Source organism: Allobosea sp., assembly GCF_017308015.1.
Lineage (GTDB): Bacteria > Pseudomonadota > Alphaproteobacteria > Rhizobiales > Beijerinckiaceae > Allobosea.
In genome coordinates this window covers 1-111,263 of sequence record NZ_JAFKFW010000007.1, presented here as the reverse complement: position 1 = coordinate 111,263, position 111,263 = coordinate 1, and the positions used below count along the sequence as shown (strand labels likewise).

113 protein-coding genes (1 of these 113 running past the window's edge) are annotated in these 111,263 nt (G+C 66.7%); 57 read left to right on the top strand and 56 right to left on the bottom strand.

Annotation, left to right across the window (positions count from 1 at the left end):
* A protein-coding gene (locus J0I42_RS08370; protein WP_291654367.1) for a 3'(2'),5'-bisphosphate nucleotidase CysQ family protein crosses the window boundary here: on the top strand, positions 1-136 show its 3' end. 698 nt of this gene lie to the left of the window's left edge; the window shows 136 of its 834 coding nt (coding positions 699-834); its start codon lies off the left edge, out of view; it ends in the stop codon at positions 134-136.
* Positions 137-147: 11 nt separating this feature from the next.
* On the opposite strand, the gene J0I42_RS08365 is transcribed toward J0I42_RS08370, so the two are convergent.
* Positions 148-693 carry a YHS domain-containing (seleno)protein gene (locus tag J0I42_RS08365; protein WP_291654366.1) on the bottom strand — a complete coding sequence of 182 codons (546 nt, stop codon included), beginning with the start codon at positions 691-693 and terminating at the stop codon, positions 148-150.
* A 295-nt stretch (positions 694-988) separates the two neighbouring features.
* Here J0I42_RS08365 and J0I42_RS08360 point away from each other — a divergent pair, with 295 nt between their 5' ends.
* From J0I42_RS08360 to J0I42_RS08345, 4 genes are all read left to right on the top strand, one after another.
* Positions 989-1,576: a DUF1134 domain-containing protein gene (locus J0I42_RS08360; protein WP_465247663.1), complete on the top strand. Its 588-nt coding sequence runs from the start codon at positions 989-991 to the stop codon at positions 1,574-1,576.
* Positions 1,577-1,691: 115 nt separating this feature from the next.
* Positions 1,692-2,939: a coiled-coil domain-containing protein gene (locus tag J0I42_RS08355; protein ID WP_291654365.1), complete on the top strand. Its 1,248-nt coding sequence runs from the start codon at positions 1,692-1,694 to the stop codon at positions 2,937-2,939.
* Between the two features lie 258 nt (positions 2,940-3,197).
* Positions 3,198-4,136, top strand: a complete 939-nt coding sequence (locus tag J0I42_RS08350) for a sugar kinase (RefSeq protein WP_291654364.1) — start codon at positions 3,198-3,200, stop codon at positions 4,134-4,136.
* Complete coding sequence (locus J0I42_RS08345) at positions 4,136-4,996, top strand: TIGR01459 family HAD-type hydrolase (protein WP_291654363.1); 861 nt, start codon at positions 4,136-4,138, stop codon at positions 4,994-4,996. Before J0I42_RS08350 ends, J0I42_RS08345 begins: the two co-directional genes overlap by 1 nt.
* Before the next feature lie 9 nt (positions 4,997-5,005).
* Here J0I42_RS08345 and J0I42_RS08340 read toward each other — a convergent pair whose 3' ends face one another.
* From J0I42_RS08340 to ribA, 3 genes are all read right to left on the bottom strand, one after another.
* Positions 5,006-6,538, bottom strand: coding sequence for an MFS transporter (locus J0I42_RS08340; protein WP_291654362.1), 1,533 nt, complete (start codon positions 6,536-6,538; stop codon positions 5,006-5,008).
* A 104-nt stretch (positions 6,539-6,642) separates the two neighbouring features.
* The gene (locus J0I42_RS08335; protein WP_291654361.1) at positions 6,643-9,006 is read right to left on the bottom strand and encodes a glycosyltransferase family protein; all 2,364 of its coding nucleotides are present in this window, start codon (positions 9,004-9,006) and stop codon (positions 6,643-6,645) included.
* Positions 9,007-9,037: 31 nt separating this feature from the next.
* Positions 9,038-10,165, bottom strand: coding sequence for a GTP cyclohydrolase II RibA (ribA, locus tag J0I42_RS08330; protein ID WP_291654360.1), 1,128 nt, complete (start codon positions 10,163-10,165; stop codon positions 9,038-9,040).
* A 256-nt stretch (positions 10,166-10,421) separates the two neighbouring features.
* Between ribA and J0I42_RS08325 the strand changes: the two genes are divergently transcribed.
* Positions 10,422-10,985 (top strand): cytochrome b, encoded by a 564-nt coding sequence (locus J0I42_RS08325; RefSeq protein WP_291654359.1) that lies wholly within the window; start codon positions 10,422-10,424, stop codon positions 10,983-10,985.
* A 107-nt stretch (positions 10,986-11,092) separates the two neighbouring features.
* Here the strand turns inward: J0I42_RS08325 and J0I42_RS08320 are convergent, their stop codons facing one another.
* The 4 genes from J0I42_RS08320 to J0I42_RS08305 are packed head-to-tail and all read right to left on the bottom strand — an operon-like array spanning position 11,093 to position 14,423.
* Positions 11,093-11,932: a small ribosomal subunit Rsm22 family protein gene (locus tag J0I42_RS08320; protein ID WP_291654358.1), complete on the bottom strand. Its 840-nt coding sequence runs from the start codon at positions 11,930-11,932 to the stop codon at positions 11,093-11,095.
* Positions 11,932-12,996: a glycosyltransferase family 4 protein gene (locus J0I42_RS08315; protein ID WP_291654357.1), complete on the bottom strand. Its 1,065-nt coding sequence runs from the start codon at positions 12,994-12,996 to the stop codon at positions 11,932-11,934. The genes J0I42_RS08320 and J0I42_RS08315 overlap by 1 nt, the downstream gene beginning before the upstream one ends.
* On the bottom strand, positions 12,993-13,394 hold the full coding sequence (locus J0I42_RS08310) for a 6-pyruvoyl trahydropterin synthase family protein (RefSeq protein ID WP_291654356.1): 402 nt from the start codon (positions 13,392-13,394) through the stop codon (positions 12,993-12,995). The genes J0I42_RS08315 and J0I42_RS08310 overlap by 4 nt, the downstream gene beginning before the upstream one ends.
* A gap of 36 nt (positions 13,395-13,430) precedes the next feature.
* Positions 13,431-14,423 (bottom strand): zinc-dependent alcohol dehydrogenase, encoded by a 993-nt coding sequence (locus tag J0I42_RS08305; protein ID WP_465247662.1) that lies wholly within the window; start codon positions 14,421-14,423, stop codon positions 13,431-13,433.
* An 81-nt stretch (positions 14,424-14,504) separates the two neighbouring features.
* Here J0I42_RS08305 and mdoH point away from each other — a divergent pair, with 81 nt between their 5' ends.
* The 6 genes from mdoH (at position 14,505) to J0I42_RS08275 (ending at position 21,419) form a co-directional block, all read left to right on the top strand.
* Positions 14,505-16,319, top strand: coding sequence for a glucans biosynthesis glucosyltransferase MdoH (mdoH, locus tag J0I42_RS08300; RefSeq protein WP_291654355.1), 1,815 nt, complete (start codon positions 14,505-14,507; stop codon positions 16,317-16,319).
* Positions 16,316-17,074, top strand: coding sequence for an FkbM family methyltransferase (locus tag J0I42_RS08295; protein WP_291654354.1), 759 nt, complete (start codon positions 16,316-16,318; stop codon positions 17,072-17,074). The genes mdoH and J0I42_RS08295 overlap by 4 nt, the downstream gene beginning before the upstream one ends.
* 388 nt (positions 17,075-17,462) lie before the next feature.
* Complete coding sequence (locus J0I42_RS08290) at positions 17,463-18,440, top strand: hypothetical protein (RefSeq protein ID WP_291654353.1); 978 nt, start codon at positions 17,463-17,465, stop codon at positions 18,438-18,440.
* Between the two features lie 114 nt (positions 18,441-18,554).
* Complete coding sequence (gene otnI, locus J0I42_RS08285; protein WP_291654352.1) at positions 18,555-19,334, top strand: 2-oxo-tetronate isomerase; 780 nt, start codon at positions 18,555-18,557, stop codon at positions 19,332-19,334.
* On the top strand, positions 19,334-20,338 hold the full coding sequence (locus J0I42_RS08280) for a glucokinase (protein ID WP_291654351.1): 1,005 nt from the start codon (positions 19,334-19,336) through the stop codon (positions 20,336-20,338). Before otnI ends, J0I42_RS08280 begins: the two co-directional genes overlap by 1 nt.
* Before the next feature lie 34 nt (positions 20,339-20,372).
* Positions 20,373-21,419: an acyltransferase family protein gene (locus tag J0I42_RS08275; RefSeq protein WP_291654350.1), complete on the top strand. Its 1,047-nt coding sequence runs from the start codon at positions 20,373-20,375 to the stop codon at positions 21,417-21,419.
* A 25-nt stretch (positions 21,420-21,444) separates the two neighbouring features.
* Here J0I42_RS08275 and J0I42_RS08270 read toward each other — a convergent pair whose 3' ends face one another.
* On the bottom strand, positions 21,445-21,783 hold the full coding sequence (locus J0I42_RS08270) for a hypothetical protein (RefSeq protein WP_291654349.1): 339 nt from the start codon (positions 21,781-21,783) through the stop codon (positions 21,445-21,447).
* A gap of 136 nt (positions 21,784-21,919) precedes the next feature.
* Here J0I42_RS08270 and J0I42_RS08265 point away from each other — a divergent pair, with 136 nt between their 5' ends.
* Entirely contained in the window at positions 21,920-23,728 is a 1,809-nt protein-coding gene (locus J0I42_RS08265; protein WP_291654348.1) for an ATP-binding cassette domain-containing protein, read from the top strand.
* 103 nt (positions 23,729-23,831) lie between these two features.
* Positions 23,832-24,578, top strand: a complete 747-nt coding sequence (locus J0I42_RS08260) for a glucose 1-dehydrogenase (protein ID WP_133562802.1) — start codon at positions 23,832-23,834, stop codon at positions 24,576-24,578.
* Between the two features lie 6 nt (positions 24,579-24,584).
* Here the strand turns inward: J0I42_RS08260 and J0I42_RS08255 are convergent, their stop codons facing one another.
* Positions 24,585-25,475 (bottom strand): metallophosphoesterase family protein, encoded by an 891-nt coding sequence (locus J0I42_RS08255; RefSeq protein WP_291654428.1) that lies wholly within the window; start codon positions 25,473-25,475, stop codon positions 24,585-24,587.
* Between the two features lie 80 nt (positions 25,476-25,555).
* Positions 25,556-25,696 carry a hypothetical protein gene (locus tag J0I42_RS08250; protein ID WP_291654347.1) on the bottom strand — a complete coding sequence of 47 codons (141 nt, stop codon included), beginning with the start codon at positions 25,694-25,696 and terminating at the stop codon, positions 25,556-25,558.
* 120 nt (positions 25,697-25,816) lie between these two features.
* On the opposite strand from J0I42_RS08250, the gene J0I42_RS08245 reads away from it, so the two are divergent.
* On the top strand, positions 25,817-26,317 hold the full coding sequence (locus tag J0I42_RS08245; protein ID WP_465247661.1) for an NUDIX domain-containing protein: 501 nt from the start codon (positions 25,817-25,819) through the stop codon (positions 26,315-26,317).
* 18 nt (positions 26,318-26,335) lie between these two features.
* Here J0I42_RS08245 and J0I42_RS08240 read toward each other — a convergent pair whose 3' ends face one another.
* A complete protein-coding gene (locus tag J0I42_RS08240; protein ID WP_291654346.1) occupies positions 26,336-27,859 on the bottom strand; it encodes an argininosuccinate lyase in 1,524 nt (507 codons plus the stop codon).
* Positions 27,860-28,202: 343 nt separating this feature from the next.
* Between J0I42_RS08240 and J0I42_RS08235 the strand changes: the two genes are divergently transcribed.
* Positions 28,203-28,718, top strand: a complete 516-nt coding sequence (locus J0I42_RS08235; RefSeq protein WP_291654345.1) for a GNAT family N-acetyltransferase — start codon at positions 28,203-28,205, stop codon at positions 28,716-28,718.
* Here J0I42_RS08235 and J0I42_RS08230 read toward each other — a convergent pair.
* Genes J0I42_RS08230 through J0I42_RS08215 form a run of 4 tightly spaced genes read right to left on the bottom strand, consistent with a single transcriptional unit; the run spans position 28,702 to position 35,580 of the window.
* Complete coding sequence (locus tag J0I42_RS08230; protein ID WP_291654344.1) at positions 28,702-30,792, bottom strand: hypothetical protein; 2,091 nt, start codon at positions 30,790-30,792, stop codon at positions 28,702-28,704. The two genes, J0I42_RS08235 and J0I42_RS08230, sit on opposite strands and share 17 nt — an antisense overlap.
* Before the next feature lie 2 nt (positions 30,793-30,794).
* Positions 30,795-33,623 (bottom strand): DUF4159 domain-containing protein, encoded by a 2,829-nt coding sequence (locus J0I42_RS08225; RefSeq protein ID WP_291654343.1) that lies wholly within the window; start codon positions 33,621-33,623, stop codon positions 30,795-30,797.
* 12 nt (positions 33,624-33,635) lie between these two features.
* Positions 33,636-34,553 (bottom strand): DUF58 domain-containing protein, encoded by a 918-nt coding sequence (locus J0I42_RS08220; RefSeq protein ID WP_291654342.1) that lies wholly within the window; start codon positions 34,551-34,553, stop codon positions 33,636-33,638.
* A gap of 4 nt (positions 34,554-34,557) precedes the next feature.
* Positions 34,558-35,580 (bottom strand): AAA family ATPase, encoded by a 1,023-nt coding sequence (locus J0I42_RS08215; protein WP_291654341.1) that lies wholly within the window; start codon positions 35,578-35,580, stop codon positions 34,558-34,560.
* Positions 35,581-35,782: 202 nt separating this feature from the next.
* Between J0I42_RS08215 and J0I42_RS08210 the strand changes: the two genes are divergently transcribed.
* From J0I42_RS08210 to J0I42_RS08195, 4 genes are all read left to right on the top strand, one after another.
* Positions 35,783-36,370 carry a DUF1285 domain-containing protein gene (locus tag J0I42_RS08210; RefSeq protein ID WP_291654340.1) on the top strand — a complete coding sequence of 196 codons (588 nt, stop codon included), beginning with the start codon at positions 35,783-35,785 and terminating at the stop codon, positions 36,368-36,370.
* Positions 36,364-37,023 (top strand): CoA pyrophosphatase, encoded by a 660-nt coding sequence (locus J0I42_RS08205; RefSeq protein WP_291654339.1) that lies wholly within the window; start codon positions 36,364-36,366, stop codon positions 37,021-37,023. The genes J0I42_RS08210 and J0I42_RS08205 overlap by 7 nt, the downstream gene beginning before the upstream one ends.
* A 98-nt stretch (positions 37,024-37,121) precedes the next feature.
* Complete coding sequence (locus tag J0I42_RS08200; RefSeq protein ID WP_291654338.1) at positions 37,122-37,379, top strand: DUF6111 family protein; 258 nt, start codon at positions 37,122-37,124, stop codon at positions 37,377-37,379.
* Positions 37,376-38,611: a CCA tRNA nucleotidyltransferase gene (locus J0I42_RS08195; protein ID WP_291654337.1), complete on the top strand. Its 1,236-nt coding sequence runs from the start codon at positions 37,376-37,378 to the stop codon at positions 38,609-38,611. Before J0I42_RS08200 ends, J0I42_RS08195 begins: the two co-directional genes overlap by 4 nt.
* A 27-nt stretch (positions 38,612-38,638) precedes the next feature.
* Here J0I42_RS08195 and hemF read toward each other — a convergent pair whose 3' ends face one another.
* The gene (hemF, locus tag J0I42_RS08190) at positions 38,639-39,565 is read right to left on the bottom strand and encodes an oxygen-dependent coproporphyrinogen oxidase (protein ID WP_291654336.1); all 927 of its coding nucleotides are present in this window, start codon (positions 39,563-39,565) and stop codon (positions 38,639-38,641) included.
* Positions 39,543-40,046, bottom strand: a complete 504-nt coding sequence (locus J0I42_RS08185; RefSeq protein WP_291654335.1) for a tRNA (cytidine(34)-2'-O)-methyltransferase — start codon at positions 40,044-40,046, stop codon at positions 39,543-39,545. The genes hemF and J0I42_RS08185 overlap by 23 nt, the downstream gene beginning before the upstream one ends.
* 110 nt (positions 40,047-40,156) lie before the next feature.
* Between J0I42_RS08185 and J0I42_RS08180 the strand changes: the two genes are divergently transcribed.
* From J0I42_RS08180 to J0I42_RS08140, 9 genes are all read left to right on the top strand, one after another.
* Positions 40,157-42,022: an ABC transporter ATP-binding protein gene (locus J0I42_RS08180; RefSeq protein WP_291654334.1), complete on the top strand. Its 1,866-nt coding sequence runs from the start codon at positions 40,157-40,159 to the stop codon at positions 42,020-42,022.
* 191 nt (positions 42,023-42,213) lie between these two features.
* Positions 42,214-42,762, top strand: coding sequence for a ubiquinol-cytochrome c reductase iron-sulfur subunit (gene petA, locus J0I42_RS08175; protein WP_291654333.1), 549 nt, complete (start codon positions 42,214-42,216; stop codon positions 42,760-42,762).
* Positions 42,763-42,815: 53 nt separating this feature from the next.
* Positions 42,816-44,099, top strand: a complete 1,284-nt coding sequence (locus J0I42_RS08170) for a cytochrome b (protein ID WP_291654332.1) — start codon at positions 42,816-42,818, stop codon at positions 44,097-44,099.
* Positions 44,100-44,106: 7 nt separating this feature from the next.
* Complete coding sequence (locus J0I42_RS08165; RefSeq protein ID WP_291654331.1) at positions 44,107-44,988, top strand: cytochrome c1; 882 nt, start codon at positions 44,107-44,109, stop codon at positions 44,986-44,988.
* Positions 44,989-45,223: 235 nt separating this feature from the next.
* Positions 45,224-46,102, top strand: coding sequence for an S-methyl-5'-thioadenosine phosphorylase (locus tag J0I42_RS08160; RefSeq protein ID WP_291654330.1), 879 nt, complete (start codon positions 45,224-45,226; stop codon positions 46,100-46,102).
* Between the two features lie 71 nt (positions 46,103-46,173).
* On the top strand, positions 46,174-46,701 hold the full coding sequence (locus tag J0I42_RS08155) for an adenine phosphoribosyltransferase (protein WP_199089313.1): 528 nt from the start codon (positions 46,174-46,176) through the stop codon (positions 46,699-46,701).
* A 7-nt stretch (positions 46,702-46,708) separates the two neighbouring features.
* Entirely contained in the window at positions 46,709-47,818 is a 1,110-nt protein-coding gene (gene mtnA / locus J0I42_RS08150) for an S-methyl-5-thioribose-1-phosphate isomerase (RefSeq protein ID WP_291654329.1), read from the top strand.
* On the top strand, positions 47,815-48,459 hold the full coding sequence (locus J0I42_RS08145) for a class II aldolase/adducin family protein (RefSeq protein ID WP_291654328.1): 645 nt from the start codon (positions 47,815-47,817) through the stop codon (positions 48,457-48,459). Before mtnA ends, J0I42_RS08145 begins: the two co-directional genes overlap by 4 nt.
* Positions 48,460-48,585: 126 nt before the next feature.
* Positions 48,586-49,800 carry a GGDEF domain-containing protein gene (locus J0I42_RS08140; RefSeq protein ID WP_291654327.1) on the top strand — a complete coding sequence of 405 codons (1,215 nt, stop codon included), beginning with the start codon at positions 48,586-48,588 and terminating at the stop codon, positions 49,798-49,800.
* A 15-nt stretch (positions 49,801-49,815) separates the two neighbouring features.
* Here J0I42_RS08140 and J0I42_RS08135 read toward each other — a convergent pair whose 3' ends face one another.
* From J0I42_RS08135 to J0I42_RS08090, 10 genes are all read right to left on the bottom strand, one after another.
* Positions 49,816-50,829, bottom strand: a complete 1,014-nt coding sequence (locus tag J0I42_RS08135) for a MaoC family dehydratase (RefSeq protein WP_291654326.1) — start codon at positions 50,827-50,829, stop codon at positions 49,816-49,818.
* 14 nt (positions 50,830-50,843) lie between these two features.
* On the bottom strand, positions 50,844-51,941 hold the full coding sequence (gene ychF, locus J0I42_RS08130) for a redox-regulated ATPase YchF (protein WP_291654325.1): 1,098 nt from the start codon (positions 51,939-51,941) through the stop codon (positions 50,844-50,846).
* Positions 51,942-52,061: 120 nt separating this feature from the next.
* Complete coding sequence (pth, locus tag J0I42_RS08125) at positions 52,062-52,676, bottom strand: aminoacyl-tRNA hydrolase (RefSeq protein WP_291654324.1); 615 nt, start codon at positions 52,674-52,676, stop codon at positions 52,062-52,064.
* Positions 52,677-52,823: 147 nt separating this feature from the next.
* A complete protein-coding gene (locus J0I42_RS08120; RefSeq protein ID WP_291654323.1) occupies positions 52,824-53,444 on the bottom strand; it encodes a 50S ribosomal protein L25/general stress protein Ctc in 621 nt (206 codons plus the stop codon).
* 135 nt (positions 53,445-53,579) lie between these two features.
* On the bottom strand, positions 53,580-55,421 hold the full coding sequence (locus J0I42_RS08115; protein WP_291654322.1) for a putative bifunctional diguanylate cyclase/phosphodiesterase: 1,842 nt from the start codon (positions 55,419-55,421) through the stop codon (positions 53,580-53,582).
* A 101-nt stretch (positions 55,422-55,522) separates the two neighbouring features.
* A complete protein-coding gene (locus J0I42_RS08110) occupies positions 55,523-56,086 on the bottom strand; it encodes a VUT family protein (protein WP_291654321.1) in 564 nt (187 codons plus the stop codon).
* A complete protein-coding gene (queC, locus tag J0I42_RS08105) occupies positions 56,083-56,805 on the bottom strand; it encodes a 7-cyano-7-deazaguanine synthase QueC (RefSeq protein ID WP_291654320.1) in 723 nt (240 codons plus the stop codon). The genes J0I42_RS08110 and queC overlap by 4 nt, the downstream gene beginning before the upstream one ends.
* Before the next feature lie 10 nt (positions 56,806-56,815).
* On the bottom strand, positions 56,816-57,760 hold the full coding sequence (locus J0I42_RS08100) for a ribose-phosphate pyrophosphokinase (RefSeq protein ID WP_291654319.1): 945 nt from the start codon (positions 57,758-57,760) through the stop codon (positions 56,816-56,818).
* Positions 57,761-57,943: 183 nt separating this feature from the next.
* Positions 57,944-58,507: a hypothetical protein gene (locus J0I42_RS08095; protein WP_291654318.1), complete on the bottom strand. Its 564-nt coding sequence runs from the start codon at positions 58,505-58,507 to the stop codon at positions 57,944-57,946.
* A gap of 61 nt (positions 58,508-58,568) precedes the next feature.
* On the bottom strand, positions 58,569-59,720 hold the full coding sequence (locus J0I42_RS08090; RefSeq protein WP_291654317.1) for a M24 family metallopeptidase: 1,152 nt from the start codon (positions 59,718-59,720) through the stop codon (positions 58,569-58,571).
* Positions 59,721-59,858: 138 nt separating this feature from the next.
* Between J0I42_RS08090 and J0I42_RS08085 the strand changes: the two genes are divergently transcribed.
* The 6 genes from J0I42_RS08085 to J0I42_RS08060 all read left to right on the top strand — a co-directional run bounded on the left by J0I42_RS08085 (position 59,859) and on the right by J0I42_RS08060 (position 65,261).
* Positions 59,859-60,113, top strand: a complete 255-nt coding sequence (locus tag J0I42_RS08085) for an accessory factor UbiK family protein (protein ID WP_047577935.1) — start codon at positions 59,859-59,861, stop codon at positions 60,111-60,113.
* Between the two features lie 441 nt (positions 60,114-60,554).
* Positions 60,555-61,061, top strand: a complete 507-nt coding sequence (locus tag J0I42_RS08080; RefSeq protein ID WP_291654316.1) for a type III secretion system chaperone family protein — start codon at positions 60,555-60,557, stop codon at positions 61,059-61,061.
* A gap of 117 nt (positions 61,062-61,178) precedes the next feature.
* The gene (gene proC, locus J0I42_RS08075) at positions 61,179-62,000 is read left to right on the top strand and encodes a pyrroline-5-carboxylate reductase (RefSeq protein WP_291654315.1); all 822 of its coding nucleotides are present in this window, start codon (positions 61,179-61,181) and stop codon (positions 61,998-62,000) included.
* Positions 62,001-62,065: 65 nt separating this feature from the next.
* Positions 62,066-62,815, top strand: coding sequence for a TetR/AcrR family transcriptional regulator (locus J0I42_RS08070; RefSeq protein WP_291654314.1), 750 nt, complete (start codon positions 62,066-62,068; stop codon positions 62,813-62,815).
* Positions 62,816-62,937: 122 nt separating this feature from the next.
* Positions 62,938-64,905 (top strand): methyl-accepting chemotaxis protein, encoded by a 1,968-nt coding sequence (locus J0I42_RS08065; protein ID WP_291654313.1) that lies wholly within the window; start codon positions 62,938-62,940, stop codon positions 64,903-64,905.
* On the top strand, positions 64,902-65,261 hold the full coding sequence (locus J0I42_RS08060) for a tRNA-binding protein (RefSeq protein WP_291654312.1): 360 nt from the start codon (positions 64,902-64,904) through the stop codon (positions 65,259-65,261). The genes J0I42_RS08065 and J0I42_RS08060 overlap by 4 nt, the downstream gene beginning before the upstream one ends.
* Here the strand turns inward: J0I42_RS08060 and J0I42_RS08055 are convergent.
* Complete coding sequence (locus J0I42_RS08055; RefSeq protein ID WP_291654311.1) at positions 65,258-66,184, bottom strand: pyridoxamine 5'-phosphate oxidase family protein; 927 nt, start codon at positions 66,182-66,184, stop codon at positions 65,258-65,260. The genes J0I42_RS08060 and J0I42_RS08055 overlap by 4 nt on opposite strands.
* A complete protein-coding gene (locus J0I42_RS08050) occupies positions 66,174-66,812 on the bottom strand; it encodes a glutathione S-transferase (RefSeq protein WP_291654310.1) in 639 nt (212 codons plus the stop codon). The genes J0I42_RS08055 and J0I42_RS08050 overlap by 11 nt, the downstream gene beginning before the upstream one ends.
* Before the next feature lie 99 nt (positions 66,813-66,911).
* On the opposite strand from J0I42_RS08050, the gene J0I42_RS08045 reads away from it, so the two are divergent.
* Positions 66,912-67,808 (top strand): LysR family transcriptional regulator, encoded by an 897-nt coding sequence (locus J0I42_RS08045; RefSeq protein WP_291654309.1) that lies wholly within the window; start codon positions 66,912-66,914, stop codon positions 67,806-67,808.
* Here J0I42_RS08045 and J0I42_RS08040 read toward each other — a convergent pair.
* From J0I42_RS08040 to J0I42_RS08030, 3 genes are all read right to left on the bottom strand, one after another.
* The gene (locus J0I42_RS08040) at positions 67,805-69,205 is read right to left on the bottom strand and encodes an ATP-binding protein (protein WP_291654308.1); all 1,401 of its coding nucleotides are present in this window, start codon (positions 69,203-69,205) and stop codon (positions 67,805-67,807) included. The genes J0I42_RS08045 and J0I42_RS08040 overlap by 4 nt on opposite strands.
* Positions 69,206-69,258: 53 nt before the next feature.
* Positions 69,259-70,002, bottom strand: a complete 744-nt coding sequence (locus J0I42_RS08035) for a response regulator (protein ID WP_291654307.1) — start codon at positions 70,000-70,002, stop codon at positions 69,259-69,261.
* Between the two features lie 95 nt (positions 70,003-70,097).
* Positions 70,098-70,601 carry a MarR family winged helix-turn-helix transcriptional regulator gene (locus tag J0I42_RS08030; protein ID WP_465247660.1) on the bottom strand — a complete coding sequence of 168 codons (504 nt, stop codon included), beginning with the start codon at positions 70,599-70,601 and terminating at the stop codon, positions 70,098-70,100.
* A gap of 182 nt (positions 70,602-70,783) precedes the next feature.
* Between J0I42_RS08030 and J0I42_RS08025 the strand changes: the two genes are divergently transcribed.
* Positions 70,784-71,671, top strand: coding sequence for a branched-chain amino acid aminotransferase (locus J0I42_RS08025; protein ID WP_291654306.1), 888 nt, complete (start codon positions 70,784-70,786; stop codon positions 71,669-71,671).
* Positions 71,672-71,798: 127 nt separating this feature from the next.
* Here the strand turns inward: J0I42_RS08025 and J0I42_RS08020 are convergent, their stop codons facing one another.
* From J0I42_RS08020 to uvrC, 5 genes are all read right to left on the bottom strand, one after another.
* Complete coding sequence (locus tag J0I42_RS08020) at positions 71,799-72,869, bottom strand: DUF1176 domain-containing protein (RefSeq protein WP_291654305.1); 1,071 nt, start codon at positions 72,867-72,869, stop codon at positions 71,799-71,801.
* On the bottom strand, positions 72,838-73,305 hold the full coding sequence (locus J0I42_RS08015; RefSeq protein WP_291654304.1) for a molybdenum cofactor biosynthesis protein MoaE: 468 nt from the start codon (positions 73,303-73,305) through the stop codon (positions 72,838-72,840). The genes J0I42_RS08020 and J0I42_RS08015 overlap by 32 nt, the downstream gene beginning before the upstream one ends.
* 3 nt (positions 73,306-73,308) lie before the next feature.
* Entirely contained in the window at positions 73,309-73,602 is a 294-nt protein-coding gene (gene moaD, locus J0I42_RS08010; RefSeq protein WP_291654303.1) for a molybdopterin converting factor subunit 1, read from the bottom strand.
* Complete coding sequence (gene pgsA / locus J0I42_RS08005) at positions 73,599-74,210, bottom strand: CDP-diacylglycerol--glycerol-3-phosphate 3-phosphatidyltransferase (protein ID WP_291654302.1); 612 nt, start codon at positions 74,208-74,210, stop codon at positions 73,599-73,601. Before pgsA ends, moaD begins: the two co-directional genes overlap by 4 nt.
* 153 nt (positions 74,211-74,363) lie before the next feature.
* The gene (uvrC, locus tag J0I42_RS08000) at positions 74,364-76,481 is read right to left on the bottom strand and encodes an excinuclease ABC subunit UvrC (RefSeq protein WP_291654301.1); all 2,118 of its coding nucleotides are present in this window, start codon (positions 76,479-76,481) and stop codon (positions 74,364-74,366) included.
* A 358-nt stretch (positions 76,482-76,839) separates the two neighbouring features.
* Here uvrC and J0I42_RS07995 point away from each other — a divergent pair, with 358 nt between their 5' ends.
* From J0I42_RS07995 to J0I42_RS07955, 9 genes are all read left to right on the top strand, one after another.
* Complete coding sequence (locus J0I42_RS07995) at positions 76,840-77,049, top strand: cold-shock protein (protein WP_199092300.1); 210 nt, start codon at positions 76,840-76,842, stop codon at positions 77,047-77,049.
* A 137-nt stretch (positions 77,050-77,186) separates the two neighbouring features.
* Positions 77,187-77,489: a 30S ribosomal protein S21 gene (gene rpsU, locus J0I42_RS07990; protein WP_291654300.1), complete on the top strand. Its 303-nt coding sequence runs from the start codon at positions 77,187-77,189 to the stop codon at positions 77,487-77,489.
* 41 nt (positions 77,490-77,530) lie between these two features.
* Entirely contained in the window at positions 77,531-77,791 is a 261-nt protein-coding gene (locus J0I42_RS07985) for a hypothetical protein (protein ID WP_291654299.1), read from the top strand.
* 89 nt (positions 77,792-77,880) lie between these two features.
* Positions 77,881-78,459 (top strand): chloramphenicol phosphotransferase CPT family protein, encoded by a 579-nt coding sequence (locus J0I42_RS07980; RefSeq protein WP_291654298.1) that lies wholly within the window; start codon positions 77,881-77,883, stop codon positions 78,457-78,459.
* Positions 78,460-78,601: 142 nt separating this feature from the next.
* A complete protein-coding gene (locus J0I42_RS07975) occupies positions 78,602-79,621 on the top strand; it encodes an NADP-dependent oxidoreductase (protein WP_291654297.1) in 1,020 nt (339 codons plus the stop codon).
* Between the two features lie 84 nt (positions 79,622-79,705).
* Entirely contained in the window at positions 79,706-80,560 is an 855-nt protein-coding gene (lgt, locus tag J0I42_RS07970; protein WP_291654296.1) for a prolipoprotein diacylglyceryl transferase, read from the top strand.
* Positions 80,557-81,648 carry a class I SAM-dependent methyltransferase gene (locus tag J0I42_RS07965; protein WP_291654295.1) on the top strand — a complete coding sequence of 364 codons (1,092 nt, stop codon included), beginning with the start codon at positions 80,557-80,559 and terminating at the stop codon, positions 81,646-81,648. Before lgt ends, J0I42_RS07965 begins: the two co-directional genes overlap by 4 nt.
* 48 nt (positions 81,649-81,696) lie before the next feature.
* Positions 81,697-82,461, top strand: a complete 765-nt coding sequence (pgeF, locus tag J0I42_RS07960) for a peptidoglycan editing factor PgeF (RefSeq protein WP_291654294.1) — start codon at positions 81,697-81,699, stop codon at positions 82,459-82,461.
* A 136-nt stretch (positions 82,462-82,597) separates the two neighbouring features.
* A complete protein-coding gene (locus tag J0I42_RS07955) occupies positions 82,598-82,882 on the top strand; it encodes a hypothetical protein (protein ID WP_291654293.1) in 285 nt (94 codons plus the stop codon).
* 22 nt (positions 82,883-82,904) lie between these two features.
* Here the strand turns inward: J0I42_RS07955 and J0I42_RS07950 are convergent, their stop codons facing one another.
* Together J0I42_RS07950 and J0I42_RS07945 are read right to left on the bottom strand one after the other, a co-directional pair.
* Positions 82,905-83,651, bottom strand: a complete 747-nt coding sequence (locus J0I42_RS07950) for an SDR family oxidoreductase (RefSeq protein WP_291654292.1) — start codon at positions 83,649-83,651, stop codon at positions 82,905-82,907.
* Entirely contained in the window at positions 83,644-84,459 is an 816-nt protein-coding gene (locus J0I42_RS07945) for a glycosyltransferase family 2 protein (protein WP_291654291.1), read from the bottom strand. The genes J0I42_RS07950 and J0I42_RS07945 overlap by 8 nt, the downstream gene beginning before the upstream one ends.
* A 374-nt stretch (positions 84,460-84,833) precedes the next feature.
* Here J0I42_RS07945 and J0I42_RS07940 point away from each other — a divergent pair, with 374 nt between their 5' ends.
* Positions 84,834-85,496: an outer membrane protein gene (locus J0I42_RS07940; protein WP_291654290.1), complete on the top strand. Its 663-nt coding sequence runs from the start codon at positions 84,834-84,836 to the stop codon at positions 85,494-85,496.
* A gap of 159 nt (positions 85,497-85,655) precedes the next feature.
* On the opposite strand, the gene J0I42_RS07935 is transcribed toward J0I42_RS07940, so the two are convergent.
* From J0I42_RS07935 to J0I42_RS07915, 5 genes are all read right to left on the bottom strand, one after another.
* Positions 85,656-86,258, bottom strand: coding sequence for a glutathione S-transferase (locus tag J0I42_RS07935; protein WP_291654289.1), 603 nt, complete (start codon positions 86,256-86,258; stop codon positions 85,656-85,658).
* A gap of 36 nt (positions 86,259-86,294) precedes the next feature.
* A complete protein-coding gene (locus J0I42_RS07930) occupies positions 86,295-87,146 on the bottom strand; it encodes a 23S rRNA (adenine(2030)-N(6))-methyltransferase RlmJ (RefSeq protein ID WP_291654288.1) in 852 nt (283 codons plus the stop codon).
* A 61-nt stretch (positions 87,147-87,207) separates the two neighbouring features.
* Positions 87,208-87,873 (bottom strand): ribonuclease T2 family protein, encoded by a 666-nt coding sequence (locus tag J0I42_RS07925; RefSeq protein ID WP_291654287.1) that lies wholly within the window; start codon positions 87,871-87,873, stop codon positions 87,208-87,210.
* A gap of 14 nt (positions 87,874-87,887) precedes the next feature.
* Positions 87,888-88,346, bottom strand: a complete 459-nt coding sequence (locus tag J0I42_RS07920) for a hypothetical protein (protein ID WP_291654286.1) — start codon at positions 88,344-88,346, stop codon at positions 87,888-87,890.
* Positions 88,347-88,590: 244 nt separating this feature from the next.
* Positions 88,591-89,493, bottom strand: a complete 903-nt coding sequence (locus tag J0I42_RS07915) for a DMT family transporter (protein ID WP_291654285.1) — start codon at positions 89,491-89,493, stop codon at positions 88,591-88,593.
* Between the two features lie 134 nt (positions 89,494-89,627).
* Here J0I42_RS07915 and J0I42_RS07910 point away from each other — a divergent pair, with 134 nt between their 5' ends.
* Together J0I42_RS07910 and J0I42_RS07905 are read left to right on the top strand one after the other, a co-directional pair.
* Complete coding sequence (locus J0I42_RS07910; RefSeq protein WP_291654284.1) at positions 89,628-89,939, top strand: metalloregulator ArsR/SmtB family transcription factor; 312 nt, start codon at positions 89,628-89,630, stop codon at positions 89,937-89,939.
* 107 nt (positions 89,940-90,046) lie between these two features.
* Positions 90,047-90,601, top strand: a complete 555-nt coding sequence (locus J0I42_RS07905; RefSeq protein WP_291654283.1) for an SRPBCC family protein — start codon at positions 90,047-90,049, stop codon at positions 90,599-90,601.
* On the opposite strand, the gene J0I42_RS07900 is transcribed toward J0I42_RS07905, so the two are convergent.
* The 4 genes from J0I42_RS07900 to J0I42_RS07885 form a co-directional block, all read right to left on the bottom strand.
* Entirely contained in the window at positions 90,602-91,126 is a 525-nt protein-coding gene (locus J0I42_RS07900; protein ID WP_291654282.1) for a winged helix DNA-binding protein, read from the bottom strand. It abuts the gene before it with no gap.
* Positions 91,127-91,238: 112 nt separating this feature from the next.
* Positions 91,239-92,210, bottom strand: coding sequence for a TRAP transporter substrate-binding protein (locus tag J0I42_RS07895; protein ID WP_291654425.1), 972 nt, complete (start codon positions 92,208-92,210; stop codon positions 91,239-91,241).
* Between the two features lie 56 nt (positions 92,211-92,266).
* Positions 92,267-93,571, bottom strand: a complete 1,305-nt coding sequence (locus tag J0I42_RS07890; protein ID WP_291654281.1) for a TRAP transporter large permease — start codon at positions 93,569-93,571, stop codon at positions 92,267-92,269.
* A gap of 2 nt (positions 93,572-93,573) precedes the next feature.
* A complete protein-coding gene (locus tag J0I42_RS07885) occupies positions 93,574-94,122 on the bottom strand; it encodes a TRAP transporter small permease (protein ID WP_291654280.1) in 549 nt (182 codons plus the stop codon).
* A gap of 221 nt (positions 94,123-94,343) precedes the next feature.
* On the opposite strand from J0I42_RS07885, the gene J0I42_RS07880 reads away from it, so the two are divergent.
* Positions 94,344-97,943, top strand: a complete 3,600-nt coding sequence (locus J0I42_RS07880) for a hydantoinase B/oxoprolinase family protein (RefSeq protein WP_291654279.1) — start codon at positions 94,344-94,346, stop codon at positions 97,941-97,943.
* A 116-nt stretch (positions 97,944-98,059) separates the two neighbouring features.
* Positions 98,060-98,755 carry an SDR family oxidoreductase gene (locus J0I42_RS07875; protein ID WP_291654278.1) on the top strand — a complete coding sequence of 232 codons (696 nt, stop codon included), beginning with the start codon at positions 98,060-98,062 and terminating at the stop codon, positions 98,753-98,755.
* Positions 98,756-98,767: 12 nt separating this feature from the next.
* Here J0I42_RS07875 and J0I42_RS07870 read toward each other — a convergent pair whose 3' ends face one another.
* Positions 98,768-99,385, bottom strand: a complete 618-nt coding sequence (locus tag J0I42_RS07870; protein WP_291654277.1) for a LysE family translocator — start codon at positions 99,383-99,385, stop codon at positions 98,768-98,770.
* A gap of 94 nt (positions 99,386-99,479) precedes the next feature.
* On the opposite strand from J0I42_RS07870, the gene J0I42_RS07865 reads away from it, so the two are divergent.
* Positions 99,480-100,061 (top strand): GNAT family N-acetyltransferase, encoded by a 582-nt coding sequence (locus J0I42_RS07865; protein ID WP_291654276.1) that lies wholly within the window; start codon positions 99,480-99,482, stop codon positions 100,059-100,061.
* A 17-nt stretch (positions 100,062-100,078) separates the two neighbouring features.
* Here the strand turns inward: J0I42_RS07865 and J0I42_RS07860 are convergent, their stop codons facing one another.
* Entirely contained in the window at positions 100,079-100,933 is an 855-nt protein-coding gene (locus J0I42_RS07860; RefSeq protein ID WP_291654275.1) for an alpha/beta fold hydrolase, read from the bottom strand.
* A 19-nt stretch (positions 100,934-100,952) separates the two neighbouring features.
* The gene (locus J0I42_RS07855) at positions 100,953-101,945 is read right to left on the bottom strand and encodes an alpha/beta hydrolase (protein ID WP_291654274.1); all 993 of its coding nucleotides are present in this window, start codon (positions 101,943-101,945) and stop codon (positions 100,953-100,955) included.
* Between the two features lie 153 nt (positions 101,946-102,098).
* On the opposite strand from J0I42_RS07855, the gene J0I42_RS07850 reads away from it, so the two are divergent.
* From J0I42_RS07850 to J0I42_RS07830, 5 genes are all read left to right on the top strand, one after another.
* On the top strand, positions 102,099-103,805 hold the full coding sequence (locus J0I42_RS07850) for a methyl-accepting chemotaxis protein (protein ID WP_291654273.1): 1,707 nt from the start codon (positions 102,099-102,101) through the stop codon (positions 103,803-103,805).
* Positions 103,806-103,888: 83 nt separating this feature from the next.
* A complete protein-coding gene (locus J0I42_RS07845) occupies positions 103,889-104,980 on the top strand; it encodes an ATP-dependent DNA helicase (RefSeq protein ID WP_291654272.1) in 1,092 nt (363 codons plus the stop codon).
* 24 nt (positions 104,981-105,004) lie between these two features.
* Positions 105,005-105,403, top strand: coding sequence for a DUF1801 domain-containing protein (locus J0I42_RS07840; RefSeq protein WP_291654271.1), 399 nt, complete (start codon positions 105,005-105,007; stop codon positions 105,401-105,403).
* A gap of 100 nt (positions 105,404-105,503) precedes the next feature.
* Positions 105,504-106,988, top strand: coding sequence for a DUF1800 domain-containing protein (locus tag J0I42_RS07835; RefSeq protein ID WP_291654270.1), 1,485 nt, complete (start codon positions 105,504-105,506; stop codon positions 106,986-106,988).
* A 2-nt stretch (positions 106,989-106,990) separates the two neighbouring features.
* Positions 106,991-108,244, top strand: a complete 1,254-nt coding sequence (locus tag J0I42_RS07830) for a DUF1501 domain-containing protein (protein ID WP_291654269.1) — start codon at positions 106,991-106,993, stop codon at positions 108,242-108,244.
* 127 nt (positions 108,245-108,371) lie between these two features.
* On the opposite strand, the gene leuD is transcribed toward J0I42_RS07830, so the two are convergent.
* Genes leuD through leuC form a run of 4 tightly spaced genes read right to left on the bottom strand, consistent with a single transcriptional unit; the run spans position 108,372 to position 111,135 of the window.
* Positions 108,372-108,974: a 3-isopropylmalate dehydratase small subunit gene (gene leuD / locus J0I42_RS07825; RefSeq protein ID WP_291654268.1), complete on the bottom strand. Its 603-nt coding sequence runs from the start codon at positions 108,972-108,974 to the stop codon at positions 108,372-108,374.
* 27 nt (positions 108,975-109,001) lie between these two features.
* Positions 109,002-109,448, bottom strand: a complete 447-nt coding sequence (locus J0I42_RS07820; RefSeq protein ID WP_291654267.1) for a metallopeptidase family protein — start codon at positions 109,446-109,448, stop codon at positions 109,002-109,004.
* A complete protein-coding gene (locus tag J0I42_RS07815) occupies positions 109,448-109,693 on the bottom strand; it encodes a hypothetical protein (RefSeq protein ID WP_291654266.1) in 246 nt (81 codons plus the stop codon). Before J0I42_RS07815 ends, J0I42_RS07820 begins: the two co-directional genes overlap by 1 nt.
* 23 nt (positions 109,694-109,716) lie before the next feature.
* A complete protein-coding gene (gene leuC, locus J0I42_RS07810) occupies positions 109,717-111,135 on the bottom strand; it encodes a 3-isopropylmalate dehydratase large subunit (protein ID WP_291654265.1) in 1,419 nt (472 codons plus the stop codon).
* Positions 111,136-111,263 lie beyond the last annotated feature (128 nt).

Sequence of the window (111,263 nt, the reverse complement as noted above, 5' to 3'; positions counted from 1 at the left end):
CGGGATCGTGCTGACCCTGGACGGCGCCTTGCCCGACTATGGCCGCAGCGAGCGCCAGTTCCGCAACCCGCCCTTCGTGGCGGCATCGAGCGAAGCTTTGGCGCGGCGGGCCATCGCCGGGGATTGCGGCGGCTGAGCCGCCGCCGGTCAGCGGGCCACGAAGCGCAGAACCGTGCTCCAGCGACGTTCGGCCTGGGCCAGCAATCCGGTTTCCCGCAGGAAGCGCTGGCGGTTGTCGGCGGAGCGGAACAGGAACAGCCGCGAGCCGACCACCGCGAACAGGCTGGGGTCGCTATCGACCGCAACGCCATTGGCGATGCCGGTCGGGTCGAAGCCGCCGAAGGCTGGCATGTAGATTTCCGGAGCGTCGCGAAAGGCTTCGAGATTGGCCTGCGAGGCGAAGCGCCAGACGAAGCGATCCTGGATCAGTTCATGCTCGGCGCGCCCTGCCACGGGGTGCGTGCCGAGCCGATAGGAAACCGGGTCGAAGCCGTTGATCGCGAGGCCAGTGTGAAGATCGCGCTGCATCACTTCGCCGAGCGAGGGCATGTCCGGCAAGGCCGGAAGGCGGGCGGGCACCGCCGCCTCGGGCGCGGCCGGCGGGGTGCTCGCCAGGGCCGTCTGTCCGATCGGCGAGAGCGAGACGAAGCCCGCGGCGAGCGAGATCCAGCGCTGCCTTGTTGCGGCCTTCATCGCATCAAATCCTCTTGGAAGGTCCTGTCCCGGGCCGAACGGCTCTCCGGAATCTTCACGCCTTGGATAGATTTGCGGCGTATCAAATCCGTTACCGAATTGATTCGCATTCGCCGAGCATCGTGTTTCGACGCTCGGTCGGGCGGCGGATGGCCCAGGATCGGCCCGCCCCCCGGCCCGTCTCGTACCCATCCCGGGCCGGCTGCCGCGCAGCCGCGACCGGTTCCGGCCGGACGGACGATCGAACCGCCCCGGCGCTCTGCCTCGTCTGGCGCCCTGCCTGGAGATGTCGCTGATGACCCAGACCCGCCGCAACCTGATTACCGGCGGTCTCGCCGTGGCCGGCGCGAGCCTGAGCGGAATGCCGCTCTCCGCGCAGGCTCAGAACTACCAGAACCAGCAGTCGTTCAGCCAGAACGAGCTCGTCGGCTCCGGGCACAAGTTCTTCGGCAACGTGTCGCGCGGCCTTGCGCTGGCGATCGAGGAAGCGGTCCGCCGTTGGGGTGAGCCGAACGGCTATGTCCTCGGCCAGGAAGCCTCCGGCGCCTTCGTCGGCGGCCTGCGCTACGGCGAAGGCCAGCTCTACACGCGCAATGCCGGCGACCGCCGCGTATTCTGGCAAGGGCCTTCGATCGGCTTCGACTTCGGCGGCGAGGGCGCCCGCACGATGATGCTCGTCTACAATCTGCCGATGGTCGATGCGCTCTACCAGCGCTTCGCCGGCATAGACGGCTCGGCCTATTTCATCGGCGGCTTCGGCTTTACCGCGCTGACGGCCGAGGGCATCACGGTGGTGCCGATCCGCACCGGCGTCGGCTGGCGTCTCGGCGTCAATCTCGGCTATCTCAAGTTCACGCCGCAGGCGACCTGGAATCCGTTCTAGTTTGGGCCGTCGCTTGCCAGGGGGCCGCCGCCGTCACGTTCGGGCGACGATCTCTGGTCATGACGCCGCCGCCATGGCAGGTTCGATCTCAGCCCATAGTCCGGAGTTCTGAGACTTGATCGAAGCCGCCATGCTGTTTGCGCTCGGCTTCCTCTGCGCCGCCTTGCTGGCCATTGCAGCCGTGCCGGCGCTGGCGCGGCGGGCCGACCGGTTGGCGCGCAAGCGAGCCGCGGCTGCATTCCCGCTGTCACTCGCTGAAATCGCCGCCGATCGCGACCATCTGCGCGCCGAACTCGCGTTGCGCATGCGCTCAGTCGAGCAGGAGGCGGAGCGCGGCTTCGCTGCCAAGGCCGGCGCGATGCAGGAACTCGGCCGGCGCGACATGACGATCGGCCGGTTGGAACGCGAGCTCGGCGAACGCGACATCCGGATCGGCAAACTCGAGGACGATCTGGCGAAGACGCGCAGCGAGTTCGCCGACACGCAGGCTGCATTGGCGGGCGAGCGAGCCGGTCATGGCGAAACCGCTGCGACGCTGGCGCAAAGGATCGCCGATCTCGCCAGCCTCGAACGCAATCTGGAAGAGACGCGTGCGGCCCTGTCGGGTACCGGTGCCGACCTGGTGGTGCGCAGCGGCGAACTGGAGCGCGAGCGCGAGACCGTCGGGCGGATCGAGACCCTGTTGGCGGAACGCGAGCGCGAACTGGCCGAGACCCGGAACACTGCCGAAAAGCTGCGGGTCGCACAGGTCGAGGATGGAACCCGCATCATGGTGCTGCAAACCAAAGGCGACGAGCTTGCCGGCAAGCTCGCGACAGCCGAGGAACGTCTGACCCATAGCGAAGCGGCGCTTCGTGCGATGACGGGCGAGCGTGATGGCGAGCGGGTGCGGGCCGATGCCTTCGATGCGCGGGCCGCACAGGCAGAGGTCGGGCTCGCAGCGGCCGATGCCCGCGCCGGCACGGCGGGCGTGGCGGCACAGCAGTTCGAAACGCAGCTCCGGCGGGAAATGGCGGAACATACCGCGACGCAGGAGGCGCTGGGAGCGCTCGAGCAGGCGCTGGCTACCGCGAAAAGCGATCAGGAGGCCGCCATGCAGAGGAACCGAGAGGAAGTCACGAGCTTGCAGAACGCCGAGAACGAGCGCGAAGGTCAGATCGCGACGCTGCGGGCCGAACTTCAGACACTACAGGGCGCTTTGACACAGGCGAGGACCGATCGAAGCCAGCTCATGGGCGAGATTTCGGCCCTGCGCAGGGGATCCGAAAGCACGGGCGCCCATCAGGCGGCCCTGCGACAGGAGATCGTAAAGCTGGCGGACCGGCTGATCAGCGCGGCTCCGAAGCGGGAAGCGGCGGAGTAGGCGTAGCCTTCGGATCGCCATCGCCAGCGTTGCCGATCTTTCAGGGAAACTCGGCGTCATCCCGGGCTCGACCCGGGACCCATTCCTGAGTGCTTTCGATCGAGGTCCAGGCGTGGAATCCGAATCCTCGCTCCATCCAGGATGACTGTGTTTTCCGAAATCCATCGCGCGTGCTCCGTCGCGGATTTCACTTTGCCAATCGATGCTCTAGGAAGGCCGTGTTCCCCGGCGTTCCGCGCCATCTGAATGGTTTGAAACGTGACTGACAGCCGCTTCGATCTGCTTTGCCTGGGCGAACCGCTCGGCGAATTCAATGCGACCCGCGCCGAGAGCGGCGCCTTCCTGTTCGGCCATGGCGGCGACACCTCGAACTGCGCGGTCGCGGCGGCGCGCCAGGGCATGTCTGTCGGCTATCTCGGCGCGCTCGGCGATGACAACGCCGGCCATTCGATCCGCGGACTGTGGAAACGCGAAGGCATCGACGACAGGCATGTCGCGACCCATCCGAGCGCGCCGACGGGGCTCTATTTCGTCGATCACGGCCCCTCCGGCCATGTCTTCTCCTATTTGCGTGCCGGCTCGGCCGCGAGCCTCTACGATTCGCGCGACCTGCCGCGCGATCTGATCCGCTCCGCCCGGATCATCCAGGCCTCCGGCATCAGCCAGGCGATCTCGGCCAGCGCCTGCGACGCGGTGTTCGACGCGTTCGATACCGCCCGCAAGGCCGGCGTTCTGACCGCCTACGACACCAACCTGCGCCTGAAGCTCTGGCCGCTGACGCGCGCCAGGGCCATCATCCATGCCGCCTGCGCCATGGCCGACATCATCCTGCCCGGCTTCGACGACGCAACGCAGCTCACGGGGCTCAGCAACCCCGATGCCATTGCCGATTTCTATCTCGGGCTCGGTGCGCGGGTGGTCGCGCTGACGCTCGGTCATGAAGGCTCGCTGGTGGCGACGCCGGTCCGGCGCGAACGTTTCCGGCCGATCAAGGTCGATGCGATCGACGCGACCGGTGCGGGCGATTGCTATGATGGCGCCTTCCTCGCCGAATACCTGCGCACGGGTGACGCTTTCGCCGCCGGCGCCTATGCCAATGTCGCAGCGGCCTTGTCGACGCAGGGCTATGGCGCGGTGGCCCCGCTGCCGCGCCGCGCCGATGTCGAGGCGCGCATTGCCACGGAGGCGCGTTCCTGATGAGCGTTCAGGTTCTGAAGCGCGCGGGCGATCTCCTCGCCCGCTACGATGTGTTGATCAGCGACGTCTGGGGTGTCGTGCATGACGGGCTTTGGGCGCTGGAGCCGGCCTGCGAGGCCTTGATGGCCTATCGCGAGCGCGGCGGCACCGTGGCGCTGCTCTCGAACGCGCCGGGGCCGTCGCAGCAGGTCGCCGGGCTGCTCGATGCCAAGCGCGTGCCGCGCGAGGCCTGGGACCGGCTGGTCACCTCCGGCGACGTCACGCGCGCGCTGATCGCACAGAGCCACCACAAGCGTGCCTATCATATCGGCTGGCAGAGCGACCGGGCCGTGTTCGACGGGCTCGATGTCGAGCTGGTCGGCGAGGACAAGGCGGATATCGTCGTGGCGACCGAGCTCAACGACTATCGTACCGAGACGCCGGAGCAGTACGGGCCGCTGCTGGAGCGTTTCGTCCGGCGCGGCCTGCCGTTCATTTGCGGCAACCCCGATCTCGTCGTGCATGTCGGCGAGGATCTTTTGCCCTGCGCCGGTGCCCTCGCCACGATCTACGAGGAGCTCGGCGGCTCCGTCGCCTGGGCCGGCAAGCCTTATCGCCCGGCCTATGACCTCGCGCTCGCTGCGGCCGCCGACGCGCGCGGCGGCCGTTCGGTCGATCCCGGCAAGGTGTTGGTGATCGGCGATGCAGTCCGCACGGATCTGGCTGGCGCACGCCTGATGGGCTTCGACAGCCTGTTCATCGCCGGCGGCATCCATCGCGACGAGACGATGCGGGGCGGCGAGGTTGATCCCCCAGGCCTCGCCAAGGTGCTGGACGGTCTTCCCCTCCAGCCGATCGCGGCGATGGGGGCGTTGGCCTGACGGCCGGTGTCAATGCGCGCCGCCGGGCTTGGCGTCGCGCAGGGTCGTCAGCGTCACGACGATGCAGAACAGCATGCCGACGATCGAGAGCACGGCAGCCGCGCGGAAGCCGACCATGAAGGCTTCGCTGGCGCGCGCCAGCATCGGCCCGGCCTGATCGGGCGAGAGCCCGGAGGCCAATGCCAGCGCTCCGCCCAGGGTCGAGCGGGCCGGCGCGAGTGCTTCCGCGCCGATGCCGGGCACGGCGACATCCGCCATGCGATTGCGATAGAGCGCGGCGCCAAGGCTGCCGAGCACGGCGATGCCGAGCGCGCCGCCGAGTTCCACAGCGGTTTCCGACATGGCCGAGGCCGCGCCGGTGCGTTCCGGCGGGGCCGAACCCACGACGATGCCGGTCGTCAGCGTGATCACAGGCGTGAAGCCGATCGAGAACACGACGCCAGCCGCGACGATCTGGATCAGGCTCGGCGCGAAGACGAGCCAGACGAACCCGAGGGCCGAGAGCGCCATGCCTCCCGCCATCAACGTCGCAGGCCTGTAACGCCCCACCAGCGTCGGGGTGACGAAGGAGGCGAGCGTGAAAGCGATGGCCGAGGGCAGGGACCAGAGCCCGGCCTGGAGCGGCGTCAATCCGGCGACGAGCTGGAAATACTGCGCCATGAAGATGAAGCTGCCGAACATAAACAGGATGCCGGCGAGGTTGATCGCCAGCGCGGCCCGGAAGGCGGGTATCCGGAACATGGCGAGATCGACCATCGGATCGGCGAGCCGCTTCTGGCGGCGGATGAAGATCAGGACGAAGGCGAGGCCGATGAGAACAGAGGCGGCGACCGGCCAGTCGAAGCCCTCGGCCGCCCAGTGTTTGATGCCGTAGACGAGTCCCAACACGGCGGCGAGCGAAAGCAGGGCACTCGGGATATCGAGGCGGCCGGCATGCGGCGCGCGGTATTCCGGCAGCAGGAGCGGGCCGATCGCCAGCAGCAACAGCATCGGCGGCACCGCGATGAGAAAGACCGAACCCCACCAGAAGTACTCGATCAGGAAGCCGCCGATGATGGGGCCGACGATGGCGCCCACAGAGAAGCTGGCGATCCACATCGAGATCGCGAAGGTGCGTTCCTTCTCGTCGGTGAACATCACGGTAATCAGCGAGAGCGTCGAGGGGGCCAGCGTCGCGCCCGCGATGCCGAGCACGGCGCGCATCGCGATCAACATCTCCGCGCTGTTCGAGAAGGCGGCGACGGTCGAGGCGACACCGAAGAAGGCGGCACCGATCATCAGTAGGCGACGCCGGCCGATGCGGTCTCCCAGCGTTCCCATTGTCATCAGGAAGCCCGCGACCATGAAGCCGTAAATGTCGATGATCCAGAGGAGCTGGCTCGCGCCCGGCTTCAGCTCGCGGGTCAGCGTGGGCACGGCGAGATTCAGCACCGTCAGATCCATCGAATAGATCATGCAGGGCAGGGCGATCGCGATCAGGCCGAGCCATTCGCGCCGCGTTGCCTTCGTCTCTCCGCCGGTCGAAGCGGGTGCCGCTGTCATGGTCCTCTCGCAAGTCTGGCTATCAGGCGGGCGCTCTCTGCCACGATAGCGCGGCGGAAATTGGCAGGAGAGGCCGTTTTGCACGTTCGGCGGAAGGCTGGCCGCTATCCGGGCTGCGTTGCCGCATTCTTGTGCAGATGCGCGGCGATATCACGCCAGAGGCCCTGCAGCGGGCGGAAGACGAAGCGCACCGTCGATTTTCCGGGCGGCACGATGACGGCCCGGAACAGGACGTTGGCGCGCAGCAATTCGGCGGGCTGGCCGTCGATCTCGACCTGCCACCAGTGGTGCCAGACATCGTTGAGCACGAGATAGCCGCCGCGCGCCGTCTCGGCAGCGAGCGTCACGGTCGTGGTGCCGTAATCGCGGATCGCGACGCTGTCCGGCCCAAGAGGGCCGGTCGGCAACGGCGGGGGATCGCGGTCGAGCAGCACGGTGCGGCGCGGGTCGAAATCATCAGGCCATTCGCCGGTCTTCAGGATGGAGTCGAAATCCGCCTTCCGGGCGTCGGTCACCAGCAGCACGCGCGGGAGGGCGCGCGGGTTCTCGTAGACGAAGGCGTCCCTGGTGCGGGCGATCTGCCGGAGGTCGCCGGGTTTCAGACGCTTGTCGATCTGTTCGACGGGCACGCCGGTGGCGATGAAGCGCAGGCCGAGCATATCGGCGAGCAGGGAGCGGTAACCCGGCATCAGCGGGGAAAAGGTGCGTTGGTCCGGCAGCGCGACATGGTCTCCGGCGCCGGTCGCCTTTGTGTAGAGGCCGAGGCGCAGCGGGTTGTAGCCCAGCGTGTTGTCGAGATCGTGGACGAGGCTGGCGTTCGGCCAGTGGAAGCCGATGGCGGCGAGTTCGATGCGGTCCCTTCGATCGGGCGCCATGGTGCGGGCAGTTTCGCGCTTGAGCAGGGCGATGGTGTCGTTGCTGCTGTCCTTGCGCAGCACGTCATAGGTTTGCGCCGGCAGGGCGGTGGATTCGCTCGGGCCATTATTGACCGAGAGATCCATTGTCAGCGTCGCAGCGAGCACGACGGCTGCGGCCAGGAGGGAGCCGCGCCTTGCGAGCCCGCGTGCGGCAACGAGGCCGCCCAGCGACAGCACGCCGCACAGCGCCGCGATGACGAGCGGCATCGTCGCGACAGGAACGCGGCCCACCGCCCAAGCGAGCCAGAGCGCGAGAGCGAGCGCGGCCGCGAAGATCAGGGCTTCGAGGGCGATCTGCCAGGGCCGCGCCTTGGGAGCGGTGCCGGTCATGACGAGATGGGTGAGGTAGCCGCCGAGCAGCGCGAGCAGGGCACCGAGGATGAAGAGCGCATCGGCCGGGCGGCGGTAGAAGCTGACGCCGGGGAGCTCGAACAGCACGCGGAAGGCCGGTGTGTAGCGGCCGAGCGCGAAGAGCAGGACGGTGATCGCCGCGACCGTGAGCGGGACGATCTCGCGCCGCCAGAGCGCGCCACGGACGAGGCCGATGGTCAGGATCAGGCCCATCGGCAGCAGGCCGAGATAGAGCTGGCTCATGTTGCGGGCGAGGAAGAGGCTTAAGGGGCCGAAGCGCGCTTCCCAGGCGGGGCTCGGCGCGCCCCAGAAATCGGCGAGCGGGCCGGCGGCGCCGTAGAGATTGGCGAAGAGCCCGGTCAGCAGAGCTGCCGGGTGGAGCGAGCCCTTGCCGGCCTCGACGAAATCGATGGCGGGGCGGTTCGATTCCTGTGCGATGAAGGCGGTCAAAAGGATCGGGATCGTCGCGACGAGGATGGCGCCCAACGTGCCGGCGATGAGTGGCGGGAGGCTCGCGCGGAAGGCGCGCCACGGGCTCTGCGCCATCAGGATCGCGGCGATGGTGAGCCCGGCAAGGACATAGACGCCGAGCAGGGCGACCTGATCGCGCCCCAGCACCATGAAGCCGGAAACAATACCGGCGGCGAAACCATAGGCGATGGAGCCGCGCTCCAGCGCTCGCGACAGCAGGACAAGCGTGATCGCGAAATAGCCGAGGCTCAGCACCTGCCCGACATGCTGGATGCGCCAGGCCGCTGCCGCGCCGAAGGCGAAGGAAAGAGCGGCGATCACCGCACCGGCCGGATGCCAGCCGCGATCTCGGAAGATCAGGACGATCGACAGAGCGCCGAGCAGCAGCGTGCCGAGCAGGGCACCGTCGCTCCAGCGGAAGTCGGGAGTCGGGTTCAGCGCGGCAATCAGGGCGAAGGAGGGCGAGAAGATCAGGGATTGCGGGTCCGCGACCTGCGGCGATCCCGAGAAGACATAGGGCGTCCAGAAGGGCGAGAGGCCCTTGTGCCAGGCATCCGCGAGGAACTGGAGCTGGGGATGAAAATGCGCCTTGGCATCCCAGGGGATCGTGAGCGTGCCGGAGAGCCAGGGCCAGGACAAGGCGAGCCAGGCGATGAACACGATCGCGCAGACGCTGGCGAGCGGCCAGCGTGCGGGACTGTCGGGAACAGTGTGTTCGGGCGCGGGCATCAGCCTGGCCTGATTGCGGGCGGGAACGCGGTCAATCCGTCGGGGCGGCGCGCGCCATCAGCGCGTCCATGTCGATGAAATGGCCGGCACGATCGCGCTTGGAAGCGAGATAGCGGACATTATGCGCGTTCGGACGTCCGAGAACGCGCTGCGTCGCCGCGACCTCGAGCCCGGCCGCCTCGATCGCGCCGATCTTCTGCGGGTTGTTGGTCAGGGCTACGACGCTGGAAACGCCGAGCTGCTTCAGCATGGTCGCAGCGAAGTCGAAATGACGCTGGTCGAGATCGAAGCCAAGGACCTCGTCAGCGTCATAGGTGTCCCAGCCCTGGCTTTGCAGCCTGTATGCACGCATCTTGTTGGAGATGCCGTTGCCGCGGCCTTCCTGGTCGAGATAGAGCAGGATGCCGCCCTCGTTCTCGGCCATCCACTGCACGGTCTCGCGCAACTGGTCGCCGCAATCGCATTTCAGCGAGCCGAAAAGATCGCCGGTCAGGCAGGCCGAGTGCAGGCGCACCGCCACGGCAGCCGACAGATCGGGCTTGCCGACGATGATCGCGACCTGATCGCGCAGGCCCTCGCCACCGCGGAAGACGACGAATTCGGTGTCGGGCGCGCCTTCGAGCGGCACGGGCGCGCGGCCGACGATCTTCAGTGTTGCCGCCTGCTCGGTGCGATAGCCGTTCACGGCGTCGATCCCGACGTCGACGAGGGGTTCGTTCGCGACCGCTTCGGCACTCACCGGGACGAGGATCACAGCCGGCAGCACCAGAGACAGGCGGGCGAGTTCCAGCGCGGCTTCATCAAGGGCAGAAGCCGGGGCGACGGGAGCATCCATGCGGCCGTCGCTCTTGAGGGCAAGGGTCTCGATGCGAACGGTATCAATGGTGGGCAACGCGAAAATGCCGGTCTCCAGACGCCCCCTGGCACCGAGACGGCGCAGGCGCGCGGCGCTCAGCACGAGATGTCCGCGCCCCTGAGCCAGCATGTCGAAGCGGCGGGCGAGTTCGGTGTCGGCGAGTTCGGCGGAGAGAGCGAGTGCCAGCAGCTCGCCATCGCGGAGCAGGACCGGGCGGCCGGCGCGAAACTCGGCAATCGCACGTTCGACCTTCACGAGATCCGTCTGGAGGGATGGGCCAAAGAGCGTACGCGACTCAGGCATCGAAAAGTCCGTCAGATTGGGCCGGCGACCGGCCGAGGGGGCATCCAGGGCACCATCGGGTATCGATATAGGGCCTTGCATTGCGCTCTGCCAGCAACGTGGCCGGCGCGGCGCGGGTTCCACGATCAAAACAACGTCAGATGGCATCTGTCGGCAGGCGAAAACGGGAACCTTCGCAGCGTATCGCGATCCTATGGGCGCTCGCGCTTGAACGTGAGATGAATATCGTCCCGGCAGCAGATCAGGAGGCTTTCCGATGCAAGGCGAGATGCCGGCAACCCATGTCTACAGCCCGACTGCCCGCGCGCTGCACTGGGTGACAGTGGCCGCGGTGCTCGTGATGATCCCGGTCGGACTTGCCATGAGCTATCGCGGCAATGTCCTGAATATCTGGGACGAGCTGACGAACGGGCTCTACAGCGCGCACAGGCTCACCGGCTTCCTGCTGCTCTGGCTGATGGCCGGCCGGCTCGCCTATCGCCTGCTGCACGGGGTACCACAGGACGAGCCGACACTGGCCTGGTGGCAGAAGGCCGCTTCGCATCTGGTGCATTGGCTGCTTTACGGCCTGCTGATCGTCGTGCCGTTGCTCGGCTGGATCGGGGTTTCGCTCTTTCCGGCGCTGACGATCTTCGATCTGTTCGATCTGCCGGCATTGACGAAGCCCGACGAGGAGATGGCCAAGCGCGTGCTCGGCATTCACGGCAAGCTCGCTCTGGCGACCGGAGCGCTGGCGTTGATGCATATCGGTGCCGCGCTTCACCACCGCCTGATCCTCAGGGATGGAGTGATGCGGCGCATGCTGCCTTGGGCGAAGTAGGCGCAACCTGCGCCTCGAAGGATGTTCCAGAAGGTTCGGGAGCTTCCTTCGAGACACGCTTCTGTGGAGCGCTCTTCGGGCTGAGCGCCTGATTCTGGAGCGAATGCTCAAATCGGCCGGGCCCAGAGGTCCTGATGGCCGATCATGGCGGACTCGGCTTCGCGGCGTGCCGCGAGCCAATCCGCGATGGCCTTTGGATCGAGACGGCCGGTCTCGCCGACGGCTGCGGCGATGCCTTCGGCCAAGGCTTCCTGCAAAGGGCGCCGCGTGGCGTCGAGGAGCCAGTCGCTGTCGCCGCTCGAAACAGCGAAACCCGACTTGCGGAAGGCTTCCGCCATGACCTTGCAGGCATCGGGGCCGGTGGCGGGGCCAAAACCCTTGTCGCGGTGCTGGTGATCGGTGAAGGCGGCATGGATGCCGGCATCGGCCAGATGCTCAGGCAGCCAGGATTCGCGGCCGTCATGGGTCAGCACGGTGTAGAGCGGCAGGTGCTGGGCCGCCAGTGCCGCGACGAAGCGCTCGATCCAGCGCTTCGAGGCGAGATCGAACAGTGCAGCGGCCGTGACGAGATCCGGCTGCCAGCCCAGAACCCATTCGAGATCGGTGTTCAGGTCGATCTTGCGCGTATCGACGGTGATGGTCTTGCCGTCCTTGGCGAGAACGAGCTCTTCGCCCTGTTCACGGGCCTCGTCTGCCCAGTGCGTCAGGCGTTCGCGGGCGAAGCCGAGAAGCGCGGCGTCATGATCGACGAGCGTCCAGTGCTGGCGGTCCGGCAGGATGGCGTAGGCAGCGCGCAGGTTCGAGCCGGCGCCGCAACCCAGGTCGAGCACCGAGAGCGAAGCCTTGTCGGCGAAATGGCCGCCGACCGCCGCGAGAACCTGCGGATTGCGCGCCGCATGATCCGCCGGCTCGCGCAAGGCGAGCCATTCCGGAGAGAAACCAGCCATTATTCCACCTTTCGGCTGTCGCCGCGCAGGCAAACCTCAGCGACGATGCGCGCGGTCTCGCTCCAGAGCGGCAGATGGCCGGCTGCAGCCCACGCGGCATCGGCACGCTGCCGACGCTCTGCCGGCGCATCAATCAGCCTCGAAAGCGCCTTGGCAAGTGCCGCGACATCGCCGGGCGGCACCTTGAGGGCAGCGCCATCGGGCAGGGCCTCGGCGCCGGCACCACTCAACGTGGTGACGATCGGCAGGCCGCGTGCCAGGGCCTCGGTCAGCACCATGCCGTAGCCTTCATAGAGCGACGACATCACGAAAAGATCCGCTTCGTCATAGAGTTGGGCGAGCGCTTCGGTGCCCGCGGCTCCCGTCAGCGCGATGCGTTCGGAAAGCCCGGCGCGCGCGATCCCCGCGCGCAGCTCCGCTGCGGTAGTCGGCGCGTAATCGGGCGAGCCGACGATGGTCAGTGTCCAGCGGCGGTCCGCGATCCTCGCCAGCGCCTCGACGAGAACGCTGTAGCCTTTGCGGGGAATGAGCGAGCCGACCGCGAGCAGGTGCGCCGTTTTGCCGTGGGTGGAGCCTTTTGCACGGGGCGCCGGGTCGGTGCCGGGTATCGCGACAGCAATCTTGTCGGCAGGGACGCTGAACTCGGCTTCCAGGATGAGCTGTGTCGCGGTGCTGGTCACCGCGACAGCGCGCACATGACGCAGCGCCCGGGCTTCGCTGCGCCGCAGCGCCTCTGCCGTCCCGGGGCTGTGCCCCGTTTCCAGCGCTAGCGGATGATGGACCAGCGCGATCAGCCGGTCGCCGAGCCGCACCGCAAGAGCCTCCGGAAAGGCGCCAAAGGCGAGGCCGTCGATGAGCAGGGCGTGACCGGGGGGCGTTGCGGCGAGTAGACGCTCGGTCGTCGCAAGGTCGGTTCCCGTCGGAAAAGGAAACGAGCCGGGCAGGGCGAGATGGCTGGCCTCTATGCCGGCTTCGCGCCATTCGCGCAGGAGCCGCCGATCATAGCCGTAGCCGCCGGTCGGCGCATCGATGTCGCCGGGGATGGCGAAGCAGATGCCGCTCACGCAAGCGCACCCTCGTAGCTGGCGCGGGCGAGATCGGTCTCGTGAAGGGTTACGCGGATGCGGGCGAGGCTCGTGCCATCCGCTCCGAGCGCGCCGGATTTCGCCGCAACCGCCATGGCATCGAAGATGTGCTTGCAGAGGAATTCGGTGGTGGTCAACACGCCTGCGAATTGCGGGAGCGCGTCGAGATTCTGGTATTTCAACGGCTTCAGGGTCTCGGCGAGGGTCTCGAGCGCCGCGCCGATATCGACGACGACGTTCTGCCTGTTCAGCGCCTCGCGGAAGAAGGCGACGTCCACGACGAAAGTGGCGCCGTGCATGTTCTGCGCCGGACCGAAGAAGGGATCGGGCAGGGAATGTCCGATCATGATGCGGTCGCGGACTTCGACGGAAAACATGCGATCTCCCAAGGGTGGGCTGGCGATGCAGCCGGGTCAGGGCTGCGTTTCATAGCAAATCGCGGCCGTCAGGCCAGCGGCACCCGGCACCAACAAGCCGGGCAGACGCCGCGGCAGGTCCTTGAAGGCGACCTCCCCGGTAATCAACGCATCGAGCCGGTCGTCGGCAAGCAGGGCTATGGCAGCCTGAGCCCGGCGGGCATAGTTCCAACGGGCGCGCCGCGAGGCCGAGACCAGGCCGACCTGCGAGGAAATGAGCTGCAGACGGCGCGCATGGAAGGCGCCGCCGAGCGCGGCGGGAACCGCGCCTTCGCCATACCAGCTCAGCTCGACGATGCGCGCCTCGGTGCCCGCGGCCGCGATGGCGGTTTCGAGACCCGCTGCCGTCGCGCTGGCATGAAAGACAATGTCGGCGTCGTGTGGCACAGCATCGGGCAGCGCGAAGCGAAAGCCCAGCATGGCGGCGAGCTTAGCCCTGCCGGGCTCGATGTCGACGAGTGTGACCTCGGCGCCCGGCAAGCGAGCGGCCAGCCAGGCGACGAGCAGGCCGAGAACACCACCACCCACGATCACGATCTTGTCAGCGGGGCCGGAACCGGCATCCCAATGGGCGTTCAGCGCCGTCTCCAGATTGGCGGCGAGGATGGCGCGCCGGGGCGGCACCGCATCGGGCACGAGAACGAGGCTGCCGCGCGGCGCGACGAAACGGTCCTGATGCGGGTGCAGGCAGAAGGCGATGCGGCCGCGCAGGTCCGGCGGACCAGTGTCGATGCGGCCGACGGCGCAATAGCCGTATTTGACGGGAAACGGGAAGTCGCCCTCCTGAAACGGTGCCCTCATCCGCTTGTATTCGGAGCCAGGCACGCGGCCCTCGCAGACCAGCCGCTCGGTGCCGCGGCTGACGCCGCTCCAGAGCGTCGTCAGCAGGCAGTCGTCCGGCTGCAGGGCAGGCAGGATAGCTTCGTTCAGGTTGCATTCACGAGGCGCTATATACCAAAGCGCAAGAGCCTTGGCCCTTGCGTCAATCACTGTTGCAGGCTTTAGCTCCCGCGCCATTCGCGTCCGATCCCGTCCGTCCGAGCCTGTCTGCCTATCATGACAGAGACCGCCATGAACCAGCGTTCCGCTCCGACCACGTTCCGGCGGACGGCGCAAGAGGCCGGGCCGGGCGGGCTCACGCCGGCCGGACTGCAGGCGGAAACGGTGCTGCGCCGCCGGCGGTTCCTCGTCCTCTTCCTGAATCTCGGAACACTGGCGCTGCTGCTCGCCGGGCTGGCGCACGTGCTCGGCGCGGGTGGCTGGAGCGTCGCGGATATCGCGATCTTCGTTGCTTTCATGTTCGGGGCGCCCTGGACCGTGCTCGGCTTCTGGAACGCCGCGATCGGGCTCTGGCTGCTGCATGGCAAGGCGGATGGGCTGGCCGAGGTCGTGCCCTTCGTCGCTGCCAGCGAGCAGGCGAGGCCGCTGGCCCTGCGTATCGCCGTCCTGATGACGTTGCGCAACGAGGACCCGGCGCGCGCCTTCCGCAGGCTCAAGGTCGTCAAGGACAGTCTCGATGCGGCCGGAGAGGGGGGCTGGTTCGATTATTTCGTTCTCTCCGATACCAACGATCCCGCCATCGCAGCAGCCGAGGAGGAACTGGCCGAAGCCTGGGCGGGCGAGGTCGGCGATCCGGCGCGGTTGATCTACCGCCGCCGCAGCGACAATGCCGGGTTCAAGGCCGGCAATCTCCGCGATTTCTGCGAACGCTGGGGCGAGCGCTATGAATTGATGCTGCCGCTCGATGCCGACAGTGTGATGGCGGGCGAGACGATCCTCGGCATGGCCCGAATGATGCAGGCGCATCCGAAGCTCGGAATCCTGCAAAGTCTGGTGGTCGGCATGCCCAGCCGTTCGGCCTTCGCCCGCATCTTCCAGTTCGGCATGCGCCACGGCATGCGGCCCTACACCATGGGTTCGGCCTGGTGGAGCGGTGATTGTGGGCCGTTCTGGGGACATAACGCGCTGGTGCGGATCGCGCCGTTCCGTGATCACTGCCATCTGCCGGTGCTGCCGGGCGGGCCGCCTCTGGGCGGAGCGGTGATGAGCCACGACCAGGTCGAGGCGACCTTGATGCGCCGGGCAGGCTTCGAGGTGCGCGTGCTGCCGGTCGAGGGCGGAAGCTGGGAAGAGAACCCGCCGACCATGCTGGAATTCGCCAAGCGCGACCTGCGCTGGTGCCTTGGAAATCTGCAATATCTCAAGCTGGTCGACCTGCCCGGCCTCAAACCGATGAGCCGCTTCCAGCTCGTATGGGCGATCCTGATGTTCCTCGGCCTGCCGGCCTGGACGCTGATGATCGCGCTCCTGCCGCTGAAGGCCTTCGAGGATCGGGCGATTGCCGATTATCCGGCTGCGCTTGCCCTCGGGCTCTATCTCCTGTTCCTCGGGATGTATCTCTCGCCCAAGCTCGCAGGCTTTGCCGATATCCTGCTGACGCGAGGCGGGGCCGAGCGTTATGGCGGCAAGGCGCGGTTTCTAGTCTCGGCGGCGGTCGAACTCGCCTTTGCCTTCCTGCAGGGCGCGATTTCAAGTTTTCGCACGACGCTGTTCATGATCGGGCTCGCCTGCGGGCGGGCGAAGATCGGCTGGAACGGGCAGGCGCGCGACGCTCATGCCCTGTCCTTCGCGACGGCTTTCGCGGGCTTGTGGCCGCATCTGCTGTTCGGGGTCTATCTCTTCGCCGCGCTGGGCATGGTGGCGCCGGTGGTTCTGGTCTGGTCGCTGCCATTGACTGCCGGCTATGTGCTGGCGATCCCTTTCGCCATGCTGACGGCGGCGCCGGGCTGCGGGGCCTGGTTGGCGCGGCGCGGGCTCTGCGGCATCCCCGAGGATTTCGACCTGCCGCCGGTGCTTGCCGCCATCCGCGATGCGGAGGCGGCATGAACGCCGTCGCCTATCCCAAGGGAACGGTGAAGGCGCTGTCGCGCTCGCTGCGCATTTATTACGGCGACAAGGAGCGTCATGCGGCGATGGATCGGCTCTATGGGGAGTTCCTGGCGCCCGGAGATCTCGCCTTCGATATCGGCGCCCATGTGGGCGACCGGATTTCATCCTTCCGCCGGCTGGGTGCGCGGGTGGTTGCGCTCGAGCCGCAGCCCGGTCCGGCCCGCGCCATCCGCCTTATCCATCGGCGCGACCCGCTGGTGACGCTGGTCGAGGCCGCTTGCGGCGACCACGAAGGCACGATCGCACTCAGGATCAACAGCGAGAATCCCACGGTCTCGACGGCTTCGGCCGCCTTCATCGGCGCAGCCGCCGGGGCCGATGGCTGGGAAGGGCAAATCTGGGATCACGAGATTGCGGTACCCTGTACCACGCTCGACCGCCTGATCCTGCGCTTCGGATTGCCGAAGCTGCTCAAGATCGATGTCGAGGGCTTCGAGGCGCATGTGCTGGCCGGCCTGACGAGGGCGGTGCCGGTGATCTCCTTCGAGTTCACGACGATCCAGCGCGAGGTTGCCGAAGCCTGCCTTGCCCTGCTCGAGACGCTCGGCCCCTATCGCTTCAATGTCGCGATCGGCGAGAGCCAGAGGCTCGAACTCGGCGAGCCAGCGAGTGCCGAGGCGATGGGCGACTATCTGCGCAGCCTGCCGCATGAGGCCAATTCGGGCGATGTCTACGCCATTCTGACGGCCTGAGCCCCCGGCTAAAGGCCGCCGCCGAGCCAAGCCAAGCCAGGGGCGCGGCGATCGGCAGGCTGAACCAACCGGGATGGCCCTCTCGCAGCAGCGGAGTTTCTTCGGTCGGAACGATGCCGCTGCTGCGCAGTTGCCGGAAGATCAGCCTCTCGCCGACGACCGAATGAACCAGTGCAGTCAACGCCGTCATCTGCCCGGCACCAAGAAGCAGCGGCCGCATCGATCGCCCCATAGGTTGCGGATGTGGGAGCTCGTGCGCCTTCCGTTTGCAGCAGCGCCGGAAGCGGCCTCGTTGCCGCGGCGCGCCATCGAGGCGCCCCACTTTGGTCAGCCGCGGTTCATCCGGCCGCGCTCAAGCTGTTCTCCGAAACTGACATCAAGGATCGTCATGACCCGCTTTCTTCGCCCTCTCGCGGTTTCACTCGCTCTTCTCGCCTCGCTGACGGTTGCGCGGGCGGCAGGCGAGGTTGCCGTCGAGGTGAAGAACGAATCCGAGCCGGTGCTCTGCGCCGAGAAGGACAACGTGACGATCAAGGTGGTTTCGCCCGAGGTGCGGCGCTTCCAGATCGAGGCCGCGCATCCGGCCTATGTCGCCGGGCTCGTGCGCGACAACTGGGACGCCGACTGGACCAATTGCGACATGAAGGGTGATCCGTCCTTCACGCCGCCTTCGCCGCCGCGCCGCGTCACCTTCTACGAATCGATCGACTACTGGCTGGTCGGCTACACCTTCCCGAGCTTCTGGCGCCCGGCCGAGGCGACCTTCCGTGTCGGCGACCGCGTCGAGAAGAACCTGCATCTCGTCCAGCTCTGGAAGCTCGGCAAGGACAAGTCACATGAGGTGCTCGTCGTCTATCCGCAGGACGGCAACTGGCGTGCCCGGCCGCTGCCGCCGGAGCATCTCGGTTTCTCTTCCTACGGTTCCTCCTTCCTGTTCGGGCCGATCGAGCAGGAGGGGCGCCCGGTCGTGAACATCAGGGAGATCGAATTCGAGCCGAAGACGCTGACCTTCAAGCTGAACTTCAAGGACGGCTCCTCCGGCAGCCTGAAACTCGACAGCGTCGATGAGAACCGGATGGTGCTCGATGCCGTGCTCGACCAGCCGGTGACCGGCGGCAAGGGCTTCCTGGCACTGCGCTCGATGTATGTCACCGAGTTCAACAACGACGTCGCCCGCATCGCCCTGCGCGAGCCCGGCGCCAAGGGCTGGCGCGAGGAGGCGCTGATGTCATACCCCGGCGGCAAGGCGACCGATATCTGGATGGGGCGCACGACGCATTCGCGCCACAACACCTCTTCGCCCGACATGGTGTTCCGGCGCTTCTCGACCGATCCGAACCCGCCGCCGAAGTCGGAGAAGAAGTGAGGCCCGGCCGGTCTCAACGGAACGCATTGCCTCCCTGCCGCGTTTGGCCATGACGCGGCGGGCGCATCGGTTTAGCCTGCGGCGACCGATACCGCCCAGCCTGCAGAGAGACCCATGCCGCGTTTCGCCGCCAACCTGTCGATGATGTTCACCGAATGGGAATTCCTCGATCGCTTCAGGGCGGCCAACGAGGCGGGGTTCGAGGCGGTCGAATTTCTGTTTCCCTATGAGCATACGCCCGAGCAGGTCGGGCTGGCCCTGGCGGGCGGCAACCTCACGCAGGCACTCTACAACCTGCCGCCCGGCGATTTCGTCAAGGGCGAGCGCGGTATCGCTTCGCTGGCGGGCCGCGAGGACGAGTTCAGGGCGTCGGTCGATACCGCGCTGGCTTACGTCCACGAAACCGGGGTCAAGCGTCTGCACATGATGGCGGGTCTTGTCGATCCCAATGACCCCGTCGCGCAGAGGACCTATCGGGCCTCGCTGGCCTACGCCGCCGACAAGCTCGGCGAGCACGGCATCGACCTGCTGCTGGAGCCGATCAACGGCAAGGACATGCCGGGCTATTTCCTCAATGATTTCGACCAGGCCGCGGCCTATGTCCGCGAATCCGGCCGGCCGAATGTCCGGCTGCAATTCGACATGTATCATTGCGAGCTGATCCACGGCGACGTACCCGCCAAGCTGAAGGCGCTCTATCCGCTCGTCGGCCATGTCCAGATCGCCCGCGCCAATGGCCGTCACGAGCCCGACACCTCCGGACCGGACTATCCGGTGCTGTTCAATGAGCTCGACGGCCTCGGCTATGACGGTTTCGTCGGTTGCGAGTACCGGCCGGAGGCCGGCACGCTCGAAGGGCTCGGCTGGTTCGCGCCCTGGCGGAAGCCGCTCTGATGCGCCCGCCCTCGATCTCCTATCCCGTGCTCGTCGCCGATATCGGCGGCACCAATTGTCGCCTCTCGCTGGTGAGCGATGCGGAACGCGGGCACCAGCCGCTGGCCCGGATCGGCACGGGCAGTTATCCGACGGCAGAAGCGGCCTTCAGTGCTGTTCTCGCCGATATGCCGGAGAAGCCCCGCTCCGCCGTGCTGGCGGTGGCCGGCCCGCTCGACGGTCGGCAGGCGCAGTTGACAAATGCCGCCTGGCATCTCGACGGGCCGCGGATCGCGGGCGCGCTGGGCTTGACCCAGGGACTGATGGTCAATGATTTCGAGGCGCTCTCCGCCTCGCTCGCGGTCCTGCAGCCCGGTGATCTCACCACACTGGTCGAAGGCGATCCGGAACCTGAGGGCGTGAAGCTGGTGCTCGGACCGGGAACCGGCTTCGGCGCTGCGGCGCTCCTGATGCGGGCAGAGCGCGGCATGCTGATCCCCACCGAATCCGGCCATATCGGCATCGGCCCGGAGGATCAGACGGAGCAGAAAATCTGGCCGGCGCTGAGCGAGGGCATCCCGCGCCTCACCGTCGAGCATCTCCTGAGTGGCGACGGGCTGGTGCGTCTGCACAAGGCGGTGGCCCGGACCTCCGGCATGCTGGAGGCCGAGGTGAGTGCGGCCGATGTCTCCCGTCTCGCGCATGACGGCGACCCGGCGGCGCTCATGGCGGTGGTCTGCTTCTGGCGCCTGTTGGGGCGCGTCGCCGGCGATCTCGCGCTCGTCTTCAAGGCGACGGGCGGCGTCTACATCGCCGGCGGCATCGCGCCGCATCTTCTGCCGCTGGCGGACAAGGCGGCGATTCGCGCGGCCTTCGCCGGCAAGCCGCCGATGGAGGATCTGGCCGAGCGTTTCGCCCTGCATGTCATCACCGCGACGGATGCGGCCGAGCAGGGATTGGCTGCGATCGCCGCCAATCTCCATCGCTTCGGGCTCGACGATCCCAAGCGGCTGTGGTTTGGCTGAGCGGCCTTTCCGATCAGCATTTCCTCAGGTCCGCGTGCAGCCCATCCATTCGATCCAGGTTCTGCGTGCGCTCGCGGCCTTCATGGTGGCGATCCACCATGTCCAGCCGGATGCGGCCGTGGTCGCCGCGCGTGCGGGACTGAGTTTCACGCGCAGCGATCTCCTCCCCTGGATGGCGGGCGTCGATATCTTTTTCGTCGTCTCCGGCTTCATCATGGTCCATGCCTCGCAGGACCTGTTCGGGCGCGACGGTGCGGCGCGCCTGTTCCTGAAGCGGCGGCTGGCGCGCATCGTGCCGCTCTACTGGGCGATGATGACGCTGTTCCTGCTGATCGGGCTCGTGGTTCCCACGATGCTGAACTCGGGCGCGCCGAGCCTCCAGCAGATTCTCGGCGCGTACCTGTTCTGGCCGGTGGTTTCGACGCAGGGGATGGTTCAGCCGGTCTATTCGCTGGGCTGGACGCTGAATTACGAGATGCTGTTCTACGTCCTGTTCGCGGCTGGCCTGATGCTGCCGCGAGCCTGGACGTTGCCGGCGATCACGCTTGCGCTGGCTTTGCTGGTCGGCGTCGAGAGCCTGAAGGGGCCGCTGTCACCGCCCTTCGGTTTCTGGGGTCAACCGATCGTGCTCGAATTCGCGGCGGGGATGGGGATCGCCGTCCTCAGGCAGAAGGGCTTGCGCCTGCACGGGGCGGTGCGGATCACCGTTGCAATGGCAGGTGCCGCTCTCTTGGTCATGGCTGCCCATATTCCGGGCACGGATGGGCCGTGGAGCAGCGTGTTGTGGCGGGGAGGGGCGGCTATCCTGCTGATGCTTGCTGCCGGCTGCGGCCGCGAGGGCATCGTGCCATTGCCGCCGGTCAAGGCGCTGGCTGCGGTGGGCGATGCCTCTTATGCGCTCTATCTCATCCATCCCTTCGTGATCCGCGGGATGCGCGAGGTCGTGCTGCGGCTCGGTCTTTATTCGCCTGCGCTCTACATTGCGCTGGCACTCGCCGGTTCCGTGGTCGCGGCGCTGCTGGTCTATCGCTTCTTCGAGAAGCCGGCGACGCGGCTGGCCCGGCGCTGGCTCGGCGGCTAGGCGGGGCGGCTCAGCTTAGCTCAGCTCAGCTTAGCTTCATCCCCTTGAGCGATTGGCCAACCACGCCGCCATCCTTGCGGCGCTGGGCGCGCTTCGACTTGATCGTCTCGACATGCTCGGGCTGCGGGAAATAGCCGCGCTCCATGATCTCGAGCGAGTATTCCTCGTAGGTCAGGCCGAGTGCGGAAGCCTTCTCCTCGCGCCGGAGCGCGATGTCGCGGGGCTTCTTCCAGGCCTTGCGATGGGCGAAGCGCCAGTCGAAATAGCGGCCGATCTTGCCTGAGCCGGTGGCGGCGCGGCGCTTGCGCTCCTTCAGCGGCGGACCGCCATTATGGCCGATCCCGATCGGGCGTTCGCTGGGCATCGCTCTTGGACTCACCAGATCTAAATCCCGATCACGATAAGGGGCTGAAGGCGACTGGCAAAGGCCGTGCCAGAGCCTGCGGACGTGACAGGGCGGCGGCGGCGGTCTATCCCGCAGGCCGAACACAGGACGGATCATGGCCCCCTTGCTGCATCTGCGCGACGTCGCGCTCACTTTCGGCGGACAGCCGCTGCTTGAAGCCGCCGAGATCGCGGTCTCGGCCGGGGAGCGCGTCTGCCTTGTCGGCCGCAACGGCTCGGGCAAGTCGACGCTGCTCAAGATCGCGGCGGGTCTGGTCGAGCCCGATCATGCCGAGCGCTTCGTCCAGCCGGGCTCGACCATCCGCTATCTGCCGCAGGAGCCGGATTTCACCGGGTTCGACACCGCGCTCGCTTATGTCGAGGCTGGGCTCGGACCGGGCGACGACGCCTATCGCGCGCAGTACCTGCTGACCGAGCTCGGCCTGACCGGGCAGGAGAATCCGGCCTCGATGTCGGGCGGCGAGGGGCGCCGCGCGGCGCTGGCGCGCGTGCTGGCGCCCGAGCCGGACATCCTGCTGCTCGACGAGCCGACCAACCATCTCGACCTGCCCGTCATCGAATGGCTGGAGCAGGAGCTGAAATCACTGCGCTCGGCCATGGTGCTGATCAGCCACGACCGCCGCTTCCTGACTTCACTCTCGCGCGCGACGATCTGGCTCGATCGCGGCGTGACCCGGCGGGCCGAGCGGGGCTTCGGCGAGTTCGAGGCGTGGCGGGACGAGGTTCTGGCGCAGGAAGAGCTCGACCGCCATAAGCTCGACCGCAAGATCGCGCGCGAGGAGGACTGGCTGCGCTATGGCGTCAGTGCCCGGCGCACCCGCAACCAGAGAAGGCTCGGCGAGCTTCATGCCTTGCGTGACCAGCGCCGCACTGCCCGCGCTGCGCAAGGCAATGTCCGGCTGGAAGCGAGCGAGGCGCAGGCCTCCGGCAAGCTCGTCATCGAGGCGATCGATGTCGCCAAGGCCTATGGCGACAACACCATCGTCAAAAACCTGTCGCTGCGCGTCGCACGCGGCGACCGGATCGGCATCGTCGGGCCGAACGGCGCCGGCAAGACCACGCTGATCAACCTGCTGACCGGAGCGCTCGCGCCGGATTCCGGCAAGGTGAAGCTCGGCACGGCGCTGGAGATGGTGACGCTCGACCAGCGTCGCGAAAGCCTCGATCCGGAAACGCCGCTCGGCGATGCCCTGACCGGCGGTGGTTCGGACCAGGTCATGGTCGGCGGCCAGCCGCGCCATGTCATCTCCTACATGAAGGACTTCCTGTTCCAGCCGATCCAGCGCGGCACGCCGGTCGGGGCGCTCTCCGGCGGCGAGCGCGGGCGCCTGATGCTGGCGCGGGCACTGGCCAAGCCCTCCAACCTGCTGGTGCTGGACGAGCCGACCAACGATCTCGACCTCGAGACGCTCGACCTGTTGCAGGAACTGCTCGCCGACTATCAGGGCACGGTGCTGCTGGTCAGCCACGATCGCGACTTCATCGACCGCGTTGTCTCCTCCGTGCTGATCTCGGATGGTGACGGCGTCTGGACTGAATTCGCGGGCGGCTATTCCGACATGCTGGCGCAGCGCGGACGCGGCGTCGGGGCCAAGGCGCGGCCGGTCGAGAAGGCGGCACCCGCAGCGTCCAAGACTGCTGCGTCGGCGCCTGCTGCATCTGCCTCCAGGCGCAAGCTCTCCTTCAACGAGAAGCATGCGTTGGAGACGCTGCCGAAGAAGATCGACGCCTTGCAGGCCGAGGCCGCGAAGCTCAATGCGGCGGTTGCCGGCGATCTCTACACACGCGATCCCAAGCTCTTCGCCAAGGCGACGACGCGATTGGAAGAGGTCGCACGCGAGATCGGCGAAGCCGAGGAGCGCTGGCTGGAGCTGGAGATGCTGCGCGAGGAGATCGGAGCTTAAGGCCCCGCCATTCGATTTCCGTATCGGGCTGCGCGCGAAAGCGGATTTACCGCAGCGCTCAATCGTTTCAAACATCGTGGCATCAAGACCACGAGGAACGACCATGAGACTGAAGGGCAAGACGGCGCTGGTGACCGGCGCAGCGCAGGGGTTCGGCTTCGGCATCGCCGAGACTTTCGTGCGCGAGGGCGCGCGCGTCGCGGTGCTCGACATCAACGGCGACAAGGCCAAGGAGGCCGCCAAGGCGATCGGCCGCAAGGCCTTCGCCGTGACCTGCGATGTCGGCAAGGCGAAGAGCGTCGACAAGGCGGTCGAGAAGATCCTGGCCAAGGTCGGCCGGCTCGACATCGTCGTGAACAATGCCGGCACCACCCATCGCAACAAGCCGATGACCGAGGTGACCGAGGAAGAATTCGACCGGATCTTTGCGGTGAACGTGAAGTCGATCTATCTGATGGCGCGCGCGACCGTGCCGCATTTCCGGCAGCATGGCGGCGGCGTGATCCTGAATATCGGCTCGACGGCCGGCGTGCGACCGCGTCCGGGCCTGACCTGGTACAACGGCTCGAAGGGCGCCGCGAACCTGATCTCGCAGTCGATGGCGGTCGAGCTTGCGCCCGACAAGATCCGGGTCAACGCGATCGCGCCTGTCGCGGGCGAGACGCCGCTGCTCGCCACCTTCATGGGCGAGGACACGCCGGAGCGCCGCGCGCAGTTCACCGCCTCGATCCCGTGGGGCCGCTTCTCGACGCCGCAGGACATCGCCAATGCCGCGCTGTTCCTGTGCTCGGACGAGGCCGACATGGTCACGGGCTCGGTGCTCGCCGTCGACGGCGGCCGCTGCGTCTGAGGCGCTTCAGGGACCCTTCATCAGTGCGATTTCCTGACGGCGCACCACCGTGCCGTCCGGTTCGAAGCCGCGCTGCTCGAGCGTGATCCTGGGCTCTGCCGCATCGCCATCGATGTGGAAGAGATGCCAGGTGCCGAGCTCGTCATGGCCGCGCGGGCCGATCGAGGCCGAGGGCACGCCGACGATCGGCACGTCGCGGCGGGGCCCCGGCCGCCAGGCCAGCGAGAAGCTGTGATTGTGGCCGTGCAGGACGAGGTCGGCGCCCTTGCGTTTCAGCATGGCCTCGAAGGCTGCGGCGTCGACCAGCTCTCGGCCACGCCTGGCGCCGCCGAGATAGGGCGGATGATGGATCAATACGACACGGATCAGGCCTTCGTCGCGGGCGCGGTCGAGCAGCGCTTCGGTCCGGGCGATCTGCTCGCTGCCGACACGGCCGGTCGCCATCAGCGGCAAGGTCGGCACGCCGCTGTTGATGCCGATCAGTGCGAGGGGGCCGCGGCGGCGATACCAGGGATAGCCAGCCTTGCCCTCGTCATCGGCGATCCAGGGCGCGAGCAGTCCGGCCAGCGGCTTCAGCGACGAGCGCGCGTAGGCATCGTGATTGCCGGGGACGAAGCTGACCGTTTCGCGCGGACCCAGCGTATCGAGGAAGGCGATGGCGGTCTTGAATTCGTCGGGCAGGCCGATATGGGCGACGTCGCCGGTGCAGGCGATATGGTCGGGCTCATGGGCGTGGATGTCGGCGACGATGCGCGCCAGGATATCCATGTCATGGGCGTGCCGACGCTTGCGACGCCAGTTGACGTAACCGGTCGCGCGTTTGCCGAAGAGCTGATGCAGCGAAAACCCGGCGAGCGGGCCGAGATGCGGGTCTGACAGATGCGCGAGCTTGAACACGCTCAAGCGCTTGCCCCCACAGGAGGCCGTCAGTCAAGCGCGCCGGCGGCGCGCCTGGACTGCGGAAAGGTCGGAAGACCTCAGTTGGCGGCGCCGGTCAGTTCCGACACGATGCGAGAATCGGTCAGCGTGACGGCGGGCTTCCAGACATAGGCCGGCTTGGCCTTGAAGCGGGCAATGATGAAGGAGAGAAGCATGGTCTTGGGGTCCTGATGTTGCACTGCGGTATCCGCCTCATTTGGGGCGCGTTTGTGGCGGAACAACTGATGTGCTTGACGGTCCGTCATGCGGTTTTTGCATAGACAATTAACTCGTCCTTGAGAATGGCCAGGATGCAATCAGTGACGCCCCAGTCAGCCGCCGATCCGGAAAGGCCGCGAACGCTCGCGCAGCGCCTGCTGACGCGGCTGCTGCACGTCTATTTCCGTTTCGCGCGGGGCATGACCTTCGGCGTGCGCGCCGTCGTGCTGAACGAGCGTGGCGAGGTCTTCCTGATCCGCCATACCTATGTGCCCGGCTGGCACTTTCCCGGTGGCGGGGTCGAAGTCGGCGAGACCGCTGAATTGTCGCTCGACCGCGAATTGTCGGAGGAGGCGGGCATCGTTCCGACCGAACGGCCGATCCTGCACGGACTCTTCTTCAACCGCAGAATCTCGCGCCGCGACCATGTCGCCGTCTACGTGCTGCGCCGGTTCCGGGTCGAATATGTCAAGCAGCCGGACCGCGAGATCGCGGAGGCCGGCTTCTTCCCGCTCGATGGCCTGCCGGAGGGCACGACGCCGGCGACGCGGCGGCGGCTAGCGGAGATCACGTCCGGACAGCCGCCGGCCACGGACTGGTGAAAGCGGCGGCCCGGCCGCTCAGTTCGCGCTTTTCGCCAGCGCGCCGAAATCGGCGTCGAGTTTTGCCAGCGCCGCGGCGATCTTCTCGCGCCGATCCTTGATCCAGGTGTCCTGCCGGTCTAGGCGCTGCTTCGCCTCGGCCAGCATCCGGTCCATCTCCGCCGGCTGCGGGCCGCCGGAGGTCGCGCGGTTCCTGATGATGGCGACGGGATCGAGCGTCGAACGGAACTCGGCCTCGTTCATCGGCAATTCGGCAGCGGCGAGCCCCATCTCCGCGGCCGCCTTGCGGTAGATCGCCTGGGCCTGCGCATAGGGAAACTCGGTCGGCTTGATATTGTGGAGCTTGGCGTAGTCGACGACCTCGGACGCGAAATGATGGCCGGCGCGGAAGGGCAGCCTGTATTTCCGCATCAGGACGTCCGCGAGTTCCTGCGAGGCGGTCCAGTCGCTGTTCAGCTCCTCGAGTGCGCGTTCCGGGTCGATGGCAAGCGCCTTCAGGATGCGCTCGAGGCCCTGCAGGGCCCGGGTCGCACTGTCGGTCATGGCACTGTTGGCCTTGGCATCCTTGGCATCGGGCATGCCGGGCGGGATGTTATGCGCCCTGAAGACCGGCCCCATCGCCAGCGAAAGAGCGGTGGATGCGCTCTCGCGGGTGCCGTTCAGGAGGCCGGGATTGCGCTTTTGCGGCATGGCGCTGGAGACATAGGTGTTGCCGCCGCCCTCGCGCAGGATGATCCAGGGGCGCGATTGCGCATATTGCGTCATCACGTCCTCGATGAAGCCGCCGACATGGAGCGCGATGCCGGTGACGATGCCGCCGACCTCGATCGGCAAGTCGGCTGCGGCGATCTGCGAGGCGTCATAGGCGTTGTCGACGAGGGCGGCGAAGCCGAGATAGTCCGCCATGCGCTGGCGATCGAGTGGCCAGCTCGTGCCGTTGAGCACGGTCGTACCCATCGGCGACCGGTCGACGCGGGCATAGGTCTCACGGATGCGCTGCGCGTCGCGGTCGAGCCCGGCGGCGAGGCCGAGCAGGTAATGGCCGTAGCTGTTGGGCTGGGCGGCAACCCCGTTGGTGTAGTTCGGTACGACCGTGTCGCGATGGGTCGCGGCGAGCTCGACCATGGTCCGTGTCGCGCGGTTGAGCTGGTCGGCAAGCGTCAGCAGCCGCTCGCGCATGATCGCGGCGCGATAGGTTGCGTGCATGTCCTGACTGGAGCGTCCGGCATGAATCAGCGTGACCTCGACCCCGGCCTCCTTGATCATCAGGGGCTCGAAGGTGATGACCGTGGAGGGGCGCCTCGCACCGGGCTGGTTGCCGGCCTCGATCACCTTGGCGATGCCCTGCGCCAGCTTCGGCGCCAGCGCCCGGTCGAGCAGACCCTGCTCGGCATTGATGACCGTACTCGCCTTGTTGATCTCGCCTAGCCAGAAGAACTCGTCCCGGACGGGCTCCTTCGGTGGTGTCGGCTGTTGGGCGTGAGCGGGCAGGGAGGCCGCCGCCAGGAGCAGGGCGGCGGCGAGCGGCTTGTATCCGGACATCGGTCGTCTCCGTTCCGGCAGGCGAGATCGCCTGCGGCTTCCGTGGCCTGTTCCCCCGCCGCGAAACCAGAATTGAGACCAAAGCGGCGAGGCCGACAAGTCTCCGCGAGCGATCGGCGCAAGATGGATGGATGTCACTCCAACGCCATTCGGCGTCGCATCAGATTTTTCCGAAAAGTGGATTCCACTTTTCGGCCTGATGTTGTAGAGGCGCTTCCATGATGATCCGCCTGAGCCTGCGAGACCTGCGACGACCGGCGCGCTGAATGCGCCTTCCGGTCATGCGCCCGCACGCGCCTGACTTCGCTCAGCCGATCCGCCTCCCGCTTAAGCGTCGATCATCATGACATCCCTGCCTTTGACCATCCGCCACGAACTCCCCGTGGACGCCGCCGCGATCGAGCGCCTGCATGAGCGCGCCTTCGGCCCCGGCCGTTTCGCCCGCACCGCCTTCCGCCTGCGCGAGGGCGTTCCGCCCGATCATGCCCTTTCCTTCGCAGCTCATGTCGGGACCTTCCTCGTCGGCTCGGTGAAAGTGACGGCGGTTCTCGCCGGCGGCCACAAGGCGCTGATGCTTGGTCCGCTGACCGTCGACCCCGCCTTCGAGGGCCGTGGCATCGGCGCCGCGCTGATGAACCGCTCGATCGAGGCCGCACGCGAGACCGGGCATGATCTGATCATGCTGATCGGGGACGCGCCCTATTACGCCCGTTTCGGTTTCAAGGTCCTGCCGCCCGGTCAGCTCGTGCTGCCGGGGCCGGCCGATCCGGCGCGCTTCCTCGCGCTGGAGCTGGTCGAGGGCGTGCTGAAGCAGCGCAGCGGGGCGGTGACCTCGATGCGCTTCAGCTCTGACGCCTGAGGCGCCGGCCGCTCTCGCCCAGCCAGCCGGCGACGAGCGCACCGAACAGCACGGCGAGGCCGATCAGCCCGATGAAGAGCGGCGAGATGCGCACGCCGCGCACGATGCCGGAATCGCTGATCCGCAGGCCGATCCAGTCATTGCCGGCGAACTGGCTGCCCGAACGCACGGGCACGATGCGCGGCACGTTGACGGCCGAGCCGCTCTCGCGGCCGATGCGGCGAGACGAGCCACCGGTCGCCTGCGCCAGTTGCTGGAGCGCGCTGGGATCGCTGACCACTTCCATCAGTTCGCGCGGGTTTTCCGGCCCGACGCTGGCGAAGGCGGTGAGGTTGTCGGAGGTCAGACGGTAGAGGCCGAGATCCCCGGTCGGGATGCGGGCGGTGAACAGGCCGGGGCGGCCGGGCTCCAGCGTTACCGTACGCGACTGCCCGTCCGGACCCGTGATGGTGATGGGGCCGGGATTGTCGCGCAGCGTCTGACGCTCGACCTCGACGCTCGCGCCGCGGACGGTGGCGCGCAGCGCCTCCTCCTCCAGCTCCGGCTCTTTCATCAGCCAGTGGCTGAGGCGGCGCAGCAGGTCGAGATAGGGGCCGCCGTCGCGGAATCCGCGGGCCCAGAGCCAGGCATGGTCGGAGAGGAAGAGCGCGACGCGGCCCTTCTGCTCGCGGGCCAGCATCAGGAGCGGCCGGTCGCCCGGGCCGGTCATGACCGGCGCGCCGCCGGCTCGTGCCTGAGCGCCGACCATGCGCAGCCATTCGCCCCAGCGCGGGGGCGAGACCTCCGAGCCGGGCAGATCGCGGGTGACGGGGTGGCGCTTGCCGGGCTCGCTGACCTCAGCGCGATACGCCTCGTCGATGACGCTGCCATCGGGCAGGGCCGGCAGGATCTGGCCGAGCGGCGTGCGCGCCAGCGTTTGGGAGCCCGCATATTCTGGGCCGGCGGCGACGAGCAGCGCGCCGCCGTCGCGGACATAGCGCACGATATTCTCGAAATAGAGCAGCGGCAGGATCGACTGGTTGGCGTAGCGGTCGAAGATGATCAGGTCGAATTCCTTGATCTTGACCTGGAAGAGCTCGCGCGTCGGGAAGGCGATCAGCGAGAGCTCGTTGATCGGCGTGCCGTCCTGCTTCTCCGGCGGGCGCAGGATGGTGAAATGCACGAGATCGACATTGGCGTCGGCCTTGAGGAGATTGCGCCAGGTGCGCTCGCCCGGATGCGGCTCTCCCGAGACCAGCAGCACGCGAAGTTTGTCCCTGACACCCTCAATTGTAATAACGGCGCGGTTGTTCGCCAGCGTCAGCTCGTTGTCGATGGCCTGAGCCTCGATCTCGACGACATTCGGTCCGCCCCGGTCGATGCGGACGGGGACCTGCACGGTCTGGCCGGTGGCGACCTCGCGGCGGGCGATGATCTCGCCGTCGCGCCGAATGGTGAGCCCGGCGCGGCCGGGACCACCCTTGTCGACGACGCGCAGACGGATGATCTGGTCCTTTCCGACGATGCCGAAACGCGGTGAATCGACCAGCACGATGCGGCGGTCGATCTCGGCATTGCGGCCGGTGGTGAGGACATGCAGCGGGGCGCGCAGGCCGAGCGCCTCGGCATTGGGCGGGGCGTCATGGGCGAGGCCGTCGGTGATCGCGATAGCGCCGGCGACGCGCTCCGAAGGCACGTCGGCGAGGCTCGCCGACAGGGCCTCGAACAGGCGTGTGCCGTCATTCGTGCCCTGGGCGTCGCGCAGGTCGACGATGCGCGGTTCGACATTCGGGATGCCACGCAACTGCCGCTCGATCTCGGCGACCGCGGCATCGGTCTGGGCCGAGCGGTCGGCGAGGCGGTTCGAGGCCGAGCGGTCGACCACGACCGAGACGACATCCTTGACCGGCTCGCGATCCTCGAAAACGAGCGAGGGGTCGGCGAGCGCGATCGTCAGCACGACGAGCGCGAGCGCGCGCAGGATGGCGCTGCGGCCGGCCAGAACGATGGCCGCGCCGGCAGCCAAAGCCGCGAGCACGGCAAGCCCGATCAGCAGCGGCAGGGGCACCATCGGGGCGAAGGAGACGCTCCACATGGCTATTGCCCCAGACGCTCGAGCAGGGCCGGGACGTGGACCTGATCGGCCTTGTAGTTGCCGGTGAGCGCGTACATTACGAGGTTGACGCCGCCGCGCAGCGCCATCTCGCGTTGGCGCGGATCGCCGCCGGAGAGCGGCACCAGTCCTTCGCCGCGCCGGTCGATCGCCCAGGCGGCGGCGAGGTCGTTGGCGGTGATGATGATCGGCGAGACATTGTCGCCGGCCCGCGCCGGGCGGCGCCCGTCGCTATCGGCGGGCGGCAGGGTCTCGACCCAGGTCGTGCCGGTATCGTAGCGGCCGACGAGCTCGTCGAGGATGTAGAAGGTCTTGGTCAGGACGTGGTCGCGGGGCAGCGGCTCCAGCTCGGGAATATCGAGCGTCTGCAGCATGCGCTTGAGCTGGTCGCCCTCGGGGGTGGTGCCGCCACCGGGGCGGGCACTCATCGCGTCGCGGGTATCGAAGATCACGAGCCCGCCGCCCTTCATATAGGCTTCGAGCTTGCGCAAGGTCTCGGCCGAAGGCAGCGGCCGACCCGCGACGATGGGCCAGTACAACACGGGGAAGAAGGCGAGTTCGTCGCGCTCGACGCTGACGCCGACCGGCTCGCCCGGCTCGAGGGCCGTGCGGGCGCCGAGCACCATGTTGAGGCCGAGGAGCCCTGCCTTCGACATGTCGTCGACGGGCTTGTCGCCGGTCACGGCATAGGCGAGCCTCGTCATCGCGCCATTGGCGAGGAGGGCACGCGGGATCGGCGGGCGGGTATCGACCTGCGCATTCGGGGCCGGTTGCTGAGCATGCACCGGGTCAGGTGCCAGGGCGAGGGAGGCGCCTACTGCGATCAGGATCGCAGTAGGCGCGGCGACCTTGCGCAAGCTGGCGACATTCAGGCGCCCACCGAGCCAGAGCGTCGCCAATGTGTCGGCGACGAGCAGCAGCAAGGCTAGGACGAGCAGCGGCGGACGGATGTCGCGCGCGATCGGCTCGTCGATCGGCAGAACAGAGACGCCGAGGCTGGCGAGATCCAGCGCGGTGAGCTTATCGGTCGGCGTCAGTGCGTTGACCGCGAGGGAGCCGTCGGTCGGGCCGTAGAGACCGGGCGGGTGGGCGAGCGTCGCGCGGCCGGCATAGTTGCGCGCCACCGGCTGGGCGGTGGCCGGCGGCGTGCGGAACTGGCCGATGCCATCGAGAACGCGCGTCGGCGACAGGGTTTCGACGCGCTTGTCATCGCTCTGTGCTTCTGCCGCAGCAGGGCCGTTGCCGGCGAGATTGACGATCTTGCGGAGCATGTCGACGAAGAGGCCCGAAAGCGGAAGGTTCGACCAGGTGGTGTCGGCGGTGACATGGACCATGGCGATCAGACCGTCGCCGCGCCGCTCGCCGGTGACGACGGGCGTGCCGTCCTCCAGCGCCGCCCAGGTCTTGCGCGAGAGATCGGGCTCCGGTTCGGCCAGGATCTGGCGGGTGACACGGATGTCGTCACTGATGGTCAGGCCGAAGAACGGGCTTTCGCGGGTGAAAGGCGCGAGCTTGCGCGGCGTTTCCCAGGACAGGCCGCCGCCGAGCGTGCGGCCTCCCCGGCGCAGGCGCACGGGCGTCAGCTCATCGGAGGCGGCGGCAAGGCGCGCACCGGCAAACCGCAGCAACACACCACCGCGCTCGACGAAGCTCGTCACCTTCTCGGCCGTCTCGCGATCGAGCGCGCCGATATCGGCGAGGACCAGCACCGAGAGATTCTGCGCCAGCAATTCGCCGATCGGATCGGTCGATCCCTGACGTGGTTCGCGGATTTCGGCGAAGGGCTGGAGGGCGCGGGACAGGTAATAGGTCGGCGACAGCAATGGTTGCGCGGTATCGGCCGTCGCGCCGGAGACCAGGCCGATGCGGCGGCGTTTGGCCCGGTCATCGAGCAGGGCCACGGCACCGGCACTGCGTTCGCCGATGATCTCCAGCCGCGAGACGGCGTTGCGGACCTCGATCGGCAAGGTCAGGCGCGCGGTGGTTTCGAGGTTGCTGCCTTCGAACGTGAAGGGCGCATTGCCGAGCGGCAGGCCCTTGAGATCCAGCGCGCGGACCTGGCCCGTCGCGGAAGCACTGGCGGTCGGGCGCAGAACCTTGACCGTCAGGGCGCCTGCGAGGTTCTCGGGCGCGGAGAGGCCAAGCTGCGCTGCCGGTGCGGCATGGATCGCGAGGCGGCGTGCCTCGGCATCCTGCTTCAGACGCCCGAGGAAGCTGCCGTCGTCGGAAACGGCGAGACCGTCCGCGACCCAGACGATCTCGGCACTGGGCGAGCCCTGCAGGAAGGTCTCGATGCGCTGGAGATGAGCAGAGCGATCCGGCGCATGCGGCTGGAGCGGCAGCGCACGCAGACGGTCGAGCGCGATGCGCGGTTCGGCCAGGGCGATCGCGGCAGGCGCTTCGGCGAGGCCGACGACTGCGACCGGGCGGCCTTCGCGGGTCGCGGCGGCAATGCGCGATTCGGCGACCGCGACGCGCTCGGACCAGTCGGTGGCGGCGCCGAAGCCGTTATCGATCAGCAGCAGGACAGGGCCGCGCGAGGGCGCGGCGTCGCGAACGGGATTCCAGACCGGGCCGGCGACGGCGAGGATCGCGAGCGCGGCCACCGCCATGCGCAGGGCGAGCAGCCACCAGGGCGTATGAGCCGGTGTCTCGCGCTTGGCGACAAGGTCCGCCATGATCTTCAATGGCGGGAAATCGATCCGGCGCGGGCGCGGTGGGGTCACGCGCAGGATCAGCCAGAGCGCCGGCAGCAGGGCAAGCGCGACGAGAGCGAGCGGGGCGGAGAAGCTGAAGGGCAGGGCGCTGAGCATCGGCGATCCCCCTCAGAAGCCCGAGGCGCTGCGCGATGCGGCGACGAGGCTCGCGATACGCAGCACCGCTTCGCTGGCCGGCCGGTCGGTGCGATGCAGCGTCAGGGTCCAGCCAGCCTTGCGGCAGGTTTCCGCGATGGCGTCGCGATGAGCGGCGAGGCGCTGGCGATAGGATTCGCCCCAGGCGCCGGCATCGCCGACGCGCAGGGTCAGCCCGTCCTCCAGGTCGAAGAGCTCGGCCTGGCCGCTGAAGGGAAAGGTTTCCTCGATCGGATCGGCGATCAGCAGGACATGGCCGCGAGCGCCCGACGAGCCGAGCGTAACGATCCGCTGGGTCAGCGCCGCGGCGGGCGAGAGCCCGTCGGTGATGATGATGGCCTCGGCCAGTCGGGGCAAAGGCGCTTCCGGCGGCAGGTCGGGGGAGACGTTGCGCTCGTCGGCGAGGATCGCCTGCGCCAGCGTCTCGACGATGCGGCGCGAGGCCAGCGCCCGCGTCAGTCCGAGATGGCCGACGCGCTCGCCGCCTTCGACCATCGTCTCGGCCAGCGCGAAGCCCGCGACCAATGCGCGGTCGAGTTTCGAGGCCATGGCGAGCGAGGAGGCGAAACCCATCGAGGGCGATCGGTCGATCCAGAGCCAGATCGAGTGCGAGGCTTCCCATTCGCGCTCGCGCACGAAGAGATGGCCGTCGCGGGCGGAGCGTCGCCAGTCGATGCGCGAGGCCGATTCGCCGGCGACCAGCGGGCGATACTGCCAGAAGGTCTCGCCCGGGCCGGAGCGGCGCCTTCCATGGATGCCGTGGATGCTGGCCGAGACACGGCGCGCTTCCAGGATCAGGCGGGGCAGGCGTGCGGCCAGGTCGAGCGATTCCGTGAGGACCGGCCGCGACGGCCGCCTTTCGCCCGGACCCAGGACGCGTGTGCGCAACATCGGCCTATCCCAGCCGTTCCACGAGTTTGCCGATCAGGCCCTCGACGGTCTCGCCATCTGCGCGGGCGGCGAAAGTCAGGGCGACGCGGTGCTTCAGAACGGGAATGGCGAGCGCTGCGACGTCGTCGACCGAGGGGGCGAGCCGGCCCTCGACGAGCGCGCGGGCACGCACGGCCAGCGTCAGCGACTGGCTGGCGCGGGGGCCGGGGCCCCAGGAGAGCTTGTCGGTGACCGAGGCCTCGCCCTCGCCGGGGCGGGCGGAGCGGACGAGGTCGAGGATCGAATCGACGACCGCGTCGCCGACCGGCAGGCGGCGGACGAGGCGCTGGATCGACATCAGCGTCTCGGAGGTCATCGCGGGGGAGGGCTTGTATTCGGCGGCGCCCGTCGTCTCCAGCAGGATACGGCGCTCGGCCTCACGATCGGGATAGCCGACGTCGATCTCGAGCAGGAAGCGGTCGAGCTGGGCCTCGGGCAGAGGATAGGTGCCTTCCTGCTCGATCGGGTTCTGCGTCGCCAGCACGTGGAAGGGCGCCGGCAAATCGTAGCGTTCGCCGGCGACCGTGACATGGTGTTCCTGCATCGCCTGGAGCAGGGCCGACTGGGTGCGCGGCGAGGCGCGGTTGATCTCGTCCGCCATCAGGAGCTGGGCGAAGACCGGACCCTTGATAAAGCGGAAATGGCGCTTGCCGTCGCTGGATTCGTCGAGAACCTCGGAGCCGAGAATGTCGGAGGGCATCAGGTCCGGCGTGAACTGGACGCGCCGCGCCGCAAGCCCCAATACGGTGCCCATGGCCTCGACGAGCTTGGTCTTGGCGAGGCCGGGCACGCCGACGAGCAGGCCGTGGCCGCCCGAAAGCAGCGTCACCAGCGAGAGATCGACGACCTTCTGCTGGCCGAAGATAACCTGACCGATCTCCTTGCGCGCAGCGCCGATGGCGCCGAGCGCGGCTTCCGCCGCCTCGACGATGCCTGTGTCGAGGTCGATCGGCGAAGTGCTCTCGTTTGCCCGGGCTTGCGCCGCCATGTCGATCTCCTTCACTGTCGCCGGCCGTTGCGCCGCCCTGCGAACCGTCGATGCGTTCGGCCGTTCAGTGTGGACGGGCCATCACGGCGGCTCAAGCGCCGAATGGAATGGTACACATCAACTCGGCTTCACGATTATGTGGAGTTCAAGGCGGAAACGCGATGCAACCAATATGCCGCAGCAGATGGGAATTGGCCTTTCGATGACGGGACCGGGCAATGCGATGGAGCGTTTGACGGCCTCGCTCGGCGGTGGCAAGGCGCGCGGCCTGCCGCCGGTCGAGCGCTGGAATCCACCGTTTTGCGGCGATCTCGACATGCGCATCGCCGCCGACGGTAGCTGGTTCTACATGGGCACGCCGATCGGCCGGCCGGCACTGGTGAAGCTGTTCTCCTCGGTGCTGAAGCGCGATGGCGACGATTACTTTCTCGTGACCCCGGTCGAGAAGGTCGGGATCACCGTCGATGACGCGCCGTTCCAGGCGGTCGAGATGCAAGTCGATGGCGAGGGGGACGGCCGGAGCATCGCGTTCCGGACGCAGGTCGACGATCTCGTCTGCGTCGGGCCGGACCATGGCTTGCGTTTCGCACGGGCTGCGCAGGATGGGCTGACACCCTATGTCCATGTGCGGCGCGGCCTCTGGGCCCGGCTGACGCGGGCCTTGACCTATGACCTGCTGGCGCTCGGCGAGATCAGGGGCGCCGGAAGCAAGGCCATGTTCGGGATCGCCGTTGCGGAGCGGTTTTACCCGGCACTGCCGGCAAGCGAGATCGAGGACATCGAGTGCTGAAGACAATCGAGTCTGCCCTCAACCTCAGCGCCGAGGACTTCGCTGCCTTGGCGCGAGAGCGTCTTCGGGCAGAACCGCCGGCGTTGGGGGACGTGATCAGGCGGCCGCGCGGGGACCACGAGAATCAGCCCTCGCCCGTGCCGATCCCCGACGAGAAGCGCGCTGTGCCAGCGGCGGTTCTCATCGGCATCGTGCCGCGCCCGGCGGGGCCGACCGTATTGCTGACACAGCGTGCCGCGGCTCTGCGCAGTCATTCGGCCCAGGTCGCCTTTCCCGGCGGGCGTGTCGATGCCGTCGATGGTTCGCCGGTCGTCACGGCCCTGCGCGAGACCGAGGAGGAGATCGGCCTGGCGCGCTCGCATATCCGCACGCTCGGCTTCCTCGACGCCTATCTGACCGGCACCGGCTACAGGATCGTGCCGGTGGTGGGGCTGGTCGAGCCGCCGTTCTCGCTGACGATCAACCACAACGAGGTCGACGAGGCTTTCGAGACGCCGCTCTCCTTTTTGCTCGATCCGGCCAACCACAAACGCGAGGGTATCGAGTGGAAGGGGCAGTTCCGCACCTACTATGCGATGCCGTTCGAGGGTCGCTATATCTGGGGTGCGACCGCCGGCATGATCCGCAATCTCTATGAGCGGCTGGCGGGCTAGAGCATCGACCTGAAAAGTGGAATGCACTTTTCGGACGAATCCGATTCAGAGATGTAAGTAAGCTTGCGCGGACGACGCGCCCGGGAACGACGAAGCCAATGCTGCGTGCGATCATCGAAGAAGTTCTGCTCTTCGTCCTGCCCTTCTGCATCTTCGCAGGCTATCTCGTCGTCAAGCGGCGCAACCCGTTCGATGTCGAGCATTGGAGCCGGCATGCCTTCGCCCTGGCGGTCGTAGGAGCCTTGCTGGCGATCGCGGTGCTGATCTATGGCGGCTTCATCGCTCCCCGCAGCGGAGGCGCCTACGAGCCGCCGCACTTGGAGAACGGGGTTCTGGTGCCCGGCCGCTTCAAATGAACGGGGACCATGCCGGTGAGATCGCGCGCTTCCTGGCCCAGCCGGTGCTTGCGCGGCTGCTGCTGGCGCTCGACGGAAACGGCCAGGAAACGCGCGTCGTCGGCGGCGCAGTGCGCAATCTCCTGCTCGGCGAGCCGGCAAGCGACATCGACCTCGCCACCACCGCCTTGCCGGACGAGACGATCCGGCGCGGCCGGGCTGCCGGCTTCAAGGCGGTGCCGACCGGGATCGAGCACGGCACGGTGACGCTCGTCGCGGATGGCGCGAGCTTCGAAGTGACGACGCTGCGCCGCGACGTCGAGACCGATGGGCGCCGGGCCAAGGTCGTGTTCGGCCGCGATTTCGTGGCAGACGCGCTGCGTCGCGATTTCACCATCAATGCGCTCGGGCTCGGGCATGACGGCAAGCTCCACGATTATTCCGGCGGGCTCGACGATCTCGCGCAGCGGCGCGTACGCTTCATCGGCGATGCGGCGGCCCGTATCCGCGAGGATTACCTGCGCATCCTGCGCTTCTTCCGCTTCCATGCCCGCTATGGCGCCGGCGAGCCTGACGCCCAGGGTCTGCGCGCCTGCATTGCCGGCCGCGAGGGGCTCGCCGGATTGTCGCGGGAGCGGGTGCGGGCGGAATTGCTGAAGCTTCTCGTCGCGCCCGGTGTGATTGCGACCATCCGGGCGATGGCGGGCGCGGGGCTGCTGATGCCGGTGATCGGCGGCGTGCCGTATCTCTCGCGCTTCGCGGCGATCGCTGGAGATGATGGTGCTGGCGTTTACCCGGCTTTCCGGCTGGCGGCGCTGGCGGTTGCGGTCGGCGAGGACGCCTTGCGCCTGCGCGAGAGGCTCCGGCTTTCGAACGAGGAGTTCGACAGGATCGAGCGTCTTGCGCGAGCGCAGGAAGGCCTGGGGGGACGGGCACATCTGCCTGACTTAGCCGCGCTTCGCCATGTCGCTCATGGCGCCGGGGACGATGCGGCGGCTGCGGCTCTCGTCCTGCTGAATGCTACGGCTGGGAGCGAAAACTGGGACGAGGTGCAGCGCCTCATCGGCGAACTCGGCCGGACGCCGCGCTTCGAACCGACGGGCAAGGATGTCGTCGGTCTCGGCATTCCGCCCGGGCCGCGCGTCGGGCAGGTGCTCGAAGCAGCCCGGCAGAGCTGGATCGAGGCTGGCTGCCCGGCTGGAGCGGATGAGCAGGTGGAATTCATCAAAGCCGCTCTGGCCGCAGCCCGCTAGCGCGGGGCTGCGCAGGAGGCTCTGGCCTCAGGGCCAGCGTACCGTCGGCGGCATCGAGGACAGGATGGAATCGACATTGCCGCCGGTCTTCAGGCCGAAGATCGTGCCGCGATCATAGAGCAGGTTGAACTCGACATAGCGGCCGCGCCGGACCTGCTGCTCGTGGCGCTCGGCCTCGCTCCAGGGCTTCCCGAGATTGCGGCGCAGGATCTCGGGATAGCTTCCGAGGAAGGCTTCGCCGACCGCCTGGGTGAAGGCGAAATCGGCCTCGACATCGCCGGTCCAGACATAATCATAGAAGATGCCGCCGATGCCGCGCGGCTCGTTGCGGTGCTTCAGAAAGAAATATTCGTCGCACCAGGCCTTGAAGCGCGGATAGTCGGCGACGGCCGGAAAACGCTCGCAGGGCACGCGCATCGCGGCGTGGAACGCGCGCGTATCCGGGTCGTCCTGGTTGCGGCGCGCATTCAGCACCGGCGTCAGGTCGGCGCCACCGCCGAACCAGGGCTTCGTGGTGACGACGAGCCGCGTGTTCATGTGCACGGTCGGCGCATGCGGATTCCAGGGATGGGCGATCAGCGAGATGCCGGTGGCATGGAAGCGTGGATCCTGCGCGGCGCCGGGGATCTGGCCGGCGAAATCCGGATGGAAGCTGCCATGTACGGTCGAGACGTGGACGCCGACTTTCTCGAAGACGCGGCCCTTCATGATCGACATGACCCCGCCGCCGCCGGGTGCGCCATCATGATTGGTGCGCTGCCAGGGCGTGCGGACGAAACGCCCGGGCGTTTCGGTTTCGGCCGGGAAGGGGCCGGAAGCCTCATCCTCGACCGCCTCGAAGGCGGCGCAGATGCGATCCCGCAGGGTCTCGAACCAGGCGGAGGCGCGGGGTTTCAGCGCTGCGACGACGGCAGGGTCGACGAGGGGAGATTCAGCGGGTTTCGGGGTGACCATCTTCTGCTTCTGTTCCATCGCGGCCCGGAAAGCCGCCAGTCTGTCGCAATGCCTCGCCCATTACCATCGCTGCCGCCAGCGCGACATTGAGCGAACGCAATCCCGACCGCATGGGAATGTGCAGGCTGGCCTCGGCGGCAGCCTGCACCTCGGCGGTCACGCCGGCCGATTCGCGCCCGACGAGGACGATGTCGTCCGGGCGGAAGGCAAAATCGGGCAGGGGCGTTTTGCCGTCTGTCTCGGCCAGGACGAGGCGGTGGCCCTGCGCCCGGCGCCAGCCGTCGAAAGCGGCGAAGGAGTCGTGGCGGCGGACGGTAGCGCGTTCGAGATAGTCCATGCCGGAGCGACGGAAATGCCGGTCAGAAACGTCGAAAGCGGCGGGCTCGACGATGTCCACGCCAATGCCGAGGCAGGCGGCCATGCGGATCATCGTGCCGGTGTTCTGCGGGATGTCCGGCTGGAAAAGGGCGAGGCGAAGCATGGCGCTGTCATGCGGTGACGCCCGGATATGCGTCAAGCAGGCTGGTCATGCGCGCAGGCGAAGACCATATGCCTCGAAACCGTCGCGATGCCACACCAGGGAAGACAGACATGTTCGCTCCGCTCTTCCGCTGGCTCGAAAGCCGAATCGACGTCTTCGCTCCCTTCGACGAGCAGGAGACGCCGCCGCGCGGCGTCTGGCCCTTCATGTGGCACCATATCAAGGGCGTGAGGGGCTGGATGGCCCTGATCATGCTGACGGGGCTCGGCTTCAGCGGCATCGAAGCGGCGATGTATCTGATGGTCGGCTGGTTCGTGGATCTGCTCTCGACGCAGTCACCAGAGACGATCTTCCGCGACCATGGCTGGCTTCTGGCAGGGGCAGCTTTCCTGCTCGTGGTCGTCCGGCCGCTGATCTATTTCGCCAACCACGCCATCGTCGATCAGGTGGTGGTGCCGCAGATCACCAACCAGATCCGCTGGCGCAACCACGTCTACACGCTCGGGCACGCGCTGGGGTATTTCCAGAATGATTTCGCAGGCCGCCTGTCGGCGCGTGTCATCCAGGCGGGCCAGTCGATCCGCGGCGCGACGATCGAGGTCATCGACGATCTCTGGTACGCGCTGGTCTTCGCCACGGTCGCGATCGGCTTCTTCGGCAAGACCAGCCTGTGGCTGGCGCTGCCGGTGATCCTGTGGCTTTCGGCCTATGTCACGCTGCTGGTCTATTTCGTGCCGCGCGCGAAGCAGCGCTCGGAGGCGAATTCGCTCGGGCGCTCAACCACGACGGGGCGCATCGTCGATTCCTACACGAACATCCTGACGGTGAAGCTGTTCGCGCGGGCGGATGCCGAGCGTTCGGCGGTGCGCGACTCGTTGTCGCGCTGGAACGCCTCCTTCCTCAATCTGTCGCGCCTGATCACCGGTGTCAGCGTCATCCTGCAGACGATGAACAGCCTGCTCGTCGTGGCCACGGCCTGGCTCGCGCTGCTGCTCTGGAGCCAGGGCGAGATGACGCCGGGGGCGGTCGCAGCGGCCATCGGTCTCGTGCTGCGGCTGGTGCAGATGTCGGGCTGGCTGATCCATCTCGTGCGCGGCATTTTCGAGAATATCGGCTCGGTGCAGGAGAGCATGGAGACCATCGCCAAGCCGCACGACCTGCCGGATGCGCCCGGCGCGGTGCCGCTCGTCGTCGACAAGGGAGCGATCAGCTTCGAGAAGATCCGCTTCAACTATGGCCGGGGGCAGGGGCTGTTCGAGGGGCTCGACCTTCAGATCCGGCCTGGCGAGCGGGTCGGGCTGGTCGGCCCGTCGGGCGCCGGCAAGTCGACACTGGTGAACCTGCTGCTCAGGCTCTATCCGCTCGAGAGCGGACGCATCCTGATCGACGGGCAGGACATCGCCCATGTCACGCAGGATACGCTTCGTGCCCAGATCGGCATGGTGACACAGGACAATTCGCTGCTGCACCGCTCGATCGGCGACAATATCGCCTATGGGCGGATCGGCGCGAGCGAAGCCGAAATCGCGCGCGCGGCCGAGCAGGCGGAGGCGCATGGCTTCATCCTCGGCCTCGGCGATCAGGACGGGCGCCAGGGCTTCGAGTCGCGCGTCGGCGAACGCGGCGTGAAGCTCTCGGGCGGGCAGCGCCAGCGTATCGCCATCGCCCGCGTGCTGCTTAAGGACGCACCCATCCTGATCCTCGACGAGGCGACCTCGGCGCTTGATTCCGAGGTCGAGGCGGCGATCCAGCAGCAGCTTGCGCAGCTCATGCAGGGAAAGACGGTGATCGCGATCGCGCATCGGCTCTCGACCATCGCGGCGCTCGACCGGCTGATCGTGCTCGATCAGGGCCGGATCGCCGATATGGGCAGCCATGACGAGCTGATCGCGCGCGGGGGACTCTATGCCAGGCTCTGGGCGCGCCAGTCGGGCGGTTTCCTGGCTGCCGCCGATCCGGAAAAGCTCGCCGACTGACGTTGTCGCCGACGGACTGTGTGCGATGCATGGCCGGGGCGTTCGCGACAGTAGACTTCGTCCAATCTGCATGTCAAAGAGCCGAAGGTGACGCACCGCCGCATTGCGGCGGCAGCGACGCGCCCCTATGAGGGCGAGAGGCGACAATTTCGAGCTGTTCCAGCTCGCAAGACGTGTAAGAGGATTGGATCGTGGCGCACGCGACCGATACATCGACCGGAACTACCCGCCGCGATTTCCTGATGCTTGCGACGGGCGCATTCGGCGCCGTCGGCATCGGCGCCGTTGTCGTTCCCCTGGTTAGCCAGCTCGCGCCCGACGCGCAGACGGTGGCGGCCGGCGCGCCGGTCGATGTCGACCTCGCGCCCATCGCCGAAGGCCAGGCGATCAAGCTGTTCTGGCGCGGCAAGCCGATTTTCGTGCGCCATCGCACCAAGAAGGAAATCGACGAGGCGCTGGCCGTCGACGTCGCGACCCTGCGCGACCCGCAGACCGACCAGCAGCGCACCAAGCCCGGACACGAGCAGTATCTCGTCGTCTTCGGCAACTGCACCCATCTCGGCTGCATCCCGCTGGGCACCGCGCCCGGCGAATCGAAGGGCGATTTCGACGGCTGGTTCTGCCCTTGCCACGGCTCGCACTACGATTCCTCCGGCCGTATCCGCAAGGGGCCGGCGCCGCTCAACCTGCCGGTGCCGCCCTATGCCTTCAACGGCGACACCAAGATCAAGATCGGCTGAGCAATGCGCTCGATGCTTTCCCGCCAAGATGAGACAGCCTTGAGGCATTCTTCATGAGTGGTCACAGTTCATACGTCCCGAAGACCGGCATCGAACGCTGGCTCGACGCCCGCCTGCCGATCATCCGGCTCGCCCATGATTCGGCGGTTTCCTACCCGGTGCCGCGCAACCTGAACTATCTGTGGACCTTCGGTGGCATCCTCGTGTTCATGCTGGTGGTGCAGATCGTCACCGGCATCATCCTGGCGATGCATTACACGGCCAACTCGTTGCTCGCCTTCAATTCGGTCGAGCATATCATGCGCGACGTGAACTACGGCTGGCTCCTGCGCTATCTGCACTCGAACGGCGCGTCGATGTTCTTCGTCGCCGTCTATGTGCACATCTTCCGCGGGCTTTATTATGGCTCGTACAAGGCGCCGCGCGAGGTGCTCTGGATCCTCGGCGTGGTGATCTTCCTGCTGATGATGGCGACGGCGTTCATGGGCTATGTGCTCCCATGGGGGCAGATGTCCTTCTGGGGCGCGACCGTCATCACCAACCTGTTCTCGGCGCTGCCCGTGATCGGCGAGACGATCGTCACCTTCCTGTGGGGCGGCTACTCGGTCGACAATCCGACGCTGAACCGCTTCTTCTCGCTGCATTACCTGCTTCCGTTCATGATCTTCGGCGTCGTCGTCCTGCACATCTGGGCGCTGCACGTCGTCGGACAGAACAACCCGACCGGCGTCGAGGTGAAGAACGTCCAGAAGGACACCGTGCCGTTCACGCCCTATGCGACCGTGAAGGACATCTTCGGCATGGTCGTGTTCATGATCCTGTTCGCCTGGTTCGTGTTCTACCAGCCGAATTTCATGGGCCATGCGGACAATTATATTCCGGCAAACCCGGCCTCCACGCCTGCGCATATCGTCCCGGAATGGTACTTCCTGCCGTTCTACGCGATCCTGCGCGCCATTCCCGACAAGCTCGGCGGCGTGCTCGCCATGGGCGCTGCCATCGTGGTCCTCGCCTTCCTGCCCTGGATCGATACCTCCAAGGTCAAGTCGATGAGCTACCGGCCGATCGGGCGCCAGTTGTTCTGGGCCTTCGTCGTGGTCTGCATCGGCCTGGGCTATCTCGGCGCCATGCCGGCCGAAGGCGGCTACGTCATCGCCTCGCAGATCTTCACCGTGCTGTATTTCGGCTTCTTCGTCGCGCTCTTCGTCGTCGGCCTGTTCGAGCGGCCGAAGGCGCTGCCGACCTCGATCGCCGATGCGGTGCTCGCTTCCGCCAAGGGCGGGTCGGCGGCGCGCGTCGCGACCGCCACTGCCGCCGAACCGAACGTCAAGGGCTGACGGAACCATGAGCAGAATCTCGTTTCGTCTCGCCCTGACAGGGCTCGCTGCCGGCCTCTCGCTGGCGCTCATCCAGCCGGCGGCGCAGGCCGCCGAGGCCGGCCCGAAGCCGCCGGCGCTGAGCTGGTCGTTCTCGGGACCGTTCGGCAAGTTCGATCGGGCCCAGCTCCAGCGCGGCTTCAAGGTCTTCAAGGAAGTCTGCGCGAGCTGCCACGGCGCGAGCCTCGTTGCCTTCCGCAACCTGTCGCAGCCGGGCGGCCCTGAATTCACGTCCGGACAGGTCGCAGCGCTCGCCGCGACCTATCAGATCAAGGACGGGCCGAACGACCAGGGCGAGATGTTCGAGCGGCCCGGCCGCCCGGCCGACCGCTTCCCGTCGCCGTTCCCGAACGAGCAGGCCGCGCGCGCGGCCCAGGGCGGCGCCTACCCGCCGGACTTCTCGGTGCTGGCCAAGGCCCGCACCTACACGCGCGGCTTCCCGACTTTCGTGTTCGACATCTTCACGCAGTATCAGGAGCAGGGGCCGGACTACATTCATGCCCTGCTCGTGGGCTACAAGGAGCCGCCGGCCGGCTTCCCCGCCCTGCTGCCCGGGCAGAACTACAACGAGTACATGCCCGGTCACCTGATCGCGATGCCGAACCCGCTCTCCGACGGCCAGGTCGAATACCCCAAGGGGGCGGACGGCAAGGCGCCGGTGCCGGAGACGGCCGACCAGTACGCCCGCGACGTCGCCGCCTTCATGATGTGGATGGCGGAGCCGCATCTGGAGGCGCGCAAGCGCCTGGGCATGCAGGTGATGGCGTTCCTGACGATCTTCGCCTTCCTGCTCTACTACACCAAGAAGAAGGTGTGGTCGCGCATGCCGGACGGCTCGCCGGTTCACTGACCGGCAGAATGTCATTCCAGGAAAAGGCCCCGGTGACGGGGCCTTTTTCGTTGAGGGGAAAATCCGGAGGCTCCTTCGGCAGGAGATGCTCGGGCCGAGCCCGAGCATGAGGGCATTCGATCCCATCGTATTGCGACCGTCATCGAAAGGTGGTCCTTTCCGCGCCCGTATTTGTTGTCGCATCGAACCGAAAAGTGGCTTCCACTTTTCGGTTCGATGCTCGAGGAAATCGACCATGAGCGAAGCCGTTCTCGGAATCATCGGCGGATCGGGCATCTACGATCTGCCGGGCCTCAAGGATCTGCGCGAGGAGCGTATCGAAAGTCCCTGGGGCGAGCCTTCGGACAGCTTGCGGATCGGCCGGATCGGCCAGACGAAGATCATCTTCCTGCCGCGCCATGGGCGCGGTCACGCCATTCCGCCCTCCGAGATCAACTATCGCGCCAATATCGACGTGCTGAAGCGGGCCGGCGTGACAGATCTCGTCTCGCTCTCGGCCTGCGGCTCCTACAAGGCCGAGCTCTATCCCGGCCTGTTCGTGCTGGTCGACCAGTTCGTCGACCGGACGAGCCGGCGCGAGAATTCCTTCTTCGGCCGGGGCTGCGTCGCCCATGTCTCCTTGGCCCATCCGGTCGGCCCCGCCCTGCAGGCGCGGATCGTTGCGGCGGCACAGGCGGAGGATCTGCCCTTCGTGCGCGGTGGTACGCTGGTCACGATGGAAGGCCCGCAATTCTCGACCTATGCGGAATCGATGACCTATCGCGGGTTCGGCTACGACCTGATCGGCATGACCGCGATGCCGGAGGCCAAGCTCGCCCGCGAGGCCGAGATCACCTATGCCACCGTCGCGATGGTGACCGACTACGACTGCTGGCACGAGTTGCACGGCGCCGTCGATGTCGCCTCCGTCATCGCCGTGCTGCACGACAACGCCGACAAGGCCCGCCGCCTCGTGGCGCGGCTGGCCGCCGATTTTCCGGCCGAGCGGGAGCCGTGCCCGGCCGGCTCGCATCATGCGCTCGACAACGCCATCGTGACGGCGCCGGCCTTCCGCGATCCGGCCCTGCTGGCGAAGCTCGATGCCGTCGCCGGGCGCGTGCTCGAGGTGGCGTGATGACGGCGCTCTTGACGAAGCCGGCTCGGCGTCGGACCAAGGCCTCCGTCAATCCTCCCGAGACGGTGCCCATGAACCTCGCCGACAGCATCCGCGCGATCCCCGACTATCCCCGGCCCGGTATCGTCTTTCGTGACATCACCACGTTGCTTGGCGACGCCAGAGCCTTTCGTCGGGCGGTCGATGAACTGGTGCAGCCTTTCGCCGGGTTGAAGATCGCAAAGATCGCCGGAATCGAGGCGCGCGGTTTCATCCTGGGCGGGGCGGTAGCGCATCAGCTCTCGGCCGGCTTCGTTCCCGTCCGCAAAAAGGGCAAGCTGCCGCTGGAGACGCTGCGTGCGACCTATGCGCTCGAATACGGTACGGACGAGATCGAGATCCATCGCGATGCGGTGCAGCCGGGGGAGCGCGTGCTGCTGGTCGATGATCTGATCGCGACCGGAGGCACCGCGGAAGCCGCGGTCAACCTGCTGGCGGGGCTCGGGGCCGAGGTCGTGGCGGCCTGTTTCATCGTCGACCTGCCGGAACTCGGCGGTGCCGACAAGATCCGGCGGCTTGGCGTGCCCGTGCGCACGCTGGTTTCCTTCGCGGGCGACTGAGCGGGCCATGAAGATCAACGGCCAACCCTACCGGACGATCTGGCTGGCGCAGGATGGCTGGCGTGTCGTCGTGATCGACCAGACGAGACTGCCTTTCCGCTTCGAGACCGTGGCGCTCGGCTCGGCCGAGCAGGCGGCCGATGCGATCCGGAGCATGATTGTGCGCGGCGCTCCGCTGATCGGCGCGACCGCAGCCTACGGCGTCGCGCTGGCGATGCGGGCGGATGCATCGGATACGGCACTTGAGACCGCGCTTGCTCTGCTCGGTGCGACGCGGCCGACGGCCGTCAACCTGCATTGGGCGCTGGAGCGGATGCGCCGTTCCCTTGCGGGCTTGCCGGCGGAGGCGCGGGCTGAAGCCGCTTATGCGGAAGCGGCTGCGATCTGCGACGAGGATGTCGCTTTGTGCCGTGCGATTGGCGAACACGGCTTGCCACTCATTGCCGGGATCGCGGCGCGCAAGCCTGCCGGTGCGCCGGTCAACATCCTCACCCATTGCAATGCCGGCTGGCTCGCCACGGTGGATTGGGGCACGGCGCTGGCACCGATCTATCTCGCGCATGATGCCGGCATACCGGTCCATGTCTGGGTCGACGAGACCCGGCCCCGCAACCAGGGCGCAGCGCTGACGGCCTATGAACTCGGAGCCCACGGTGTGCCGCATACGGTGATCGTGGACAATGCCGGGGGCCATCTGATGCAGCACGGACAGGTCGACATGGTGATCGTCGGAACCGACCGGACGACTGTGACCGGCGATGTTGCCAACAAGATCGGGACCTATCTCAAGGCGCTGGCTGCGCATGACAACGGCGTGCCCTTCTATGTGGCGCTGCCCTCGCCGACGATCGACTGGAGCATAAGCGACGGCCTTGCCGATATCCCGATCGAGGAACGAGCGGCGCGCGAGGTGACGCATCTCTCGGGGCTCGCCGACGATGGCGAGGTTCGGTCCGTGCGCGTGGTCGCACCGGGTAGCGGGGCCGCCAATCCTGCGTTCGACGTGACACCGGCGCGGCTGGTCAGCGGCCTCATCACCGAGCGCGGCGTCTGCGCGGCCAGCACTGACGGGCTGGTGCAACTTTTTCCCGACCTGGCGAACAAGGGCAGGGCATGACCGAGCAAGACTTGCGGCAGGAGATCGTTTCGGTCGCGCAGGCGATCGACCGGGCCGGGTTCTGCCCGTCGAAATCGGGCAATGTCTCCTCGCGTTTCGGAGATGGACTGCTGATCACGCCATCGGGCCTGCCTTATGCGCAAACGAAGCCTGAAGACCTGATCCATCTCAGGCTCGACGGCACCGTCTTGAACGGCAGCCGGAAGCCGTCTTCGGAATGGCCCTTCCATGTCGCGATCTACAAGGCGCGCCCGGATGCGCAGGCGATCGTCCATACCCATTCGCCGCGTGCCACCGCCTTGTCCTGCACGCGGCGCGGCATCCCGGCCTTCCACTACATGATCGCGCTCTGCGGCGGCGCCGATGTCCGCTGCGCCGATTATGCCACTTTCGGCACGCCGGAGCTTGCCGACAACGCGGTGAAGGCGTTGGAGGGACGCAAGGCCGTGCTGCTCGCCAACCATGGAGTCATCGCGCTCGGCCAGACGCTGGCGGGCGCGCATACGATCGTCGCCGAGGTCGAGAACCTCGCCGGGCAATATCTCGACATCCTGGCGGCTGGACTCGAGCCGGTCATCCTCGACGCGACCGAGATGGAACGCGTCGGCGCCAAATTCGCGGGCTACGGCAAGGTCGGGTGAAATTCGCGCCAGAGCGTCCGATCAGGCAGGCCAGCGGCCCGGCGAATGCAGCCGACCGGCTTAAGTTTTCGGCAATGGCACCGCTGGCATAACTGCTGCGACCCTTCTGTCTGCCCAGAGACCTTCGTGTCGCTCGACTATCAGTCCCTCCTGACGGCCTTCACCCTTTCTGGATGCGGACTGGCCGCGGCTTTCCTCGTCAGCTGGCTCGTTTCCAGGAAGGAAGGCTTCCTGATGGCCTGGACGATCGGCGTGGCGCTGATGGCCGTCGGCGTGCTGATCTATGGCGGCTATGTCAGGACGATGTCGCCGATCGTGGGGGCAGCCGGCTACGCGGTTCTTCTCACGGGTCTCGCCTTCGTCTTCGGCGCCGGCCGCGAATTCCGTACGCGGGTTCTGCCCTGGCGCAGCATGGCCGTCATGGCAACCGCATCGTCGGCAGCCATGGCCGTGCCCATGCTGGCCGGCTATAACGGCATTGCGATCATCGGGCTCAATGTCGCGGCCGCGGCTATTCTGTTTGCAACAGCCTGGGATTACTGGCTCGGCCGGGCCGAAGCCAGGCTGGCGATCATGCTGCTGACCGGCCTGTATGTCCTGACCGGTCTATCCTTCGTTCCTTGCGCCGTTCTGCTGCTGCTGGATGGTCGGTGGGTTCTGCCGGGCATCCCGTCGAACTGGGCGGAAGACCTCAATATCGTGGTCTGTCTGACCACGCTCGCGGGCATCGGCGCGCTGTCCCTGGCCTTGAACCAGGCGCGGCTGGCGCGCGGCCATAAGCGCGACGCGGAAACCGACCCGCTGACCGGCCTGCTCAACCGGCGCGCGCTGCTCGACCGCATCGCGACCGAGACCGAAGGGCCCGCCGCCCTGATCATCTTCGACATCGATCATTTCAAGCGGATCAACGATGTCCACGGCCACCTGGCGGGAGACGAGGTGTTGCGGGCGTTCGGGGAGATCCTGCTGTCCTGCCGGTCCCAAGGACTGGCTGCACGGCTCGGCGGCGAGGAGTTCGCGTTGCTCATACCGGGAGCTTCGCTCGTCGCGGCCGCCATCACGGCTGAAAACGTGCGGGGGCGGCTCGTCAAACGTCATTTTGCAGCGAGCGGGGGTTCGTTCGGCATTACGGTCAGCGCAGGCGTCGCCCATGCGAAGGACAGTGTCATCGATTTCGATGCCTTGCTTCACGAAGCGGATAAGGGGCTCTACGCTGCCAAGCGAAGCGGGCGTGACCGGGTCGTGGTGGCCTCGGACGAGGAGGCGTTCCTCGCCCAGATGAGGCCTTCGTCCGACGTGCCGCGCGGGCCTGTCGATCTCGTCAGGCTCAAGGCAGGCTGAGGTCCGTCTTCGCTGTCAGGCCGGCTTCCGCTCTACAAAAACGCAGCCGTCGAAGCTGAAGACCTCTTCGCCGTACTGGTTCGTGCCGCTGTTGCGATGGAAGAACAGACCCCATTGCGGCCGCGAGGCGCTCTCGCGCTTGTCCACAACCTTGGAGCGATAGGTGATGCGGTCCCCGGCGAAGACGGGCTTCGTCCAGCGCAGGTTCCGAAAGCCGGGGGAGGGGCCGAGACGCGCCGGTCGCTCCGGCGCAATCGCGAGTTGGCGCCTGCGATGCTGGACCATGCAGGCCATCCAGACAGCAGCGGTGTGCCAGCCTGAAGCCGCGAGCCTGCCGAAGGAGCTGTTGCGCGCCGCCGCCTCGTCCATGTGGAAGGGCTGCGGATCGAAGCTGCGGGCGAAGGCGACGATCTCCCCGGGCGTGAAGACGAAGCTGCCGAGCTCGTGGCTGTCCCCGATCGAGAGTTCCTCGAAGAAACGCGGCGGGCCGGGCGGCTCGGTGGGGGCTTCCAGAGGGCTCTCGACCGCCGGGCACTCGTAGATCGGCGTATGGTCGAGCCAGGGGCCGGCCGGGTGCTTGCCGATGCCGGAGCCCTTGCGGCCGAACATGATCCAGTTGGTCTGTTCGAGGATCGGCTCGTCGCGCTGGTTCAGCAATTCGAGCCTGAAGCGCACGAGGCCCATCTCGGGGCGCGAGCGCGAGGCCTTGCTCTCCAGTACCGTGCGCCGGGCGCAGACGCTGTCGCCGGGGAGGAGCGGGCGCAGCCACTTCACCTCGTCGATCCCCGGCGCCCCCATGCTGGCGGCGTCGAGCAGGAAATCCTCCGCCATGAGCCGCATCAAGAGGGCGCAGCTATGCCAGCCCGAGCCGATCAGGCGGCCGACGAAGCTCGTCTTGGCCGCTTCAGGATCGACATGGAAATCCTGCGCGTCATAGCGCGAGGCGAAGGCGACGATGTCGTCCTGCGAGACCGCCAGACTGCGAGAGCGCGCGCTCTGGCCCGGGGCGAAATCCTCGAAATACGACATCGCAGACTGGTTCCTCAGGTCGCGAAGCGGAAATGCAGCACGTCGCCGTCGGCAACGACATAGTCCTTGCCTTCGAGACGGAACTTGCCGGCCTCGCGCGCACCTGCCTCGCCCTTGTTGGCGATGTAGTCGTCATAGGCGATGGTTTCGGCGCGGATATAGCCCTTCTCGAAATCGGTATGGATCACGCCGGCGGCCTGCGGCCCCTTGGTGCCCTTTTCGATCGTCCAGGCACGGGCCTCCTTCGGACCGACCGTGAAATAGGTGACGAGATGGAGCAGGGCGTAGCCGGCTCGGATGACCCGGTTCAGGCCGGGCTCGTCGAGGCCGACGGCCTCCAGATATTCGGTCTGTTCCTCGGCCGGCAGGATGGCGATCTCGCTTTCGATCTTGGCGGAGACGACGACCGCGACGGCGCCTTCCTCGGCAGCGCGCTTCTTCACCAGCTCGGAGAAGCTGTTGCCCTTGTCGGCGCTGGCTTCCTCGACGTTGCAGACATAAAGCACGGGCTTGGACGAGAGCAGGCCGAGCAACTCGAACGGGCGGCGCTCCTCGGCGGAAAGCTGGACCTGGCGGGCGGGCTTGCCGTCGCGCAGCAGGGTGAGGCAGCGGTTCATCAGATCGACCGCCTCCTTGGCCTCCTTGTCGCCGGTCTTCGCCTTCTTCTCCAGCGGCTGCACGCGTTTCTCGAGGCTGTCGAGATCGGCGAGCATCAATTCGGTCTCGATGGTCTCGATATCGTCGACCGGCGAGACCTTGCCCTCGACATGGGTGATGTCGCCGTCCTCGAAGCAGCGCACGACATGGGCGATGGCGTCGCATTCGCGGATATTGGCGAGGAACTGGTTGCCGAGCCCTTCGCCGCGGGAGGCGCCGCGCACCAGGCCAGCGATGTCGACGAAGGTCAGCCGCGTCGGGATGATCTCCTTGGAGCCGGCGATGGCTGCGAGCTTCTCCAGCCGCTCGTCCGGAACCGCGACGTCACCGACATTCGGCTCGATCGTGCAGAACGGATAGTTCGCGGCCTGGGCCGCTGCCGTCTGCGTCAAGGCGTTGAAGAGGGTCGACTTGCCGACATTCGGCAGGCCGACGATACCGCATTTGAAACCCATGATCGCTCGTTCCGTTATACGGCCTCGCTGCGTTTCCGCGCGGCGGCCTGAAAATCGTTCGCGCCTTATTGGCGGCGGGTGGAGATAAACACAAGATCGTTGCCGGCGGAGGAGACCTGCTCAATCGCCCGCCGTCTCGCCGAGCCGCTTCACGGAGGCGTGGCCGCGCGCATCCATGAAGAGATGCACCTTGTTCTGGAAGCCGGTGTCATCATGAGCCGCGAGCATGGTCGCGTGGTCGGCGCAGGCCGTGCAGAGATCCTCCACCCAGGGCTGTTCGGCCTTGCCGAAATCGTTGAGCACATAGGCGTGGACCAGCTCCTTCAGACCGGGGTGGCCGATGCCCATGCGCACGCGGCGGTAGTCGTTGCCGATCGCAGCCGTGGTCGAGCGCAGGCCGTTATGCCCGGCGTTGCCGCCGCCCAGCTTCACGCGCAGCTTGGCGGGGGCGAGGTCGAGCTCGTCATGGAAGACGATGACATCGGCCGGCGCGATCTTGAAGAAGCGCGCGGCCTCGCCGATCGCCCGGCCGGATTCGTTCATATAGGTCTGCGGCTTGAGCAGGATGACCTTTTCGGCCCCGATCGTCGCCTCGCATGCTTCGGCCTGAAAGCGGGCGCGCCAGGGCGAGGCGCGATGCAGACGCGCGATCTCGTCGACGGCCATGAAGCCGATATTGTGCCGGTTGCGGGCATAGCGCGCCCCGGGATTGCCGAGGCCGGCGAAGATCAGCATGGCGGAACTCCGGCAGGCTTGTTGGGTCGGCATCGGATGAAGACCGGAACCGACTTTTCGGTCCGATGCCATAGCAAAACGGCCGGGCTGACCCGGCCGTCTCGTGATCGTTCCAAGGGGGAAGCGGCGCCGGCTGGCGCCGTTTCATCAGGCCTTGGCTTCGGGAGCAGGCTCGGCAGCCGCGTCGGCGGCCGGCTCGGCCTCGACGGTCGGAGCGGAGATCGTGACGATCGTGGCCTCGGCACCGAGGGTGAGCCTGGCGCCGGCCGGAAGCTTGATCGCGTCGGCATGGACGGTGTCGCCGACGTTCAGACCGGCAACCGAGATATCAATGGACGCCGGAATGTTCTCGGGCTCGACGGTGACTTCGAGGGCATGCTCGATGATCTGGACCAGGCCGCCGGCCTTGACGCCGGGGCTGGTTTCCTGACCCGTGACGTGAACCGGAACCTGGACCGTGACGGTCTGGCCCTTGGCGACGCGCAGGAAGTCGACGTGGATCGGGAAATCCTTGACCGGGTCGAGCTGGTAATCGCGCGGAATGACGCGCTGCTTCTTACCGGCGACGCTGATCTCGAAGATCGTGGTCAGGAAGTGGCCGCCGAAAATCAGCTGGCGGGTCTTGTTGGCGTCGAGCGCGATGGCTTCGGGAGCGGCGCCCCCACCATAGATCACGGCAGGCGTCTGGCCCTGGCGACGAACGGCACGAGCGGCCCCCTTGCCGACCTGTGCGCGCGCCGAAGCCTCGATTTGCTTCACGGCGGTCATGTTGGATGTCCTTGACTTGTAAAATGACAAGGCCGCCTCGTGGCGGCCATCGGATGATGCGTTCAGAGCCTCCAAGGGTGTCAGCCGAACGCAGGGGTGCTCATAGGCGAAAACCGCCGCGATCTCAAGCCCGGCTCAAGCCGCGTTCGCGACGAGCCCGGGCGGCGGGGCCGGCTGGGCAAAGCGCAGCAGCCATTCGCGGATGATCGAAGCCGGAACCGGCGGGGAATAGAGATAACCCTGGCCGAGACGGCAGCCCATTCCGGTCAGGCGCTCGGCCTGCCCCTGCGTCTCGATGCCTTCCGCGACGATCTTCATGCCGAGGCGGCGCGTCATCGTCAGCAGTGCCTCGATGATGATTTCGCTGCGCGCGCCGCTGTCGATCGAGGCGACGAAGGAGCGGTCGATCTTGATGATATCGATCGGGAAATCGAGCAGATGGGTCAGCGAGGCGAAACCGGTGCCGAAATCGTCGAGTGCGACCGGCGAGCCGCAGGCGCGCAGCGCCTCCATGGTGCGCGCGACGCCGTCCTTCCGGCCGCCCATGAAGACCTGCTCGGTGACCTCGATCGCGAGTTGCTGCATCGGAACGGCGGCCTTCTCGAGGATGCGCGCGGCGCGCTGGACGAGATCGCCTTTCTGGAAGTCTGCCGAGGTGACGTTGACCGCGACATGCTGAAAATTCAGGCCGCCCGCACGCCACTCCGCCATGTCGGCAGCCACCGCCGTCAGCATCTGTGTGGTGGTCCGGTGGGCGATCTTCGGATCGCGGAGCGCATCCTGGAATTCACCGGCAGTGACGATGCGGCCATCGTCCAGACGCATCCTGGCCAGGGCTTCCAGACCCACGATCTCGGTCGTGTCGAGGCGGATGACGGGCTGATAGTAGGGAATGATGCGCTCGTCGCCGAGGGCGCCGTCGACCGCGCGGCGAACGCGAATGCGCTGCATCATCGCGCTGCGCAACTGCCGGCGGAAGCGGACGTAGCGGCCACGCCGCGTCTCCTTCGCGTGGTAAAGTGCGAGGTCGGCATTCTGTCGCAGGGTGACACTGTCCTGGCCGTCCTCGCCGGCGATCGCTCCACCGATGGTGACACTTGGAACGACGCTGTGGCCGTCATGGTCGAGAGGGTGTGCCATTGCTGCCGTGGCGGCGGAGGCGAGTGAGCGCATGCGCGCCGGCTCCGCACAATCCGGAATCAGGACGGCGAACTCGTCACCGCCGATCCGGCAGGTCAGGCAACCGGCCAGCGCCGCGCCGAGCCGCGTGCCGACCTCGGCGATCAGCGCGTCTCCCGCGGCGTGGCCCAGCGTATCGTTGACCAGCTTGAGATGGTCGATGTCGATCAGCATCAGCCCGTAGCGCCCGCCGGCGACGCTCATCTCCGCGATGGCGCTGTTGAACCGGCTGCGGTTGGGCAGGCCGGTCAGCGTGTCGAAATAGGCGAGGCGGTGATTGCGGGTCCGGACCTCGTCATGCTCGATGGCGATCGCGCAGAGATGGACGCAGGTCGCGACGATCTGGCGCTCGAGCAGCTGCGCGCTGCGCGGCCTGGTGAAGTAGAAGGCGAAAGCGCCGATGACGCGGCCGTCGCGGGCCTTGATCGGGGTCGACCAGCAGGCCCGCAGACCAAGCGGCAGGACAAGGCCGGTATAGGATGCCCAGAGCGGATCAGTGGCGATGTCGGTGACTTCGACCGGCTGGCCGCGATGGATTGCCGTTCCGCAGGAGCCGGCGGAAGGGCCGACCGGAGCCCCCGCTATCGAGTTCGCAAAATGTGCCGGCAGGCTGGGCGAGGCGAGGGGCTGCAGGCAGCCCTGATCATCGACGGTGACCACCGAGCAGATGACGCCGGGCGAGATGGCCTCGGCACGGTGGCACAGGCGCTCCATGCACGCGGCGAGCGGTTCGCCGCGTGCGATATCTTCAAGAATATCATTCTGCAGAGCCTGCAGGCGGCCCGAAGGTCTGATCACGGAGCTCCCGACAGCGTGCTCGTCGAAGAGCCCGCCTTCTACCGCAAATGCCTTAAGGTCAGATTGAGGAGCCGCCTCAAACTTTACGCGGCGCCCCGGCGTCAGGCGGCGATCAGCCCCAGCCGCTCATCGCGGCGGCGCAGGAGATGCATCAGCGGCAGGGCGAGCAGCACCATCCAGGCCTTGCCGATGATCTGGCCGGCGAGGAAGTCGAGGCTGCCGAAGGCGAGTTGCAGGAAGACGAGGCTGTCGACGACGAGGCCGATCACGCTGGAGGCGAAGACTGCGGTGACGAAACGCCGGCGCTGCAGCGGCGTATAGACCGCGAAATCCGCCAGCTCCGAGAGCAGGAAGGCGGCGACGGAGGCGAGCACGATCGCGGGCGGGGCCAGCATGGCCGAGATCAGCGTGCCGACCGCGATGGCGCCGAGGCCTGCAAGTGCGCCGAGGCGGCGCTGCACGATGTCGCGCAGGACGAGGGCAAGCCCGACCATCAGCACGCCGCTCGGTGCCATGACACCCGGCCAGACCGGGACAAGGCAGGGCCCATCCGGCACGCAAACGGTGCCGGCATTGCCGATCAGCCAGTTGGCGGCGGGAATGGTCAGGCCGAACAGGACGAGGGCGATGATGCCCTCGGTCAGGCGCTGTCGGTCACGGGTCATGGAATGAGTCCACTGTCGTCGGGAGCTGCGAGATAGGCCGCGAAGCCTTTTGATCGCAAATCGCACGCCGGGCAATGGCCGCAGCCGTAACCCCACTCATGACGGGTCGTCCTGTCGCCGAGATAGCAGCTATGGCTCTCCTCGATCACGAGGTCGAACAGGCCCTGCCCACCGATGGCATGTGCGAGGGCAAAGGTCTGTGCCTTGTCGCGCCACATCAGGGGCGTGTGCAGGACGAGTCTGCGATCGAGACCGAGATTGAGCGCAACCTGCATCGCCTTGATCGTGTCGTCGCGGCAATCGGGGTAGCCGGAATAATCGGTCTCGCAGACGCCGAGGACGATGTGCCTGAGGTTGCGGCGATAGGCGAGCGCCGCGGCGAAGGTCAGGAAGATCAGGTTGCGGCCGGGCACGAAGGTCGTGGGCAGGCCGGCATCAGTGAAGGCGATCTCTGTCTCGCGGGTCAGGGCCGTCTCGGAGATCGCGCCGAGAGCCTTGAGGTCGACGACATGGTCGGGGCCGAGGCATTCGGCATAGCGAGCGGACAGCCCCGGCAGCTTGGCGCGGATCGTCTCGCGGCATTCCATCTCGATGCGATGACGCTGGCCGTAATCGAAGCCGATCGTCTCGACCGCGTCGAAGCGGTCGAGCGCCCAGGCGAGCGTCGTGGTGGAGTCCTGGCCGCCGGAGAACAGGACGAGGGCGCGGGAGTTGCCCAAGCCGAACCTCTCAGTCGAACAGGCTCGACACGCTGGTCTCGCTCGCCGTGCGCTCGATCGCCTCGCCCATCAGGCCGGCGATCGAGATGACGCGGATATTGCGGGCGACCTTCACGGCCTCGGTCGGCATGATCGAGTCGGTGATGACCAGCTCCTTGAGCTTGGACGAGGCGATGCGCGCGACCGCGCCGCCGGAGAGCACGCCATGGGTGATATAGGCGTAGACCTCCTTGGCGCCCTGCTCGAGCAGGGCATCGGCTGCGTTCACCAGCGTGCCGCCGGAATCGACGATGTCGTCGATCAGGATGCAGGAGCGACCTTCGACCGAGCCGATGATGTTCATGACTTCCGACTCGCCCGGCCTGTCACGGCGCTTGTCGACGATGGCGAGCGGGGCGTCGATGCGCTTGGCGAGCGCTCGCGCCCGGACCACGCCGCCGACATCCGGCGAGACGACCATGGCGTTCTTCCACTCCAGCCGGTCCTTGATGTCGCGCGCCATCAGCGGGGCGCCGAACAGGTTGTCGGTCGGGATGTCGAAGAAGCCCTGGATCTGGCCGGCATGGAGATCGAGCGTCAGCACGCGGTCGACGCCGGCATGGGTGATCAGGTTGGAAACGAGCTTGGCCGAGATCGGCGTACGGCCCGAGGCGCGCCGGTCCTGCCGGGCATAGCCGAAATAGGGGATCACCGCCGTGATGCGGCGCGCCGAGGAGCGGCGCAGCGCGTCGGTGATGATCAGCAGTTCCATCAGGTGGTCGTTGGTCGGAAACGAGGTCGACTGGATGACGAAGACATCCTGGCCGCGCACGTTTTCCTGAATCTCGACGAAGACCTCCATGTCGGCGAAGCGCCGGACGGAAGCCTTGGCGAGCGGAATGCTGAGATGGTTGCAGATCGCCTCGGCCAGCGGACGATTGGAGTTGCCGGCGACGACTTTGAAATGGGAGGCCATGCCGTAGCGCACCGTTGCATTAAGGCTGAGCAGGGAGGGCCGGCGTTGCCGGCTCAATTCGGACGGCTCTTAACAGCGCGGTTGGACGGAGTCGACCGCTGCAGTGCAATATCGACGGTCAAAAAGCGCGGCACGCTGCGTCCGTGACCCGGAAACCACTGCCGCAGCGTCGCCGCGGCCGGGTCAGCTCTTCTTCTTGTCATCCGTGGCGGCGACGCGGGTGCCCGGCCTGACGGATTTTGCGGCCTTTTCCTCGATCGCGAGCGTCCCGACGCCCGGCGCAGTGACGAGGAAGCCCGCGATCGCATCCATCGAGTCGGAGGCGGCCTTGGCAACGATCGTCTGGTCGATGCCGGCCCAGGGATCGGAACCGCCACTGCGCTTGCCGATGCTCTCTCCCTGCACCCGCTGGGCGCGCTGCTTGGTCGAATCGTAGACGTCCCAGACGAAGGCGAGCGCGGTCTGGCCGTCCTCGGTCGGCTGTGCCGTGAGGTAGCCCTTGACGCGGAAGCGCGCCGGCTTGTTGCCGGGGACGATCTCCATCTTGCGCTCTGCTGCGGCCTCGCCGAGCAGCCCGGCGAAGCTGGTGGTGACGTTTTCCGGCGCGCCGGAGATGCTCTGGACCGAGACCGGAACACCCGGCGCATCGACGCGCGGCCGCGCCGCGGTCTGGGTGGTTTCCTGGCAGCCGGCAGCAGCCAGCGCCAGAACCGGCCCCAGAATGAGGCCGCTAAAACGGTTGATCATGACGCCTCCCGCCCTTTGGGCTGTGGACCGCTTCGAGATTCCCTGCGGGCCTTTTCTAGGCTCAACGGATGACGAGGTCCAGATCAGGCAGGTTGAGAGCCTCGGCCCCGCCCTCGCCGACGAGGTAGGTCCTGCCCAGGCACATCGCGGTTTCGCTGGCGGAATCCATCAGGATCATATGGGCGAACATCACCATGCCCGGCACGATCGGCCAGTCATTCGCCTCGTAGAACATCGGCCAATCCATCCAGGACGGCGTGAACTTGGCGCCCAATGAATATCCGCAGGCATTGAGCCGGTGTTGTGCCAGGCCGTGCTCGTCGAAGACGCGGGCATGGGCGGCGAAGACGTCGCCTGCGGTGCGGCCGGGCTTCAGTTCGGCCTCGCAGGCGAGCAGTGCGTCGCGGGCGGCTGCGTGATAGGGGCGATGGAGCGGGCGCGGCTCGCCGACGACGACCGTGCGCATGGCGGCGACGTGATAATGCCGGTCGGTGCCGGCGAATTCGAGCGTGATCTGGTCGTTCGCATCGAGCCTGCGGCGGCCGGATTTGTAGCGGCAGAGCAGGGCGTCGCGGCCGGAGCCGATGATGAACTCGTTGGCGGGATAGTCGCCGCCACCGGCAAAGATCGCATTGTGCTGGGCTGCAAGGATCTCGCCCTCGTCGGCGCCTGCCCGGATCGCGGCGAGCGCGGCGCGGTCGGCGGCGTCCGCGAGCATGGCTGCACGGCGGACATAGGCGATCTCCTCCGCCGATTTCACGGCGCGCAGGCGGGTAACGATCAGCGAGGCGTCGACGAGCTTGACCTGCCCGGCGAAACGGGCTTCGAGCTTGCGGTAGTTCGAAGCGACGAGGCCGTAGGATTCGAATTCCACGCCGATACGCTTGCCGGACAGGCCTAGGTCGCGTGCCAGGGCGAGCAGATCATTGGCCGGGTCGGCGTCGCGGCCGTCCTTCCAGATGCGGATATCGCCGAGATTCGATGTCTGCTGCGCCTGCCGGAGATCGGCGGAGCGCGTCAGCAGGGCCATGGTGCCGTCGGCCCTGACCACAACGCTCTGGAAGAAGCAGAAGCCGAAGGTGTCGTAGCCGGTCAGCCAGAACATCGATTCCTGCTGGAACAGGAAAAGCGCGTCGAGGCGCTCGGCCTGCATTGCGGCCAGCAGGGCGTCGCGGCGACGGGTGAATTCCGCGGGCGTGAAATGCAGGGCCATGGCAGGTTCCTCCGGCTGATCGCGCATGTGAGCGTGCCGGAAGCTTCCGGGCAAGCCGGCTCCTGACGCGATTGCGGCTCCCGCGTGGGCTGCCTATAGGCTGTCCTCAGAGAGTTTCGCGCCCGAAGGAAGAGAGCCATGGTGAACCCCGGCAACCGCATTCTCGACGATATCGCCCGTCTCGCCACCGATGCCGCCGGTGCGGCGCAGGGCGTGCGGCGTGAGGTCGAGACCGTGGTGAAGACGCAGATCGAGCGGCTGCTGCGCGATCTCGACGTCGTCACCCGCGAGGAGTTCGAGGCGGTGCGCGAGATGGCGCTGATCGCCCGCGAGGAAAACGACAAGCTTGCGGCACGGCTGAAGGCGCTGGAGGAGAAGCTCGGCAAGGCCTGAGCGCCTGTCCGGGCATCCGTGTCGATTCGAGCCCTCATCCTGAGGAGCGCTTCGTGAGAAGAGCTCCTCAGGATGAGGGCTCGTTCCGTTTTATGCCTGGCTCTCCAGAATGAGGGCCGGTGTTCCGACAGGCGCTGAAGGCGCGCCCCGGTTGCCCCCAGGTCATGTCCACAGTCATGTGCTGTGGACAGCCCCGTTGAGGGATTGAGCCCGCCGCCCGAATCCGCGGAGCTTGGCGCGGTGTTGGGAGCGTCACAGCGCCTGCGCTATCGTCGGTGGAAAGAATTGATTCGTCTGGCGGATTCGTCCTGCCGTGCCGGATGGGAGCATCTCGTTCGAGAGGCTCCGGAGGTGTGTTGCGTTCCTTCGGCTTTCCAGTCGCCGTGTTCCTCTTCTCGAACGCGCCGGATGCACCAGCATCCGGAAGGTGGACCTTAGGGCATGATTGACCTCGATATGGATGCCGAGCTGGATCGGCCTTCCAACCCGCTCGACCTGTTCGAACGCCTCGCCGCACTCAATGACTGGTCCTTCGATCGCGACAGCGAGGACGAGCTCTCGGTCTCCGTCACCGGCGGCTGGTCGGAATACCATGTCGCGATCACCTGGCTCGCCGAGGTCGAGGCGCTGCATATCGCCTGCGCCTTCGACCTCAAGGTGCCGGAACGGCGGCGCAGCGAGGTGTTGCAACTCGTCAGCCTCGTCAACGAACAGCTCTGGCTCGGCCATTTCGATCTGTGGAGCAGTGAAAGCGTGGTGATGTATCGCCATGCCCTGCTGCTTTCAGGCGGGGCCGAGCCTACCGAGGAGCAGGCGGCGGCACTGGTGAAGGCGGCGGTCGAGGCCTGCGAGCGCTACTATCAGGCTTTCCAGTTCGTCGTCTGGGCCGGCAAGACGGCCAAGGAGGGCATGGAGGGTGCGATCCTGGAGACGGTCGGCGAAGCCTGAGCCGCCGCGCCTCCGTCATGGCCGGGCTTGACCCGGCCAGCCCTTGCAGGCTCTGGTTCCGGGGTGTCCGGGCACCAGCCTGAACGTGATGCCTTGTTCCAAGCGACGAGAACCGCCATGACCGCTTCCCTGCCGCAATCGCTCGTCCTCATCGGCGCCGGCAAGATGGGTGGCGCGATGCTGGAGGGCTGGCTGCGCATCGGCATCGATCCGAAGGGCATCAGCCTGATCGACCCCAAGCCATCGGACGAGATGGTCTCGCTCGCTCGGGAGAAGGGCATGCGGGTCAATCCCTCAGCCAGGGATATCCCCGCCGCCGAAGTGGTCGTGCTCGCGACCAAGCCGCAGATGCTCGATACGGCCGCACCTGCCGTGCAGGCCTTCATCCATCCCCGGACGCTGCTGATCTCGATCCTCGCCGGCAAGACGCTGGGCGATCTCGCGGCGCGCCTGCCGAATGCCGGCGCGATCATCCGCGCCATGCCGAACCTGCCGGCCGCTGTGCAGCGCGGTGCCACCGCGGCGGCTCCCGGCAAGGGTGTGAGCGTGGCGCAGCGTGCCACGGCCGACGCCTTGCTCGGCAGCATCGGCAAGGTCGAATGGCTCGACGACGAGGGGCTGATCGATGCGGTGACGGCGGTGTCGGGCTCGGGCCCTGCCTATGTCTTCCATCTCGTCGAATGCCTGGCGGCTGCCGGCAAGGAAGCCGGCCTGCCCGCCGATGTGGCGGAACGTCTGGCGCGGGCGACGGTGGAAGGGGCGGGCGAGTTGCTGTTCCAGTCGCCGCTGCCGCCCGGCACGCTGCGCCAGAACGTGACCTCGCCCGGCGGGACGACGGCTGCCGCGCTCGGGGTGCTGATGGCCGAGGACGGCATGGAGCCGCTGATGCGCAAGGCGGTGGCTGCTGCGAAACGCCGCGCCGGCGAACTCTCGGGCTGATCGGCCTTTCGCCCGCCACGATGGCGGCCTAACCTTCTCTCGACGCGAAGCGAGAGGAGCTGCCCATGGCCCGCAAACCCGTTTCCACCCCGCCCGAGGCGCCGTCCGCGTCCGTGGCCAAGCCGGTCGATCCGCGCAGGCGGGCCGTCGATTCATTGATGAAGCTCGCGGCCGAGCGGCCCTGGGACCAGATCGAGCTTTCGGACATCGCGACCGAGGCGGGGCTGACGCTCGCGCAATTGCGTGGACTGTTCCCGTCGAAGCTCGCCATGCTGGGCGGTGTGACCCGCATCGTCGACGATGCAGTTCTCGCCGATAGCTCCGACGATCTCGCCAACGAGCCCATCAAGGAGCGACTGTTCGACCTTGTGATGCGCCGTCTCGATGCGATGGCTTCCTACAAGGCGGCCCTGCGCAAGATTGCTCCGGTGATCCGCCGCGATCCGCTGGCGCTGGCGGCGCTGAACCGTGGCGCCGTCAATTCCTGGCGCTACATGCTGGCTTCGGCGGGCATCCCGACCGAGGATGCGCTCGGCCACCTGCGCGTTCAGGGGGCGGTCCTGCTGATGGCGCGGGTTTCCGAGGCCTGGCTCGACGATGACGAAGCCGAGCTGTCGAAGACGATGGCGCGGCTCGACCGCGAATTGAAGACGGCCGGACGGATCATGGCCCGCGTCGAAGATGTCCATCGGCTGACGGCGCCGTTCAGAGGGCTGGCGCGCGCGATCTGCTCGGGACGGCCGCTCAAGGGACGGCGGCGCGAGCGCGCGTCCGAACGTGGCGAGGACAACGAGGACTACGCGCCGGCGATCTGACGCCGGGCAGCGGTCATCGTACCGCCTGCGACGAAATGTGGCGGAACTGGGTCAACGTTAAGCGTGCCTTCAGATAATTGGCGCGAAAGAGGTGCACCCCTCCATCCGCGCAGGACACGCGAATGTCATTCACCAGGAAGCTTGCGACCCTGTCGATCAGTCGTTCCTTCGGCCTGATCGCAGCCTTGGCCGTGCTGATTGCCGTCGGCGCCGTCGGCTATGTGCTGAATGCCGCGCGCAACGAGATGATCACGCTCAAGCGGGCCGAGATGAAGAATGCCGTCGAGGCCGCGGCGATGACGGTGAAGGGCTATCTGGCACGCGCCCAGAGCGGTGAACTCAAGGCGGAAGATGCCAGGAAACAGGCTATCGAGGCCATCGCCAGCGCTCGCTTCGATGACGGCAACTACTATTTCCTGGTCGATTACGACGGCATCAGCGTCCTGCACGCGAACAAGAAGATCCAGTCGACCGACATGCGCCCGCTCAAGGACGCTGACGGCAAGTTCTTCGTTCAGGAGATGATCTCGCTGGTGAAAACGAAGAACCAGGGCTTCGTCGATTACGGCTGGCTCAAGGCTGGCGACAGGGAGCCTTCGCCCAAGATTTCCTATGTCATCGGCATTCCGGAATGGCAGTGGCTGGTCGGTTCCGGCGTGCATGTCCAGGACGTCGATGCGGCGTTCAGGGGCATGGTCGGCGGCGTCGCCAGGGTGTTGGTGCCGCTCGGCCTGGTCATGCTTTGCCTCGTGATCCTGCTCGGCCGCCGCGCTTCCGGCATGCTGCACTCGCTGCGCGGCTCGATGGAAGGACTGGCGGCCGGCCAGCTCGATACGACGATCGCGCATCAGGACCGATCCGACGAGATCGGCGCCATGGCGCGCACGCTCGTCGTCTTCCGCGATGCGGCCCTCGCCAAGGAGGCGATGGAGACCGACAGGCGGCGGATGGAAGAAGAGGCTGCCAGCCAACGCAGTGCCGCCGACGGCGAGCGCCAGCGCAACGAGGTCGATCGCGCCGAGCAGGCCCGCGTGCAGGCCGATGTCGTTCATGCGCTTGGCCGGGGCCTGGAACATCTCTCCGAAGGCGACCTGACTTATCGGATCGAGGAGAGCTTCTCGGCCGAATACATCAAGCTCAAAGACGATTTCAACGGCGCCATTGCCAAGCTCGAGGACGCGATGCGCCAGATCGCGACCAATACCGAGAGCATGAAGGCGGGCTCGACCGAGATCAGCCAGGCGGCTGACGATCTCGCCGGTCGTACCGAGCAGCAGGCCTCTTCCGTCGAGGAAACGGCCACGGCGCTCGACGAATTGACCGCGACCGTCCGCCAGACGGCCGAAAGCGCGCGCCTCGCCAACCAGGCGACGGAGCAGGTCAAGTCCGAGGCCGAGCAGTCGACCAGCATCGTCCGTGATGCGGTGACGGCGATGGGCGGCATCGAGAAATCGGCCAGGGAAATCTCGCAGATCGTCGGTGTGATCGACGAGATCGCCTTCCAGACCAATCTCTTGGCTCTCAACGCAGCGGTCGAGGCGGCGCGGGCCGGCGATGCCGGGAAAGGTTTCGCGGTCGTGGCCTCCGAGGTGCGGGCGCTGGCGCAGCGCTCGGCCTCCGCCGCCAAGGAGATCAAGACCCTGATCGACGCCTCGACCACCGAGGTCGAGAAGGGCGTCACGCTCGTCGGCCAGACCGGTGGCGCGTTGCAGCGCATGGCCTCCGAGATCACGCGCGTCACCACGCTCGTCGCCGAGATCGCCGGCGCCGCGCAGGAACAGGCCTCGGGCCTCCAGGAGGTCAATTCGGCCGTCGGCGAGATGGACCAGGCGACGCAGCAGAACGCCGCTATGGCTGAACAGTCGACCGCTGCCGCACATTCGCTGTCGCAGGAGGCGGACCGGCTTGCCGCGCTGGTCTCGCGCTTCCAGCTCGGGGGCGATGTCGAAAAGCTCAAGGCGATCTCGCAGACGATGCGGGCGGCGGTGGCTTCGGCTCCGCGCCCGGCGGCTCCGCGGGCCAAGGCTCATGCTGCGAATGCGTCCAAGCCGGATGCCGAGATGCGCGATAACGGGTGGGCCGAGTTTTGAGCGACCCCACCACTGCAATTGCCCAGATCGGCTTCGACGATTTCCTGAAGGTCGATATCCGCGCCGGGACCATCGTCGAGGCCGAGCCTTACCCGGAAGCGCGCAAGCCTTCGATCAAGCTGGTGATCGATTTCGGCGGCACGATCGGCCGCAAGAAATCCTCGGCGCAGATCACGAAGCACTATCGGCCGGAAGATCTCCCCGGCCGGCAGGTCCTCGCGGTGGTGAATTTCCCGCCGCGCCAGATCGGCAGGTTCATGTCGGAGGTGCTGACGCTCGGTATTCCCGACGCCGAGGGTGAGGTGGTGCTGATCGGCCCTGGGCAGGCCGTGCCTGACGGCGGCAGGCTGTTCTAGGCCGCAGCCGGCCACAGGCCGGTCTGCAAGGTGGTCGGCGCATATTCCGGCGCCGACCAACGCAGACGGAGCGCCTGAGGCCGGCGCCAGCCTTCCCCGATATGGAAGCGGAGCAGGCGCTCGGCGCCATCGAGCCGTGCCAGCTCGGCCCCCCGCCAGACGGTCTCGGCCACACCCTGCAATTGCAGCAGCGTGCCCGCTGCGAAGTCGACGAAGAGTAGTGCGGCGCGCGGCTGCTGCAGCAGGTTGCCGAATGTATTGAAGTAGTTGTTGCCGGCGAAGTCCGGGATTGTGAGCGTGTCCCCATCGATGCGGACGAAGCCCGGCCGGCCGCCGCGATGCGAGACGTCGACGCCGCCGGCCTCGCTGTCCGGAGCGGCGGTGCTTGCGATGAACAGCGTGTCGGCCTCCGCGATCAATGCCCGTGCTTCCGCATCCAGGCCGGACAAGCCGACCGGTGATGCGGCGGGCACGGCGCCGTCCTGAGCCCGGTTGCGGGCCTGAATGTACTTCGCGCAATTGCCGAAGCTCTGCGTGACCGAAACCGCAAAGCCGCCCGCGACGACGGTCTCGATCCAGCCGTTGGCGCGGTTGCGGCGGCGGGTCTCGAATTCGAGTCCGAGCAGGCCGATGGGGCCGCCCACCCGGAAGGCGTCCAGGGCCGGATCATCGCTCGAAGGCAAAGCTGCGATTGAGAGCGTCTTCTGGGTCGGGCTCGCAACGAAGCCGGGCGCGGCGGCCAGCACCGTGGCCAAGGGCCAACCGTTCCGGTCGAGCACGCCGGCGAAGAGCCAGGGCAACTGGCCGAAGAAGATGCGATGCTGATCCGGCATGAAGTCGCGAATGCCTGCGCCGCGCGAGGCCACACCGGCCAGCGCCTGAGCGGCCAGCTCACCGGCATGGAACGGCCCGTCAGGCCGCATCGTCTTCGAGCTCTGGCGGCAGCGGCGAAGGCGGGATCGGCTTGAAAAACGGCAGGGCCTCAATGCGGGCGATCCAGCGGCGCACGGCGGGATGGGGCTTCAGGGAGATGCCGCCCTCGGGCGCATGCGCCACATAGGAATAGCAGGCGAGATCGGCGATCGTCGGATGGGCCGTGGCGAGATAGTCGCGCGCCGCCAGATGCTCCTCCATGAAAGCGAGGAGCTGGATCGCGATCCGCTGGGCGCGGACCTTGTCGTCCTTCAGGCCGAACTGGGTGATCAGGCGCGCGATCGAGGGGCCGTGCATGACCTCGCCCGCGGCGATCGAGAGCCAGCGCTGGACATGCGCGGCATCCACGGGATCGAGCGGCAGCCACGGACTCTCCGGAGCGTAGCGCCTGACCAGATAGACCATGATCGCGTTGCTGTCGGCGAAGGTGAGGTCGTCGTCCTGCAAAACGGGAATCTGGCCGAGCGGGTTGAGCTTGCGGAAGGCGGCACTCCGCCGGATATCGGCCGGCGCCGGCTCGACGCGATAAGGCAGGCCGAGCGCAAGCAGCAGCAGTTCGACGCGGTGGGCATGACCCGAAAGTGGCGTCCCGTGGAGGACGATCTCTGGCGACGGCATGGCGATGCTCCTGCTCATGGCGAGGATCATGATCGTTTCTCTGAAACTCCGAAATCCGCTATCGATTAAAATCAGAATTTCAATTTACGGAACGATGCGGTGGATCGGATCGAGGAACTGGCGATCTTCGTCGCGATCGTCGATGCCGGCAGCCTCGCGGGTGCAGCGCGACGTCTGCGCAAGTCGCGCCCGGCCGTGACGCGGGCGCTTGCCGGCCTGGAGGAGCGGGTCGGGGCGCAACTGATCGCGCGAACGACGCGGCGCCTGACGCCGAACGATGCCGGCCGCGAGCTTGCCGCGACGGCCCGGCGCCTGCTCGCCGATTACGAGGCGGCGCTGGGCGTCGCGGCGGCCGTGCCGGTCAGCGGCCTGCTGCGTATCACTGCGCCGCTCTCGTTCGGCCGGCGGCATGTCACGCCATTGGTGAGCGAGTTCCTCGATCGCTATCCGCAGGTCCAGGTCGAACTCGTGCTGGCGGACCGCAATCTCGATCTGATCGAGGAAGACCTCCAGCTTGCGATCCGGATCGGACCGCTGCCGAATTCCGGTTTGCTGATGCGTAAGGTCGGGGAGGTCCGGCGCATCCTCGTGGCGGCTCCGTCCTATCTCGCGAGCTGCCCGCCCTTGCGGCGGCCTGCCGACATCGCGGCGCATGAGACGATCGCGAGCGTCGCAGCCAACCAGACGCTCACCTGGCGCTTCGGCGGGCAGCGCTCAGGCAGCGCCGTCGTGCTGACGCCGCGCCTGATCGTCAACGAGATCGAGTCCGTGCTGATCGCGGCGCGGGCGGGGCGGGGGCTGGCGCGAGTGCTGTCCTATCAGGCGGCGGAGGATCTCGCTGCGGGGACGCTGGTGCGCCTGCTCCCGGACTTCGAGCCGCCGCCATTGCCGGTGCAGCTCCTGGTGCCGGGAGGCCGGCAGCCGTCGCCGCGCGTGCGGGCCTTCATCGACCACGCGGTGGCGCGCCTGCCTGAACTCGCACCGATCGCAGTCTAGACCGGCAGCCGTACCGTTGCGCGCAGGCCGCCCAACGGCGAATCGACGAGGATGATGTCGCCGCCGTGGGCGCGGGCGATGTCGCGGGCGATGGCAAGTCCGAGGCCGGTGCCGCCGCCATCGACATTGCGGGCTTCGTCGAGCCGGAAGAAGGGTCGGAAGACATCCTCGCGCTGGTCGGGCGGGATGCCGGGGCCGTCGTCGTCGACCATCACGATCAGGTAGCGTGCGTCATGGGTCGCGCGGATGGCGATGCGGTCACCGTAGCGGGCGGCATTGGAGACCAGGTTGGTCAGCAGGCGCCGGAAGGCGTCCGGGCGGATCACGACGAGCGGATCGCCCTCTACCGTCAGTTCGGTCTGGTGGCCCTGCCGCTCGGCATCGGATTTCAGATCCTCGAGCAGCGAACGGATATCGGTCTCGACGGCGGTTTCGCCGGCGTCGCCGCGGGCGAAGGCGAGATAGTCCTCCAGCATGCGGCTCATCTCGTCGACATCCTTCTCCAGCGCCTCGATCTCGGAGGACCGCTCCAACAGGGCGAGCGAGAGCTTGAAGCGCGTGAGGATGGTGCGCAGATCGTGACTGACGCCGTTCAGCATCGTCGTGCGCTCGCCGATCGAGCGCTCGACGCGCCGCTTCATCTCGATGAAGGCATTGCCGGCGCGGCGGACCTCGCGCGCTCCGCGTGGCCGGAAATCGGCGTCGCGCCCCTTGCCGAAAGCTTCCGCCGCATCGGCGAGCTTCAGGATCGGACGGATCTGGTTGCGCAGGAACAGCACCGCGATGGTCAGCAGGATCAGCGATGTCCCGATCATCCAGAGCAGGAAGATATGGCTGTTCGAGGCATAGGCCGAATTGCGCCGGGTCAGGATGCGCATCACGTCCTTGCCGAGCTTGATCCGGATCTCGATCAGGCTGGAGCGGCCGACCGTGTCGAGCCAGAAGGGACGCGCGACCTGCTGGCTGAGCTCGGTCGAGAGCGCGCTGTCGAGCAATGAGAAGAAGGGGCGCGGCCCGGGGGCGGGCAGGTCGGAATCGGGGATGATGTCGAGGTCCATGCCGAGCCGTTCGGCCGCGATGCGCGACAGCGTCGCGGTGTCGGCATCCTGCGGGTAGCTCTCGTAGACATCGATCAGCATGGCGATGTCGGCGGAGACGGCAGAGGACAGGCGCTGCGTCACCGTCTGCCAGTGCCGCTCCATGAAGACATAGGCGATGACCGATTGCAGCAGAACAACCGGCGCGATGACGATGACGAGCGCGCGCGGGTAGAGGCCCTTCGGCATGTAGCGCGCAATGATCTGCAAAGGCCGGCCGATGCGCTTCACTGTTGGGCGCACGGCCCTGCCGAGGTTTTCCAGCGCCTGCTCCAGCCCGGCGACGGCACGCGTTAGCATGCGCGCGACGGAGCGCAGCGCGGTCGAGCCTTTTCTGCCGGGTTGCAGCGGCGTCACGTCCGGTCCGTCACCAGCCTGTAGCCGACGCCGCGCACGGTCTGGAGATAGAGCGGATCGGCCTGGTCGCGCTCCACCTTCCGGCGGAGACGGTTCATCTGCACATCGACGGTACGGTCATTGGAGGCGGAGCCCTGCGCGGCCAGTTCCTCGCGTGGCACGACCTCGCCCGCCCGTTCCGCCAGGGCGGTCAGAATCTCGCGCTCTCGCTCGGTCAGGCGGATGGTCTCATCGCCCTTGTGCAATTCGCCGCGCGCCAGCCCGTAGACGAACGGACCGAAGCGAACGAAATCCGGCCGCGTGCCGGATTGCGCTGCTTCGACGATCAGCGTGCGCTTCAGGATATTGCCGAGCCGCAGCAGCAGCTCGCGGGGCTCGAACGGCTTCGAGAGATAGTCGTCCACGCCGATCTCGAGCCCGTTGATACGATCCTTGCCGTCGGCGCGGGCGGTCAGCATCAGGATCGGCACGGCGGAGCCGCCGCGGAAGCGGCGGGCGAAGTCGAAGCCGTTCTCGCCCGGCATCATCACGTCGAGCACGATCGCGTCGAAGACGAGATTGCCCAGCCGCGTATCGGCTTCCGCCGCATTGGCCGCCGTCGTTACCCGATAGCCGTTGTCGCCGAGGAAGCGCCCCAGCAATTCGCGCAGGCGCCGGTCGTCGTCGACGACGAGGATATGTGGCGCCTCGTCGGGCAGGGGCTTGCGGGCCGGCTTCGCCAGGGTCTCGGTTGCGATCATCTCGCGCCTTTCTCCTCCGCCGGCCTCGGCCGGCGCGCTCGCAGTGCAGGGCTCCCATAGCATAACGCAGGGAGCCGGTCGCCGCCGAGGAAACTCTATGCCTTGTCGAGAAGGCGCTCCACCTTGGGCCGTTCGGCGGGGTCGATCAGGGCGGCGAGATAACGCGCGGCGATCGCGGCGGCATCGGGGCCGGCCCCTTCAAGCGCGCGGTTGATGCGCCTCGCCTGGAGACGCACGAGGCGCAGCGCCAGGTCCTGGCCGGAGGCCGTGGTGTGGAGATGGCGCTGGCGTTTGTCCTGCCGGCCGGTGCGCTGCTCGATATAGCCCTTCTCGACCAGTTCCTTGAGGACGCGGTTGAGGCTCTGCTTGGTGATCTGCAGGATGTCGAGCAATTCGGCGATGGTCAGCCCCGGCCGGCGCTGGACGAAGTGCAGCACGCGGTGATGGGCCCGGCCGAATCCGTAATCGGCGAGGATGCGGTCGGGGTCGCCGACGAAGTCGCGATAGGCGAAGAACAGGAGCTCGATCAGGTCGTGCGGCACGGCCTCGGAGGAGGGCCTGAGCGGCAGGTCGTCGATATCGGAGGGGGATAGGGCCAAAACGCGCGTCCAAAAATTTGGGTCAGCCTTATTGACATATCTCAGACGCAAGATTACCGGTCAAGGGCGCTGAGCGAACGATTATTTCAAAACGTGCCGCTGCGGCGCAGCTTTAGACTCGCGCTTGCGTTCCGAAAACGGCTGTGCCCGATTTCCGGAAACGAGCTCCCAGGAGAAGGTCCATGTCAGTCATTCCTTTCGACCAGCGCGACGGCGTCATCTGGTTCGACGGCAAGCTTGTGCCATGGAAGGACGCCCGGATTCACGTACTGACCCACGGGCTCCACTATGGCTCGTGCATCTTCGAGGGCGAGCGCTCCTATGACGGCGTGATCTACAAGTGCACCGAGCACTCGCAGCGCTTCCACAAGTCGGCCGAGATCATGGATTTCACGATCCCCTATTCGGTCGCCGAACTCGACGAGGCCAAGTACCTCTGCCTGAAGGAGAACGGTCTGAAGGACGCCTATATCCGTCCGGTCGCCTGGCGCGGCTCGGAGATGATGGCGGTCTCAGGCATGAACAACACAATTCACACCGCCATCGCCGTGTGGGAATGGCCGAGCATGTTCGACATGGCGGCGAAGCTGAAGGGCATCCGCCTCGACGTCGCGGATTATCGCCGGCCCGATCCTGCCTGCGCGCCGGTCCATGCCAAGGCCGCGGGCCTGTACATGATCTGCTCGCTCTCCAAGCACAAGGCCGAGCGCGCCGGCTATGCCGATGCGATGATGCTCGACTGGGAAGGCAATGTCGCCGAATGCACCGGCGCCAACATCTTCTTCATCAAGGACGGCGTGATCCATACGCCGCTGGCCGACCGCTTCCTGAACGGAATCACCCGCCAGTCGGTGATCGACCTCTGCCGCCAGCGCGGCTTCGAGGTGGTCGAGCGGCGCATCCGTCCGGAAGAGCTCGAGAGCTTCAACGAGTGCTTCATCACGGGCTCGGCTGCCGAGGTGACGCTGGTCTCCGAGATCGGCCCGTACAACTTCATCACTGGCAACATGGGCAAGGTGGTGATGGAAGATTATTCGGCGGCGGTGCGCTCGCAGACGAAGGCGGCGTGATCGTCCGCTAGCCTCACCCTTCGTTGTCGTTCCGGGGCGCGCCACAGGTGCGAACCCGGAATGGCAAAGGTGGTTCTGCATGAGATTCTCGGGTGGAAGCCTTAGCGCCGCCCGAGAATGACGCTGTTCACTTCCTTTTGCTGCGATACAGCGTGATCCAGTCCTCGGAGCCGATGCCGCGGCATTCGCCCATCATGCTGAGCTCGGTCTGGACGAAGGCGCTGCCGGTCCAGGCATAGCCGCCGGTCGCGCCGCAATCGCCGATGCCGCGGCCCTTGTCGGAAAAGGCGATATGGCCGGTGCGCGGATCGAAGCTCGCATTGGTCAGATCGTTGCGGCCATCCGCGAAGCTGAGCGGCACTGCCTTGGCAGGCTCGCCCTCGGGCATGATGAAAAACGAGGAGGACAGGTTGTAGGCGCCGCGCGAGCAGGCGAGTGCGACCAGCACGCGCTTGTTGCCGATCGCCCAGGCCTTATCTTGTTCAGCCAGAGCAGTATCGTCCTCGCAGGAATCGGGACTGCTCTTCTTCAATCCGGCACGCAGGCTGGCGGCCTGCTGCTTGCCGGTCTTCATATCGAGCATGGGCGGGGCCGGGACCGCTGCGACCACCGGCAGGGCCGGGGCCGGCGGCACGGCCGCATTCGTGCCCTTGCGGATGAGTGCCGCGGTCGTGCCGAGCCGGCCCTGCTGCTCGTCGATCCAGAGCATCGCCGCGACCGAGCCGGCGAGCGAGACGCTGCCGGTCAGGCCGGATGTCGTCACGCTCAGTTTCGTCGCCTTGCGCGCGGCGTCGATCAGCGCGGCCGTATCCTCGGCCGAGAATGTCAGCGTTGCCAGATCGGCATCGGCGGCAATGGCAAACGGCTTGCCGCCGGCAGGGAAGGCGGCGCCGTCGAGCTTGAGCTGGACCGTCCGCGGCGGCGTCTTCCAGTCGCCGCGCAGCCTGAGCCGGAGGCTTGCCGCTCCATCCGGGCCGGCGGGACGTTCGAGGTGCAGGTAGGCGATCGGGTCGGCTGTTTCGGCCGGCAACGAGACGGCCGTGCAGGTCTTGACATTGTCGCAGCCGGCCATCCAGTCGCGAAAGGTCTTCGGCTCCGGATCTGCTGCGAAGGCAACAGGCGAGAGCATGGCAAGGCCGATGCCAAGGGCCGCGCCCCTCAGGCCGTCAGGGTGCCAGGTCCCAGCGCTTCGCCGCATCGTCGTCATCCGCCTTGGCTTCGACCCAGCCGCCGAGCGTACCGTCGGCGCGGTGCTCGCGCTTCCAGAACGGAGCGCGGGTCTTGAGGTAGTCCATCATGAAATCAGCGGCCTCGAAGGCGGCGCGGCGATGGGCGGAGGCCGCCAGCACGAGCACAATCTGGTCGCCTGGCCTGACCAGTCCGTAGCGGTGGATCGCGACGAGCCCCATCAACGGCCAGCGTTCTACCGCCTCGGCGGCGACGCGGGCGATTTCGGCCTCTGCCATGCCGGGATAGTGCTCCAGCTCCAGCGCGGCGAGCGTGCCGGCCTCGTCGCGACAGAGCCCGATGAAGGAGACGACGGCGCCGATGTCGGCGCGGCCGGCCGGGAGCGCGTCGATCTCGTCCTGGAGCGAGAAATCCCCGCGCTGGATACGGACGAGGGGTGAGATCACGGTCTAGCCGCCCGTCATCGGCGGGAAGAAAGCGATCTCGCGAGCGTCCCCGAGCCGGGCCTGCGGCTTGGCGTGGACATGGTCGAGCGCGGCGCGCACGATTGCCTCATCGGAGAAGGCGGCCTCGTAACCCTCGCCGCGCGCCTTCAGCCAGCGCACGAGATCGGCGACGGTGGCGAGATCGGTGGGGATGTCGAGCGTCTCCTCGGGCAGGCCGACGCGCTCGCGCACCCAGGCGAAATAGACGATGCGGACGGGGCGCGCGCCCGTCGCGGCCTTAGCGATCGCGTTGCTCATGGCGTGCGCTCGTCCTCTTCGACGAGATAGCGGATGCCCGCGTTGAAATAGTCCCAGCCGGTATAGATCGTCAGGCCGGCGGCGGCCCAGAGCAGGACGATGCCGATCGTGGTATTGCCGGGCAGCACCTTGTCGCCGGCGGGGCCGGCGATGAGGAAGCCGAGCGCGAAGAGCTGCGCCGTCGTCTTCCACTTCGCGACCTTGCTGACGGGAACGCTGACTTTGAGGTCGGCGAGGAATTCGCGCAGGCCCGAGACGAGGATCTCGCGGCAGAGGATCACGATCGCGGCCCAGAGGGTCCAGCCCTCGATCTGGCCGGTATAGACCAGCATCAGCAGCAAGGCGGCGACGAGGAGCTTGTCGGCGATCGGATCGAGCATGCGGCCGATCGCCGATTGCTGGCTCCAGGCGCGGGCGATGTACCCGTCGAGATAGTCGGTGATGGCCGCGACAGTGTAGATTCCCAGCGCGAGCCAGCGCATCCAGTCGTCGCGCGGCCAGAACAGGATCGCCACCAGGGCCGGGATCGCCAGGATCCGCCCGTAGGTGAGAAGGTTGGGCAGCGACCAGGGGCCGCGCCGCCTGATGGCGTCTGGAAGAATCGTCACGGGATGCACCAAAGCAAGGCGGTGGCAGTAGCGTCAACACGCAACCGCGTGAATGTGGCAGAACTTCGCGACCGCGTCGCCTTCGAAGGTGGGCGTCCGAAGACGAAAACGGGCGTCCGCGAAAAAACGGTTCCGGTGCTTTTGCGGGCAGCACTACGCATCGTGAAAATAGTCATGCACGGCCTTGGCCGTCGCGGCATTGACGCCGGGCGTCCGCATGAGGTCGTCGAGCTTTGCACGCTGGATCGCTTTCACCGTGCCGAAATGCAGGAGCAGCGCGCGCTTGCGCGAGGGGCCGATGCCGGGAATCTCGTCGAGCGGGTTCTTCATCGTCTCGCGTTTGCGTTTGGCGCGGTGCGTGCCGATGGCGAAGCGGTGCGCCTCGTCGCGCAGGCGCTGGATGAAATAGAGCGCGGGATCGCGCGGCTGCAGCTTGAAGGGCTCGCGGCCCGCCATGTGAAAGGTCTCGCGCATGGCATTGCGATCCTCCCCCTTGGCGATGGCGACGAGCGGGATATCGGCGGCGCCGAGCTCCTTCATGATCTTGAGCGCGGCTGTGAGCTGGCCCTTGCCGCCGTCGACGATGACGAGATCGGGACGGGAGGGGAAGCCGTCCTCGTCCTTGCGCGGATTCGATGCCTTGCGGGCCTTCTTCCGCGGGCCTTCATCCTGGGCAGCGCCATCAGGCCTCTCGCCGAGGATGATCGTCGAGGCTCCTTCGGCCCCTGGAGCATCCTTTGAGGTGGCTGTGTCGGCGGTTTCGGCAGAATGAGGGCCGAGGGAGAAGCCTTCTTCCTTCGCCAGCTTCGCGAAACGGCGTGTCAGCACCTCCCGCATCATGCCGAAATCGTCGCCGGCGATGGTGTCGGCCGAGATGTTGAAGGTGCGGTACTGGTTTTTCACGAAGCCGTCCTGCCCCGCCACGATCATGCCGCCGACCGCGTTTGTGCCCATGATATGCGAGTTGTCGTAGACCTCGACCCGGCGCGGGGCCGTCTCCATGCCGAAGGCGGCGCCGAGCGCGGCGAGCAGCGCGCTTTGGCCGGCATTGTCGGCGAGCTTGCGAGCGAGAGCCTCACGGGCATTCTTGACGGCATGGGCCATGAGATCGGCACGCTCGCCGCGCTTGGGATGGGCGACCTCGACCTTGCGGCCCGCCCGGGCCGACAAGGCCTGGCCGATCAACTCGATCTCCTCGACCGGGTGCGAGAGCAGCACGAGGCGCGGCGGCGGTTTGTCGTCGTAGAACTGCGCGACGACGGAGGCGAGCACCTCGGCCGGCGTCAGGGAGCGATCGGCGCGGGGGAAGAGGGCGCGGTTGCCCCAGTTCTGGTGGTTGCGGAAGAAGAAGATCTCGACGCAGAACTGCCCGGCCTGCTCGTCGATGGCGAAGACATCCGCCTCCTCTACCCCTTGCGTGTTGATGTCCTGCCCGGCCTGCACGGCCGATAGTGCGGCGAGGCGGTCACGATAGCGGGCGGCCTTTTCGAACTCGAGTTCCTCCGCCGCTTCCTGCATCCGGGCGGAAAGAAGCTGCTTCACCGCCGAAGAGCGACCGGAGAGGAAGTCGCGCGCCTGGCTGGCGAGCGCCTGATAATCGGGGATCGAGATCTCGCCGGTGCAGGGAGCGGCGCAGCGCTTGATCTGGAAAAGCAGGCAGGGGCGCGTGCGGTTCTCGTAGAAGGAATCCGAGCAGGTGCGGATCAGGAAGGCCTTCTGCAGGGCATCGATGGTGCGCGTCACCGCCCAGACCGAGGCGAAGGGGCCGAAATAATCGCCCTTGCGCTGGCGCGAGCCGCGATGCTTCAGGATCGCCGGTGCGTCATGGTCGCCGGTCAGCAGGATGTAGGGGAACGACTTGTCGTCGCGCAGCAGCACGTTGTAGCGCGGCCTGAGCTGCTTGATCAGGTTCGACTCGAGCAGCAGCGCTTCGGTTTCGGTGCCGGTGGTGACGAACTCCATGTTGGCCGTCTCGGCGATCATCCGGGCGACGGCGTTGGTATGGGCCATGCCGCGCGCATAGGCGGTGACGCGGTTCTTCAGGCTCTTGGCCTTGCCCACATAGAGCACTTCGCCGGCGCGATCGAACATCCGGTAGACGCCGGGCCTGTTCGGCAGGTGCTTCGCGAATTGCTGGATGACCTCGATGCCCGCCTTGAGCGCGCCGGGCGCGGCTTCCGCGAGGACGAGCGCGGGCTCTGCGCCGGGGAGGATGTCCTCCTCGTCCTCGAACTCGTCCTGGGGCAGATCGTCCTGGCGTTCGCGACTCATGGCCTGCATGTAGGATGCCGGAGCGGCTTCGTCATGTCAGGAGGGACATCGATTCAAGATTGAATCAACTGCGGCGAGCTTCTCGGGCGTGGGACGGTTTCGAAAAGAATCCGCGATGGTTTCTGGAGGTTGTCTTTCGCCGCTGACGTCGCTCATTTTCGTTATCCTGAGATCGTCTTTCTGTTTTCGATTTGACATCGGGCCGATGAGCGCCTATCTGTTAAATTCGATTTAGGCCTGATGACTTGGCCATTCGCGCCCTTTGAGCGCGACATGCTGATGATTTTCTTCCTCTGATCGAATTCGCCGCCGCATGTTTTCCATGGGGCTTGGATAAGCATGTTTGCGGGAGGCTCCAATGGCTTCTGGTTCTGTCAAGTGGTTCAATGCCACCAAGGGTTTCGGTTTCATTCAGCCTGACGATGGCGGTCAGGACGTCTTCGTCCATATCAGCGCCGTCGAGCGCGCCGGTCTGCGCGATCTGCGCGACGGCCAGAAGATCTCCTACGAGATCGTTCAGGACAAGCGCTCGGGCAAGAGCTCGGCCGACAACCTGCAAGCTGAATAACTGCCGGGCGCGGAACGACGACGCTTTGAGGCGACCACGGATGTACTGGCGCCACGACACGAAGTTTCGCACCAAGCGGTAAGTGAAGGGTCGGGATCATCAAGCCCGGCCCTTTGTGCTTTCTGGAAAGGATGACCATGCAAGTTCTCGTCCGGGACAACAATGTCGACCAGGCGCTCCGCGTCCTGAAGAAGAAGCTGCAGCGCGAGGGCGTGTTTCGCGAGATGAAGCAGCGCCGTGAGTTCGAGAAGCCGTCCGAACGCCGTACGCGGGAGAAGGCCGAGGCGATCCGCCGCGCCAAGAAGGCCGCGCGCAAGCAGGCACAGCGCGAGGGTCTGCTGCCGGCGCCGAAGCGCAAGCAGCCCGTTGGCAGGGGCCGCCCCGGAGCCAATGCCGGAGCGAGTGCCGGGGCAGGAGCGCCACGCCCGGTCGCCGTCTGATCGGCGAGCGTCGATCCGTGCCTGTTGAGTAGGAGTTTCGCATGTCGAGCCGAAACATGAAGCTGGACGAGATCAAGGCACGGGCGCAGGCCGCGTTCGAGACGACCGAGCTGCGCCGGAAGGAAGCCCTCGAGGCCTGGCAGGCTCTCGAAGATCAGGCCAGCGCGGCCCGGCTCAAGACCGAGAAGCTGCGGGCGCTGCGCCTTGCCCGGGATGCCGAGGAGGCCGCGGCCAAGGCGGCGGCCTCTATGACCAAGGCAGCAGCGAAGCGTCCCAGCCGGGCTGCCGCGAAGTCGCTCTGACGTTCTTCTCTTGATGCGGCTTCCGCCCGACGGCCATCAGGTCGCCGTCGGGCATGCGGGCCGTATCGGGATGGAGGAACATGCGTGCGATGAATATTGCCTCTCCGTCTGCCGGCCGCATCATCCTGCTCAACGGAGCATCGAGCAGCGGAAAGTCCTCGTTGGCCCGCGCCATACAGGCCCGGATCGACCGGCCGTTCTGGCATATCTCGATCGACCATCTCCGCGATTCCGGCGTGCTGCCGACAACCCGGATCAAGAGCGGGGAGTTTGACTGGCGAGCCATGCGCGAAGCGTTCTTCCTCGGCTTCGAACGCTCGCTCCTCGCCTATGTCGAGGCCGGCAACGATCTCGTCGTCGAGCACATCATGGAAAGCGAGGCCTGGTTGCTGCGGCTTGCCGATACGCTCGCCGGCCAGGATGTCTTCTTCGTCGGCGTCCATTGCGCGCTGGAGGAGCTGGAACGCCGCGAGCGTGAGCGCGGCGACAGGCCGATCGGTGATGCCCGGCGCGACTTCCACCGCATCCATTCGTGGTGCGTCTACGATCTAGAGGTCGATGGGATGCGGGACCGCGACGCCAGTGCCGAGGCGGTCATCGCCGCATGGCGGACGCGCTCGCATCCCTCCGCGTTCGAACGATTGCGCCAGCGCCGCGACCAGGAGTGAGCCGGGCCTGTCCGACAGGTCGTCATGCCAACGGCGCGCCGGTATCGGCCCTGAACGCAGGGCGAGGGGACTGCCGTCAGCGCAGGACCAGGCCAATATGAGAGGGACAGGCCCACACCGCTCATAACGAGGATCGAAACCCATGTCCCAACCCGACGCCGTTCGCATCGTTCTCGCGTCTCGTCCGGCAGGTCGTCCCCTTCCGCAGAATTTCCGGCTGGAGCGCGCTGCGATCCCTGCGATCACCGATGGTCAGGTGCTGCTCAGGATCCTTTATCTCTCGCTCGACCCTTACATGCGCGGCCGGATGAGCGCAGCGAAATCCTATGCCGCCGCAACCGAGATCGGGCAGCCCATGGAAGGCGGGACCGTCGGCGAGGTCATCGAGAGCCGCGACCCGGGCTTCAAGCCGGGCGATATCGTGCTCTCGCATTCCGGCTGGCAGTCCTATGCGGTGGCCAATGCTGCGCAACTGCGCAAGCTCGACTCGAAAGCCGCGCCGCTGACGACTGCGCTCGGCGTGCTCGGCATGCCCGGCTTCACCGCCTATGCCGGGCTGTTGACCATCGGCCAGCCGAAGCCCGGCGAGACGGTCGTGGTTGCGGCGGCGAGCGGGCCGGTGGGCTCGGCCGTCGGGCAGATCGCCAAGATCAAGGGCGCGCGGGCGGTCGGCATTGCCGGCGGTCCCGGGAAATGCGCCTTCGTGCGCGACACCTTCGGTTTCGACGCGGTGATCGACCATCGCGATCCTGAGATGGCGAGGAAGCTCGCCGCGGCCTGCCCGGATGGTATCGACGTCTATTTCGAGAATGTCGGAGGGCATGTCTGGGATGCCGTCTTTCCGCTCCTCAACAGCTTCGCGCGCATCCCGGTCTGCGGTCTTGTCGCGCAGTACAATGCCAGCGGCGAATTTCCAGGGCCGGACCGGCTGCCGGGGATGATGCGCGACGTTCTCTCAAAGAGCCTGATGATCCGCGGCTTCATCCAGCGCGAATTCGCGGCCGCGCAGGCGCCGACCTTCCGGGAGGAGATGGCGCGCTGGATCGCCGAGGGCGCGGTCAAGTACAAGGAAGACATCGTCACGGGGCTGGAGAACGCGCCGGAAGCCTTCATCGGCCTGCTGGAAGGCAAGAATTTCGGCAAGCTGATCGTCGAGCTCTGAACGAGGGCGCCACGCGCCAGCCTTTTTCCTTGACCATTGAGCGGGCGCGCGGCCATCTCGCCGCGCCCGCCACCGGACTTTGCCATGCCCGTCTTCGCCGTTCCCTTTCCGATGATCGACCCCGTCGCGGTTCAGCTCGGACCCTTGGCGATCAAATGGTACGGGCTCGCCTATGTCGTCGGCCTGCTCGGGGGCTGGTGGTATGCGCGCAAGCTCGTCGCCTCGGACGCGCTCTGGGGCGGGCGGGCGCGACCTCAAGCCGTCGAGCTCGACGACATGCTGCTTTTCGTCGCCTTCGGCGTGGTGCTCGGCGGGCGGATCGGCTTCGTGCTGTTCTACGATCTCGCGCGCTATCTCGAACGTCCGCAGGATATCTTCGCGATCTGGCAGGGTGGCATGTCCTTCCATGGTGGCTTGATCGGTGCGACGCTGGGCCTGTGGCTCTTCGCGAAGCGGCGCGGCTATCCGGCGCTGTCGGTGTTCGATCTTGCCGCGGCGGTGGTGCCGATCGGACTCCTGCTCGGACGTATCGCCAATTTCATCAATGGCGAACTCTGGGGCCGGCCGGCGCCTGATTTCCCCTATGCGATGGTTTTCCCGAATGGCGGGCCGCTGCCGCGCCATCCCAGCCAGCTCTACGAGGCTTTTGCAGAGGGCTTGCTGCTCTTCGTGCTGGTGAACCTCCTGGTCCGGTTCGGCGGCTTCAAACGGCCGGGCTTCGTCGCCGGCGTCTTCGGCATGGGCTATGCGGTCGCCCGGATCGTCTGCGAGTTTTTCCGCGAGCCCGATCCGCAGCTCGGCTTCCTGTTCGGGACCTCGGTCGACGCACTCTCCGGCGGCATCACCATGGGCATGCTGCTCTCGCTGCCGGTGTTCTTCGCCGGCCTGTGGCTGGTGCTGCGCAGCAAGCGCGAAATGCCGGGCGAGGCGCGGGCGTGACCACGCTCAAGGCCGAGATCCTCGATCTGGTCCGGCAGGAGGGGCCGATCGGCATCGGCCGCTACATGGCGCTGGCGCTCGGCCATCCCCGCCACGGCTACTACATGACGCGCGATCCCCTGGGGGCGGGGGGCGATTTCACAACGTCGCCGGAAATCAGCCAGATGTTCGGCGAGCTGATCGGGCTTTGGGCCGCCCATGCCTGGCAGGCGATGGGGGCGCCGGCACGCTTCCGGCTCATCGAGTTCGGGCCCGGGCGTGGAACGCTGATGGCCGATATCCTTCGGGCGACGCGGATCGTGTCCGGTTTCCACGCGGCGCTGTCCGTTCATCTCGTAGAGACCAGCCCGGTGCTGCGCGGCCGGCAGGCGACGGCGCTGAATGGGTTCGAGCCGTTCTGGCACGACACGGTTGCCGGTGCACTCGACGGCCCTGTCATCGTGGTCGCCAACGAGTTCCTCGATGCCCTGCCGCTCGACCAGTTCGTGATGACGCCGGAGGGCTGGCGGGAGCGTCTGGTGGGGCTCGGCGATGATGGCGAGCTCGCTTTCGGTCTTGCCGCGGCCTGTGAAGGGACGCTGCGAATCGCGGCTCCGGTCGGCTCCGTGTTCGAGCAGCCTGCCGTCGCCCTCGATATCGCCGCACAAATCGCCGGCCATATCGCGTCGGCCGGCGGGGCGGCGCTGCTCATCGATTACGGCTCGGAGCGTTCGGGTTTCGGCGATACGCTGCAGGCGATGAAGCGGCATGAATTCGTGGAGCCGCTCGCAGAGCCCGGCGAGGCGGATCTCACCGTCCATGTCGATTTCGAGCGGATAGGGCAGGCCGCGCTGAAGGCCGGCGCCGCACTTCATGGGCCGGTGACGCAGCGCGACTTCATGCTGGCACTGGGGCTGCCGCAGCGGGCGCAGGCGCTGTCGCTCAAGGCGAGCCCCGACCAGCGCGCCGCGATCTCCGCGGCCTTCGACCGTTTGATTGCGACGGGCGAGACCGGCATGGGGGATTTGTTCAAGGTTCTCGCGCTATCGCAGCGGAACTTGCCGCCTCTGCCCGGATTTGACCTTCATAGGCTGCCAGATCGGGGCTGAACCCAGCGTGGCCTCTCGCGGCCGCGCGCTAACCGGATCGCCACGCCCATGTTCATCACCGCCCGCGAACTCGCCGGAGAAGCCGGCATCCGTCACGCCTTCTTCACCCGCGAGGGCGGCTCCTCGACCGGCATCTATGCATCGCTGAACGGCGGGCTCGGCTCGGCCGACGATCCGGCGGCGATTGCGCAGAACCGGGCGCGGATGGCGCGACATCTCGAAGTCGCGCCGGAAAACCTGATCAGCCTCTACCAGGTGCATTCCGCCGATGTGGAGGTGGTCACGGGACCGTGGCCGGGCGATCGCCCCAAGGCCGATGCCATGGTGACGACAGCATCCCATGTCGCGCTCGGTATCTCCACCGCCGATTGCGGGCCGATCCTCTTTGCCGACAGCGAGGCGCGGGTGATCGGCGCTGCGCATTCGGGCTGGAAGGGTGCGTTCACCGGTATCGTCGGTGCAACGGTGACGGCGATGGAGAAGCTTGGCGCACGGCGCGAGCGCATCACCGCCGTGCTCGGCCCGACGATCAGCGCCAAGGCCTACGAGGTCGGGCCGGAATTCATCGAGCGCTTCAAGGCGGAGAACCGGACCTATGCGCGCTTCTTCACATCCTCCGAGCGCGCTGCGCATGCGATGTTCGACCTGCCGGCTTTCATCGGGCTCAAGGCGCAGGAGGCGGGAATCGGCCGATTCGTCGACATGGGCCTGTGCACCTATGGCGACGAAAAGCGCTTCTTCAGCTACCGGCGCACGACCCATCGCGGCGAGCCCGATTACGGCCGCCTGATCTCGGCTATCGCTCTGGACTGAGCAAATAGCGGTTGATGGAACGCTGCGGCGGCTTGTCGCATCGCTCCTGCCGATACATCGTCCCACTGCCGGAGGAATGCATCGCTTCCTCGCGGGCGTGTGTCCTCAGGCGATGCATCCAGATGCGGGAGCCGAGATGGAACAGATTCTGATGAACCTGATCGCTGGCGCGATCGGCGGCAATGCGGCCGGCAAGGCGAGCCCGAGCTTCGACCTGGGGACGCTCGGCAACACGATTGCCGGTCTCATCGGCGGTGGTGCGCTCGGGCAACTGATCCCGATCCTGCTGCCGGCGATCAGCGCGGCTGCGCAGGGCGGCAATCTCAGCGTCGGAGGCATCCTGACCAATCTGATCTCGGGCGGCGCCGGCGGCGCGATCCTGACCGCGATCGTCGGGGCGCTGAAGAACAAGGCGGCTTGAGGCGGTACGCTGCCTGACGTGATCAGCCGACGATGTCCGGCGTGCGCCAGCCGAGATGCTGGCCGGCATCGACGGCGATCATCTGGCCGGTCACGGTGCTGGCGCGCGCCAGATAGAGCACGGCTTCGGCGATCTCCTCCGGCAGGACCCGGCGCCCCAGCAATGTTCCCGCAGCCTCCTGCTCCAATCGGTTCGCACCGTCATAGCTGTTGGGGAAGGTCGGACCGGGGCCGACGGCGTTGACGCGGATTCGCGGGGCCAGTGCCTGAGCGAGTGTTTGGGTTGCGGTGAGCAGGGCGGCCTTGGTCAAGGTGTAGGAATAATACTGCGGTGTCAGCTTCCAGACGCGCTGGTCGACGATGTTGACAACCGCTCCCTTCGCGTCGGCGGGCAGGTGTTCCGCCATGATGCCGACCAATTGAGAGGGCGCGCGCAGGTTGATGGAGAACTGACGATTCCAGGTGGCGATGTCGAGCGAGCGGACATCGTCGGCGACGAAGCTCGCGGCATTGTTGACGAGAAGCGTAACGGGCCCCAGTGCCGCCTCCGCAGCGGGAATCAGGGTCGCTACCGCGGCCGGGTCGACCAGATCGGCAGTCAGCAGGCAGGCCTTGGCCCCATTCGCTTCGAGCTTTTTCAGGAGGGCTTCGGCATCCTCGCGGCTGTCGCCGTGGTGGATCGCGACGGCATAGCCGGCAGCCGCCAGCTTTTCGACGATGGCGCGGCCTATCCGCCGGGCGCCGCCCGTGACCAGAGCGACCTCAGCCATTGCGGCCATCGTCATTCGCGGGAGGAGACGCTGGCTGGGCGGAAGCCCGCTTTTGCAGGCGGCGCTCCCAATGCTTGGCGACGCGCAGGTAGCGATAAAAGGCATAGTTCATCGCGGTCATGAACCCGTAGATGCCGCGCAGCGCGTGGCGGCGACCGATATAGGCCTTGAGGAAATTGGCGGGGAACTCGACGACGAGCCGGAAGACGGAGAGCGTTGCGCCGCGCGCGTCGAGATCGTCGGCCTGGGCGTCGCTATAGGCGTTGAGCTTGTCCATCTGCTCGCCGAGAGAGCGGACAGAGAAATGATGCACTGTTCCGCGCAGGCGTCCGACGCGCGCGTCCGGGGCCAGATCGACCCTGTCGTGGACGGGCGAAGCCGAGTAGCGGCCCTTGCTCTTCCGATAGAGACGCACGGGCGAGAGCGCATAGGCGAAGCGGTGCGGCGCTCCTTCGCCCGGAAAGATCTCGGCGATTCTCACCTTGTAGGCATCCCGCGGCGGCGCCCCAGCCGCGAACAGGGCGGAAATCTCCGCGGCGAGATCGGGCGGGATGACTTCGTCGGCGTCGAGATTGAGCAGCCAGTCATGGCGGCACTGCTCCTCGGCGAATCGTTTCTGCTGGCCGTAGCCCGGCCAGGCATTGGAGATGACACGGGCACCGAGCGACTCGGCCAGGGTCTGTGTGCCGTCGGTCGAGCCGGAATCGACGACGACGATGTCGTCGCTCAGTCCTCGCGCCGCTTCGAGCGTGCGGCCGATCCGGTCCGCTTCGTTCTGGGTGATGATGAAAATCGAAAGGGGCGGCACGGTTCTTCTTCGGTTCCTGTCGTCTTAAGGCTTAAGCACGCTCGGCCCGGAGCGGCAAGACAGTCCGAAAAAGCGGGAGGCGGCCGGGGAACCTTGGGAAAGCTGTGGCGTTTGTAGGCCGGGCCACATTCCTACGCCAGCGGGCGGTCGGGCTATTATTAGTATTCGATTTACCATGATGGCTAGTCGCTGGTAGGTTAACTTGTTTTTACCTGTTTGCGTTCAGTTATCGCATTCGTGCCGCATTTCTGCCGCGGTCTGCAAGGCAGATGTGCTTCCGATGCAACAGACAAAGCCGGCGCCCGGTCTTATAACGGGTCCATCGAAATCAACCGCCGGGTTTTCCGGCGTCAGCGACGACTAAGGAGTTTGTCATGAAGAAGTATCTGCTTGCGAGCGTTGCCGCGCTCGGTCTCGTCGCCGCTGGCGCCGCTTCGGCCGCTGACCTGCCGTCCCGCAAGGGCCCGGTCGCTGCCCCGGTCTACATGCCGCCGGTGTTCTCCTGGACCGGTTTCTACCTCGGTGCCAACGCCGGCTACGGCTGGGGCAACGTGAACGCCGGCAGCGTCTGGAACGGCCGCACGGTTTCGATCGGCAACACCGACGGCTTCGTCGGCGGCGGTCAGATCGGCTACAACTACCAGATGGGCCAGTTCGTTCTCGGCCTCGAGGCGGACCTCCAGGCCGCTGACCTGAGCACCGGCACCAACGCTTTCGGTGATCGCGTCAAGACCGACTACTTCGGCACGGTTCGCGCTCGCGTCGGCGTCGCCTTCGACCGGTTCATGCCCTACGTCACCGGTGGTTGGGCTTACGGCAACGTGAAGACCACGATCGGCGGCTTCGGCTCGACCGACAAGTCCCACACCGGCGGTTATGCCCTCGGCGGCGGTCTTGAGTATGCCGTCACCAACAACATCATCGCTGGCGTCGAGTACCTGTACGTCGACCTTGGCGAGAAGAGCGTGCTCAACTCGGGCGTCAAGATCGGCAACGACTTCTCGGTCGTCCGCGCTCGCCTCAGCTACAAGTTCTGATCCTCTCCTTCCGGAGACAGAACGGACCCGGTGGCCTCGGCCACCGGGTTTTTTGTTGTCCGATCGCCTGTCTTCCGCCGCTGCGGGACGAAAAAAAGCCGGCGACCAAGATCGCCGGCTTCGAAATGGTTCTGGCTGTTTGCGACGTGGTCGCGCCGGTCAACCCTTGAAGCGGGTCGCTTCGAAAGCGGGAACGCGGGCGGCGAAATCGTCGAGCCAGGCGACGAGCTTGGGGTGGCCTGTACGCCATTGCCCCTCGAAACGCAGGTCGAGATAGCCCAATACGCAGGCGAGCGCGATCTCGCCGATGCGGGGGCGGTCCGCAAAGGCCGGCGGAGCCGCTTCGAGCGCTGCCAGTCCGCGCGCAACCTTGCCCTCCTGATGCGCGACCCAGTTGGCGTTGCGGGCCTCCTCCGGGCGGAAACGCCCTTCATAGACCTTGAGCAATGCGGCGTCGCAGATACCGTCGGCGAGGGCCTGCAGCCGCAGTTGGGCGAAGCGGGCCTCGCCGCCCGGGATCAGCTTGCCGCCGCTGAGATGGTCGAGATAATCGACGATGACGCGGGAATCGAACAGCGTCGTTCCGTCCTCCAGCACCAGGGTCGGGATCTTGCCGAGCGGGTTCTGCTGGCGCAGCGCCTCCGCCGGATCGGTCGTATCCGCCGGCACGATCTCGATGCGTTCCATCAGTCCGAGTTCGATGGCCGCCATCTTGACCTTGCGGCCGAACGGGGAGGCAGGAGAGGAGCGCAGGACGAGCATCGGCAGAATCCTTGATGCGGGGCGAAGAACGAGCGATCAGCCGTCGGGGCGGATCGTCTCGCAGTGATAGCGCGGCCGTGGCCCCTGGGCGAGCCGTTCCGTCAGGGCCGGCAGCAGCGTTTCCGCCTCCTCGGCCAACCGCCAGGGCGGGTTGACGACGAGGAGCCCGGTCGCGCTGAGGCCTCCCGCGGCTTCCGGACGATCGACATCGATCTCCAGGCGCAGAAGCCGGCCGATGCCGGCCTCGTCGATCGCATCCATCAGGGACCCGACTCCGCTGCTGCCTTTGATCGGATACCAGAGCGCATAGATTCCGGTCGGCCATTTGCGATGCGCCGCGATGAACTGCGCCGCGAGCGTGGCGAACTCGTCCTTCTCCTCGAAAGGCGGATCGATCAGGACGAGGCCGCGGCGTTCCTTCGGCGGAACATTGGCCCTGAGGGCCGTCCAGCCGTCGATGGCGAGCGGTATGCAGCGCCTGTCGCGGCCGATCGCTTCGGTGAGTTTCCTGTAGGTCGGAGGATGCAGTTCGGCGGCGACCAGCCGGTCGTCGGGCCGCATCGCGTGGCGGCAGAGCCAGGGCGAGCCGGGATAGGTGCCGGAGCCGTGGAGCGCGCGGGCGCCTTCAAGCGCGGCGCGATAGGGAGCGAGCAGGGCCTCGACCGCGGGGGATAGAGGTGAGCGGTCGATCCGCGCCACGCCATCCTTCCATTCATGGGTCCTGAGCGCTTCGTCCGAATCGAGATCGTAACGGCCGCTGCCGGCATGGGTGTCGATGATCCGATAGGGAGTCGGCTTGGCGTTGAGATGCAGCAGGATGCGCGTCAACACGACATGCTTCAGCACATCGGCGAAGTTTCCGGCGTGAAAGCCATGACGATAGTTCATGCCGCAGTTGGTAGAGGAAGCGGTCGCCGACCGGAAGCAACAAAATCCTGCGATGCGGCGCTCAGCGCGGCGCGACAACCGTGAATTCGCGTGCGCGGCAGCCGGAGCGGTCGACCTGCTGGCAGGAGCGGAAATTGCGCAGATCCCGGGTCAGGCAGATCTTCACCTCCTGCAGTACGCCGCGCCTGCAGGCGACGGACATCATGTCCGGGCGCAGGCCCGGATTGGCGGCGGCGAAGGCGCGTTCGAGGTCGATCACGGTCCAGGTCTGGTCGCGCTCGGCCTTGGCCAGGATCGGCGGGATCGAGACCTTCTCGCGGGCGCGGCGAACATCGCGGAAATAGTCGCTCGGGCTGGAGCCCGTGCAGGTGCCGTGCTTGCGCCACTGGTAGCGGGCGAGGCCCTCGGTGGGGAACAGGCCTGCCGCCTGTTCCATCGCGATCCGCGAGGGAGTGCGGCCGGCGGGCCCGCATTCGCTGGGGTAGCCACGCTCGTTCTGTGGCCAGAGCCCGTGCACGACGAAGCGCAGGCCGGCGCCTTCGCCGCATTGCTCGCGGTTCCGCATCTGATCGCCGTCGAGCTCGCAGAAACCCGGCGACCATGACAGCGCCAGGACATAGAAATCGAAATCGCCCGGCGCGCCGCCACGCTGGCCGAAGCCTTGGGCATGACCGGTTCCGGCGTAGCCGAACAACACCAGAGCCGCGATCGCCAGCCGTTTCATCATCGGACGAGCCGTCGTCAGGGGCGCGCCATCTTGCAGTCGGGCGCGTAGGAGCGCTGCCGGTCGAGGCCGTTCACGCACCAGTTGACGTTCCAGGTCAGGCCGAAGAAACCGAGATTCTCGCGCACGGAATAGTCGACGCGGCGGAATTTGCCGTCGTTCAGCAGCACGCGGCCGCTGCAGAAGCGCCGCGGGATGAAGTCGGCGCCCCAGCTCCGGTAGCCGATCTGCGAAATGCGGTCATAGGACAGAGCCTGGAGCGGGCCCCAATAGGTGTCCTCGCGCGAATTGAAGCGGCTGGTGACCTCGCTCAGCACGGCAGGGTCGTCGCAGCCGGGAAGGTTGCCGTACATTGCGAAGGTGCGGTTCTCCGCCCGGTCCAGGGGGTGGACGAAACGGCCGTTCGCGGCGCTGGCCGCGAAGCCCGTGAGGCAGGCGAAGGAAACAAGGGCGGTTCGCAGCAGGGCGCGGCGCATGGAATCAAGCCTCGTATGGGAGGGCGAAGATGCCGCGCACGATGGCTGTGCACGCGCCGAGGGTCAAGGCGTCGAGCCATCGGCGGGATGCCATCCTGAAACGCGGGCTGGTGCGGACTGGCTGCCCCGGAGCGATGCACCACGATCGGGTCGGCCATATCACCGCCGGGCAGGCCAAGGGCGGCCGATGGCGACGCGGCCGGCATCGGGCGCTCTCGACAAGGCGCCCCCGGGGCAAGGCGTGTCAGGGTGCTCCGGCGCCGGTCGTTTCGAGTACGGCCGGTGTCGTGGAGGTCCTGCGTTCGAGAATAAGCAGGAAGAGACCGGCGGCAACGATCAGCGCCGCGCCGCAGAGCATCGCCGGCGTCGGCCAGTCGCCGAAGACGAGCCAGCCGAAGACCAGCGCCCAGACGATCAGCGTGTACTGATAGGGCACGACGACCGAGGCTTCCGCCAGCTTGAGCGAGCGGGTGACGCAGATATGCGCGCCCATCGCGACGATGCCGAGCAAGGCGAGGAGAGCGGTATCCTTCAGCGTCGGCGTCACCCAGCCGAAGGGCAGGAGCGCCAGCCCCATCAGGAGGGCGCCGAGCGTCTGCCAGACGACCAGCGTGACATCGGGGGTGCCGCGCAACTGGCGCCCAGCGATCATCATCGCGGCGAAGAGGAAGCTGCCGAGCACGGCGATCAGCGCGGGCATCGACAGGCTCGCGCCGCTCGGATTGAGCGAGACCGCGACGCCCGTGAAGCCCAGCGCGATGGCGAGCCAGCGACGGCCGTCGATGCGTTCGCCGAGGAGCAATGCCGCGAGGATCACCACCCACACCGGCGCTGCCAGCCAGATCGTCATCGCGTCGGCGAGCGGCAGATACGTCACGGCAAGATAGAACAGCGCGACCTCGCCCGAGCTGAACATTACGCGCAGGGCCTGCAGGCCGGGACGCTCGGGCCGGAATGTCCTGCGCACGCCCTGTCTGAAGACGAAGGGCAGGATGACGACGAGCGCGGCGAGGCTGCGCACCAGCAGGAGCTGGCCGACCGTGTAGGTCGCGACCAGCCACTTGCCCATCACGTCGTTGAGCGAAAACAGCAGGATGCCGAGCAGCATCATGGCGATGCCGGCGAGCGAGGCGTTGCGGGTGGTCATGTCGGGTGAAAGGGCTCCAAGGCGTGCCACCACTGGCGGAGTTGGATGTGTGTGGCAATCCGCGTTTCGACATGGCTCCGTTGCTTCAAAAATTAATCTTTGACTTAATTAAGTTGTAGATTAATTATCTGCCTATGGATCGTTTCGCCGCCCTTGCCGACCCGACACGCCGCAGCATCGTCGAGATGCTGGGCGCGCGGGCGCTCTCCGCAGGGGAGATCGGCGCCTGTTTCAGTGCCAGTGCGCCGGCAATCTCGCAGCATCTGAAGGTGTTGCGCGAAGCCGGGCTGGTGACGGTCGAGGTCCGCGGACAGCAGCGGATCTACCGGCTCGATCCGGCGGGGCTCGAAGCGTTCGATGCCTGGCTGCGCAAGGTCAGGCGTTTCTGGGGGCGCCATCTCGATCTTCTGGAACGGGAACTCGCAGAACCCGGAGCACCGGACTGAATGGCGCGTTCGGTCCGGCACTCCGGTTTTTTATTTGCATCGGCTTTTCCGAAAACCGCGTCCGACCTGTCGGGCCGCTGCCCTCGACCAAGCAAGGGAGGTCTCCGATGAACGAATATGGCGTCGTGCTGGAAAGCGGCGCGGTGCGCTTCGAGCGCCTGCTGCCGGGGCCTGTGGAACGGGTCTGGTCCTATCTTATCGAGTCGGAGAAGCGCGGCCGCTGGCTGGCCGCTGGCGTGTTCGACCTGCGCGTCGGCGGCCGTACGGAAATGCTGTTCAGGCATTCGCAGATCACCGACGAGGCCCCGCCAGAATGCTATCGCGAGGTCCACGAGAACGGCGTGCGCGCGACCGGCACGATCACGCGCTACGAGCCGCCGCGGATCATCGCCTTCACCTGGGGCGGTGGCGGCGAGCCGGAATCCGAGGTCGAATTCGAACTCGTGCCGAAGGAGGAGAAGGTGCTGCTGGTGCTGACCCATCGCAAGCTCCCGAGCAAGGCGGAGATGACCAACGTTTCGGGTGGCTGGCACATGCATCTGGGCTTGCTGGAGGATGTGCTCGGCGGCAGCCCGCGACGCGGATTCTGGTCGCAGTTCAAGGTGCTGGAAACCGAGTATGCGGCGCGCTACGCCGACCTGCCCGAGCCGGGACGGGGCTGATCAGAGACTTGCCGCCGCCCGTGCCGCCTGGTCGTACTGGCCGGAGAGCGAGCGCATCGCGGCGGCGATCTCGGACAGGTGAGCGGGATCGGCGCCGGTGGCGCGGATGGACTTGACCAGAAGCTGCTCGCGGATCTGGGCATAGCGCCGGCAGGCTTCCTCGCCCGCCGGGGTGACCTCGACGGTCTTCTCCTTGCCCTTGCGACCGCCCTTCAGCAATTTCAGCCGTTCGAGCTTCTTCAGAGAGTAATTCACCAGATGCGTGTCCTCGATATTGAGGACGAGGCAGATATCGGCGAGCCGCTTGGCCTTGCCGCGGTGATTGACGTTATGCAGCACGAGCACGTCGAGCGGCGAGAGATCGGCGATGCCGGCTGCCGCCATGCAGCGGATCATCCAGCGCTGGAAGGCATGCACCGTCATGCTCAGCGCGAACTCGAATTCCGAAAGTGCCGGCAGCGCCCCCGAGGCGAGATGGCCGGAGGAGACGATCGGGCCAAGGTCGTCGGGGGAGGGGGAGGTCATCGGGCGCGATCATCCTGAACAACAAACGGGGTCATCCCGGGCAGGCCGCGCAAGCGGCGCCGATTCCGGGATGACCGTACGCCTGATTTGAAGCGTGGCGGCGTCGTTCGCTTCACATCTTCTTGTAGGCGTCGACGATGGCCTGACCTTCGGCGCCGGCTTTCTTCAGCCAGTCGGCGGTCAGGGTCTCGCCGGCCTTCTTGAAGCCGGCGGCCAGTGCCGGCGAGGGCGCCTGCACCTTCATGCCCTTGGCCTTGAGCTGGTCGAGATACCAGCCGGCCTTCTCCTGCCACATCTTCCAGCCGCGTTCCTCGGCGGTCGCCGCAGCCTTGAGGATCGCATCTTGCGTCGTCTTGTCGAGAGCGTTGAAGGCGGCCTTGTTGACGAAAGTTGCGTCCTTCGGAATCCAGGCCTGGACGTCATAGAAATGGCTCAGGGATTCCCAAGCCTTGGAATCATAGCCGGTGCCGCCCGACGACATGAAGGAATTGACCACGCCAGTCGCCAGCGCCTGGGGCAGCTCAGCAGCCTGGATCGTGACCGACTGCATGCCGAGCAGTTCGCCGAGGCGGGCGGTGCCGACATTATAGGAGCGCCACTTCAGCCCCTTCATGTCCTCGATCGTGTTGATGTCCTTCTTGGTATAGACGCCCTGCGGTGCCCAGGGGACCATGAAGAGGAGCTTGATGCCCTGGGCATCGAGCTTCTTCTCGATCGCGGCCTTGGAGGCCGTGTAGAGCTTGCGGGAATCGGCAAAGGACGTCGCCAGGAACGGAACGACGTCGATGCCGAAGACCGGGTCCTCGTTCTCGTGCAGGGAAATCAGGACCTCACCCATCTGGGCCTGGCCCGAGGCGACCGCGCGCTTGATTTCGGGTGCCTTGAACAGCGAAGCGTTCGGATGGACTGTGATCTGCAGCTTGCCCGACGTCGCCGCCTCGACATCCTTGGCGAAGAGCGCGAGGTTCTCGCTATGCGGATTGTCGGACGGATACGCCGCAGGAAGATTCCACTTCGTCTGCGCCGAAGCCGGCATGGCGAAGGCGAGCGTGCTGACGCCGAAGGCGAAGATCGCGGCCGTCATATGTCTGCGGTTGATCATGTCATTCCCTCTCTTGCTTGTGGTGGTTGGGCCTTGGCTCAGTCCGGGAAGGCGAGCTTCGGCAGGTAGAGCACGATCTGCGGGAAGGTCGTGATGATGATGACGGCGATGTTGAGCAGAATGAAGAATGGAAATGCGGCCTTCGCAATCGTCATCGTGTCCTTGCCGCTCATGTTCTGCAGCACGAACAGGTTGAAGCCGACGGGCGGAGTGATCTGCGCCATCTCGACATGGATGACGAGATAGACGCCGAACCAGACGAGGTCGAAGCCCGCTTCCTTCACCATCGGCAAGACGATGACGGCGGTCAGCACAATCATCGAGATGCCGTCGATGAGGCAGCCGAGGATGATGTACATGCAGGTCAGCGCCAGCACGAGCATGTGCGGGGAGAGCGACTGGCCCTTGACCCAGTCGGCGAGCGCCGCCGGGATTCCGGTATAGGCCATGGCCGCCGTGCAGAAGGCGGCGCCGGCCAGGATCAGCATGATCATGCAGGTCAGCCGCGTCGCGCTCATCACGCTTTCGAAGAAGGTCTGCCAGGTCAGCGTGCCGCTCCACCAGGCCAGCACCAGCGCGCCGGTGACGCCCCAGGCGGCGCATTCGGTCGCGGTCGCGAAGCCGAGCACCAGCGAAAGGAAGACGGCCGCGATCAGCAGTAGGCATGGTGCGAGATTGGCCGACTGGCGGACCTTGGCCATCAGGGACATCGGCGGATCGCGCGGCGGCACCTTCCCCGGGTTCGCCCATGACCAGATGATGACATAGCCCATATAGAGCGCCATCACGAGCAGGCCGGGCAGGAAGCCGCCGAGGAAGACCTGCAGGACCGAAACGTTGGCGGTGACGGCGTAGACCACCATCGGGATCGACGGCGGGATCAGCAGGCCGAGCGTGCCGGAGCCGGCGAGCGTGCCGATGCTGATGCCCTCGTCATAGCCGCGCTTTTTCAGCTCAGGCAGGGCGATCTTGCCGATGGTGGCGCAGGTCGCCGCCGATGAGCCGGAGACGGCGGCGAAGATGCCGCAACCGACGATATTGGTATGCACGAGGCGGCCGGGCAGCCATTGCAGCCAGGGCGAGAGGCCCTGAAACATCTGGGCCGAGAGCCGGGTGCGGAACAGGATTTCGCCCATCCAGATGAAGAGCGGCAGTGCGGCCAGCGTCCAGGACGCGGAGGCGCTCCAGACCGTGGTGGCGAGCACCTGGCCGATCGGGATGTCGGTGACGAGCAACATCGCCAGCAGGCCGACGAGGCCGAGGCCCACAGCGATCCAGACGCCGCTGGCGAGGATCAGGACGAGAAAGCCGAGCAGGACGAACGCGAGAAGGGGAAGGCTCATGGTCAGACGCCTCCGCCCTGCGCGACGCGCTCGATCAGTTCCTCCGTCGTCTTCGGCGGCTCGGGCTCATAGGTCGGCTTGCCGCCGCGCGCGACGATCAGCCATTCCTCGATGACGGCGATGAGCAGAATCGCGAGACCCAGCACCATGCCGAGCTGCGGAATCCAGAGCGGAACCGAGATCACGCCCGTCGACATGTCGAAAAATCGCCAGGAATCATGGGCGAGCTGGCCGGCCTGCCAGGTGAAATAGGCGATGAAGGCCGCGGCGATGCTGAGGGAGACCAGTTCCGCGATGCGGCGGGTCGGGCCGCGCAGTCGCTCCAGCAGCAGTCCCACGCGGATCATCTCGCCGCGCTTGAAGGTGTGGGCGAGGCCGAGGAAGGCCATGGCGACCAGCGACCAGCCGGCGAAGTCGTCGCCGGAAGGGACATTGAGATTGATCTCGCGCCCGACGGACAGGAGCATCATCAGAACGAAGATCGAGATCAGGAAGAAGCCGGCGAGATAGCCTGCAAGCAGATAGAGCGTATCGAGCGTTCGGCGGATCATGGGGCGAGGTGCTCCCGCCGGGGGGGAGCGCATGCACGCCCGGTTGCCAGGATTGCTCGCATCGTCGCATCCTCCGCTTTTGCGCCGGCCCGGCCCCTCAGCCATGTTCCGGTCACAATCGTGATCGTAGCCGGCAGAATCGCCTTGTCAATAACTCATCGACGATTTATCGATAAAACGTCGATGTAACTGATCGCCGGGTTGGCGGGGGAGGGCGTCCGATGTCGGCGGCTCATTGGGACTTCTGGATCGATCGCGGCGGCACCTTTACCGACGTGATCGGCCGCGATCCGGCTGGCAATCTCCATGCCAGAAAGATGCTTTCCGAAAATCCGGGCGCCTACCGCGATGCGGCCGTGCAAGGCATCCGCGAGCATCTCGGGCTGAAGGCGGGCGAGCCGATCCCGACCGGGACCGTCGGCGAGGTGCGCATGGGCACGACGGTCGCGACCAACGCGCTGCTGGAGCGCAAGGGCGACCGCACGCTTCTGGTGACGACCAGGGGTTTCCGCGATGCGCTGCGCATTGGCTATCAGGCGCGGCCTGACATCTTCGCCAAGCAGATCGTCATGCCCGAGCAACTCTACGAGGATGTCGTCGAGGTCGAGGAGCGCGTGCTGGCCGACGGGACCGTCGAGCGCGCGCCCGACGAAGCGGCGATCCGCGACGCTCTGCAGGCGCAATACGATGCCGGCTTCCGTGCCGTCGCGATCGTCTTCATGCATGGGTATCGCTACACGGCACATGAGCAGGTCGCTGCCCGGATCGCGCGCGATATCGGTTTTCCGCAGGTCTCGGTGAGCCACGAGGTCTCGCCGCTGGTGAAGCTGGTCGGGCGCGGCGACACCGCCGTGGTCGATGCCTATCTTTCGCCCATCCTCGGCCGCTATGTGCAGCAGGTTTCCGAGGAACTCGACGTCGCCCGGACCGGCGCGCGATTGATGTTCATGATGTCGTCGGGCGGGCTCACCGCGGCCGAGCTGTTCCAGGGCAAGGATGCGATTCTGTCCGGCCCGGCCGGCGGTGTCGTCGGTCTGGCCGAGACCGGTCGCTCGGCCGGGTTCGACAAGGTGATCGGCTTCGACATGGGCGGGACCTCGACCGATGTCGCGCATTTCGACGGCGAGTATGAGCGCGCCTTCGAGACCGAGGTCGCCGGCGTGCGCATGCGCGCGCCGATGATGCTGATCCACACGGTCGCGGCCGGCGGTGGCTCGATCCTGCATTTCGATGGGCGCCGCTTCCGCGTTGGGCCGGATTCGGCCGGCGCCAATCCGGGCCCGGCCGCCTATCGCCGCGGCGGGCCGCTTGCGGTGACCGACGCGAACGTCATGGTCGGCAAGCTGATTCCGTCCCATTTCCCGGCGATCTTCGGGCCTAACCAGGACGAGCCGCTCGACGTCGGCATCGTCCGCAACAAGTTCGCGGTGCTGGCGGCCGAGGTCGGCGACGGGCGCTCGCCCGAAGAGGTCGCCGACGGCTTCATCCAGATCGCCGTCGCCAACATGGCCGAGGCGATCAAGAAGATCTCGGTTCAGCGCGGCTATGACATCACCCGCTATGTGCTGAACTCCTTCGGCGGCGCCGGCGGCCAGCATGCCTGTCTCGTGGCGGACGCGCTCGGCATCAAGACCGTGCTGCTGCACCCGTTCTCCGGCCTGCTCTCGGCCTATGGCATGGGGCTTGCCGAAATCCGTTCGACCCGCACATCGGCGCTGGATGTCGCGCTCGACGGCGACGCCAAGGCCGCGATCGAGGCCGTCGCCGCGAAGCTTGCCGCCGATGCAAAAGCGGAGGTCGCCGGCCAGGGTGTTGCCGAGGGCGATATCGCGATCCATGTGCGCGCCCATATCCGCTATTCCGGCACTGACACGGCGATTGCCGTGCCTGCCGGCACGCGCGCCGCGATGCAGGAGGCCTTCCAGACCGCGCACAAGGCGCGCTTCGGCTTCATGGACGAGACCAAGGCGCTGGTCGTCGAAGCGGTCGAGGTCGAGGCTGTCGGCGGCGGCGCGAAGTTCGAGGAGGCCGCGGCTTCCGAGCAGGCTGGCGAGCCGATTGCTGCCGAGCGCACCCGCTTCTTCGCCAAGGGCCAGTGGCATGACGCAGCGATCGTCCGGCGCGAGGCGATGACGCCCGGCCAGAGCGTCGCCGGCCCGGCCATCATCATCGAGCCGAACCAGACCGTCGTCGTCGAGGAGGGCTGGAGCGCAAGATTGACCGCGCGCGACCATCTCGTGCTCGTCCGCGTCAAGGCGCTGGTGCAGCAGGCAGCGATCGGCACCAAGGCCGACCCGGTGATGCTCGAGATCTTCAACAACCTGTTCATGTCGATCGCCGAGCAGATGGGCGTGACGCTGCAGAACACCGCTTATTCCGTGAATATCAAGGAGCGGCTCGACTTCTCCTGCGCGGTCTTCGACCAGACCGGCGCGCTCGTCGCCAACGCGCCGCATATGCCGGTGCATCTCGGCTCGATGGACCGTTCGGTCGAGACGGTGATCGCCAACAACCCGGTCATCAGGCCGGGCGATGTCTATTGCCTCAACGCGCCCTATAATGGCGGAACGCATCTGCCCGATATCACCGTCTGCACGCCCGTCTTCGACCCCGAGGAGAAGGGCATCCTGTTCTGGGCGGCAAGCCGCGGTCACCATGCCGATGTCGGCGGCACGGCACCCGGTTCGATGTCGCCGCTGGCGACCAATATCGAGGAAGAGGGCGTCTATATCGACAATTTCAAGATCGTCGATCAGGGCCGCTTCTGCGAGGAGGAGCTGGTCAAGCTCCTGACCGGCGCGCGCTATCCCGTCCGCAACGTCGTGCAGAACGTCAATGACCTCAAGGCACAGATTGCCGCCAACGAGAAGGGCGTGGCGGAACTCAAGAAGATGATCGGCTCCTTCGGGCTCGATGTGGTGCAGGCCTATATGGGCCATGTCCAGGACAATGCGGCCGAGAGCGTGGCGCGGTTGCTCACCAAGCTGCACGATTCCGAGTTCACCTATCCGATGGACCAGGGCTGCGCGATCAAGGTGAAGATCACCATCGATCGCGAGAAGCGCGAGGCGACTGTCGACTTCACCGGCACCTCCGAGCAGCGTCCGGACAATTTCAATGCGCCGGCGCCGGTGACGCGGGCCGCGGTGCTCTACGTCTTCCGCGTCATGGTCGACGACGCGATCCCGATGAATGCCGGCTGCCTGCGCCCGATCCGGATCGTCGTGCCGGAGGGCTCGATGCTGGCGCCGCGCTATCCGGCTGCCGTCGTGGCAGGCAATGTCGAGGTGTCGCAGGCGGTGACGAACACGCTGTTCGGCGCGCTCAAGGCAATGTCCTGCTCGCAGGGCACGATGAACAATCTGACGTTCGGCAACGACCAGTATCAGTATTACGAGACGATCTGCTCGGGCTCGCCGGCCGGTCCCGGCTTCAACGGCACTTCAGGCGTGCATGTGCACATGACCAACTCGCGCCTGACCGATCCGGAGATCCTGGAGACGCGCTTCCCGGTCGTGCTGGAGGATTTCCACATCCGGAAGGGCTCGGGCGGCAAGGGCGAATGGTCGGCAGGCGACGGCACCTCGCGCACCATCCGTTTCCGCGAGACGATGGATTGCGCGATCCTCGCCTCGCATCGCCGCGTGCGGCCCTTCGGTGTCGATGGCGGCGAGGCGGGCGAACTCGGCAAGACCCTCGTACGCAGGCTCTCCGGCGCGGTCGAGGAGCTGAAGCCCTCCGATCAGACCCTGCTCCAGGCAGGGGAAGCGGTGACGGTGATCACGCCGACGGCCGGCGGATACGGCAAGGCGAGGGGCTGAGGGCGCGTGATCGCGTCATTCTAGGGCCTGCGCCCAAGCATGACGGCAGCGCGCCGACTGCTCTGGCACGCCTGCGCGAAGAGGCCTAGCTGATAGACTCCCGCAAGGAGACGGATATGCCTCAGACCTGGATGATCACCGGTGCCAATCGCGGCATCGGGCTTGCCATCACCATGGAGCTGTTGCGCCGGGGCGACCGCGTGGTGGCGGCGGCGCGCAATCCCTGGGGCGGGGCGCTCTCCGAGCTCGTAGCCGAGCATCCGGCGGCGCTGATCCCCCTCGAGCTCGACGTGACCTCCGATGGCAGCATCGCCGCGGCGAAGGAAGCCCTCGCCGGACAGCCGATCGACGTGCTCCTGAACAATGCCGGCCTCTACGGCCCGCGCGGCCGGCAGAGCGGGCTCGACGTCGATTTCGACGCCTGGCGTGAGGTCTTCGAGGTCAATGTCTACGCGCCGATCCGTGTCGCGCAGGCCTTCCTGCCGAATGTCGAGGCCGGGCAGGACCGCAAGATCGCGACGATCTCCAGCCGTATGGGCTCGCTCGCAGCCAATCCGGGCAATGCGCTGATCTATCGCTCGTCCAAGACGGCGGTGAACATGGCGATGGTCGTGTTCGGCAATGCGGTGCGCGAGCGCAATATCAGTGTGATGCTGTTCCATCCCGGCTGGGTGCAGACCGACATGGGGGGCGGCAGCGCCGACATCACGCCGGCCGAGAGCGCGAAAGGCCTGATCCGCACCATCGACGCCTCGGGCATGGCGCAGACCAACAGCTTCCGCGACTATACCGGCGAGGCGATCGCCTGGTGAGGGCGGGCGGCCTCAGCTCGCCCGCGTCGAGGCGAGCCAGAGGCCGCCGCCGACCAGGAAACCGCCGCTGAGCTTCGACAGCAGCCGGACGCGATTGCGTGACAGCAGGTGGCCGGCCTTGCCGGAGAGCAGGGCATAGGCGCTGTCGCTAAGCGCTGCGAAGACCAGCGCGGTCGCGCCCATGATCGCGATCTGGGTGGCATGGTCGCGGGTGTGGTCGAGGAATTGCGGGAAGAAGGCGCCGAAGAACAGCAGCGTCTTCGGGTTGCTGAGGGCGACCAGCGCGCCCTGCAGGAAGAAGCCGCCGCGCGGCGGCTTCGACGGGGCCGTGCCGTCAAGATCGGCGCCGGCCGAATGGAACATCCTCCAGCCCAGCCAGATCAGATAGGCGGCACCGGCCAGACGCAGCCATTCGAACCCGTGGCCGAGTGCGGCGGCAACCGAGCTCAGTCCGATGCCGGCGACGAGGACCATGATGCCGAGACCGAACTGGGTTCCTGCCACGTTGAGGAGGCCGGCGCGCGTACCGTGCTTCAGGCTGTTGGCGACGATCAGCGTGACCGTCGACCCGGGAACGATGATGATGACGATGCAGGCGACGATATAGGCGGCATAGGTTTCGAGCGACATGGCGCTGGCCTCCGGCGATGTCGCACAGTGGTCTGCCGAATTTGGCGGCCTGTCCAGATGCTTAGCCAAGTTGCGGAGGGGGGCGGACGCGATGATGCTGACGGGTTTTGACGTAACGCCGCTGACGCCCGAGCGCTGGAGCGATCTGGAGGATCTCTTCGGTCCGCAGGGACCCTGCTACGGCTGCTGGTGCAACCATTTCCGCATGCCGCAGCGGCTGCGCAAGCCCTTGCTCGGGGAGGGGGCACGACAGCTTTTCGAGGACCGGGTGAAGAAGGGGCCGCCGCCCGGCGTGCTCGCCTATGCCGAGCGCAAGCCCGTCGGCTGGCTGCAGATCGGGCCGCGTGCCGACATCCCCGAATGGAACAACCCGCGCCGCGCCTCGACGCCGCTGCCGGATGCGCCGGCCGATGATACCGGCAACTGGGCTGCGTCCTGCTTCTTCGTGAGGAGAGGCTTTCGCGGCAAGGGCGTCACCGGCGCGTTGGTCGATGGAGCCGTGATCTTCGCGCGCGAAAGCGGCGCAAGGCTGATCGAGGCCGCAGCCATGGACAACCGGGACAAGCGCAGCGCCGAGGGGCTCTATGTCGGGCCGGAAAGTGTGTTCCTGCGGGCCGGTTTCGTCGAAGTCGCCCGGCAGAAGCCGGGGCGACCGCTGCTCAGGCTGATGCTGTAGCCTACACGGGCTTCGCTCTATGCGTGGATGAAGTCGCGGATCGCCTGCAAGGCGCCGTCCCGGTCGTCGGCGACGATACCGTGGCCGCAGCCGGCGAAGCGTTTAAAGCGGACGCGCTCGGGCGGGAGGCTTGCTGCGATCTGCTCGCTGAAGACGATCGGCGTGATCGGGTCATTGTCTCCGGCCATGACGAGAACCGGACAGGAAATGTGTGCGAGCGCATCCCTGAAATCGAAGCGGCCATGCTCCTTATCGGGGCCGTTGAAGTGGACGCCGGTGTCATTGCGCGTGATGGCGCGGGCAAGCCATGATCCGTCATCCGCGTGGTTGCGAGGTGCGTAAAGCGGGACACAGACCTTCCGGTAAACCGCCCGGGTCGTATCGGAGGGGGCCGACAAGTACCCTCGGGCCGCCTCTTCCGCTTCTGCGCCACCGAGCCGCTCGAAAGCGGCGTAGACCTCCTGAAAATCGAACCTTGCGGCCGTACTGATCAGAATGAGCTTTGCGGCGTGGCCCGGATGGCGGGTCGCATAGGCCTGGGCCACGAAGCCGCCGAAGGAGGTTCCCAGGACGATCGGATTCTCGATGCCGAGCGTGTCGCAGAGAGTCCTGACATCGTCGCCCCATTGGTCGAGCCTCCAGCGATCGGTCGGGCCGTTCTCGCTGCGCCCGCAGCCACGGTGATCGAAATAGACGATCTGGGCGATGTCGCTCAAAGCCGAGAAGATGGGCTTGTACATGCTGTGGTCGAAGCCGGGCCCTCCATGAAGCAGGACGAGTGTCGGCTTTTCGCGCATCCGCGGCCCGTCCGGGACCAGCCCGGCTCCCTCGATATCGACGTAGAGGCGAACGCCGTTCACGGTGACGTGCATGGTTCTCGTATCCCGGCGTTCAGCTCTTCAGGCTGTCGAGGAAGGCGCTCAGCCGGTCTAGCGCCTGCTTTCCTTCAGGCCTGCCGAAGTCGAACTGATATTCATGCGGCAGCTTCGGCTCGAGCTCGGGCGGGAAGAACAGCGTATCGACCCTGACGCCGCGGTCGCGCAGGGCCTGCGCCATCACGACTGATTGCGGCGCCAGCGGATCGCCGTTGCCGACCGAGATGAAGCTCGGCGGAAAGGCTTCCGTGACATAGCGCGGCACCGCAGCCTGCGTGATCTGCTCGCTGTCGAGGGGGTTCGAGGTGCCGAAATAGGCGAGGAGCACGGAGCGGATGAAGGCGCCGAAGCGGCCGGTCAGCTCGAACGCCGTGGGGTCGAAGACGCCGCAGAACAGGGCGGTGCCCCGCAGGTTCGCGGGCGCCATGGCAGGCTTCAAGCCGAGCGGTTCGGCATAGTCGGTGCCGGTCAGGCCGGCGGCGAGCTGGGCTGCGATATGCGCGCCGGCCGAATCGCCCGCCAGAACGATGCGGGCGGGATCGACCCCGAGTCTCTGTCCTTCGCGCTGCAGGAAGCCGAGCGCGGCATTGGCCTGCAGCACCGGCATCGGATAGCGGGCTGTGGGCGCGCGCGTATAGCCGATGGCGACTGCGGCGAAGCCGCGCCCGGCGAGGATCCTGAGATAGGGCGCGACATCCTCGCGGTCCCCGGCGACAAAGGCGCCACCATGGATCCAGACGATGGTCGGGCGCCCCGCTTCGACGCGGCCGCCCGGCGGCAGATAGACGTCGAGCCGCTCGTCCTCAGTGCTGCCATAGCGGATATCGCGCTGCTCGCGAATGCCGAAGGGGATGTGGCTCGCAAGCGCGGCCGTTGTCTTGGAGGCACCGTAGCCGAAGGCGAGCCGCGTCAGCAGCGCCGAAGGCCAGGGTGACAGAACGAAGGCCGCGTAGCCCGCAAAGGCAAGCGCAAGGCAGAACAGGAGGATTCGTTTGGCGCGTCGTCTCATGGCGCGAAGCTAGGCTGGCCCGCGATCCCTCGCAATCTCGACGATAACCGTTCCGCGAGGCGGTGCTACTGATCGTTATGTACCCGGCTAAGATATTGATTTTATTGCGTCATTGCGCTTCGTGTTAACCTTGCGTTCGTCCGCGTCTGCCAAATGGACGGCGACTACGAGACCGAGGCAGCGATGCAGCGACTGGGACTGACGGCCAAGATCATGATTTTCTTCGCCTTGCTGGCTGTCGCCGGGGCGCTGGGACTAGCGAGTGCGTTGCGCGGTTTCGACGAGGCGCGGCGCATCGATGCTGCCGCGTTCTCGGATATCAGGCTCGCCGGCAGTGCCTCGCTTTTATCCAGCCGGATCGCAGCCGCAGCGCTGCTCAGCCGGGTCGACACGGACAGCTCTCCGGAGGAGATCGAAGCGATGATCGGCAAGCTCGACGCGGCCATCGAACTCGTCGATGCGGCGCGAGCGCATTTGATCTCCGCTCTGCCGGCAAGCCTGCGCGAGGCGAATCCGACGCTCGATGCGCGGATCAAGACCTTCATCGCCTTCCAGCATGGCATCGTCGATATCGGCCAGCGGATCTCGGCCAAGGCCGCCTTGCTGGAGGCGGGCGCCGCCGATGCACGCGCCAATGTCGACGAGATCGTCGCGACGACCGCCGCTTTGCGCGATGAGCTCGCGCGGCGGGCCGGCGAGACTTCCATCCGCGCGGGCGCACGGGCGGAGGCCGTTCGCGTGCGGACGATCTTTTTCGCGGTGTTCCTGCCGCTGGGCGGTGGGCTTCTGGCGCTGCTGATGCTGCGCAGCCAGTTGACGCGCCCCTTGCGCAATCTGATGGAGGCGATCCGGCAGGCCGTGGCGTCCGACCGTGTGATCGACGTCCCTCATCGTGACAGGGCTGACGAGATCGGCCAGCTCGCGCGCGTCGTGCGCCAGCTCAGTGAAGTGCGAACGACATTGGTGACGCGCGAAAGCGAGGCCGATGATGCACGGCGCTTGGAGCAGCTTCGCAATGCCGAGCTCGCCGGAATTGCCGATGAGTTCGAGGCGCGGCTCGGTGTCCTGCTCGGCGAGATCGGCCGGGCCAGCGAGACGCTCCGCATGGCGCTTCAGGACGCCGCTGTCCGCGTCCACCAGATCTCGCGGAGCACCGAAACGGCGGCCGCTTCCGTCGATGGGGCGGGGATCGATGCGCGACGCTCCAGCGAGGCGGCGCTGCGGCTGGATTTTGTCGTCAGCCAGATCAACACAGAAGTCCGGCGGGTTTCGGAAATGGCGACCGAGGCGACCCGCGAGGCTGCCGGCACCCATGCGCTGGTGACGCGCCTGACCGAAAACGCCGCCCAGATCCGCGATGTCGTCGGGATTATCGATGCGGTGGCGCGCCAGACCAACCTGCTTGCGCTCAATGCGACGATCGAGGCCGCGCGGGCGGGTGCCCATGGTCGCGGCTTTGCTGTGGTCGCCGCCGAGGTGAAGACGCTCGCCAACCAGGCATCTGACGCGGCCGGGCGGATCGTCAGCCGGATCGCGCAGGTCGACGAGGCCCTGTTCCATGCCGCCGAAGCTGTGTCGGCGATCGGCGCCAGCGTCGCGGCGGTCGAACAGACCGGGACCGAGATCGCGACGATGGTGGGGTCGCATGTCGAACTACTGGGTTCGCTCGGCGAGACCGTGGCGCGCATTTCCGATGTGACCGGCACGGCTGCGCTGGCGATGGGCGAGATAGCGGCCGCCAATCTCCAGACTGTCGGCCAGGCCGATACCGGTGCGGCAAGCGCCAGGGAACTCGACCGGCGGATCAATGCGCTGCAGGCGGAAGCCACGGCTTTCGTCCGGCGTCTGCGCGCAGCCTGAGCGCTTTCGGCGAGGGGCCGGGCTTGCTTCGAGGGCCGACTCGGCCCCATCTGCGCCATGCCCTTTTCGATGATGGCCCCGCAATGAGCTGGTCGCCCCAGCAGGATATGGCTTTGACCGCCGTGGCGCGCTGGCTGCAGGGCGGCGAGCCGCAGCTTTTCCGCATGTTCGGCTATGCCGGAACCGGCAAGACGACGCTGGCGCGCCATATCGCCGAGGCGGTCGACGGTGATGTCGTCTTTGCCGCCTATACCGGCAAGGCCGCGCTCGTGCTGCGCAACAAAGGGTGTCATGGCGCGCAGACGATCCATTCGCTGATCTACCGTTCGCGCGGCGTCGACGAAGAGAGCCCGATCTTCGCGCTGAACCGCGACAGCGCCGCAGCCAAGGCGAAGCTCATCATCATCGACGAATGCTCGATGGTCGACGAGGAACTGGGCCGGGACCTGCTTTCCTTCGGCACGCCGGTTCTGGTGCTGGGCGACCCGGCGCAGCTTCCGCCGGTCAAGGGTGGCGGCTTCTTCACCGAGCAGGAGCCGGACGTCATGCTGACCGAAGTCCATCGGCAGGCGGCCGACAACCCGATCGTGCGGATGTCGATGATCGTGCGCGAGGGCGGACAGCTCGAGCTGGGCGACTACGGCCCGAGCCGGGTGATCCGGCGCAATGAAATCAATCCCGAGATCGTCATGGGCGCCGATCAGGTCCTGGTCGGCATGAACAAGACGCGGCGCAACTACAATGCCCGCATCCGCCAGTTGATGGGCCGCACGGACAACAGTCCCGTTGCCGGCGAGAAGCTGGTCTGCCTGCGCAACGACAAGAGCAAGGGGCTGCTCAACGGCGGCTCCTGGATCGTGCAGGAGATCAAGACCTCGAAGAAAGGGCTCGTCACCATGCGCGTCACGCCGGAGGACGACGTTGGCGGCAAGGCGGTCAAGGTTTCGGTGATGCCGAATTTCTTCGATGGCACCGAGGAGGAGGTGCCGTGGGAGCTGCGCAAGCATACCGACGAGTTCACCTTCGGCTATGCGCTGACCGTGCATAAGTCGCAGGGCTCGCAATGGGACGACGTCGTGCTCTTCGACGAGAGCTTCGCCTTTCGCGAGCATCGCGCCCGCTGGCTCTATACCGGCCTGACGCGCGCGGCCGAGGCGATCACGGTGGTAGTCTAGGGGCTGGCGCGAAAGGAAGCGATCATGGCGAGGGACGAGGCTCAGGACGAAACGGCTTCCCGACTGATCGACGCGAAGATCGAGACACTCGTCGATTGGCGCGGCGCGACGCTCTCGCGGATGCGGACGCTGATCCGCGAGGCCGATCCCGACGTGGTCGAGGAGGTCAAGTGGCGCGGCGTGCCGGTCTGGTCCCATGGTGGGATCATCTGCACGGGCGAGACCTACAAGAGCGTGGTCAAGCTGACCTTCATGAAAGGGGCCGCGCTGCCCGATCCCGCCGGCTTGTTCAATTCGAGCCTCGAGGGCAATGCCCGCCGCGCCATCGATGTCGGCGAGGGCGAGACGATCGACGCCGACGCCTTCAAGGCCCTGATCAGGGAGGCGGTCGCCCTCAACATCGCGCGCTCGAAGCCGCGCTGAGACGCCTCGCCCGCACATTGCCGATTTGTCATGAAACCCAACGGCTTTTCGCCATAGTCGACGCCGATCCTCGTTCCTGCGACCAGCGGAGACCTTGCAGATGGCAGGATCGGGTGAGCTGACGGCGGGAGCGGTGGCGCTGCAGCGCTTCGGACTCGGACCAAAGCCTGGCCAGGGCGAGGTCTTCCGGGCGCAGATCCGCGAGAAGCTTCTGGCCGAGATCGCGGCGGGTGGCGTCGCGCAGCCGGCGGGCGTGCCGTTCTCCGGCACCGTCGAGATCGGCAAGGCTCTCTTCGCTTTCGAGGATCAGGAGAAGCGGGAGCGCGAGGCGCGCCGCATCGCTTCTGCGACGCATGCCCAAGCCTCGCAGCAAGGCTCGCCGCAGGCCATGGAGATGGTGGGCGCAGCACCCCAGGCACAACCGGCAGGTCCGCAGAACCAGATGGCTCCCGCGAAGCCTCCGAACGAGCCGGCCTTGCCCTACCGGACCTATCGCGACGAGGTGAAGTCGCGGGTCGATCTCGCGCTTGCTGCCGAGACCGGCTTTAGTGAGCGACTGGTGATGTTCTGGTCGAACCATTTCTGCATCGGTGCGACCAAGAGCACGATCGGGCGGATCATGGCCGGTGCCTATGAGCGCGAGGCGATCCGCCCGCATGTATTCGGCCGGTTCGAGGACATGCTGATCGCGGCGGAAAGCCACCCGGCCATGCTCGATTTTCTCGACAACCGCCAGTCGATCGGCCCGAATTCGCCGGCTGGCCGCCGGCAGGGCCGCGGGCTCAACGAGAATCTCGCGCGCGAGATCATGGAGCTGCACACGCTCGGCGTCTCCGGCGGCTACAGCCAGGGGGACGTCACCAATCTCGCGCGCATCCTTACGGGATGGACGATGGCGGGGCGCGATGGGCGGCTGGGTTTCCCGGGCTCCTTCATCTTCAATCCCGGCCAGCATGAGCCGGGGGTGACGCCTCTGCTCGGCCGGGACTATGCCCAGCCGGATCTGGCGCAGGGTGTCGCGGCGCTGACCGATCTCGCCCGTCAACCTGCGACCGCACATTTCATCGCGACCAAGCTCGTGCGGCATTTCGTGGCCGACGATCCGACGCCGCCACTCGTCGAAGCGCTGGCCGCGACCTTTCGAGACAGCGGCGGCGACCTCGGGGCGGTCTATCGGGCGTTGATCGGCAACGACGCCGCGTGGATGGCGCCGGCCACAAAGATCCGGTCGCCGCAGGAATTCATGCTGGCCTCCTATCGCGCGCTCGGCCGCAAGCCGGATTTCGGCCAGATCATCGGCCCGGTCGGCGTGATGGGGCAGCCCTTCTGGCAACCTTCCGGCCCGAACGGATATGCCGACAGCAATGCCGCCTGGGGTTCGGCCGAGGGGCTCAAGACGCGCGTCGACGTCGCAGCAGGCTGGGGACGGCAGGCGGCAGGCTCGGTCGCCGATCCGCGCGTGCTCGCCGATGACATCCTCGGACCGTTGCTCTCGCCGGAGACGAAGCAGGCGGTGGCGCGGGCCGAGAGCAAGCCGCAGGCGATCGCGCTCTTGCTGATGTCGCCCGAATTCCAGCGGAGGTGACGATGATGGCTCCTCACGACGACGATGATTGCGAACGGATGACGCCGTCGCGCCGCGCCGTGCTCGGTGCGGCTGGTGCGCTCTTCGCCTGGTCCTTCGTGCCGAAATTCGCCTATGCGGCGGCGGGCGCACGCGATCCGCGCTTTGTGCTGGTCATCCTGCGCGGTGCGCTCGACGGGCTCTCGGCCGTGCCGCCGATCGGCGACCCCGATTATGCGGGCCTGCGCGAGGGTATCGCGCTCGCCAAGGACGGGCCGGATGCGGCGCTGTCGCTCGACGGGTTCTTCTACCTGCATCCGGCCATGCCGAACCTGGCGCGGCTCTATAAGCAGGGGCAGGCAACGATCGTCCATGCCGCGGCGACGGGTTATCGCGAGCGCTCGCATTTCGACGGGCAGGATGTCCTTGAAAGCGGCCAGCCCGGAACGGGACACACGCAGAGCGGCTGGCTCAACCGGTTGCTCGCCAGTTTGCCGGCCGGGGAGGGCGTATCGCGCAAGGGCGTGCTCGGCGTCGGCGTCGTCCCGCCGCTGGTGGTGCGCGGCGATGCGCCGGTGCTGGGCTGGGCACCGCCGCGGATGGCGCGCGCCGGCAGCGACCTGACGATGCGGCTCGCCGATCTCTATGGCCAGCGCGATCCGGCTTTGGCGCGGGCGCTGGCAGAGGCGATCGAAACGGAAGGGGTGGCGCAAAGGCGCGGCATGGCCGGCGAGCAGAAGGGCGGCGGTGGGCCTGACACGGCCGATGGCATGCGTCGCATCGCGGAAGGTGCTGCCGGGCTCGTCGGCGCCGATGATGGGCCGCGCATCGCTGCTTTGGCTTTCGAGGGTTGGGACACCCACGCCAACGAGGGCGGGGCCAAGGGCCGTCTCGCCAATCTGCTCGGCGGGCTCGACGGAGCGTTCGCCGCCTTCGAGCAGGGCTTGGCGCCGGTCTGGAAGGATACCGTGGTGATGGTCGCGACCGAATTCGGCCGGACGGCTGCGGTGAACGGCACGGTCGGGACCGACCACGGCACCGGCACGGTCGCCTTCCTGGTCGGAGGCGGGGTGAAGGGTGGCCGGGTGGTTGCCGATTGGCCCGGCCTGAAGCCCGAGCAGCTCTACCAGAACCGCGACCTGAAGCCGACGACGGATATCCGCGCCGTGGCCAAGGGGGTGGTATCGGAGTTGTTCGGCCTGTCTGGGCCAGTGCTGGCCGAGAAGGTGTTTCCGGAGACGGGCGGGCTTAGGCCGGTGCAGGGGTTGGTGGTTTAGCGCTGCCCGTCATGCTCGCCCTTGTGGCGAGCATCCACGTCTTGCGCGTCGGCTGGGAGCAAGCGGCCTCAAGACGTGGATGGTCGGGACAAGGGCGACCATGACGCGGATGCGAAGCTGCCCGGCCTCAAGACCAGGCACGCTGCTTCAGCTTTTCCTCGTAGGCGTCGATCTTCGTGCCCTTCTCCATGGTCAGGCCGATATCGTCGAGGCCGTTCAGCAGGCAGTGCTTGCGGAACGGGTCGATCTCGAACCTGATTTCGCCGCCGTCCGGGCCTTTGATCGTCTGGTTCTGGAGGTCGATCGTCAGCGTCGCGTTGGAGCCGCGCTCGGCGTCGTCGAACAGCATGTCGAGCTGCTCGGGCGTGACCTTGATCGGCAGGATGCCGTTCTTGAAGCAGTTATTGTAGAAGATGTCGGCGAAGCTGGTGGAGATCACGCAGCGGATGCCGAAATCGAGCAGCGCCCAGGGGGCATGCTCACGCGACGAGCCGCAGCCGAAATTGTCGCCGGCGACCAGGATTTCGGCCTTGCGATAGGCCGGCTGGTTCAGGACGAAATCGGGGTTCTCCGAGCCATCGTCCTTGTAGCGCATCTCCGAGAACAGCGCGGTGCCGAGGCCCGTGCGCTTGATCGTCTTCAGATACTGCTTGGGGATGATCATGTCGGTATCGACATTGACCACCTTCATGGGGGCGGGCGTCGAGGTCAGCGTGGTGAAGGGCTGCATGGTGTATGTCCTTGCTTCTGGCCGGGGTCAGCCGGCCGCCTGTTCGATGGCTTCCATGTCCTCGTCGGAGAAGCCGAAATGGTGGCCGATCTCGTGGACCATCACATGGGTGACGATCGAGCCGAGGCTTTCGTCATGTTCGGCCCAGTAGTCGAGGATCGGACGGCGATAGAGGTGGATGGTGTTGGGCATCTGGCCGGTCTGCGGGGCATAACCCTGCTGGGGCAGGCCGACGCCGCTGAACAGGCCGAGCAGGTCGAACGGGCTTTCCGCCTCCAGCTCCTTCAGCACGTCGTCCTCGGGAAACTCGGTGACGTTGAAGATCACGTCCGAGCAGAGCGCGCGGAACTCCTCCGGCAGGCGATCGAAGGCCGCCTGAGCCAGGACCTCGAATGCCTCCTGGGACGGCGCCTTCACGCCGTCCCAGTCGATCTCCGTCGATTTCACGACCCTGGCGTCCACGGCCTTGCCCATCACCAGATTTTCAGTTGGTAGCCGAGCCACCAGGCCAGCACGATGACGCCGACGAGCGAGAGGGAACGGCCGATGCGCCGGCCCCAGAGCTCGACCTTGTCGCCCTCGGGCGCGTCGGCGCCCGAGAAATGATCGGCCGCCCGGCCCATCGAGGAGCCGAGCAGGCTTTCGCTGTCACGCTTGACCCGGTCCAGCGCCGCTTTCGATTCGGCGGCGCGGGCGGCTTCGCGGGGATCGTTCGACATGGTCAGCTCCCCGCCTGTCCGCCTCAGCCCAGCGTACGGACGTCGACGAAGCGGCCGGTGAGGGCCGCCGCCGCCGCCATCGCCGGCGAGACGAGGTGGGTGCGGCCGCGATAGCCCTGGCGACCTTCGAAGTTGCGGTTCGAGGTCGAGGCGGCACGCTGGCCGGGCTTGAGCTGGTCGGGGTTCATGCCCAGGCACATCGAGCAGCCGGGCTCGCGCCATTCGAAGCCGGCGGCGATGAAGATCTTGTCGAGACCTTCGGCCTCGGCCTGCTCCTTCACCAGGCCGGAGCCGGGGACGATCATGCCGTAGTCGAGGCTCTCATGGAGCTTCTTGCCCTCGACGATCTTCGCGACGGTGCGCAGGTCCTCGATGCGGCCATTGGTGCAGGAGCCGATCCAGATCACGTCGAGCGGGATGTCGGTGATCTTGGTGCCGGCGGTCAGGCCCATATATTCGAGTGCGCGCTTCTTCGACGCGCGCTTGACCTCGTCGGCGATCAGCTCCGGATCGGGCACCGCGCCGAGCACCGAAATCACGTCCTCAGGGCTGGTGCCCCAGGAAACGATCGGCGGAAGGTTGGCGGCGTCGAGGCGGACGACGCGGTCGAAATGCGCACCCTCGTCGGAGCGCAGCGTCTCCCAGTAGCGGACGGCGGCGTCCCAGGCGGCGCCCTGCGGCGCCTTCGGGCGGCCCTTCAGGTAGCTGAAGGCCTTCTCGTCCGGCGCGACCATGCCGGCGCGGGCGCCGCCCTCGATCGACATGTTGCAGACCGTCATGCGGCCTTCCATGGTCAGGCCGCGGATCGCCTCGCCGGCATATTCGATGACGGAGCCGGTGCCGCCGGCGGTGCCGATCTCGCCGATGATCGCGAGCGTGATGTCCTTGGCGCCGACGCCGGGAGCAGGCGTGCCCTCCACCTGGACGAGCATGTTCATCGCCTTCTTCTGGATCAGCGTCTGGGTGGCGAGGACATGCTCGACCTCGGAGGTACCGATGCCATGCGCGAGCGCGCCGAAGGCGCCATGCGTCGAGGTGTGCGAGTCGCCGCAGACGATCGTGGTACCGGGCAGGGTGAAGCCCTGCTCGGGGCCGACGATGTGGACGATGCCCTGACGCTTGTCGAGCTCGTTGAAATACTCGACGCCGAATTCGCGGGCGTTCTTGGCGAGCGCCTCCACCTGGATGCGGCTTTCCTCTTCGGCGATGCCCTTGGTGCGGTCGGTCGTCGGGATGTTGTGGTCGACGACGGCCAGCGTCTTCTCGGGCGCACGGACCTTGCGGCCGGTCATGCGCAGACCCTCGAAGGCCTGCGGGCTGGTCACCTCATGGACGAGGTGGCGGTCGATATAGAGCAGGCAAGTGCCGTCATCCTGCCGGTCGACGACATGGTCGTCGAAAATCTTGTCATAGAGCGTCTGGGGACCCTTGGTCGCAGTCATGGCTTGTTCTCGGTCTGCGGAAATCTGCGGGAAATCATGTACCGGCTTGCTTTGGGCCGGCACGCAAAAACGGTTCGCCTGAGACCGGCCGCGCAAAGGCGGCCGGTCTCAGGCGCCGGTAAGGCCTG

Coding starts and splice junctions, on each gene's coding strand:
- pgeF (WP_291654294.1), top strand. CDS start 81,697: ATGTTCATCACCGCCCGCGAACTCGCCGGAGAAGCCGGCATCCGTCAC.
- J0I42_RS07975 (WP_291654297.1), top strand. CDS start 78,602: ATGTCCCAACCCGACGCCGTTCGCATCGTTCTCGCGTCTCGTCCGGCA.
- J0I42_RS08165 (WP_291654331.1), top strand. CDS start 44,107: ATGAGCAGAATCTCGTTTCGTCTCGCCCTGACAGGGCTCGCTGCCGGC.
- J0I42_RS07815 (WP_291654266.1), bottom strand. CDS start 109,693: ATGTCGAACGATCCCCGCGAAGCCGCCCGCGCCGCCGAATCGAAAGCG.
- J0I42_RS08100 (WP_291654319.1), bottom strand. CDS start 57,760: ATGGCCTCCCATTTCAAAGTCGTCGCCGGCAACTCCAATCGTCCGCTG.
- J0I42_RS08180 (WP_291654334.1), top strand. CDS start 40,157: ATGTTCGCTCCGCTCTTCCGCTGGCTCGAAAGCCGAATCGACGTCTTC.
- J0I42_RS07905 (WP_291654283.1), top strand. CDS start 90,047: ATGAACGAATATGGCGTCGTGCTGGAAAGCGGCGCGGTGCGCTTCGAG.
- J0I42_RS08345 (WP_291654363.1), top strand. CDS start 4,136: ATGAGCGTTCAGGTTCTGAAGCGCGCGGGCGATCTCCTCGCCCGCTAC.
- J0I42_RS08240 (WP_291654346.1), bottom strand. CDS start 27,859: ATGTCCGGATACAAGCCGCTCGCCGCCGCCCTGCTCCTGGCGGCGGCC.
- J0I42_RS08340 (WP_291654362.1), bottom strand. CDS start 6,538: ATGACAGCGGCACCCGCTTCGACCGGCGGAGAGACGAAGGCAACGCGG.
- J0I42_RS08200 (WP_291654338.1), top strand. CDS start 37,122: ATGCTGCGTGCGATCATCGAAGAAGTTCTGCTCTTCGTCCTGCCCTTC.
- uvrC (WP_291654301.1), bottom strand. CDS start 76,481: ATGAGTCGCGAACGCCAGGACGATCTGCCCCAGGACGAGTTCGAGGAC.
- moaD (WP_291654303.1), bottom strand. CDS start 73,602: ATGAGCAACGCGATCGCTAAGGCCGCGACGGGCGCGCGCCCCGTCCGC.
- pth (WP_291654324.1), bottom strand. CDS start 52,676: ATGCTGATCTTCGCCGGCCTCGGCAATCCCGGGGCGCGCTATGCCCGC.
- J0I42_RS07935 (WP_291654289.1), bottom strand. CDS start 86,258: ATGCTCGTCCTGCGCTCCTCTCCTGCCTCCCCGTTCGGCCGCAAGGTC.
- J0I42_RS08335 (WP_291654361.1), bottom strand. CDS start 9,006: ATGCCCGCGCCCGAACACACTGTTCCCGACAGTCCCGCACGCTGGCCG.
- J0I42_RS08185 (WP_291654335.1), bottom strand. CDS start 40,046: ATGCTTCGCCTCGCCCTTTTCCAGCCGGACATCCCGCAGAACACCGGC.
- J0I42_RS08065 (WP_291654313.1), top strand. CDS start 62,938: ATGTCATTCACCAGGAAGCTTGCGACCCTGTCGATCAGTCGTTCCTTC.
- J0I42_RS07885 (WP_291654280.1), bottom strand. CDS start 94,122: ATGATCCGCCGAACGCTCGATACGCTCTATCTGCTTGCAGGCTATCTC.
- otnI (WP_291654352.1), top strand. CDS start 18,555: ATGCCGCGTTTCGCCGCCAACCTGTCGATGATGTTCACCGAATGGGAA.
- J0I42_RS07955 (WP_291654293.1), top strand. CDS start 82,598: ATGGAACAGATTCTGATGAACCTGATCGCTGGCGCGATCGGCGGCAAT.
- J0I42_RS07880 (WP_291654279.1), top strand. CDS start 94,344: ATGTCGGCGGCTCATTGGGACTTCTGGATCGATCGCGGCGGCACCTTT.
- J0I42_RS08265 (WP_291654348.1), top strand. CDS start 21,920: ATGGCCCCCTTGCTGCATCTGCGCGACGTCGCGCTCACTTTCGGCGGA.
- J0I42_RS07890 (WP_291654281.1), bottom strand. CDS start 93,571: ATGAGCCTTCCCCTTCTCGCGTTCGTCCTGCTCGGCTTTCTCGTCCTG.
- J0I42_RS08210 (WP_291654340.1), top strand. CDS start 35,783: ATGACGGGACCGGGCAATGCGATGGAGCGTTTGACGGCCTCGCTCGGC.
- J0I42_RS07830 (WP_291654269.1), top strand. CDS start 106,991: ATGATGGCTCCTCACGACGACGATGATTGCGAACGGATGACGCCGTCG.
- lgt (WP_291654296.1), top strand. CDS start 79,706: ATGCCCGTCTTCGCCGTTCCCTTTCCGATGATCGACCCCGTCGCGGTT.
- mtnA (WP_291654329.1), top strand. CDS start 46,709: ATGAAGATCAACGGCCAACCCTACCGGACGATCTGGCTGGCGCAGGAT.
- hemF (WP_291654336.1), bottom strand. CDS start 39,565: ATGGTCACCCCGAAACCCGCTGAATCTCCCCTCGTCGACCCTGCCGTC.
- J0I42_RS08260 (WP_133562802.1), top strand. CDS start 23,832: ATGAGACTGAAGGGCAAGACGGCGCTGGTGACCGGCGCAGCGCAGGGG.
- J0I42_RS08035 (WP_291654307.1), bottom strand. CDS start 70,002: ATGATCGCAACCGAGACCCTGGCGAAGCCGGCCCGCAAGCCCCTGCCC.
- J0I42_RS08110 (WP_291654321.1), bottom strand. CDS start 56,086: ATGACCCGTGACCGACAGCGCCTGACCGAGGGCATCATCGCCCTCGTC.
- J0I42_RS07995 (WP_199092300.1), top strand. CDS start 76,840: ATGGCTTCTGGTTCTGTCAAGTGGTTCAATGCCACCAAGGGTTTCGGT.
- J0I42_RS07900 (WP_291654282.1), bottom strand. CDS start 91,126: ATGACCTCCCCCTCCCCCGACGACCTTGGCCCGATCGTCTCCTCCGGC.
- J0I42_RS08160 (WP_291654330.1), top strand. CDS start 45,224: ATGAGCGAAGCCGTTCTCGGAATCATCGGCGGATCGGGCATCTACGAT.
- ribA (WP_291654360.1), bottom strand. CDS start 10,165: ATGCCTGAGTCGCGTACGCTCTTTGGCCCATCCCTCCAGACGGATCTC.
- J0I42_RS08235 (WP_291654345.1), top strand. CDS start 28,203: ATGACATCCCTGCCTTTGACCATCCGCCACGAACTCCCCGTGGACGCC.
- J0I42_RS08090 (WP_291654317.1), bottom strand. CDS start 59,720: ATGGCCCTGCATTTCACGCCCGCGGAATTCACCCGTCGCCGCGACGCC.
- J0I42_RS07840 (WP_291654271.1), top strand. CDS start 105,005: ATGGCGAGGGACGAGGCTCAGGACGAAACGGCTTCCCGACTGATCGAC.
- J0I42_RS07835 (WP_291654270.1), top strand. CDS start 105,504: ATGGCAGGATCGGGTGAGCTGACGGCGGGAGCGGTGGCGCTGCAGCGC.
- J0I42_RS08025 (WP_291654306.1), top strand. CDS start 70,784: ATGTCAGTCATTCCTTTCGACCAGCGCGACGGCGTCATCTGGTTCGAC.
- mdoH (WP_291654355.1), top strand. CDS start 14,505: ATGAACCAGCGTTCCGCTCCGACCACGTTCCGGCGGACGGCGCAAGAG.
- J0I42_RS07895 (WP_291654425.1), bottom strand. CDS start 92,210: ATGACGGCCGCGATCTTCGCCTTCGGCGTCAGCACGCTCGCCTTCGCC.
- J0I42_RS07850 (WP_291654273.1), top strand. CDS start 102,099: ATGGACGGCGACTACGAGACCGAGGCAGCGATGCAGCGACTGGGACTG.
- J0I42_RS08155 (WP_199089313.1), top strand. CDS start 46,174: ATGAACCTCGCCGACAGCATCCGCGCGATCCCCGACTATCCCCGGCCC.
- J0I42_RS08135 (WP_291654326.1), bottom strand. CDS start 50,829: ATGTCGTATTTCGAGGATTTCGCCCCGGGCCAGAGCGCGCGCTCTCGC.
- ychF (WP_291654325.1), bottom strand. CDS start 51,941: ATGGGTTTCAAATGCGGTATCGTCGGCCTGCCGAATGTCGGCAAGTCG.
- J0I42_RS07925 (WP_291654287.1), bottom strand. CDS start 87,873: ATGATGAAACGGCTGGCGATCGCGGCTCTGGTGTTGTTCGGCTACGCC.
- J0I42_RS07820 (WP_291654267.1), bottom strand. CDS start 109,448: ATGGGCAAGGCCGTGGACGCCAGGGTCGTGAAATCGACGGAGATCGAC.
- J0I42_RS07855 (WP_291654274.1), bottom strand. CDS start 101,945: ATGAGACGACGCGCCAAACGAATCCTCCTGTTCTGCCTTGCGCTTGCC.
- J0I42_RS07980 (WP_291654298.1), top strand. CDS start 77,881: ATGAATATTGCCTCTCCGTCTGCCGGCCGCATCATCCTGCTCAACGGA.
- J0I42_RS08120 (WP_291654323.1), bottom strand. CDS start 53,444: ATGACCGCCGTGAAGCAAATCGAGGCTTCGGCGCGCGCACAGGTCGGC.
- J0I42_RS08360 (WP_465247663.1), top strand. CDS start 989: ATGACCCAGACCCGCCGCAACCTGATTACCGGCGGTCTCGCCGTGGCC.
- J0I42_RS07845 (WP_291654272.1), top strand. CDS start 103,889: ATGAGCTGGTCGCCCCAGCAGGATATGGCTTTGACCGCCGTGGCGCGC.
- J0I42_RS07985 (WP_291654299.1), top strand. CDS start 77,531: ATGTCGAGCCGAAACATGAAGCTGGACGAGATCAAGGCACGGGCGCAG.
- J0I42_RS08095 (WP_291654318.1), bottom strand. CDS start 58,507: ATGATCAACCGTTTTAGCGGCCTCATTCTGGGGCCGGTTCTGGCGCTG.
- J0I42_RS08195 (WP_291654337.1), top strand. CDS start 37,376: ATGAACGGGGACCATGCCGGTGAGATCGCGCGCTTCCTGGCCCAGCCG.
- proC (WP_291654315.1), top strand. CDS start 61,179: ATGACCGCTTCCCTGCCGCAATCGCTCGTCCTCATCGGCGCCGGCAAG.
- J0I42_RS08290 (WP_291654353.1), top strand. CDS start 17,463: ATGACCCGCTTTCTTCGCCCTCTCGCGGTTTCACTCGCTCTTCTCGCC.
- J0I42_RS08325 (WP_291654359.1), top strand. CDS start 10,422: ATGCAAGGCGAGATGCCGGCAACCCATGTCTACAGCCCGACTGCCCGC.
- J0I42_RS08085 (WP_047577935.1), top strand. CDS start 59,859: ATGGTGAACCCCGGCAACCGCATTCTCGACGATATCGCCCGTCTCGCC.
- J0I42_RS07930 (WP_291654288.1), bottom strand. CDS start 87,146: ATGAACTATCGTCATGGCTTTCACGCCGGAAACTTCGCCGATGTGCTG.
- J0I42_RS08270 (WP_291654349.1), bottom strand. CDS start 21,783: ATGCCCAGCGAACGCCCGATCGGGATCGGCCATAATGGCGGTCCGCCG.
- J0I42_RS08055 (WP_291654311.1), bottom strand. CDS start 66,184: ATGCGGCCTGACGGGCCGTTCCATGCCGGTGAGCTGGCCGCTCAGGCG.
- J0I42_RS08040 (WP_291654308.1), bottom strand. CDS start 69,205: ATGCTAACGCGTGCCGTCGCCGGGCTGGAGCAGGCGCTGGAAAACCTC.
- J0I42_RS08080 (WP_291654316.1), top strand. CDS start 60,555: ATGATTGACCTCGATATGGATGCCGAGCTGGATCGGCCTTCCAACCCG.
- J0I42_RS08230 (WP_291654344.1), bottom strand. CDS start 30,792: ATGTGGAGCGTCTCCTTCGCCCCGATGGTGCCCCTGCCGCTGCTGATC.
- J0I42_RS08320 (WP_291654358.1), bottom strand. CDS start 11,932: ATGGCTGGTTTCTCTCCGGAATGGCTCGCCTTGCGCGAGCCGGCGGAT.
- J0I42_RS07920 (WP_291654286.1), bottom strand. CDS start 88,346: ATGCGCCGCGCCCTGCTGCGAACCGCCCTTGTTTCCTTCGCCTGCCTC.
- rpsU (WP_291654300.1), top strand. CDS start 77,187: ATGCAAGTTCTCGTCCGGGACAACAATGTCGACCAGGCGCTCCGCGTC.
- J0I42_RS08215 (WP_291654341.1), bottom strand. CDS start 35,580: ATGGCGGCGCAAGCCCGGGCAAACGAGAGCACTTCGCCGATCGACCTC.
- J0I42_RS07950 (WP_291654292.1), bottom strand. CDS start 83,651: ATGGCTGAGGTCGCTCTGGTCACGGGCGGCGCCCGGCGGATAGGCCGC.
- J0I42_RS07875 (WP_291654278.1), top strand. CDS start 98,060: ATGCCTCAGACCTGGATGATCACCGGTGCCAATCGCGGCATCGGGCTT.
- J0I42_RS07860 (WP_291654275.1), bottom strand. CDS start 100,933: ATGCACGTCACCGTGAACGGCGTTCGCCTCTACGTCGATATCGAGGGA.
- J0I42_RS08225 (WP_291654343.1), bottom strand. CDS start 33,623: ATGCTCAGCGCCCTGCCCTTCAGCTTCTCCGCCCCGCTCGCTCTCGTC.
- J0I42_RS07865 (WP_291654276.1), top strand. CDS start 99,480: ATGCTGACGGGTTTTGACGTAACGCCGCTGACGCCCGAGCGCTGGAGC.
- J0I42_RS08220 (WP_291654342.1), bottom strand. CDS start 34,553: ATGTTGCGCACACGCGTCCTGGGTCCGGGCGAAAGGCGGCCGTCGCGG.
- leuD (WP_291654268.1), bottom strand. CDS start 108,974: ATGCAGCCCTTCACCACGCTGACCTCGACGCCCGCCCCCATGAAGGTG.
- J0I42_RS08070 (WP_291654314.1), top strand. CDS start 62,066: ATGGCCCGCAAACCCGTTTCCACCCCGCCCGAGGCGCCGTCCGCGTCC.
- J0I42_RS08365 (WP_291654366.1), bottom strand. CDS start 693: ATGAAGGCCGCAACAAGGCAGCGCTGGATCTCGCTCGCCGCGGGCTTC.
- J0I42_RS08020 (WP_291654305.1), bottom strand. CDS start 72,869: ATGCGGCGAAGCGCTGGGACCTGGCACCCTGACGGCCTGAGGGGCGCG.
- J0I42_RS07940 (WP_291654290.1), top strand. CDS start 84,834: ATGAAGAAGTATCTGCTTGCGAGCGTTGCCGCGCTCGGTCTCGTCGCC.
- J0I42_RS08295 (WP_291654354.1), top strand. CDS start 16,316: ATGAACGCCGTCGCCTATCCCAAGGGAACGGTGAAGGCGCTGTCGCGC.
- J0I42_RS08280 (WP_291654351.1), top strand. CDS start 19,334: ATGCGCCCGCCCTCGATCTCCTATCCCGTGCTCGTCGCCGATATCGGC.
- J0I42_RS07915 (WP_291654285.1), bottom strand. CDS start 89,493: ATGACCACCCGCAACGCCTCGCTCGCCGGCATCGCCATGATGCTGCTC.
- leuC (WP_291654265.1), bottom strand. CDS start 111,135: ATGACTGCGACCAAGGGTCCCCAGACGCTCTATGACAAGATTTTCGAC.
- J0I42_RS07870 (WP_291654277.1), bottom strand. CDS start 99,385: ATGTCGCTCGAAACCTATGCCGCCTATATCGTCGCCTGCATCGTCATC.
- J0I42_RS07910 (WP_291654284.1), top strand. CDS start 89,628: ATGGATCGTTTCGCCGCCCTTGCCGACCCGACACGCCGCAGCATCGTC.
- J0I42_RS08050 (WP_291654310.1), bottom strand. CDS start 66,812: ATGCCGTCGCCAGAGATCGTCCTCCACGGGACGCCACTTTCGGGTCAT.
- J0I42_RS08145 (WP_291654328.1), top strand. CDS start 47,815: ATGACCGAGCAAGACTTGCGGCAGGAGATCGTTTCGGTCGCGCAGGCG.
- J0I42_RS08310 (WP_291654356.1), bottom strand. CDS start 13,394: ATGTTTTCCGTCGAAGTCCGCGACCGCATCATGATCGGACATTCCCTG.
- J0I42_RS08170 (WP_291654332.1), top strand. CDS start 42,816: ATGAGTGGTCACAGTTCATACGTCCCGAAGACCGGCATCGAACGCTGG.